The sequence below is a fragment of the Ectothiorhodospira mobilis genome (assembly GCF_016584115.1).
GTDB classification, from domain to species: Bacteria; Pseudomonadota; Gammaproteobacteria; order Ectothiorhodospirales; family Ectothiorhodospiraceae; genus Ectothiorhodospira; species Ectothiorhodospira mobilis.
The window spans coordinates 1-83787 of the sequence record NZ_NRSK01000010.1; the positions used below are offsets into that span (position 1 = coordinate 1).

Sequence of the window (83787 nt, forward strand, 5' to 3'; positions counted from 1 at the left end):
GGTCAACCCCATGCCCATCCCCCTGCGGTCCCCCCATGCCGGCCTCGCGGCCCTGGCCTGCGAACCCGCCCGGGCCGCCCCCTGGGCAACGGCCCTGCTGGTGGTTCTCCTTGGGATCTCCCTGGCGCAGCTCACCTGGCGGATCCCCGCACCCCTGGCGGGCGTTCCACTGGCGGATACCGAAGCGATGGATGTCCCGCCGGTGACGCCGGGGGCCAGGGAGGGGGCCAGGCTGGAAACGGTGGCGGGGCTGCATCTCTTCGGCCGCGCCCCCCGGGAGGGAGCGGCGCGGGCGGTGCCGGTGGAGGCCCCGGAGACCCGCCTGCGCCTGGAGCTCAAGGGGGTGGTGGCCCTGCAGACCCCCGACGGGGGCGCGGCCCTTATCGCCGGGGAGGGGGAGGATGAGCGTCATTACCGGGTGGGGGATGACCTGCCCGGTGGGGCCACCCTGGAGCAGATCCTGCCGGACCGGGTGATCCTCTCCCGGGACGGCCGCTTCGAGATGCTGCGCCTGCCCCGACAGCGGCTGGAGGCCCATGCGGTGAACCCGATCCCCGTGGAGGGGGATGCCGGACTGGCATCGGCCCTGGCGCAGCGCCGGCAGGACTGGCTGCGGGAGCCGCGCCGTTTCATGGAGGTGGTGCGGGTGCGCCCGGTGATGGCCGATGGCCGTCTCAAGGGCTTTGCCGTCTCGCCGCGGCGGGAGGCGGCGCTGTTTCGCCGGGCGGGGCTGGAGCCGGGGGATGTGGTCACCGCGATCAATGGCCGTGACCTGGCCTCCGTGGGCGATCCCCGGTCAATGATCAAGGAACTGGCTTCGGCCTCCGCCATCACCCTGGAGGTGGAGCGGGAGGGCCGCAGCCGCACCCTGACCCTGCCCCTGGGCCCATGACGGGCCCCGCGCCGGCCCGGGGCGGGATGCACCGGGGCGATAACCCAGATACCCCCCATACACCCCGTAGTAACGGAGGACAGTGGTGATCTTCGACGCATGGCCCGAGCGGAAACGGGTTGCCCCCTGGTACACCGCCCTGTTGCTCCTGCTCCTGCTCCCCTGGTCGGCGGCGCCCGCCTGGGCGCAGGACGGGGGCGGACGGGCCACCCTGAACTTCAACGACGTGGATATCCAGGCGGTGATCCACTACGTTGCCGAGGAGACCGGCGTCAACTTCATCGTCGATCCCCGGGTGCGGGGCAAGGTCACCCTGGTCTCGGGTCGGCCCGTGGGGCGGGACGAACTCTACGATATCTTCCTCTCCGTGCTGCGGGTGCACGGCTTTGCCGCCGTGGAGTCGGACGGCGTGGTGAAGCTGATCCCCGACGCCCTGGCCAAGCAGGCGGAGGTGTCCATCCCGGGGCCCGGGGAGGGCGTGCGCAGCGGGGCGTTCGTCACCCGCGTGGTGGCGGTGGAGCACGTGGATGCGGCCCAGCTGGTGCCCATCCTGCGGCCCCTGGTGCCCCAGAGCGGTCACCTCGCCGCCGCCAGTGAGTCCAATGCCCTGGTGATCGCCGATACCGCCGCCAACGTGGAGCGCCTGGTGCAGATCGTGCGCCGGGTGGACCGGCCCATGACCCCGGGCACGGAGGTGATCCCCCTGGAACACGCCGCCGCCAGCGAGGTGGCGGCCCTGCTCTCGGAACTGGAGGCGAGCGAGGGCAGCGGCCGTGCCGCCTCGCGCCTGCGGGTCATGGCCGATCCCCGCAGCAACAGCATCCTGCTGGCGGGCCCGCAGGAGCGGCGCATGGCCGCCCGCGCCATCCTCTCCCACCTGGATGTGCCCGTGGACGGCGGTCATACCCAGGTGATCTACCTGCGCTATGCCGAGGCCGGGGACGTGGCCGAGGTGCTGGAGGGGATGTCCGGGGCCTTCCAGGGTCCGGGGGAGGGGGAGGAGACCCCGCAGATCCACGTCCAGGCCCATGAGAGCACCAACGCCCTGGTGGTCAGCGCCCCGCCGGAGATCATGGGGGAATTGCGCGCCGTGGTACGGCGTCTGGATGTGCGTCGCGCCCAGGTGCTGGTGGAGGCGGTCATCGCCGAGGTATCCGACGAGCGGGCGCGGGAACTGGGTGTACAGTGGGGGGCCGGCTCCGAGCGGGACGGCGTGGGCATCATCGACTTCGGCCGCGCCACCCCCGGCCTGTCGGAGCTGGGCATGGCGGCGGAGTCGGGCGACTGGTCCGGGGTGGAACTGGGGGACGGGCTCACCCTGGGGGGGATCGGGCGTTCCGGACGGGTGCATATCGCCGCCCTGATCCGGGCCCTGTCCGGCGACTCCGCCAGCAACATCCTCTCCACCCCCAGCCTGCTCACCATGGACAACGAGGAGGCGGAGATCGTGGTGGGGCAGAACGTCCCCTTCCGCACGGGCCGCGCCATCGAGGAGTCGGGCCAGGCCTTTGACACCATCCAGCGCCAGGATGTGGGGGTGAAGCTTACCGTGCGCCCGCAGATCAACGAGGGCAACGCGGTGAAGCTGGAGATCGAGCAGGAGGTCTCGCAACTGGCCGCCGGGGCCTCGGGCTCGGGCCAGGATGCGGCGGATCTGATCACCAACAAGCGCAGCCTGCGCACCAGCGTACTGGTGGACGACGGACAGATGGTGGTGCTGGGCGGGCTCATCGACGATGTCCTCATCCAGACCCGGGACCAGGTGCCGGGGCTGGGGGCCATCCCGGGCCTGGGGCGGCTGTTCCGCTACGACACCGCGCGCAAGGAGAAGCGCAACCTCATGGTGTTCCTCAAGCCCGTGATCGTGCGTGACCGGGCCACCCAGGCGGCCCTCACCGCGGGCAAGTACGACTACATCCGCGCCCGCCAGATGGCCTCCCGCGGCCGCGGGGCCCTGATGCTGCCGGACGACGCCGTGCCGGTGCTGCCGCAGTGGGAGGAACTCCTGCACCTGCCGCCCCCCTTCGAGGCGGACCCCTCCCCCGGGGAGGGCGGTCTCAGGGTGCTGCCGCCACCGGTGACGCCATGAGCACGCCCCGTCCCCTGGACCTGGAGGCGGCTTCCCAGGCCGCCGGGACCCGCGAGGCCGGGGAGGCCGCCGAGAGCGTGGACGCCCGCGGCATCGGCTTCGGTTTCGCCCGGCGCCACGGCGTGGTGGTGCTGGAGGACGAGGGCGACGGCCGGGCCGTGCACGTGGTCTGCCGCGAGGATGTCCACCCCCAGAGCCTGGCGGAACTGCGCCGCTGCCTGCGCCGGCCCCTGCACCTGGAACCGGTGTCCGCCGAGCGTTTCGAGGCCGTGCTCCAGGCCCGCTACGAGCGCAGCGCCAACGACGCCATGCAGCTCATGGAGGGGATCGGCGGCGACGAGGACCTGGACAGCGTCGCCCGGAGCCTGGGGGAACCGGAGGACCTGCTGGAGACGGAGGACGACGCCCCCATCATCCGCCTCATCAATGCCCTGCTCACCGAGGCGGTGAAGGAGAACGCCTCGGACATCCACATCGAACCCTTCGAACGCCGCCTCACCGTGCGCTTTCGCGTGGACGGGGTGTTGCGGGAGGTGCTGGAGCCACCGCGGGTGCTGGCGCCGCTGATCACCTCCCGCATCAAGGTCATGGCCCGCCTGGACATCGCCGAGAAGCGTCTGCCCCAGGACGGACGCATCCCCCTGAAGATCGCCGGCCGGGCGGTGGACGTGCGCGTCTCCACGCTGCCCTGCGGCCACGGCGAACGGGTGGTGCTGCGCCTGCTGGACAAGCAGGCGGGACGCCTGGATCTGTCCCACCTGGGCATGGACGCCACCACCCTGGCCGCCATGGAGCGGATCATTGCCCGGCCCCACGGCATCGTCCTGGTCACCGGCCCCACCGGCTCGGGCAAGACCACCACCCTGTATGCCGCCCTGAGCCAGCTCAATGACCGCAGGCGCAACATCCTCACGGTGGAGGACCCCATCGAATACGATCTGGACGGCATCGGTCAGACCCAGATCAACAGTAAGGTGGACATGACCTTCGCCCGGGGGCTGCGGGCCATCCTGCGCCAGGACCCGGATGTGGTCATGGTGGGGGAGATCCGCGACGTGGACACCGTGCACATCGCCGTGCAGGCCAGCCTCACCGGGCACCTGGTCTTCTCCACCCTGCACACCAACACCGCCGTGGGGGCCATCACCCGCCTGCGGGACATGGGGGTGGAACCCTTCCTGCTCTCCTCCACCCTGGCGGGGCTGCTGGCCCAGCGCCTGGTGCGGGTGCTCTGCCCCCATTGCCGCCGTCCGGACCGGGCCACGGAGGGGGAACGCCGGCTCCTGGGCCTGCCGCCGGGGGAGGACCCCATCCTGTACCGCGCCACCGGCTGCCCCGAGTGCAACCACCTGGGCTACCGCGGCCGCACCGGCATCTACGAACTGGTGGAGGTGGACGACACCCTGCGCAGCCTCATCCACGACGGTGCCGGGGAACAGGCCCTGGAGCGCCATGCCCGCCGCCATACCCCCAGCATCCGCCAGGACGGGGTGCGCCGCATCTTGGCGGGGGAGACCACCGTGGAGGAGGTACTGCGGGTGACCAAGGAGGATCTTGGCTGAGCCATGCCCGCCTTCGAGTACACCGCCCTGCGTCCCGATGGCCGCCAGGCCCGCGGCGTCCTGGAAGGGGACAGCCCCCGCCAGGTGCGCCAGCAGCTGCGGGAATCGGGGCTCACCCCCCTGGATGTGGAGGCGGTGCAGCAACGGGAGGGCCGGCGCCCGCGCCTGCCGGGTCTGGCCCGGGGGGCGAGCCCCATGGACCTGGCCCTGCTCACGCGCCAGCTGGCCACCCTGGTGCGCTCCGGCCTGCCCCTGGAGGAGGCCCTGGGCACCGTGGCGCGACAGACGGAGAAGGCCCGCATCCGCGGCATGATCATGGCGGTGCGCACCCGGGTCATGGAGGGCCATACCCTGGCCCGGGGGCTGGCGGACTTCCCCCATGTCTTCCCTGACATCTACCGCACCACCGTGGACGCCGGGGAGCAGTCCGGTCATCTGGATGTCGTCCTGGACCGCCTGGCGGATTACACCGAGAACCGCCAGCAGATGCGCCAGAAGATCCAGCTGGCCCTGTTCTATCCCGCCGTGCTCACCGCCATGGCCCTGTTGGTGACCCTGGCCCTGCTCACCTACGTGGTGCCGGAGGTGGTGCAGGTGTTCGAGGGCATCGGCCAGGAACTGCCCTGGCTCACCCGGGCCCTCATCGCCGTGAGCGATGGCCTGCGGGCCTGGGGTGTGTATCTCCTGGGGGTCGGGGTCCTGGGGGCCCTGGCCCTGCGCTGGCTGTTGCGCCGGGAGGGCCCGCAGCGGGTCTGGCACGCCCTGTTGCTGCGCCTGCCCCTGGTGGGCCGTCTCAACCGGGGCGCCAACACCGCCCGCTTCGCCCGCACCCTGTCCATCCTCTCCGCCAGCGGCGTGGATGTCCTGGAGGCCCTGCGCATCGGTGCCGAGGTCATCGCCAACCACCCCATGCGCGAGGCCGTGCAGTCGGTGGCCCGCCGCGTGCGGGAGGGCTCGGGCATCGGCGCCGCCCTGGAGCGCACCGGCCAGTTCCCGCCCATGACGGTGCACCTGATCCGCAGCGGCGAGGCCAGCGGCGATCTGGACCGCATGCTGGAGCGGGCGGCTTTGAACCAGGAGCGGGAGCTGGAGACCCGCATCGCCCTGCTCATGGGCATCCTGGAGCCGGTGATGATCCTGGTGATGGGGCTGGTGGTGCTGGTGATCGTGCTGGCCATCCTCCTGCCCATCTTCGAACTGAACCAGTTGGTGACCTGATGGGGCCGGATCGACCGTGGCGGGCTTTTGGGGCCGGGGCCCTGCGGCGGGACGCCGTGCATCCCTCCCTGCAGGTTTGCGCGCCGCCTCCCTGCGGCGCACACCACGGGGCCCGGATCGGCCGTGGCGAGCCTCCGGGGCCGGGGGGCCCTGCGGCGGGACGCCGTGTATACCTCCCTGCAGGTTTGCGCGCCACTTCCCTGCGGCGCACACCCGCCTCCGGGCCCCCCGGCCCCGAAGGCTCAAGGTTTCAAGGCTGTCCAATCATTCAAACGGCTTGGCACAATTCAACAACGGAGAATGCACACATGATCGTCCAAAGGCGTTTTCAGCAGGGATTCACCCTCATCGAGGTGATGGTGGTGGTGGTGATCCTGGGCATCCTGGCCGCCATCGTCGTCCCCCGGGTCATGGACCGGCCCGATGATGCCCGCATCACCAAGGCCCGTAGCGATATCCGCGCCCTGGAGAGTGCCCTCAACCTCTACAAGCTGGACAACTACACCTATCCCACCACGGACCAGGGGCTCGAGGCCCTGGTGGAGCGCCCCGATGGCCGCCCGGAACCCCGCAACTGGCGCGACGGAGGCTATATCGACCGCATCCCCGCGGACCCATGGGGCAACGACTACCAGTACCTGCAGCCCGGTTCCCGGGGGGACTTCGACCTCTACAGCCTGGGGGCCGATGGCCGCCCCGGCGGCGAGGGGGTCAACGCCGATATCGGCAACTGGGAGGACTGACCCGAAGTGCGCGCCGCCCGCCGCCCAGACCGCCCCTGCCGGGGGTTCACCCTCCTGGAGCTGATGGTGGTGCTGGTGATCGTCGCCACCCTGGCGGGGTTCGCCGTCCTCGCCGTGGGGGACGGCGGGCGCGGGCGCATGGTGGAGGAGGCGGTGCGCAGCCTGGAGGCGCGCATGACCCTGGCCCGGGACGAGGCCATCCTCCTGGGCCGGGAGACCGCCGTGGGGTTTCACCAGACGGGCTACACCTTCCTGCACCGGGTGTTGGTGGATGATCGCACCCTGGAATGGCGCCCGCTGGAGGACGACCGCCCGCTCCGCCCCCGCCACCTGAAGGACCTGGGCCTGGAACTGGAATTGCGGCTGGAGGGCCTGCCGGTGGCCCTGGAGCGGGATCCGGAATATCCCGATCCCCATGTCCTCCTGGGCAGCGATGGCCTGATGACCCCCTTCCAACTGCGCATCCGCCCGGCCGAGGGGGGGGATCCCCTGTACCTCCTCCAGGGTCAGATGGATGGCCGGTTGCACATCCGGCGCCCGGGAGAGACCCCATGAGGCGCATGGCCCACACCTCCCGGCAGCGGGGCTTCACCCTGCTGGAGGTGCTGGTGGCCGTGGCCGTGCTGGCGGTGGCCCTGGGGGCCGCCATCAAGGCGGGCAGCGAGAATGCCCGCAACGCCGCCTACCTGCGGGACCGCACCCATGCCCACTGGGTGGCCCAGAACGTCCTCGCCCGCTACCGCGCCGGCCTGGAGACCGCCACCCCCGGCACCCGGGAAGGTGCCGCATTCATGGCCGGTCGGGAGTGGTACTGGCAGGCCCGCATCCAGCCCCGGGAGCTGGACGTGGCCGGATACACCCTCGGCCCGGTGCCCCGGGTGGAGGTGACGGTGCGTGACCGGGACGACCCCGACGCCTCCACCCTGGCTCGCAGCACCACCTATCTGACGCCATGATCCGCATCTCCCCATCCCGCCGCCACCAGGGCTTCACCCTGCTGGAACTGGTGGTCACCCTGGCCCTGTTCGCCCTGGTCTCGGTCATGGCCTATGGCGGCCTGCGCACCGTGCTGGAGACCCGACAACTCACCGACGCGGCGGCCCACCGCCTGGCCCGCCTGCAGATGACCGTCACCCTCCTGGGGCGGGACCTGGAGCAGCTGGCCCGCCGGCCGGTGCGCGACGCCTACGGCGATCCCGTGCCGCCCCTGCGCTACAGTGCCCTGCGCGAACCCCCGCGCCTGGAAGTCATCCGCGCCGGGGCCCTCGGGGGCGAGGGCCGCAGCCGCCTGCGGCGCGTGGCCTGGGAACAGGAGGACGACATCCTCTATCGTCTGCAGTGGTCCGTCCTGGATGGTGGCGGCGACACCCCGGCGCTGCGCATGCCCGTGCTGGCGCCGGGAGACGGCCTGGCCCTGCGGGACTGGGGCGTGCGTTTCCACCACCGCGACGCCACCGGTGAGATCGCCACCCTGGACTACTGGCCCCCGGCGGGAGCGGACCCCGTCACCGCCGACCCGCCCCTGGCGGTGGAGGTGATCCTGGACATCGACGGGGTGGGGCGCATCACCCGCCTCTTCCCCGTATCCTGAGGCGGCCATGACGCTGCGCGGTCCTTCCCCGATCCCCTCTGCCCCGCCGCCGCGCCAGCGGGGCGTGGCCCTGCTCACCGCCCTGCTGGTGGTGGCCCTGGCCACCATCGCCGCCGTGGCCATGACCAGCCGCCAGCACATGGACATCCGCCGCACCACCGCCGTTTTCACCCACGACCAGGCCCACCAGCTCTCCCTGGCGGCCGAGGCCTACGCCCTGCGCCTCCTGGGCCGCGGCGAGGACCGGGAACTGCCCTGGGAAGGCTGCCTTTCGCCCCCCATCCCCGCCACCCTGGAAGGGGCCGGGATCACCGTCTGGCTGGAGGACCTGCACTGCCGCTTCAATCTCAACGCCCTGGGGAGCGGGGACGAGGCCTGGCAGGCGGCCTTCGTGCGTCTGCTGGAGGAGATCCTGCGGCAGGACCCGGAGGCGGACCTGGATCCGGAGGGCCTGGCCCGGGCGGTGCGCGACTGGCTGGACCCGGAGACGGACGACCCCGACTACCGCGCCATGGACCCGCCCCGCCTGAGCGCCAACCGGCCCATGGTCAGCCCCAGCGAACTGCGCCTGGTCAAAGGCGTGGACAACGCCGCCTGGCGGGCCCTGGCCCCCTATGTCACGGCCCTGCCCGGGGCCGACACCCCCCTGCGCCTGGAACACGCCCCCGATCCCCTGCGCAATGCCCTGGCCGGATTGGATCAGGACGACAGTGAAGGGGGGGAGGCCCCGCCCGCCCGCTACTATCGCCTCCAGGTGCGCACCGAGATTGCCGGCCACCGATTCTTCCTCTGCAGCATCCTGGACACCGGGGCGCAGGAGGTGATCCTGCGCGAGCAGGTGGCGTGCGGGCCGTAACCGAGGTGGACCTCAACACTGCACCTGCCTTGCATCCCCCGGGGGGCTGCACCAAGATAAGGCCGATCCTCAGGAGCGCGCCTTGCATCCCGTCCATCCCCTGCTCAGACCCACCGACGATCCGCACCTGTGGGAGGCCGTGCTGCCCGATGAGCAGGGACGGCCGCGGCGGCATGGTCCGGCCTCCCTGGAGGCCCTGGGGTCCCGGCTGGCGGGCCGGGCATGGGCCGTGCTCGCCCCCGGCGACCGGGTATTGCTCACCCGGGCGCAGCTCCCCACCCGCAATCCCCGGGCCGTCCGCCGTGCCCTGCCGTATGCCCTGGAGGAACAACTGGCAGAGGACGTGGAGGACCTGCACTTCGTGCCCGGTGCCCGCCAGCCGGACGGGACCCTGGCGGTGGCGGTGGTGGCCCGGGCCGATATGGAGGCCTGGACCCGGGCCCTGCGGGCCGTTGACCTGCAGGTGACGGCCCTGGTCCCGGAGACCGCCCTGCTGCCTGCCCCGGAGGCGGGCTGGGCCCTGTGGCTGGAGGGGGAGACGGCCTGGCTGGCCACGGGGGAGGGGACGGGGCTGAGCCTGGACCGGGATCAGGCGGCCTTCTGGGTGCGCCGGCAGTGGGAGCAGACCCCGGAGGCGGAGCGCCCGGAGTGCCTCCTCCTGCACCGCGTCGACGCCCCCCGGGAGGCGGATGCGGAGCTGCAGGCGCTGGCGCAGCGGCCAGGCCTGCAACTGCATTGGGAAGACGATGCACCGGGACTCATGGAGACCCTTTCCACCCGCTGGCCGTCGCGCCCCCCCCTGGATCTGCTCACCGCGCCCTATGACTTTCGCCGGGGCCGCGGCAGCTGGCGTCCCTGGCGCGCCGCCGCCCTGCTCCTGCTGGCGGTGGTCCTGGTGCAGCTGGCCTCCCAACTCTGGGTGTTGCAGGCCCTGGAACGGGAGCGCGCCCGCCTGGAAGGGGAGATCCGTCAGGTCTACGGCCAGACCTTCCCCGGCGGGCGCATCGTCGATCCCCGGCGGCAGATGGCGTCGGCCCTGCGGCAACTGGAGCAGGGCGATGGCGGGGCCGGGGGGGATGAACTGGCCGCCCTCCTGGGCCGGGCCGGTCCCGTGCTGGCCGGGGCCGAGGGACTGACCCTGCGCAGCCTGCGTTATCAGCCCGGCCGCCTGGACCTGGATCTGGAGCTGACGGACCTGCAGGCCCTGGACCGCCTCAAGGCGCGGCTGGAGGCGGAGTCGGGCCATCCCGTGGAGATCCGTTCCGCCAGTGCCCGGGAGGAGGGGGTGGAGGCCCGCATCCTCCTCGGAGGGGCGGGATGATCCGGAGCTGGTGGAACGAACTCGCCCCCCGGGACCGGCGCGTGCTGCGCCTCGGTGGCATCGCCCTGGCCCTGATCCTGCTCTGGTGGGGGCTGTGGCTGCCCCTGACGGACCGGGTGGCGCGGTCGCAGCAGAGCGTGGCGGAGCTGCGGGCCGATCTGGCCTGGATGCAGGCGGCGGCGCAGGTGGTGCGCTCCGCCCGCGGACAGGAGGAGCCGCCGCCGGTGCATCGTGGGGAACGCTCACTGCTGGGCGGGGTGGACGCCACCGCGAGGGAGGCGGGCCTGGGGGGTTCCCTGCGCCGCGTCCAGCCGGAGGGGGAGGGTAGGGTGCGGGTGTGGATGGACGATGCCCCCTTCGACGATATCGTGCAATGGCTGGACCGCCTGCAGCGCCGCCACGGGGTGCGGGTCAGCGGCCTGGTGGTGGACCGCCAGGCCCGGGAGGGGCGGGTGAACGCCCGTATCGTGCTGGAGGGGCCGGGGGGATGAGGCTTGCCGGGTTGCGCAGGCGCAAGGCCCCGGCCGCGACCGGGGAGGTCCCCCGGCGTGGCCGGTGGATCGTATCCCTGATCCTGCTGGGGCTGGCCGCCTACCTGCTGGCCCTGGGGATCACCCTGCCCGCCCCCCTGGCCCATGACTGGGTCCGGGATCGGGGCTGGCTGCCGGAGGGCCTGCACCTTCATGGGGTGACCGGGAGCCTCTGGTCAGGACGGGCGCAGGAGGCCCGATGGGAGGATCTCACGTTGCAGGGGGTGACCTGGCGGGTCCATCCATGGGACCTGCTGCGCGGCGCCCTGGGGGTGGAGGCGGGATTCTCAGGCCCCGCCCCCGGCGGCAGCGCCCATCTCCGCCTGCAGCCCGGGGGGATCGGGATCCGGGACCTGCGCCTGGACCTCCCCGCCGCCCCGGTGGCCGGGGCCCTGGTGGACTGGCCGGTGGTGGTGGAGGGGCGGATCGTGGCGGACATCCCCGGCCTGGCCCTGGATCGTGACGGCCGTTTCCACGACGTGACGGGCACGGTGGCCTGGCTGAACGCCGCCTCCGGATACCCCGAGCCGCTCCCCCTGGGGGATCTGCACGCCCGCCTCGGGGACGAGGACGGTGCCCTCACCGCCGACGCCCGGGACCGGGGCGGCCCGTTGTTCCTGCAGGCCAGCGCCCGGCTGGAACCCGACGGACGCTACCGCCTGCGCGCCCGCCTGGGCACCCGCCCCCAGGCCGGGGCCGCCCTGGACGACGCCCTCTCCCTCATCGGCCGACCCGACCGCGGGGGCCGCATCCCCCTGAACCTGGACGGCCGTCTCTGATCTCCTTCGGGGCTGTCCCCATGACGATCCAGCCGCAACCGGAACGGCACCCTGCGGGAATCCGCTCCGGTGGGTGCGCCCCGGCAGGGTTCAGGCCCCGTCCCGCTCCGGCCGGTGGGCGGGGTCGATCCACGGGTCATCGTCCGCCCCCGGGCCCTCCTCCCGCCGGCGTTCCAGTGCGCCAAGGTCCTCACCGGGGGCCTTGAGGCGCACATAGAGGCTGGCGAAGATCAGCAGGAGGTTGATGACCCCCACCAGGACGAAGGGGGCCCGCGGGTCCACCGCGTCGAACAGGCGCCCGCCGAGGAGGACGATGAGCAGGATGCCCAGGGCGCCGCTGATGTTGAAGGCGGCCAGCACCGAGCCCCGCTTGGGCTTGGGCGCCTCCTGCCCCACCAGGGACTGCCCGCCCAAAAAGACGCTCATCTGGCCGATGCCCAGCAGGATGAAGAAGGGCACGGCGGCCCAGCCCCCCAGGGGGTTGTCCAGGAAGATCACCGACAGGTTGCCCAGGGCGGCCAGGGCCATGCACACCGCCAGGGCCGTGACGCGGTTGAGGCGGTCCATCATGGGACCGAGGAAGGGGGCCGCCACCAGGGCCGCCACCTGGGTGATGACGAACATCAGCGTCGCCTGCTTCACCGCATCGGCGGTGCTCAGTTCCGCCCCCACGCCCACGGTGGTGCCCCAGAGCACGATGAAGGTGGCATTGATGGACTGGTCCCCCCGGGCGATGAAGGCCGCGCCGTAGGAGAGCAGGATGCGGGGGTTCTTCCCCTGGGCGAAGCCGGAGAACAGCAGTTCCCGCACCCGGGGCTGGGGCTCCCGGCTGGGGGGCACGCCGGGTTTGAGGCCAAAGCCCACCACCAGGGCCGAGATCACCGCCAGGGCCGCCACCAGCAGGTGGGTGTAGAGACCGGCGTCGGTGCCGCTGATCCCCATGCCGGTGAACAGCTCGGGGAAGGCGCCGAAGCCCTGCCCGATGAAGACGATGCCCAGGCCGTTGAGCATGCCGATGAGGGCCACCAGCTTGCCGCGGGAGCGCTCCGCCGGGTAGTCCGCCAGCACCGTGGACAGGGCCCCGGCGATGGCCACCACCCCCAGGGCGTAGATCGTGCGGTAGATGAACAGGTCATCCGCCGAACTGGCCAGGGGATAGAGCACGTAGGTGGCGGCGATGAGCATGAAACCGGCCACGTACACCGGCCTTCGCCCGATGCGGTCGATGAGGATCCCCGCCGGGATGAACAGCAACAGCGCCACCACCTCGGTCCAGAAGACCAGGTCCCCGCTCAGCCGGCCCTGCTGATCCGTGGGGATGTTCAGGTGCTCGTTGAGGATATAGGTCTGACCGATGGTGATGAACACGATCAGACCGATGGAGATGAACCCCGCGTAGAGGAAGGTCCAGCCGTGCACGGGCCGGATGCCGGGGGCCAGATGGATGGGGCCGATGCGGTGGTTGGATGCGCGGTCTTCGCGGGTGTCTTCGCTCATGGAGGCCGGGATTTCCCTGTATCTGCGAGGGGATGAAGATACAAGGCGCGTGCCTTCGGCGCCAGGGGCCACGGCAGCGCCGGCCGCCGCTCCCGGGTCAGTCCCGGGGGCGGCGGTGGATGCGGTCCACGGCGATGGTGACGGGGGTGCCCCGTCCCTGTTGCGGGGGCCGGGCCGCGGGACCGTTGCAGGTCGTCCCGGGGCAGCTGCCCTGGGCGCAGCCGTCGCACTGGCCCCGGCGCTTCCACAGGCGCCGGTAGAGGATGCCCAGGGCCAGGACGATGGCGGCCACCAGGACGAGGGTGTCCGCCAGGCCCCACGGGGGTTCGGTGGGGATGCGGGCATCCGGGGGACTGGCCAGGGTCTGCGCCGCGCCGGATGCATCCCCGTCGGCGGGCAGGGGTTCCGGGGGATTCATCATGCACCTCCCATAAAGGGCAGACGCCGCCGATGGTTTCGCTCACCGGTGGGGCGCAGCGGCGTGGGCTGGGGGGGACGGACCAGCAACCCCACCAGGAGCAGCAGGATCACGGCCCCCCAGTAGACCGCCGACATGGCCTGAAGGCCCGTCGCCCCCACCGCCGTGCCGATGCTGTAGACCAGGCTGGCCACCGTCAGCCCCAGGGCGGTGGGGAAGACGATGGAGAAGACCATCCAGCGGTAGGAATCGGTCTGCACCTTGACCATGAGGGTGGTGGCCAGGCAGGGGGGATAGAGGGCGAAGAACAGGATCATGGACACCGCCAGCAGGGCCGTGGCACCGCCGGCGCGGGTCTCCTCGCCCATGCGCTCCTCCAGGGTGGCATTCCCGTCCTCATCCGGCTGGAACAGTACCCCCAGGGTGGCGACGCTGCTCTCCCGCGCCGCGAAGGAGGACAACAGGGCGACGTTGATCTTCCAGTCGAAGCCCGCGAACCGGGTGATGGGTTCCAGGCCCCGGCCGATGCTGCCCAGTACCGACTGCACGATGCGCTGCTCGCGCATCTCCCGGCGGAGCGATTTGCGTTCCCGGGCCAGTACACGCAGTTCCCGCCAGGCCTTGCGGGCGTCGCGGTCTCCCGGCGGGGGTTTGACCAGGGGGTAGAAGTCCGGGTTGCGTGTCTGGAAGCGTTCCGCCACCCGGCGCGAACCTTCCGCGCCGGCGGCGTTGAGCTTGGCGCGGTTGTAATCGGTGTAGTAATTCATCAGCGGCACCAGGTTCGCCCCGGTGGCCGCCGCGGCATAGGCATTGCCTTGCAGGGCGTTTTCAAAGCGTTCCACGGCGGCCTCGGCCCGGGCGGCGAATTCGGCCTGCTGTGCCTTGGGCAGGCCCGGGAAGTGCAGCAGGACGAACACCACCACCGCCACCGCCAGGACGACGGTGCCCACCTTGCGGATGTACTGCCCCGTGCGATCGAAGGCACGGCGCAGCACGCCGGTGATCGTGGGCAGGTGATAGCGGGGCAGTTCCATGATGAAGGGCGAGGTCTCCTGGCCCCGCAGCACGGTGGTGGTGAGCAGCCGGGATACCAGCAGGGCAAAGACGAGGGTCATCGTGGAGATGTAGAACATCATCAGCGTCTTTTCCCCGGGGAAGAAGATCCCCAGCAGCAGGGTGTAGAGGGGCACCTTGGCCAGGCAATTCATGAAGGGCACGGTGAGGATGGTGGCCATGCGCGCCCGCTGGTCCGGAATGCCCTTGGTGGCCATCACCCCGGGCACGGCGCAGCCCCCGGCGAAGACGCCGCCGAGGATCAGGGGCAGGGTGCTCTGGCCGTGCAGCCCGAAGCGGTGCAGGATCTTGTCCAGGATGAAGGCGATGCGGGCCATGTAGCCCGAGTCCTCGATGAGGGCGATGAGGGCGAACAGGATGAGGAAGATGGGAACGTAGTTGAGCAGGGTGTTGGCCGAGTCCACCAGCCACAGCCCCAGGGAGCGGGTGTAGGGATCCACCAGAAAGCCCGCATCCGGCAGCAGCCCGGCCACCCATTCCCGCAGGCCGGCCAGCAGCGGCCAGGTGTGATTGGTGAGTTCGTAGCCCCAGACGATGGAGATCTGGTAGATGAGAAACACCGTCAGCACCAGGAAGGCCGGGGCGATCCAGCGGTTGAGCACGATGCGGTCGACCCGCTGGGTCAGGGTGGGGCGCCCCTCCCGCTGGGAGCGGATCACCTCGGTCAGCAGCCCGCGGATGGCCTCGTCGCGACAGCGGGTGATGTGGTCGCCGGTATCCACCCCCTCCTGTGCCTCGAAGACCTGGATGTGCCGCCCCGCCGAGGCCTGCAGCCCCCGGGCCGCCTCCCTGCCCATATGCTGCCGCAGCAGCCGCACGGCCTCCGTGTCCCCCTGGAGCAGGCCCAGGGCGAGCCAGCGCAGGGGCAGCTCCTCCAGTCCGGGCCAGGACGACAGCTGCCGTTCCAGTTCCTGGATCGCCGCTTCCAGGGGGCCGTAGTCCACCCGCAGGGGGGAGGGTCCCCGCTGTCCGGCCGCGCTGCGCACCGCCCGGCGCAGGTCCCCGCGGCCCTTGCCGCGGTTGCCCACCGTGGACACCACCGGCAGCCCCGTCCTGGCGGCGAGCCGGTCGGCGTCGACCTGAAGGCCGCTTCGGGCGGCCACGTCCATCATGTTCAGGGCCAGCACCAGGTTCTGCTGCATCTCTGAAAGCTGCACCGTGAGATGCAGGGCGCGGTGCAGATTGGCGGCATCCAGGACATCCACCACCACGTCCGGCCGTTCCCCCAGCAGGAATTCCCGCGCCACCCGTTCCTCCATGGAAAAGGGGGAGAGGCTGTAGGTGCCCGGCAGGTCCACCGTGTAGACCACGCCTTCCCTGTCGCTGTAACGCCCCTGTTTTTTGTCCACCGTGACCCCGGGGTAGTTGGCCACATGCTGGCGTGCCCCCGTGAGCAGGTTGAACAGCGTCGACTTGCCGGCATTCTGCTGGCCTGCCAGTGCCACCAGGATCCCCTTGCGCTCAGGCATCGTCTGCCTCCACCTCGATGGTCCGGGCCTCATGGCGTCGCAGGGTGACGGAGACCGCGCCCACCCGGATCTCCACGGGGTCGTTCAGCGGGGCGCTGCGTACCATGGCGATGCAGGTGCCGGGCAGGATCCCCAGGTCCAGCAGCCGCTGGCGCACGGGACCGGCGGCCCGGTGGCGGCGAACCCGCGCCCGTCTGCCGGGGCGGAGGTCGTTGAGGGTGGGCGGGGTGGATGCCGGTGTATCGGGGGCCATGGCGCGTGTCCTGTCTTTGATGGTCATCAGCGGAGAGGGCTTTTCCTCGAATAAAGAAGGGAAAGTAGATCAAAACGAGTAATGAGGCAAATGATAATCGTTGCTATTTACATGGGAAGGCCGGGCAGGTAGATTCCCTCCGGCAGTGCAGGGGCAGGGCGGGGACACGCTCCCGGCCCTGCATCATGGATTCATTCGTTTTCCGGAGGATTGCACATGAGAAAGACCCTATCGGCCGCCCTGGGCCTCACGGCCGCCCTGACCATGGGCCATGCCCTCGCCCACACCCCCCTGTGCGCCTGTTACGACATGGGCGACGGGAGTGTCCTGTGCGAAGGAGGATTCTCCGACGGCTCCTCGGCCGCCGGCATGGACATCCGCGTGGTGGATGGCAGCGGTCAGCCCATCGTGGAGGGCAAGATGAGTGAGTACAGCGAGTTCGAGTTCGACAAGCCCCAGGGGGCATATACCGTGATCTTCGATGCCGGCCCCGGCCATCAGGTCAAAATCCAGGGGCGTGACATCGTCGAATGACCCCCGGTGCGCCCGCAGCAAGGGCCCCCGTGGGGCCTGCGGGCGTGATGCCAGTGAATCTGTCGCGGGCCGGTGTGCCGGCCTGCCCATGGAGAGACCCAACGATGAAGAACGCATCCATTTTCAAGACCGCCGTTGCCACCGCCTCCCTGCTGGCGGCCGGGGCGGCCCAGGCCCATTTCCAGTTGATCCACACCCCCGGGATGATGCTGGACCGACCGCAGGAGATTGGCCTCAAGCTGATTTTCGGTCATCCCATGGAGAACGGGCATGTCATGGACATGGGCCGGCCCGAGGGATTCTATGTGCTGCAGCGGGGGCGTCAGACCGACCTGACCGACACCCTGGAGCCCATGACCTGGCAGGGCCCCGAGAACACGGCCCGGGGCTACGAGACCACCTACCGCATCCGGCGCAACGGGGACTACACCTTCGTGTTGAAGCCGGCCCCCTATATGGAAGAGGCCGAGGACCTCTACATCCAGCAGATCACCAAGGTGGTGCTGAACAAGGGGGGGATGCCCACGGGCTGGAATGAGCCGGTGGGCCTGGAGACGGAGATCGTCCCCCGGACCAAGCCCTATCAGGCCTTTGCCGGCGGTACCTTCACCGGACAGCTGCTGTCGGAAGGCCAGCCCGCCCCGGGGGTGGAATGCGAGGTGGAGTACATCAATACCCAGGTGCACGGGGAGGACAACGCCTTCGGTGCCAGCCACCTGGGTCCGGTGCCGGACACCGCCATCTCCGTGATCACGGACGACAATGGCCTGTTCACCTTCGGCATTCCCCGGCCGGGGATCTGGGGCTTCGCCTGTCTGGGATCCGGTCCGCAGAAAACCCATGCCGGCAAGGCCCTCTCCCAGGATGCCGTGCTTTGGATTGAGGCCACTTCCCTGGAGTGAAGTGACCCTGCCGGGATGCCCGGGGCGTTCGCAAGGGGCGTCCCGGTGCTTTTTCCGGATTGCTGTGAAGACCCCGATCTGATTGCAGATTTCCCGGGATTTCCTCCCCCGGACCCATGGGAGCGGACCCGGTAAAAAGGCTATGCTGTCCCTTCCTTAATCGGGGTCTTTGCTCCATGCCCAGCACCATCTCCCCTGTACAACACCGTCGTGCCGCCTTGGCCACCATTGCCATGGCGTCGTTGCTCCTGGGCTCCGGCTGTGCCACCACGCCCCCGGCTCCGGAATCCGAGCCGGAGGGTCCGGATCTGCAGGTGGCCGTGGCGGCGTCGGACTGCGCCGGGGCGCGGGCGGCGGTGGCGCGTCTGCACGGGGCGGCGGTGCTGGAGGGGCGGTTGCAGGCGGCCTATGTCTGTCTCCAGGCCGGGCATCCCGGGGCGGCCTTCGAGGAGAGCCGGCATTTCCTGCAGGCCGCGCCGCGCCATGCCCATGCCGATTATGCCCGCTATCTGGGGGCCGTGGCCCGTTTTGCCCAGTGGGAGGGCCTGCATGCCGGGGGGGAACCGCCGCCGGCCCGGGACAGTGCCGCCGCGCGGGCGGCCTTTGTGCAGTTCCGGGCGTTGGTGCGGGACCATCCGGATTCCCCCTACCGGGCGGAGGCGGTGCCCTATCTGATGCGGCTGCGCCAGGGACTGGCGGAGGCGGAGCTGCGGGCTGCCCGGGCCTGCCAAGCGGCCGGGGACCCGGAAGAGGCCCTGGCCCGGGCGCGGTATGTGGAGAGGCATTACGACGACACCCCGGTGGCCCAGCAGGCGCTGGCCCTGCGGGCCGAGATCCTCGCGGCCCGGGGGCATGAGGCGCAGGCCCGGGCGCTGCGCCGGCGCATGGACCGGCTGCCCGCCGATGCCATGGGGGAGAAAGAGGGGCGGGGGGCTGCGGCGGTCCCCGCCCCGGCCCCCCTGCCGTGAATCCCCACCTGGGGGGCGTTCACCGGGCCTGCCTGGAGGCAGGCGGGGGTCAGTCCTCCAGGTAGGTGTAGCCCGCCAGGCCGTGGTCCAGCTCCGCCAGGATGCGCTCCCGCTGGGGTGGGTCCAGGGGGGCCTCGGCCACCTTGCGGCGGTAGGCCCCGGCCAGGAGTTCGGTGTCGTAGTGCACGTAACGCAGGAGTTCGGCCACGGTGTCCCCCTGTTCCGGCTCCACCACCTCGTAGTCGCCGTCCTCCCTGAGCACCACGTTGATGGCATCCGTGTCGCCGAAGAGGTTGTGCAGGTCCCCCAGGATCTCCTGATAGGCCCCCACCATGAAGATGCCGATGAGATAGTCCTCCCCCGGGCGCAGTTCGTGCAGGGGGAGGCTGGGGGCGGTGGTCTCGCCGTCCACGTAGCGGTCCACGTGGCCGTCGGAGTCGCAGGTGAGGTCCTGCAGCACGCCGCGGCGGGTGGGCCGTTCGTCCAGGCGGTGCAGGGGCAGGATGGGGAAGATCTGGTCGATGGCCCAGACGTCGGGGATGGACTGGAACACGGAGAAGTTGCAGAAGTACTTGTCCGAGAGCTTCTCGTTGAGGTCGTCGCCGATGTCCCGGGGCAGGCGCTCCGCCTGGGTGGACAGCAGCTGGCGGCAGGTGGCGAAGTAGATCTGCTCCGCCAGGGCCCGGTGTTCCAGGTCCAGCAGGCCGTGGGTGAACATGGAGCGCACCTCCCCCAGCCAGTCCAGCATGTTGTGGAACACCTCGGTGGGGGCGTTCTCGCCGATGTGCTCGAACAGCTGCCACATGTCCAGCAGTACCGCCGGGGCGTCCTCCTCCGGCGGCTGGATGTCCGCCGCCACGGGGGCGCGCTCGGTGTCGATGACATTGGTGATGAGCACGGCGTGGTGGGCGGTCATGGCCCGGCCGGACTCGGTGAACAGCTCCGGATGGGGCAGGTCGAACTCGCGGCAGGTGTTGGCCAGGATGCGCACGACGCTGTTGGCGTAGTCCTGCAGACTGTAGTTCACCGAGCACAGGTTGCGCGAGCGCGTGCCCTCGTAGTCCACCCCCAGGCCGCCACCCACGTCCACCACCCCGATGGGGGCGCCGTGGCGGTGCAGTTCGGCGAAGAAGCGGGAGGCCTCGAACATCCCCGCCTGGATGTCGCGCACGTTGGCGATCTGCGAGCCCATGTGAAAGTGCAGCAGCTGCAGGCAGTCCAGCATGTCGTGCTGGCGCAGCTGCTCCAGCAGATGCAGGACCTGGGCCGCGGAGAGGCCGAATTTGGCCTTTTCACCGCCGGTGTTCTGCCATTTGCCCTTGCCCACGGAGGCCAGGCGCATACGCACCCCGAGGCAGGGCCGCACCCCCAGGTCCCGGGCCTCGCGCATGACCCCCGCCAGTTCCGAGGGTTTCTCGATGACGATGTACACCCGGTGTCCCAGCAGCTGGCCGATCATGGCCAGGCGCAGGTACTCCCGGTCCTTGTAGCCGTTGCAGACGATGACCCCGCCGGGGCGGGAGAGGGCCAGCACGGCCATGAGTTCCGGCTTGCTGCCCGCCTCCAGGCCCACCCGGTCGGCCCCGTGGGAGAGTACCCGCTCCACCACGCTGCGCTGCTGGTTCACCTTGATGGGATAGAGGGCGGTGTAGTGGCCCTGGTAGTCGGATTCCTCGAAGGCCGCCCCGAAGGCCCGGGTGAGGCGGTCCACCCGGTCGGTGAGGATGTCGGGGAAGCGCACCAGCACCGGCACGTCGATGTTCAGGGGCTTGACCCGCTGGATGAGGTCGTGCAGGTCCACCCCCGGGTGATCCCCGTGGGTGGGGGGGCGCATGAGGACGCGACCCTGATCGTTGATATGGAAGTAGCCGCCGTTCCAGTGCTGGATATTGTAGGTACGGCGGGCGGAATCCGTGGTCCAGTCGTTCATGGGGATCTCACTCTGGATGCGGTGCCCATGATACCCGCCAGGGTGAAGGCAAGGCCATGCCGTGGCGCCTTCTGCGCATCTTCCCGGGGCCGCCCCGCCCGGTGGGGTTTTTGAGGATTGTCGAAACGGACACAACCGCTGAAAATGAGGATTCATTCATCACGGGGAAAAACGATGTGGAAAGGGATCCTGGCCGGCGTGATGCTGGCGGCAGTGCAACCGCTTTGGGCCTCGGATCTGGTGGATGCCGCCGATCCGCAGCAGATCATGAACCTGGCCCGGGGCTATGGCTCCGCCAACCTGACCACGGACGGGGTGGGGGACCCCATGATCACGGGGCGCATGGACGGGACGCGCTATTCCATCATGTTCTATGGCTGCTCGGACAACCGCAACTGCAAGACCATCCGCTTCAGCAGTGCCTGGGCGACGGATGGCCAGTACACCCTGGAGGACATGAATGCCTGGAACGAGGGCTATCGTTTCGGCAAGGCCTATCTGGATGACGAGGGGGATCCGGTGCTGGAGATGAACGTGAACCTGGTCTATGGCGTGAGCCGGCGCAATCTGGATGACACCATCGACTGGTGGCGCGTGGCCCTGGGCCAGTTCAAGAGCGAAGTCCTGGGCCAGTAGGGCCCTTCGGTGCGGCCCCGCCGGCGGGGCCCGCCACCCCTTCACCGGGTGCCGCGGGCCGGAACCCGGATTCGCCGGTCCTGAGGTGCGAAGGGACTCACATTTCCGCAGCTTCCTCCCGGAAACACGAACTTTCCCGCCGTAGATGGGTCATTCTCAGTAGGCGTCCCGGATGGGGCGCTTCCCGCTTAACCCCCTGAGCGGGATGCTCTGACTCCCCCAAGTCGAGCCCAAGACTGGCCCCGGCGCCGCCCCCGCGGTCCGGGGCCTTTTTTAGGGGCTTTGGGGTGCTTCGGCCAGACCCCGATCATACCTGAGTGTTGCGGTGAACTTTGCCCCGGGGATTGGGTCTCATCAATGAGCGCTGCAGCCCGGCGCTTCCCGCTTTCCTCCCTGAGCGGGATGGCTCGAGCCCCCAATCGAGCCGCGTTCTGCCCCGGGACACGGCCATCCCCCCGATGGTCCCCGGGGCTTTTTTTGGGCGCATCCCCGCCGCGGTTCATTCCCCGGCCTGGGGGGCCTCACCGAGGAACCAGGCGTCCAGCACCGAACGGGCATCGTCCACGCCCTGTCCCCTGAGGGCGGAGAAGGGCTGCACCGTGGCCTCCACGCCCGCCTCCCCCAGGGCCCGGGCCACCTGGTGCACCGTGTTCAGCGCGGGGCCCCGCTTGAGCTTGTCCGCCTTGGTGAGCAGCACATGCAGGGGCAGGGCCCGCTCCTGGGTCCAGCCCACCATCTGCCAGTCGTGCTCCGTCAGCGGATGACGGATGTCCATGACCAGGATCAGGCCCGAAAGGCTCTGTCTCCGGCCCAGATAGGCCGCCATCGTCTCCCCCCAGCGCCGGCGCACGGCCTCGGGCACCCTGGCGTAGCCGTAGCCGGGCAGGTCCACCAGGCGGTGGTCCCCGTCCAGGGAGAAGAAGTTGATGAGCTGGGTTCGCCCCGGGGTCTTGCTCGTGCGCGCAAGCCCCTTTTGTCTGCATAACGTATTAATTGCGCTGGATTTTCCCGCATTGGACCGGCCGGCGAAGGCCACCTCCCGACCCGCCTCCGGGGGCAGGTCCTTGAACTGGGCGGCACTGGTGAAAAAGGCGGCCCTGGTGTAGTCCGGGGTCATGGTTTCGTGGTTCATGCAGGGGCTCTTGCAGGGGGTTGAGGGGGCAACCCCGCCGTTTTTGCGGCAATGGGTTCAGTATGCTATACAATGCGGTCATTTCAAGGCGGCGCCCGCCGTGCGTCCGATCACCACAGGTTAGCAAACCCGAAGGGCATACCGTTTCAGGTTCAGGAGTGGATTCAATGAAGAAACTTGTCGTCATCGCCGCCGCAACGCTGGCCGCTTCCCTGTCGGCCTCGCTGCATGCCGCCGAGCCCGGTGATCCGGAGCGCGGCCGTGCACTGTCCTCCCCCTGCGTGGCCTGCCACCAGACGGACGGGAACAGCGTCAACCCCGAGTGGCCGAAGATCGCCGGCAAGCACGAGGACTACCTGTTCAAGCAGCTGATGGACTACAAGTGGGGGCGCCGCAGCCACCCGCTGATGAATCCCCAGGTGGCGGATCTGACGGAGCAGAACATGCGGGACCTGGCCGCCTATTTCGCCTCCCAGGAGACGGCGCCCGGCCGGCCCAGCGCCGACGACCAGACCCTGGCCCTGGGCAAGAAGATCTACTTCGGCGGCAACCTGCAGACCGGCGTGGCCGCCTGTGTGGCCTGCCACGGCCCCAACGGTCGCGGCAATCCGGCGGCCCTGTTCCCCTCCGTGGCGGCCCAGCATGCCACCTATAACCTGGACCAGCTGCACCAGTTCCGTGACGAGGTGCGCCACAACGACCCCAGCCGCATGATGCGCGATGTGGCCGGCCGCATGAGCGAAGAGGAGATGCAGGCCGTGACCCAGTACATGGAGAGCCTGGAGCCCCGCTGATCCGGGATCCCCAGGACGTAGCCAGGGGTGGCTTCGGTCACCCCGTTTTTTTCCGCCGCCCCCTTGCGGCGTATGACCCCTTCGGCTGAACTCGTGGCGCCGAACGGGTCAAAGGGGCATCACCCGGAAACCCCTCCATGACCCTATGAGCCGTATGTCCAGCGATGTCCCGGCGCCCCCCCGCCCGTCCCGGTGGTCCGTCCTCATCGGCTTTTTCGGGTCGATGCATCTTGCCATCGCCCTGCTGCTGACCCTGGCCCTGGCCGCCGCCCTGGGCACGGTCCTGCCCCAGAACCAGCCCTCCCAGACCTATCTCATGCAGTTCGGACCCTTCTGGCACGAGGTGTTCGATGCCATGGGGCTGTACGCCGTCTATACGGCGGGGTGGTTCCTGCTCATCCTGGCCTTCCTCGTGGTCTCCACCACGGTCTGTGTCTATCGCAGCACCCCCATGATGTGGCGGGACATGCGGGGGTTCCGCCTGGACATCCGGGAAAAGTCCCTGGAGCGCTTTGCCCACTGCGAATCGCGGCCACAGCACCCCGAGGCACCCGATACGGTCATGCAGCGGGCCCAGACCGTGCTGCGGCACCGGGGCTACCGCCTGCGCCGGCACCAGGATGGGGACGGCCGGGAGGTGCTCTCGGCCATGCGCGGCAGCGGCAACCGTCTGGGCTATTTCTTCACCCACGTGGCCATCGTCGTCATCTGCATCGGCGGGCTCATCGACGGACGGGTGCCGCTCATGGCGGCCCAGCTGCTGGGGGGGCTGGAGCCGGAGACGCGGCAGATCCCCGCCTCGGAGGTGCCGCCGGAGAGTCGCGTGGAGCCCTCCAATCCCTCCTTCCGGGGCAGCGTGGAGATCCCCGAGGGACGCAGCGCCGATGTGGTCTTCCTGGACCTGGACGACGGCTACGTGGTGCAGGAACTGCCCTTCGCCATCGAGGTGAAGGACTTTCGTGTGCAGCGCCATGAAACCGGCCAGGAGCGCTCCTTCGAGTCCGACGTGGTGATCCACGACGAGGATCTGGACACCCCCATGGAGCGCACGGTGAGCGTGAACCATCCCCTGGTGCACCGGGGCTATGCCATCTACCAGTCCAGCTACCGGGATGCCGGCTCCCTCCTGATGCTGGACATGCACCTGCTGGGGCGCAGTGCCGAAAAACCCCGCCATGTGCCGGTGCGGGTGCATGGCCGCTACGAGCAGTCCCTCAGCGATGGCAGCGTCTACACCCTGGAGTTTCTGAACTTCCGTGAAACCAACCTCTCCCGGGAGCGGGACGAGGAGGGCGGCGAGCGGGTGCATGACATGGGGCCGAGCATGGAATACGCCCTGCACGATCCCGAAGGCGAGACCCGTTATTTCCACCAGCTCATGGAGCCGGTGGAACGGGACGGGCGCCGCTATCTCATCAGTGGCGTGCGCGCCGGCACCGGCGAGCCCTTCCGCTATCTCTACATCCCCGCGGACCCGGACGGCGAGGGCATTGACCGCTTCATGGCCCTGGTGGCCCGGCTGCACGACCGCCAGGTGGTGGAGTCGGTGGTGGATGATCTGGCCGGGGAGGCCGCCGCGCAGTTCGGTGGCGGGGACGGTCGTGTACCCCGGGAGGTGGTCCGCGACACCATGATCCGGCTCGTGGAGCTGTTCGCGGCGGGGGGGTATGACGCCGTCATCGGCGAGATCCGCCAGCGCGTGCCCGAGCCCCAGTGGGAACGGCTCACAGACGTCTTCGGGCGGGTGCTGAACGAGACCCTGCGGGCCCTCTACCTGCGGGTGCTGGAGGCGGAGGGGATCGGGCAGATGCGCGGTGACGATGCCGCCTGGCTGGACGACGCCCTCACCGCCCTGGATGCCCTGCCGCGCTACGGCTCGCCCCTGTTCGTGCGCCTGCGGGACTATCAGTTGCACCAGGCCGCCGGCCTCATGGTGACCAAGGCCCCGGGGCAGAAGGTGGTGTATTTCGGCAGCCTCATGCTCATCATCGGCGTCTTTCTCATGCTCTACGTGAGCCACCGCCGCTGCTGGCTGGTGCTGCATCCCCGCGGGGACGGGGGCAGCCGCCTGCTCTTCGCTGGCACGGCAAACCGGAATATGCTGGAATTCGACCATGAATTCGCCGCCCTGAGCCGCGATCTCCTGCAGGAGGCCTCCGCAGGCGGGGAGAACGGGGCAGGGAGCAGGCAAGTCTGATGATCCGCATCCATCCTGCGTGCACACCCCACGGGAGGTAAGGCCCATGTCCGTCCCCCATGACACCCTCGCGGTCCGCCGACCCGGTTTCCTGCGGCGATTGTCCCCCGCCGACTGGCTCTGGGCGGTGCTGGTGGTGGTCTCCGGCGGCGTCACCCTGGCGCTGTTCGGTGACCGCATGAACATCTACCAGATCCTCACCCTGGTGGTGCACGTGGGGGTGGCCGTGTGGCTGGGCTGGTACTGGCGGGCCTTCCGCCCGTTCGCCCTGTCGGTGGCCCTCATGAGCCTGCTGGGGGTGCTGGCCTACGGGGACAATCTCGCCCATGCCGAGTCCAATTTCTTCCTCAAGTATCTGGTCTCGGGGCAGTCCGCGGTCATGTGGATGTGCGCCCTGCTGTTCATGTCCACCGCCGCCTACATGGCCCACATGTTCCGCCGGGGCGAGGGCGGCGAGGGGCTGGCCGCGAGCCTGGCGGTGGGGGCCGGCACCGCTGTGGTCGGGGCCGGGCTGCTGTGGGTGGGCAGCGCCGGTATCGTCCCGGGGATGCAGTGGGTGGCCCCCCTGTTTCTGATCATCGCCACCGGGGCCCTGGCCGGTCCCCTGGTGCGCTCGGATTTCACCGCCCGGGTGGGTGGCGCCCTGGCCTGGACCGCCGCCGCCTTCGGCCTTGCGGGCCTGTTCGTGCGCTGGCGCGAGACCTACCTGCACGACCCCACCTGGGGCTACATCCCGGTGAGCAACCTGTGGGAGGTCTTCGTCCTCTTCTGCATCATCACCGTGCTCATGTACCTCTACTACGAGGGCCGCACCCGCAACCGCGGCATGGGGGCCTTTGTGCTGCTGCTGGTGAGTGCGGCGGTGGCCTTTCTGCTCTACTACACCCTGGACCAGCAGGCCCACCAGGTGCAGCCCCTGGTGCCCGCCCTGCAGAGCTGGTGGATGAAGGTGCACGTGCCCGCCAACTTCATCGGCTATGGCGGTTTCGCCATCGCCGCCATGCTGGGCATCGCCTATATCCTGCGGGACTGGGGTGAGCGCCGCCGTCCGGGCGGCCTGCTGGCCCGGCGCCTGCCCGGCGGCCAGGTGCTGGATGACACCATGTACCGGGCCGTGGCCGTGGGCTTTGCGTTTTTCACCATCGCCACGGTGCTGGGGGCCATGTGGGCGGCGGAGGCCTGGGGCGGCTACTGGTCCTGGGACCCGAAGGAGGTCTGGGCCCTGATCGTGTGGCTCAACTACGCCGCCTGGCTGCACATGCGCTTCACCAAGGGCTGGCGTGGCACACGCATGGCCTGGTGGTCGGTCATCGGCCTGTTCCTCACCACCTTCGCCTTCGTGGGGGTGAACATGTTCCTGGGTGGCCTGCACTCCTACGGTGAACTCTGACCATGGCGGCGGCGCGCGTTGACCGTCTGCGGGCGAGCCTGCCGCCGTCCCGGGGGCGCCGGTGGCCCATGGTATCCATCGGCACCCCCGATGATCTGGATATGGGGCCCAGTACCCCGCCGCTGGAGGGGCAGTGCCTGCGCATCCTCAGTTATAACGTGCAGGTGGGTATCGCCGCCGCCCGCTTCCACCACTACCTCACCAACAGCTGGAAGCACTTTTTGCCCTACGGCGGGCGCCTGGGCAACCTGGACAGCATCGCCCGCTTCATCGCCGGATTCGATCTGGTGGGGCTGCAGGAGCTGGATGCCGGCAGCCTGCGCAGCCAGTTCATCAATCTGGCGGAATACCTCTCCGAGCGCAGCCGGCTGCCCTACTGGTACAGCCAGACCAACCGCAACCTGGGGAGCTTCGCCAAGCACAGCCTGGGGCTGCTCTCCCGCTATCAGCCCCATTCCGTGGTGGAGCACCGCCTGCCGGGCCGCATCCCCGGGCGTGGCGCCCTGGAGGCCCATTTCGGCGCTGCCCGCGGCGAGGACTCCCTGGTGATCCTGCTGGTGCATCTGTCCCTGGGCCGGCAGTCGCGCATGCGCCAGCTGCAGTACCTGGGGGAGGTGCTGCGGGAGCACGAGCACGTGGTGGTGATGGGGGATCTCAACACCCCCGCCCATTCCCAGGAGCTGCGCCGGCTGGTGCGCCACACCCGCCTGCAGCAACCCCTGGAGGGGGCCAAGACCTATCCCAGCTGGCGCCCCATGCATGCCTTTGACCACATCCTGGTGACGCCGGGGCTGGGTCTCAGGGGGGTGCATGTCTACAACCTGAACTATTCGGATCACCTGCCCGTGGGGGTGGAGGTGGTGGTGCCGGACACGGTTCGGCTCACCCACTGCCCCGGGGCGACGGGGCGGGCCGCGTCCGCCCTGCTTTCATAAGGCCGGGAGATACCGGATGCAGCGGCGGAGGCCCGACATGAACCACAATGCCGAGCCCGTGATCTTCGGGGAGGTCCTGTTCGACCGTTTCGGGGACCAGGCCGTCCTCGGAGGTGCCCCCTTCAACGTGGCCTGGAACCTGCGGGGGCTGGGCCATGACCCGCACTTCATCGGCGCCGTGGGGGCCGATGCCCTGGGGGCGCAGGTGCGCGGGGCCATGGACCGCTGGGGGCTGCGGCAGGCGGGGCTGCAGGAGGACCACAGGCATCCCACCGGCCAGGTGCAGGTGACCCTGGAGGACGGCAGCCCCCGCTATGAGATCCTGCCGGATCAGGCCTATGACCACATCGACCCGGAGGCGGCCCTGGCCTCGCTGCCGGAGCGGGCCGGGGTGCTGTATCACGGCAGTCTGGCCCTGCGCGGGGAACGCTCCCGGGCGGCCCTGGAGGCCTTGGTGGCGTCCCAGGGGGCGCCGGTGTTCATGGACGTGAACCTGCGTGCCCCGTGGTGGCAGCGGGAACAGGTGCAGGACTGGATGGCCCGGGCCACCTGGGTGAAGCTGAATCAGGAGGAGCTGGCCGCCCTGGCCCCGGTGGAGCAGGAGGATCTGGACGTGCAGGCGCGCATGACCCTGGCCCGCTTCGACCTGGATGCCCTCATTGTCACCCGTGCGGAGGCGGGGGCCATGGTGCTCACCCGGGAGGGGGCGGTGCACGCCCTGCAGGCCCCGCCGGTGGAGGCCCTGGCGGATACAGTGGGGGCGGGGGATGCCTTCAGTGCCGTGGCCCTGGCGGGGCTCATGGCGGGTTGGGGCTGGGATCTGATCCTGGAGCGGGCCTCCCTCTTTGCCTCGCGGGTGTGCACGCTGCAGGGGGCCACCACGGAGGATCGGGGATTCTACGAAGACGCCATGGGGGCCTGGGAGGGATAGGGGGCCGGCGGCCGCGGGCGGGGAGGGTCCCCGCCCGGACGGTTTGGGCCCCTTGCCGCGAACGGGACGGGGCCTGCCGGGGCGTTGCCCCGGCGGTATCCGCCTCCGCCCCGGGCGCGGGGCCTTTAGGGGCGCCAGCCCAGGGACTCGGCCTTGCGGCGGGCCAGACGGGGGATGTCCTGGGCCACGAACTGGTGGTGCAGCACCTGCACCCCGATCATGTGGTTGATCACCGCGTCCAGCTGCACCTGGGTGGAGGCGGTGGTGTCCCTGGCCTGGTGCAGCTCGAACAGGGCCTTCACCCCGGCCGGGTCCAGCAGGCCGGCCTCGGCCACCGCCTCGTCGGACAGGTACTGGTCCGCCAGGGCGCGCATGGCCGCCCACTTCTTCGGGTCGGTGTGGGCCGGGGGCGCCATGAAGGCGAACTTCTCCCGCTCGTAGAGCACCCGGGGCAGCAGGCCCTTCATGGCCTCGCGCAGGACGTACTTCTCGGTGCGGCCGTTGATGCGCATGGACGGGGGCAGGTTCACCGCCTCCTCCGCCAGGTGGTGGTCCAGGAACGGCGGCCGTGCCTCCATGGAGTTGGCCATGTCCACCCGGTCGCCCCCCCAGGTGAGGATCTGCCCCTCCAGCATGGTCTTGATCCACACGTACTGGGCCTTGTCCAGGGGATGGCGCCCCTCCAGCATGTCCGCGTCCAGGGCCCCGGCGATGGCGCGCCCCGGCTCGTAGCCCTTCACCTGTTCCCGCAGGTGCGGGGCCATCAGGCCCGGGGCGTGCTCGGCGCTGGCCAGCCAGGGCTGCAGGCAGGAGGGGGTGAAGCCCACCAGTTCATCCAGGGCCGGGTCGTGGAGTTCGTTCTCCGCCAGCATGGCCCCCTGGAAGAGCTGGTTGCTCTCGGACAGGAGCTGCTCCCAGCTGGCCCGCTCCGCCGGGGAGAGGGTGTCCAGTCCGTGGAGGAACATGTCGCGGCGGAAGGAGGGGTAGCCGGCGAAGAGCTCGTCGGAGCCCTCGCCGGTGACCACCACCCGGTAGCCGGCCTGGTTCACGTGCCGGCTCATGAGCAGCTTGGCCACCCCCAGGGTGTTGTAGATGGTGCGCTCGGCGTGCCAGAGGGTCTCCACCAGGTTGTCGTAGAGGTGGTCGGCGTTCAGGGTCATGATGTCCTGGTCGGCCCCCACGCTCTCGGCCATCTCCCGGGCGATGGCGGTCTCGTCGTAGTCGTCGTTGTCGAAGCCGATGGTGAAGGCCTTCACCGGCGACTGCTGGGTGGCGGCGGACAGACCCAGGGTGATGCAGGAGTCGATGCCCCCGGAGAGATAGCAGGCCACGGGCACGTCCGCCTCCAGGCGCAGCTGCACCGCCTCGGTGAGTTTCTCCCGCACCCCCTCGATGTAGTGCTGTTCGTCCTTCTCCGGGCCGCGCTCGGACTGCAGCGGGAAGTCCATGTCCCAATAGCGTTCGTCGCGGATCTCCAGCTTGCCGTGGCGGCGGGAGATGGTGACCACGTGGCCGGGCTTGACCTGGTGGATGCCCTCGAAGGCGGTCTGTCCGGGGACCATGGTCTGCATGAGCTGGTGGTACAGGCCCCGGGCCTCGAAGCGGCGGGGCACCTCGGGATGGGCGAACAGCACCTTGAGTTCGGAGCCGAACACCACGCGGCCGTTCACCTCGGTCCAGTACAGGGGTTTCACCCCGAAGCGGTCGCGGATGAGCATGAGCCGGTCGTGCTGGCGGTCGTAGAGGGCGATGGCGAACTCGCCCCGCAGATAGGGCAGCATGTCCTCCAGGCCGAAGCGCTCGTAGAGGTGCAGCACCATCTCGGAGTCGCTCTTGGTGCGGAACTTGGCCCCCCGGGAGGTGAGGTCCGTGCGGATGCGCTTGTAGTCGTAGAGCTCGCCGTTCACCGCCAGCATGAGATGGCCGTCGGGGGTGACAAACGGCTGGCGGCCGCGGTTCTCGTCCAGATCGATGATGGTGAGCCGGGCGTGGGAGAAGCCCACGCCGCGGTCGTCCTGGGTTTTGTAGCCGAAGCCGTCGGGGCCGCGGTGGTGCTGGATGGCGGCCATGGCCACCAGGGTCTCGGGATCAACGGGTCTGCTGGGATCGGCGTGGAAGACGCCGGCGATGCCGCACATGGGGATTCTCCTCGGGGATTCGGTTTCGGGTTCGGGGCGCGGGGCGCTCAGGGGGTGTCCATGACCTCGCTGACCCGCCGCACCATGCAGGTGAGCAGGGCCATGCGCACGAACACGGCGCCCCGGGCCTGGGCGAAGTACCAGTTGTGGGGGGTGGGGTCCAGGTCGGTGGACAGTTCCTCCCCCCGGGCCAGGGGGTGCAGGATGATGGAGCCGGGCTTTAAGGGGGACTGGGTGGAGAGCTTGAGATCGGTGCCCAGTTCCTCGTAGCCGTCCCCCACCCAGGCGATGGCGTTGATGTAGATCACGTCCAGCCCCGGCAGCTCGCCGTCCAGGTCCCGGGCCACCCGCAGGTGCAGCCCGAAGTCTTCCAGTTCCTCCCGCTGGCCGGGGTCGAAGGGGCTGTCCTCGTCGGTGAACAGCACCACCTCGTCCACGGCCTCCGGGAAGCGGGCCAGCAGCAGCAGCAGGCTGCGCACGGTGCGCATGCGGTTGGGCACGCCGATGATGCCCACGCGGATGCGCTGGTCCGCGGGCAGGTCCCGGTCCAGCAGGTCGGGACGCCACTTGAAGATGGTGTACAGGTCCGCCAGGGCCTGGGTGGGGTGTTCGTCGATGCCGTTACCGGCGTTGACGATGGGGATGCGCAGGCTGTCCAGCATGTCGTAGATGGCCCGGTCCTCGTTATTGCGCAGGACGATGACGTCGCCGTAGTTGTTGAACATCTCGGCGATGTCCTGGATGGACTCCCCCTTGGCCATGCCGGTGCTTTTGGCATCGGTGATGGACATGATGTCGCCCCCGAGCCGGTGCCAGGCGCTCTCGAAGGAGAGCCGGGTGCGGGTGCTGGGCTCGTAGAAGGCGCTGATGAGGATCTTGCCCTGCAGCGGCAGATGCATCAGCGCCGGGGTGCTCTCGTACTGGGCCGAGAGGCGGAAGAGCTGTTCCAGCGTGGCGCGGTCGAACTGGCGTGAGGACACCACGTGGCGGCTGGCCAGGGCCAGCAGGGGCTCGGCCTGTTCGGGGATGCTGTCGGCCAGGGCCCGGGGGCGCTCGATGCCGGCGGTGCCGTCCTTGGGGCGGAGCGGCTTGTGGAGCTGGGGGTCTTCGACCATGGGATGTGCCTCTTCGCTGTAAGGTGAAATCCTTGCCGGTGCGGGGGCGGCCCGGGTCACTCCGGGACTTCCTCCACCTTGGACAGTTCCGTCAGGGCCTGCTCGGTGGTCATCACCCGGGCATAGCGGTCCTTCATGGTGAGCAGGGTGGCCCGTTGCAGCTCCGGGGTCACGGTGGCGCAGCCGTCCTCGATGAGGGTGACATAAAAACCCAGGTCGCAGGCGTCGCGGATGGCGGTGGAGACGCATTCGTTGCTGTAGACGCCGACGATGAACAGGGCCGTGACCCCCAGGTTGCGCAGCACGTATTCCAGGTTGGTGGCGGTGAACACGCCGCTGGCGGTCTTGTTGATGACGATCTCATCGTCCTCGGGGGCGACGATCTCCAGGAATTCCGCCTCCTTGGAGCCGGGGGCGGCGTGCAGCCCCAGGCGCTTGTGCCCCGGCCCGCGGTCGCGCCCGTCCCGGGTGAGGGACTGGATGCGGGTGTGGATCACCTCCAGGCCCTGGGCGCGGAAGGCGTCCTGCAGGCGGCGTACATTGGGCAGTACCACGTTGTCCAGGCGGTCGAAGTAGTAGTCCTGGGCCTCCACCGGCAGACCGGAGCGCTCGGCATCGGCGAACACCCCCCAGCCCCGGGCGGCGTCCAGATACTGCAGGTCGATGCACAGCAGGGCGGCGTGGTGGGTGCCCAGGGCCCGGGTGAGGGCCCGGTTGGTGATCAGGGTGCCGCGGTACTGTTCCCGCAGGGGGTCGACGCTGTCGAAGCGCTTGTCACGATCCGGGCTCATTGCAGTGCCTCCTGGCCGTCCGCCGCCAGGGACAGCACGGCCTGTAACATGAGATTGGCCCCGCGCTCGATGTCCTCCCAGTTGGTCCACTCCGCCGAGGAGTGGCTGCGCCCCTCCAGGCTGGGCACGAAGATCATCCCCGTGCGGGTGATGGTGGCCATGATCTGGGCGTCATGGGCGGCCCCGCTGGGCAGGCGCAGGTGTTTCAGGTCCAGGGCCCGGGCCTTGTCGCCGAGCAGTTGCACCAGGCCGGGGTCGCAGCGCTGGGGGGGGATCTCCGACAGCACCTGGAATTCGAACATCAACTGCCGGCGGCGGGCCATGGCCGAGAGGGTGCGGCGGAAGGCATCGGCCAGGTTGGCCAGGGTGTCCGGGTCCGTGTCGCGCACGTCCAGGGAGAAGCCGGTGTAGCCGGGGACGGTGTTGGCCGCCCCGGGGCGCAGTTCCACGCGGCCGATGGTGGCACGGCTGTGGGGGCTGCCGTGTTCCTCCAGGATACGCTCGATCTCGCCGGCGAACTCCGCCAGGCCCTGGAAGCTGTCCACGCGCATGTCCATGGGGGTGGTGCCGGCGTGGTTGGTCTGGCCCCGCAGCTGCACGTCCCACTTGAACAGCCCGGTGATGGCCTCCACCACGCCGACGCTGAAATCGCCCCGGTCCAGTACCGGTCCCTGCTCGATATGCAGCTCCAGATAGGCGTGGATGGAATCCTTGGGGCGCCGGGCGAAGAGGGCGGCGTTGGCATCCAGGCCCCAGGCCGCCATGGCCTCGGCCAGGGTCACCCCCTCCAGATCCCGGGCCTCGTGGATCATGGCGGGGGTGAGCTGCCCCGCCACCGCCTGGGAACCGAACAGGCCGCCGAAACGGCCCTCCTCGTCGGTGAAGTTCACCACCTCCAGGGGATGGCGCAGGGAGACCCCCGCATCCTTCACCGTGCGCAGCACCTCCAGACCCACCAGCACCCCCAGGGCGCCGTCCAGGGGGCCACCGGCGGGCACCGTGTCCAGATGCGAGCCGATCAGGACGCTGGGGCGTTCACCGTCCCAGTCCAGGCGGCCGTGAAGATTGGCGGCGCCATCCTCATAGAACTCCAGTCCCGCCTCCAGGATGCGCTCGCGGAACCAGCGCCGCCCCGCCAGGTCCCCCTCGGTGAAGGCCATGCGGTGGATGCCGCGATCGGCGTCGCGACCGATGGCCGAGAGGGCCTCGATGTCGCGCTGCAGCCGGGGAAAGTCGATACGGATGGGGCTCATGCTTCGGCTCCGGAGAGGCCCGCGTGTTTTGCGGGGGTGGTTCAGTCGTCGGTGATGGGGCGCAGGGCGGCGCGTTCGTCCGGGGTCTCCATGATCTCCAGAAGATCCCCCAGACCGCGTTCCAGGGCCGTCAGGCTCTCCCGGGGGAGGGCCTGCAGGGCCCGGTTCAGTTCGCCCTGGGCCGGGGCCGGGGCGGTGTCCAGCAGGCGGCGGCCGGTGGGGGTGGCGTAGAGACGCACCACGCGCTGGTCCCGGCCGGCGCGCCGGCGCGCCAGCAATCCCTTGCGTTCCAGCTTGTCCAGCATGTTGGAGGCGGTGGAGGCATGGATGCTCAGCCGCTGGGACAGGTCGCCGACGCTCAGGCCCGGCTCCAGGTGCACTTCCCACAGGGCCCAGAGCTGGGCCGCGCTCACGCCGCAGTCCTCCTGGATGCGCCGCGAGTGCCCCTGCAGGGCGCGGAACAGGACCCGCAGGCGGCGGATCACGGTCTGCACCCGGGCCTCGGGGCCCGGGGAGGTCCCGGGGGCGGGGCCGGTTCGCGGGTTGGGCTGGGCCATGGGGCGACCTTTTTGCACAAATACTTTTTGTACAATAACATTCACCTTGAGAAGGCACAAACGCGCCCCGGTCATCATCCCCACCACGGCATCATCCGCGAGGAGGTCCGAGCATGCTGGAAGCCCTGAGGGAGGACATCGCCCGGCACCGTGAGTTCACCTACCTGCTGCTGCGCCGGCTGCAGAACCTGGGGCGGGCCTTCGTGCTGCGTTCCGACCTGCAGGATATGTACCGTGCCCTGGCCTCGGAGCATGCCGCCCCGCCGCCGGAGTATTCGGTCCTGACACAGATGCTGGAGGATGTGCAGGAGGCGGTGGTCACCGCCCCCTGGATCTCCTTTTCCGTGCGTCCCCAGGTGGGGCGCTGGGTCTATCTGCGCATCCATGCCGACGAGCTGGCGGTGGAACCGGTGTCGGTGGGGGCCTTCCTGGAGTTCAAGGAGCGTCTGGTGGCCCCCCATCTGGAGGAGTACCGCCCCCTGGAGTTCGATATCGGCGCCTTCCAGCGCAACTTCCCCAACCTGCGGGAATCCCGTTCCATCGGCCAGGGGGTGGAGTTCCTCAACCGCAAGCTCTCCAGCCAGCTCTTCGACCGGGATGGGTCGGGCTTCCACAAGCTGTTCCTGTTCCTGCGGGAGCACCGCTGCAACGGGCATCAGTTGATGATCAACGACCGGGTCCGGGACGTGGACGGCCTGCGCACCGTTATCCGTTCCGCCGAGAAGCGCCTGGCCCGTATGGATCCGGAGACCCCCTGGGACGCGGTGGCCCACACCCTGCAGGAGCTGGGCCTGGAGGCCGGCTGGGGGCGGGACGTGGGGCGCATCCTGGAGAGCCTGGAACTGCTCTCCGAGCTGCTGGAGGCCCCCTCGCCCAAGACCCTGGAGCGGTTCCTGGCGCGCATCCCCATGATCTTCAGCATGCTCATCCTCAGCCCCCATGGCTTCTTCGGCCAGTCCAACGTCCTGGGGCTGCCGGACACCGGCGGGCAGGTGGTCTACATCCTGGACCAGGTGCGTTCCCTGGAGCGGGAGATGCATGCCCGCCTCGCGGAGCAGGGCCTGGATATCCAGCCCCGCATCCTGGTGGTGACCCGTCTCATCCCCGAGGCCCGGGGCACCACCTGCGATCAGCCGGAGGAGCATATCTCCGGCACCCAGAACGCCAAGATCCTGCGCGTGCCCTTCCGTGGCCGGGACGGGGAGGTGGTGCCCCACTGGATCTCCCGCTTCGAGATCTGGCCCTATCTGGAGCGTTTCGCCAATGACGTGGAGACCCGCGTGCGCGCTGAGCTGGGGGGGCGGCCGGATTTGATCGTGGGCAACTATTCCGACGGCAACCTGGTGGCCACGCTGCTGTCGGCCCGCATGCACGTCACCCAGTGCAACATCGCCCATGCCCTGGAGAAGACCAAGTACCTCTACTCGGATCTCTACTGGCGGGAGAACGAGGACCAGTACCATTTCTCCTGCCAGTTCACCGCGGACCTGATCGCCATGAACGCCGCGGATTTCATCCTCACCAGCACCTACCAGGAGATCGCCGGCACCGATCACGCCATCGGCCAGTACGAGAGCTACGGCGCCTTCACCCTGCCCGAGCTCTATCGCGTGGTGAATGGCATCGACGTCTTCGACCCCCGCTTCAACATCGTCTCCCCGGGGGCCGACTCCGAGGTGTACTTCTCCCACCAGGAGACGGAGCGGCGCCTCGGGGGGCTGCACGGGGAGTTGCATGAGATGCTCTTCGGCGGGCCGCACCCGGAAGCCCGGGGGGTGCTGGAGGACCCGGACAAACCCCTGATCTTCACCATGGCCCGCCTGGATCGCATCAAGAACATCACCGGTCTGGTGTCCTGGTACGCGCATCAGCCGGAGCTGCGCCGGCGGGCCAACCTGGTGGTGGTGGCCGGGCATGTGGACGCCAGCCGCTCCACCGACCGGGAGGAGCAGGAGCAGATCGCCTGCATGCACCGGCTGTTTGACGAGCACGGCCTGGACGGGCAGGTGCGCTGGCTGGGGATGCGCCTGGACAAGGTCCTCTCGGGGGAGCTCTACCGCTACGTGGCGGACCATCGGGGGGTGTTCGTGCAACCGGCCCTGTTCGAGGCCTTTGGCCTGACGGTGATCGAGGCCATGGTCTCGGGCCTGCCCACCTTCGCCACCCTCTATGGCGGTCCCCTGGAGATCATCCAGCACGGCCGCTCCGGCTATCACATCGACCCCAACCATGGGGAGGAGGCCGCCGGGGTGCTGCTGGACTTCTTCCAGCGCTGCGAGGCGGACCCGGCCCACTGGGATCGGGTCTCCCGGGCGGGCATGGACCGGGTGGAGGCCCACTACACCTGGAAACGCTACGCCGAGCGCATGATGACCCTGTCGCGCATCTACGGGTTCTGGAAGTACGTCACCAATCTGGAACGGGCCGAGACCCGGCGCTACCTGGAGATGTTCTATGCCCTGCAGTACCGCCCGCTGGCGGCGCGGCTGGAGGAGTGAGCCCCGTTCTGCCCGACGCGGCACAGGGGCTGTGCCGCGCCAGCGGTGGTGGTATCCCGGTTCGGGTGCCGGTCCGATTCAGGCTGGGGACACCATACCCGCCGTTTTGCGCCGTTCAGAACGAGGCCGTTGTCTCCCCGGATTCATCGGAGAGGATGATCTCCACGCGGCGGTTCTTCTGGCGCCCCGCGAACGTCTCGTTGGTGGCGATGGGATAGTCCGAGCCCAATCCCCGGGCGATGATGCGGTCGGGGGAGATGCCCTTGCGCACCAGGGCCTCTTGCACCGATTGGGCCCGCTGCCGGGAGAGTTGCCGATTGAAGGCCGGGTCGCCGGTGCTGTCCGTGTGGCCTTCGATGATGGCCTTATAGCCGGGGTTGGCCGCCAGGAAATCCGACAGCCTCTGGATCATGCGCGCGGCCCCCGGTTTGAGTTCCGCCTTGCCGGTGTCGAAGAGCACGTCGCCGAGGGTGAGGACCATGCCCCGCGCCGTCTGTTGCAGTTGTCCCGTGGCGGCCAGATCCCTGGCCGGGCCCTCGGTCATGCGGGGCCGGTCTGCTGTATCGTCCTCCCCTGCAAGCTGTGCTTCCAGCTCCCTCGCCCGCAGGAGGGCCTCCTCGGCCTCGCGGCTGCGCGCCTCGGCCTGCTCCCTCGCCGAGCTTGCCAGCGCCCGGGCCTGGGCCAGGGCGATCTCGGCCTCCCGTGCCCGGGCTTCGGCCTGTTCCCGGGCGAGCTGCGCTTCACGCAGCCCGAAGGAGGCATCGAGATCATTCTGATCGGTCATGCCGGTCCCCTGCTGGGGTGGGGTTCCGGTCTGATAGGGCGCAACGTTGGCACAGCCTGTCAGCATGGTGAAAAGGGCCAGGCCCAGGATGGCCAGACCGGTGTTGCGGGCGTGGTGTCGAACGGGCATAGAATGGTTTCTCGGCGCTTGATGTTTCATTGGCGGTCGGTGTTCGGTTCCGGCATCCACGGCGGGGTGTCAGTGATTTTCCATGTCAGCACAGACTACCCACGTTGCACGAAGCATTGACAGGTCTGGGTGGCTAGCTTAGCACCCGCTCCCATGATGTGAAATGGTGCTCCATTTTTATGTCCGGATGATGCAATTTCATGGACCACTGTGGGTTACATTCCGACAGCCGGTTTCCACCAGTCGCCAGGAGGCCACGGTGGCCAGGGCGGCGAAGCCGGTGAGCAGCCACAGGCCGCGCCGGTAGTCCTCCGGGCCGTAGAGCGGCACCCCGGCGGCGGAGAGGCGGCCGTCCCAGCCCAGGTCCATGACCCAGCCGAACAGGGGCTGGAACAGGGCCGCCCCCAGGAAGAGCCCGGTGTTCACCAGGGCGATGGCCATGCCCGAGAGGGACGGCGTGGTCACCTCCTTGGCATGGGCGTAGGCCACCACGAAACTCCCCGCCGCCAGGCCCATGACCGTGAACAGGGCCAGGCCCGTGACCCCCGGGCCCCAGGGCAGAAAGAGCAGGGCCAGGCACATGGCCAGGTAGAGCAGGGCGCCCGCCTGCAGCACCGGACGGCGCCGGCCCAGGCGGTCGGAGACATGGCCCGCCAGCAGGCAGCCGGCGGCGAAGGCGACGGTGCCGGCGGTGGTGTAGAACGAGGCCTCTCCCCGGCTCAGTTCGTGCACGTCCCGCAGCAGGGGCACGGCCCACAGGCCCAGCATGCCGAACAGGCTGCCGGTGATGCCCAGATCATAGAAAAAGCCCGGCCACAGGCGGCGGTTGGCCAGCACCGCCTTCAGGTCCCGCAGCCAGTGCTGCTGCCGGGGGGCGTGGGGTGGCAGCCCCTCCATCTCCCGCACCGAGGGGAACCCCAGCTGTTCGGGGCGGTCCCGCACCAGCCACCAGGAGAGCAGGGCCAGGCCCATGGCCGCGCCCCCCAGGACGACGAACAGGCTGCGCCAGTCCACCCACAGCAGCATCAGGGCCAGGGGGCCTGTGGCGGCGATGGCGCCGACATTGCCCAGCAGCAGGGTGAGGCCGCTGATGGTGCCGTAGCGCCGCTCGCTGAACCATACGGTGTTGCTCTTCATCAGGCCGACGAAGACCACCGACACCCCCAGCCCCACAAGGAACCGCCCCAGGCTGGCGGCGGCCAGGTCGTCCGCCAGTCCGAACAGCACCGACCCCAGCCCCGCCACCAGGTTGCCCACGGTGACTGAAAGGCGCGATCCCAGGGTGTCCGCCAGTACCCCGGCGGGCATCTGCATGGCGGTGTAGATATAGAAATACATGGCCGAGAGGGACCCCAGGGCCGCGGCGCTGGTGCCAAAGGCCGCTGCCAGCTCACCGGAGACCACCCCGGGGGCGAAGCGGTGGAAGAAGACCAGCATGTAGGCGGCCACCAGTACGGCGTAGATGGTCCAGCGGATGCGCACGAAGCGCCGGGTGTCCAGGGTGGGCATGGGGGGGTCCTTTTGCGATGCAAGCGGTGGGCATGGTACCCGGGTCCGCCCCTCCGGGACCATGGGTCTGCCCCCTGCGTGGAACGAGGGTGTAGAATCCTGCCATGCCATTGACCGGAAAACACATCCTGCTGGGGGTCTCCGCGGGGATCTCCATTTACAAGAGTTGCGATCTGGTGCGCCGTCTCATGGACGCCGGTGCCCGGGTGCGGGTGGTGATGACCCCCCGGGCGGCGGAGTTTGTGGCGCCCCTCACCTTTCAGGCCCTGTCGGGCCATCCCGTGCGCCTGTCCGCCTTCGATGCCGGGGCCGAGGCGGGCATGGATCATATCGAACTGGCCCGCTGGGCCGATTGCGTGCTGGTGGCCCCGGCCACGGCGGATCTCATGGCCCGCCTGGCCCAGGGCATGGCCGACGATCTGCTCACCACCCTCTGCCTGGCCACCGAGGCCCCGGTATATCTGGCCCCGGCCATGAACCGGGCCATGTGGGCCCATGCCGCCACCCGGGCCAACGCGGAATGTCTCGCGGCCCGCGGGGTGCGCCTGTTCGGTCCCGCCTCGGGGGGGCAGGCCTGCGGTGAGGAGGGGGCGGGACGCATGCTGGAGCCGGGGGAACTGGTGGCCGCATTGCGGGAGAGGTTCACGGAAGGTCCTTTGGCGGGGCGGCGGGTCCTGATCACCGCCGGTCCCACCCGGGAGCCGGTGGACCCGGTACGGTTCGTGGGCAACCGCAGCTCCGGACGCATGGGCTATGCCGTGGCCGCTGCCGCCGCCGAGGCCGGGGCCCGGGTGTGCCTGGTGAGCGGTCCGGTGGCCCTGCCATCGCCGCCGGGGGTGGAGCGGGTGGCCGTGGAGACCGCCCTGGAGATGCACGCGGCGGTGATGGAACGGGTGGCTCAGGCGGAGATCTTCATCGCCACGGCGGCGGTGGCGGACTACCGGGTGGCGGAGCCCGCCCGGGAGAAGATCAAGAAGCGGGCCGATACCCTGGAGCTGCGCCTGGTGCGCAACCCGGACATCCTGGCGGAGGTGGCGGCCCGGCCGGACGCCCCCTTTACCGTGGGTTTCGCCGCGGAGACCGGGGACCTGGAGCAGCACGCCCGGGGCAAGCTGGAGGCCAAGGGGCTGGATATGATCGCCGCCAACGATGTCTCTGCGGGGCAGGGCTTCGATGCCGGGGACAACGCCCTGGAGGTGCTGTGGCCCGGCGGTGGTACCAGCCTGGGGCGTCAGTCCAAGACGGCCCTGGCCCGGGCGCTGGTGGCGCTGGTGGCCCGGCGTCTTGGGGCGGCCCGGGGGGACGATGTGGCCTGATGCGGCCGTCTCCGGGGGCACCGGATCCTTTTCCCATTTCGAGAGCGTACATGCAGACCATCGATATCCGTATCCTGGACCCCCGGGTGGGTCGTGAATTCCCGTTGCCGGAGCCGGCCACCGCCGGTTCCGCGGGGGTGGACCTGCGGGCCTGCCTGGAGGGTCCCCTGGAGTTGCAGCCGGGGCAGGCGGAACTGATCCCCACCGGCATTGCCATGCACATCGCCGATCCGGGGCTGACGGCCATGGTGCTGCCCCGGTCCGGGTTGGGGCATCGTCAGGGGATCGTGCTGGGCAATCTGGTGGGTCTGATCGACTCCGATTACCAGGGCCCGTTGATGGTCTCCTGCTGGAATCGGGGGGTGCAGCCGGTGGTGGTGGAACCGGGGGAGCGCATCGCCCAGATGGTGGTGGTGCCGGTGGTGCAACCCCGGTTCCGGGTGGTGGATGATTTCGAGGGGAGCGAGCGTGGTGAAGGGGGGTTTGGTTCTTCCGGGCGCCTCTGAGGAGGCGGTTCCCCGGTGGCGTATTCGAGACCTTTTGTGGGGGTGCTTGTGGGGCCGCCGGGGGGCGGGTCGCCCTGCGGCGGGACGCCGTGCATACCTCCCTGTAGGCTTGCGCGCCGCCTCCCTGCGGCGCACACCCGCCTCCGGGCGACCCGCCCCCCGACGGCGGGGCTGCGGTGGGGCCCTCCCTGCAGTCCTGCACGCCGTTTCCCCGGGGTGTACACCCGCCTCCGGGCGACCCGCCCCCCGACGGCGGGGCTGCGGTGGGGCCCTCCCTGCAGTCCTGCACGCCGTTTCCCCGGGGTGTACACCCGTCTCCGGGCGGCCCGCCCCCCGGCGGCTGGGCTGCGGTGAGTCCCTCCCTGCAGTCCTGTGCGCCGTTTCCCCGGGGTGTACACCCGCCTCCGGGCGACCCGCCCCCCGACGGCGGGGCTGTGGTGGGTTCCTTCCGGCAGGCCTGCACGCCGTTTCCCCGGCGCGTGTACCTGCCTCCGGGCGGGTCCTGGGGAGGCGGGGGGGATGACCGGTCCTTTCCGGGTGCCCGCTTCCCTGTTCCGGGCCTACGACATCCGTGGTGAGGTGGGGCCGGATGGTCTGGATGCCGCCGCCGCCGGGGCCGTGGGGCGGGCCTTCGGGGCAAAGGCCCGGGAGCGGGGGATCGTGGAGGTGGTCGTGGGGCGGGACGGGCGCCTGTCCAGTCCGGAGCTGGAGGCGGCCCTGATCGATGGCCTGACGGCCTGCGGGCTGCGGGTGCTGACCCTGGGTTGCGTACCCACCCCGGTGACCTGGTATGCCGCCCTGGAGCGGGCGGGGGGCAACGGGGTCATGGTCACCGGCAGCCACAACCCGCCGCAGTACAACGGGTTCAAGCTCATGCTGGCGGGGCGCACCCTGCACCGGGATACGGTGCAGGGGCTGCGCCGGCGCATCGAATCGGGCCCCCTGCCCACCGCCCCCGGCGGCGGGGTTGCCCCCCTGGAGGTGGTGCCGGGGTATCTGCAGCGGCTGTGCGGCGATATCCGCCTGGCGCGGCCCCTGTCGGTGGTGGTGGATTGCGGCAACGGGGCCGCCTCGGTGCTGGCGCCGGTCCTCTTCGAGCGTCTGGGATGCCGTGTGACCCCCCTGTTCTGCCATGTGGATGGTCGTTTCCCCCATCACCATCCGGATCCGGCCTGCCCGGAGAACCTGGAGGATCTGGCGGCGAAGGTGCGGTCGGTGGGGGCGGATCTGGGGCTGGCCTTCGACGGTGACGGGGACCGGCTCGGGGTGGTGGACGGGGAGGGCCGCATCCACTGGCCCGACCGCCTCATGATGTGTTTCGCCCGGGATGTCCTGGCCCGTCATCCCGGGGCCACGGTGGTGTTTGATGTAAAATCCTCCCGTCACCTGGGCGGGGAGGTGGCGAGACTGGGGGGGCACCCCGTGATGGGCTGCACCGGCCATTCCCTGCTCAAGGCCCGCATGGAGGCCACCGGGGCCCTGCTGGCGGGGGAGATGAGCGGCCATGTCTTCTTCCGCGACCGCTGGCTGGGGGTGGACGATGCCCTCTATGCCGGGGCGCGGCTGCTGGAGTGGCTGTCGCGGCAGGGATGTCCGCCGGCGCGGGTCTTCGATACCCTGCCCCGTTCCTGCCACACGCCGGAGATCCTGGTGCGGCCCGCCGGCGGCGAGGTGGCCCGGGATGCCCTCATGCAGCGGCTCCTGGCGGCACCCGATCCGGAGGGCGGTCGGGTCCTGCGCCTGGACGGTCTGCGGGTGGAGTTCGCCGACGGCTGGGGGCTGGTGCGGGCCTCCAACACCACCCCCTGCCTGACCCTGCGCTTCGAGGCGGATACCCCCGAGGCCCTGGCCCGCGTCCAGGCCCTGTTCCGGGCCCGGTTGCAGGCCCTGGACCCGGCGCTGGCGCTGCCTTTCTGAGACCGTTTGCTACAACCTGCTGATCCACCGGAGACCGATCCCCATGTCCGAACCCACCGCCATGGAACACACCAGCGCGCACACCATCGCCCGGGTGCTGACCGAGGCGTTGCCCTATATCCAGCGGTTCTCCCGCAAGACCCTGGTGATCAAGTACGGCGGCAATGCCATGGTGGACGAGGAGCTCAAGCGCGGCTTCGCCCGGGACATCGTGCTGCTCAAGCAGGTGGGCATGAACCCGGTGGTGGTGCACGGCGGTGGCCCCCAGATCGGCCGCATGCTGGATCAGCTGGGCAAGGAGTCCCGTTTCGTGGACGGCCTGCGGGTGACGGACCGGGAGACCATGGATGTGGTGCAGATGGTGCTTGGGGGGCTGGTGAACAAGGAGATCGTCAACCTCATCAACCAGTTCGGCGGGCGCGCCGTGGGGCTCACGGGTAAGGACGGGGGCTTGATCCGGGCGCGGCGGCTGCATCACCGCCGGGCGGGAACCGAGGACCCGGAGGCCTCGGAGATCATCGATCTGGGACACGTGGGGGAGGTGGCCTCCATCGACCCGGCGGTGGTGCACATGCTGGATTCGGGGGACTTCATCCCGGTGATCGCCCCCGTGGGCGTGGGCGAGGACGGGGCCGCCTACAACATCAACGCCGACCTGGTGGCCGGCAAGATGGCCTCGGTGCTCAATGCGGAGAAACTGATCCTGCTCACCAACACCGCCGGGGTGCTGGATGACGCGGGCAATCTGCTCACCGGCCTCTCGGCCCGGCAGGTGGACGAACTCATCGCCTCGGGGGTGATCCACGGCGGCATGATCCCCAAGATCCAGTGTGCCCTGGATGCGGTGAAGTCGGGGGTGCGCAATGCCCACATCATCGACGGCCGGGTAAGCCACGCGGTGATGCTGGAGCTGTTGACGGACAAGGGGGTGGGGACCCTCATCACCGGGTGAGGTGCAGCCCCGTTACGGGGTGTCCTCCTCCCGGGCGCGCAGGGTGCGCAGCCGTTCCAGGTCCCGCCGGAACCGCTGTTCGATCCGCTCCCGCTGCGCCCGTTTCTCCTCCAGGCGTGCCTGGTGGGCACGGATGCGCTCCTCCAGGGCCTCGGCCCGGGCCGTGTCCCCCCCGCTGCGCAGACGGTCCCGTTCCGCGCGCAGTTCCTCCAGCCGATCCTGCAGGAGGTCCAGCTCGGAGTCGATGAGGGCGAGGCGGTCATCCCGGGTATGGATCAGCTCCCGCTCCGAGCCGAAGCTCTGCAGCAGGATGCGGTCCGCCTCCGCCTGCCGGGCGGCCTTTTCCTCCGCCGCCCGGCGGCGGGCCTCCTCGGCGGCGCGGGCCTCCCGCTCCGCGGCGCTGGGGGGCGCCTCCTGGCGTTCCCTCACCAGGCCGCGGCGGTCGATCACCTCACGGTCGAAGCGGGTCACCCCGGAGGGCGGGGTGTCGCTCATATGCACCTGCCCGTCCTCATCCACCCAGCGGTAGATCTCCCCGCAGGCAACCGCCGGGAGGAGGGCTGCAAGGATCAGCAGCAGGATGCGCGGGGCATGGCGGTGTGTCGTGCCGGTGCGAGCGGGATGGATGGGCATGGCGGCCTCCTCGGGCACGGGTTGGTCCGTCGTCTGGATCATGGTTCCGCTTCCCGCGGACCCCTTCCCGGCCCTGCGCGCCCCGGGCGGCGTTCAGCCCACCCCGTATTCCCGGCGGTAGGCCTCCACCGCGGCGCGGTGTTCCTCCATGTCCGGGAGTTCGTGCAGGAAGGCCTCCAGGTCCGTCAGGGTGGCGATGGCGTGTACGCCCACCCCCAGGTCCCGTTCCGCCTCCTGGATGGCCGAGAGGGCCCCCTGTCCCCGTTCCTGCCGGTCCAGGGCGATGAGCACCCCCGCGGGTTCCGCGCCGGCGGCGCGGATCAGGTCCACCGACTCGCGGATGGCGGTGCCGGCGGTGATGACGTCGTCCACGATGAGCACGCGCCCCTGCAGCGGGGCCCCCACCAGGTTGCCCCCCTCGCCGTGGTCCTTGGCCTCCTTGCGGTTGAAGCAGTAGGGGTAGTCCCGGTCATGCTCCCGGGCCAGGGCCATGGCGGTGGCGGCCACCAGGGGGATGCCCTTGTAGGCGGGCCCGAAGAGGGTGTCCACCTGCATGCCGGAGTCCACCAGCGCACGGGCGTAGAAGGCCCCCAGGCGGGCCAGGTCCCTGCCGGTGCTGAACAGGCCGGCATTGAAGAAATAGGGACTCACCCGGCCGGATTTGAGGGTGAAGCGGCCAAAGCGCAGCACGCCGCGCTCCAGGCAGAATTGCAGGAATTCGGTGCGATAGGTGTTCATGGACGCGAAGTTACAAGGATGCGGCGCATGGGACAAGCGCTTGCGCGTCCGTCCGCGGGGCCATGTGGTAGGTTCGTCGGACCACTCCCATTATCCCCTCAAGGCCATGCGTATTGTCAATTTCAACGCCAACGGCATCCGCTCCGCCGCCCGCAAGGGCTTCTTCCAGTGGCTCGAGGCCCAGGGGGCGGACGTGGTCTGCATCCAGGAGACCAAGGCCCAGGTGCACCAGTTGGAGGACGAGATCTTCCATCCCCGGGGCTACCACTGCACCTACTTCGACGCACAGAAGAAGGGCTACAGCGGCGTGGCTTTGTATTGCCGGCAGGAACCGGACGCGGTGATCACGGGGCTGGGTTCGGAGGATTTCGATCCGGAGGCCCGTTACCTGGAGGCCCGTTTCGGCGGACTCTCCGTGGCCTCGGTCTACGTGCCCTCCGGCTCCTCCGGGGAGCTCCGCCAGGCGGCCAAGTACCGCTTCCTGGACCGGTTCATGGAACACCTGCGCCAGGCCCGGGCCAGCGGCCGGGAGTACGTCCTCTGCGGGGACTGGAACATCGCCCATCGCCCCATCGACCTGCGCAACTGGCGCAGCAATCAGAAGCATTCCGGGTTCCTGCCGGAGGAACGGGCCTGGCTGGATACCCTCTTCGACGAGGTGGGCTGGGTGGATGCCTTCCGCCGCCTGGTGCAGGCGCCGGAGGAGTACACCTGGTGGTCCCACCGGGGGCAGGCCTGGTCGAAAAACGTGGGATGGCGTCTAGACTATCAAGTGACCACCCCGGGGATGGCGCAGCGGGCCCGGACGGCCTTCGTGCACCGCGCGGACCGCTTTTCCGACCATGCCCCGGTGGTCATGGACTACGACGTTCCGGGGGGGGTGAGCCGGCCGCGGGGGGCTGGCAGCGCGGGGCACAATTCGCCTTAACTGTTGGACCTGTGTTAAGTTTTTGCGTTCACGGAGGATGCTGCCCCATCTCCCGGGGCGGGCCGTTGCCGGCCGGGAAGGGATTCCGGGGCAACGGCCAGGGGCCGTTTTCAGGCCCCCACGGGAGGGAGATGACGTCTCGATGAGGACCGGGGGCGGCGGTATCCCGCCCCCGTAGCCGCCCATACTCGGAGGACCCATGGCCGATCCCAACAAAGCGACGCCGGGGAAGCGACCCCGGATGCAGGTCAATCCGCCGGTCTTCATCGCATCGGCCGCGCTGATCCTGGTGCTGGTGATCTTCGCTGCCGCCTTCACCGATTTCGCCGGTACCGTATTCCAGGCCACCCAGTCCTGGATCGCGGACACCATGGGCTGGTTCTACGTCCTCTCGGTGGCGGGCTTCGTGGTCTTCATGATCGCCCTCGCCGTATCCTCCTACGGCAGCATCAAGCTGGGGCCCGATCACAGCCATCCCGACTACAGTTACCTCTCCTGGTTCGCCATGCTCTTCTCCGCCGGCATGGGCATCGGGCTCATGTTCTTCGGCGTGGCCGAGCCGGTGATGCACTACACTTCGCCCCCCACGGGGAACGGCGAGACCGTGGAGGCGGCGCGTCAGGCCATGAGCATCACCTTCTTCCACTGGGGGGTGCACGCCTGGGCCATCTATGCCGTGGTGGCCGCCTCCCTGGCCTATTTTGCCTTCCGTCACGGTCTGCCCCTGACGGTGCGCTCGGCCCTCTATCCCCTGCTGGGGGACCGCATCCATGGGGGGATCGGCCACACGGTGGACACCTTCGCCGTGCTGGGCACCCTCTTCGGCGTGGCCACCTCCCTGGGTCTTGGGGCGACACAGATCAACTCCGGTCTGAACTATCTCTTCGATGTCCCCAACGTGGTCTCGGTCCAGGTGGTGCTCATCGCCGTCATCACCGTCATGGCCACGGTCTCCGTGGTGCTGGGCCTGGACGGGGGCATCCGCCGGCTCTCGGAACTGAACATCCTGCTGGCGGTGGGTCTGCTGACCTTCGTGCTCATCTTCGGGCCCACGGTCTACCTGCTGCAGACGGTGGTGCAGAACACGGGGAACTACATCTCCAATCTGTTCAGCATGACCTTTAATCTCTATGCCTACGAACCCACGGACTGGATCGGGGGCTGGACGTTGTTCTACTGGGGCTGGTGGATCGCCTGGGCCCCCTTCGTGGGCATGTTCATCGCCCGGGTCTCCCGGGGGCGCACCCTGCGGGAGTTCACCTTCGGCGTGCTGTTCGTGCCGGTGGGCTTCACCATCATGTGGATGACCTTCTTCGGCAACACCGCGCTGCACATGATCATGGAGCAGGGGATCACGCAGCTGGCGGACGCGGTGGCCGCGGACACCTCGGTGGCCATCTTCCAGTTCTTCGAACAGATGCCCCTGTCCAGCATCACCGCCGTCGTGGCCACGCTCCTGGTGGTGACCTTCTTCGTCACCTCCTCCGACTCGGGATCCCTGGTGGTGGACATCCTCACCTCCGGCGGCCGCGAGGACTCCCCCACCTGGCAGCGCATCTTCTGGGCCCTGCTGGAGGGGGTGGTGGCCGCCGTGCTGCTCATCGCCGGTGGCCTCTCGGCCCTGCAGACGGCCACCATCGCCAGCGCCCTGCCGTTCACCATCATCATGATCTTCATGGCCTGGGGGCTGCTCCGGGCGCTGCGTCTGGATCACCTCAAGAAGGTGACCCTGCTGGAGTCCCGGGTATCCCCGGTGACGCCCCATGCCCCGGTCTCCTGGCAGCGGCGGCTGCGCTCCATCGTGCACCAGCCCAAGCGCAATGAGGTGATGCGCTTCATCCAGGAGACGGTCAAGCCCGCCCTGGCCGCCGTGGCCGAGGAACTGCGCAAGCAGAAGCTGGATGCCCAGGTGGGGGAGGGTGAGGACGGCCGCTGCTGGGTGGAGGTGCGCCACGGTGAGGAGATCAACTTCTTCTATTCCGTGCGTCCCCGGGCCTACGAGCCGCCCAGCTTCGTCCTGCGGGACACCGGCGCCCGGCGCGCCGAAACCCTGAAGTATTTCCGTGCCGAGGTGCACCTGGGCGAGGGCGGCCAGGACTACGACGTCATGGGCTGGAGTCAGGAGGCCCTGATCAACGACGTGCTCGAGCACTACGAACGGCACATGCACTTCCTCGACGCCGTGCGTTGAGCGTGCGATGAAACGAAGGTGCCGCGGCGGGCCCGGCCCGCCGCGGTGTGGACCATCACCCATACGGGGCCGCAAAGGCCCGGGCAGGACAGAACTTGCAACCGAAAATCCAGGTCAAGAATGTCACCAAGATCTTCGGGGACCATCCCGAGCAGGCCTTCGAGCTCCTGGAACAGGGGCTGGGCCGCAAGGAGATCCAGCAGCGCACGGGACAGACCGTGGGCATCCACGACGTGAACTTCGATGTGGACCAGGGGGAGATCCTGGTGGTGATGGGGCTCAGCGGCTGTGGCAAGTCCACCCTCATCCGCTGCCTCAACCGGCTCATCGAACCCTCCGGCGGTCAGGTGCTGATCGATGGCGAGGATATCCTCCAGTTGAGTCAGAAGGACCTGCTGGAGCGGCGCCGGCGCAAGTTCGGCATGGTCTTCCAGAACTTCGCCCTGTTCCCCCACCGCAGCATCGTGGACAACACCGCCTTCGGCCTGGAGATCCGGGGCACCACCCGGGATGAGCGCCACGGGAAGGCCCTGGAGGCCCTGAAGCTGGTGGGTCTGGATGGCTGGGAGAACGCCTATCCCTCGCAGCTTTCCGGCGGCATGCAGCAGCGCGTGGGGCTGGCCCGGGCCCTGGCGGCGGACCCGGACATCCTGCTCATGGACGAGGCCTTCAGCGCCCTGGACCCCCTCATCCGCCGCGACATGCAGAACGAACTCCTGAACCTGCAGGCGCGGATGAAGAAGACCATCGTCTTCATCACCCACGACCTGGACGAGGCCCTGCGCCTGGGGGACCGGATTGTGCTCATGAAGGATGGCTACGTGGTGCAGATCGGCTCCCCCGAGGAGATCCTCAGTTCCCCCGCCAGCCGCTATGTGGAGCGCTTCGTGGAGGACGTGGACAAGACCCAGGTGCTCACCGCCGGGGCCATCATGCGCGACGCCCCGGTGCTGGCCTCCCCCAAGGACGGCCCCCGCACCGCCCTGCGGCGCATGGAGCAGGAGAGCTTCTACTGCTCCTTCGTGGTGCAGCGGGACGGCACCCTGGAGGGCTATATCTGGGCCGATGACGCCGCCGAGGCCATCAAGCGCAAGGAAAAGACCATCGAGGGCCTGATCCAGCGGGACCATCAGCCGGTGAAGCCCGACGAGCCCATCAGCACGCTGATCCAGATGCTGGCGGACACCCGCATCCCCGTGCCGGTGGTGGACGACCAGGGCCGGCTCGTGGGCACCGTCGTCAAGAGCAATGTCCTGGCCGCCCTGGCCGATAATCAGCCGGACCGGGAGGGGCAGGAGGATGACACCGCCGACGGAGAAGGCGGCGGGGACGAAAAGGCGCCGGCGGAATCCGCCGCCCCCGCCCCCTGAGCCCACGGCCATGCGGCGGCGTGCGTCTTTGGCCCGTGGCCGGGACGGGCGCCGTAACCCATCGATACCAGTGCGGATGAACCTACCATGAGTCAGGATTTTCCCTTCGTCGGCAAGTTTCCCCTGTCCGACTACATCGACGCCGGCCTGGACTGGATGACCCAGGCCTTCTCCGGGGTCACCCGGGGCATCAGCACCGTCCTTGGCGGCGGCGTGGAGACCGTGGTGGCGGTCCTCAGCTTTCCGCCCCCCTGGGTGGTCATTCTCCTCATCGCGGCCCTGGCCTGGTGGATTGCCGGGCGGCGCGTGGGCATCGGCACCGCCGTGGGGCTTTTGTTCCTGTGGAACCTGCAACTCTGGGATGCCACCATCGAGACCCTCACCCTGGTGCTCTTCGCCACCGCGGTGGCGGTGATCCTGGCCCTGCCCCTGGGGATCCTGGGCGGGCTCTCCGACGGGTTCAAACGGCTCATCATGCCCATCCTGGACCTGATGCAGACCATGCCCGCCTTCGTCTACCTGATCCCCGCCATTCCCTTCTTCGGCCTCGGGCAGGTCTCGGCCATGTTTGCCACGGTGATCTTCTCCATGCCCCCGGCCATCCGTCTCACCATCCTGGGCATCCGCCAGGTGCCCGGCGAACTGGTGGAGGCCTCCGACGCCTTCGGGGCCAACTGGTGGCAGAAGCTCTTCAAGGTCCAGCTGCCCCTGGCGGTGCCCACCATCATGGCGGGCATCAACCAGACCATCATGCTGGCCCTGTCCATGGTGGTGATCGCCGCCATGATCGGTGCCGGTGGCCTGGGCAGCGAGGTCTGGCGCGCCATCCAGCGTCTGCAGCCGGGGGATGGCTTCGAGGCGGGGATCGCCATCGTGATCCTGGCCATGATCCTCGACCGCGTCACCCAGCGGATCGGGCAGCAACGCAAGCAGCAGTGACACCCTCAACCCAGAAGGGAGAGAGACCCATGAAAAGACGAATGAACACGACCCTGAGCCGGCTCACCGGGATGTGCATGGCCCTGGCCGTGGCCTGTGTGCCTGCGGGCGCCCTGGCCGCCGACAAGGGCCGCATCGAACTGCCCTATGTGGAATGGTCCAGTGAGGTGGCCAGCACCAACGTGATCCGCGTGGTGCTGGAAGAGGCGGGCTACGACGTGCGCCTCACCTCCGTCAGCGCCGCTGCCATGTGGCAGTCCGTGGCCACTGGCGACCAGGACGCCTTCGTAGCCGCCTGGCTGCCCACCACCCACGGCCACTACCTGGAGCGTGTGCAGGAAGATGTGCAGGATCTGGGTGCGAACCTGGAGGGGACCCGTATCGGCCTGGTGGTGCCCGAATACGTGGATATCGACTCCATCGATGAGCTCCAGGAGCATGCCGACCGCTTCGGCAACCAGATCATCGGCATCGACCCCGGCGCCGGCATCATGAGCACCACGGAGAAGGCCATCGAGGAATACGGCATGGACGACATGCGGCTGGTGGAAGGCTCCGGCGCCACCATGACCAGCGTCCTGTCCAACGCCATCCGCACGAAGGACTGGGTGGTGGTCACCGGCTGGACCCCCCACTGGAAGTTCGCCCGCTGGGACCTGAAGTACCTGGAGGACCCCAAGGGCATCTACGGCAGTGAGGAGACCATCCACACCATCGTGCGCAAGGGCCTGAAGGAAGACATGCCCGAGGCCTATGCCATCCTGGACAACTTCCACTGGACCCCGGAGCAGATGGCCGAGGTGATGGTGATGAACCAGGAGGGCGGCGATCCCTACGAGAACGCCCAGCGCTGGGTCGAGGAGAACCGCGACCTGGTGGAGACCTGGCTCCCCTGAGCCTGTCCGGCGGTCCTTCCCTGAGCGGGTAGGGCCGCCCGGCCGTGGCCTTCGGCCGCGGCCATGAAGGACAGTCCGAGGACAGGGACGGTGTCCGTTTGCAGCAAGCCCAAGAACCCGGGACCCGGCGCCGCGGGGCCACGCCAAGGCCTTCGCGGTGCCTTCCCGTTCCGCAACCCATCCATTCAGGACAAGAAAACATGAACCGCAAGACCTTGATCGCCTCCGCCGTCGGCGCCGCCCTGGCGCTGCCGGCCACCGCCCTGGCCCAGGGCGTCAACTTCGACTTCTACGGCTCCGCCCGCGTGCAGGTGGAGTCCGTCAGCCCTGACAAGGACGAGGTGCTGGATTCCTACACCGGCGTGCGCGACGCCTACTCCCGCATCGGCTTCAACGCCGACTACGCCCTCACCGACGGCCTCACCCTCATCGGCAAGCTGGAACTGCCCATGGATCTGGCCAACAAGAAGATCCAGGATCCCTGGGATCAGGACGTGGGCGAAGAAGATGGTCAGAGCCGTGACGTGCGCGTGGCCAAGATCGGCGTGCAGGGGGATATCGGGACCCTCACCGTGGGGCAGATGTGGATGCCCTACTACAACGCCATCGCCTACCCGGTGGACATGTTCAGCACCTACTACAGTGGCTTCGCCACGCAGACCGTGTTCCGTCGCCAGGACACCATCGCCTACTACAGCCCGGACATGAACGGCTTCTCCGTGGGCTTTGCCTGGAGCGCGGATAACGGTGCGGAGGATGGCAATGGCGATGAGGACGACCGCCTGCAGCTCACCGGTTCCTACAGCTTCGGCGACACCACCCTGGCCGTGGGTATGGATGAGCTGGGTGGTCAACATGATGAACAGAGCATCGGCCTGTCCGCCCGGCACACCATGGGCGATCTGTACCTGGGGGCCAAGTACGAACGTTATTACAATGATGCTCCGGATGCAGATGCTTCCTTCTTTAAGGATGGGGACACCGCCATGAACCTCTACGCCGGTTACACCCTGGGCAAGAACACCTTCAAGGTGATGCTGGCGGATGTGGATACCTACGGCGAGAACATCTATCACCTGGGCTATGACTACCAGATGACCTCCGACCTGAAGCTCTTCGCCGAGTACTACTCCGAGGAGGAGACCGCCGCCATCACCACCGAACGGGGTGGCCTGGAGGAAACGGCCTGGGCTGCCGACGGCGGCCAGGTCTTCGCCGCCGGGGTGCGCTACGACTTCTGATCAAAGCCGCATCCGGCATGCGTCCCGCCCTCCCCTGGGGGCGGGCGCAGCACCAGGGGGCCTGCGGGCCCCCTTCTCGTTTCGGGGCCGCCGTCCCGGGGCCGCCTTTACCCCCATCCCCCCTTTCACTATCCTGTGAGGTTCGCGTTCCCGCCCCCACAGGCAATCCCGCATCATGGCCCACATCCTCGGCATCGGCGTCGCCACGCTGGACATCATCAACATCGTCGACCACTATCCGGCCGAGGATGAGGAGATGCGCGCCCTGGAGCAGCGGGTCTGCCCGGGCGGCAACACCGCCAACACCCTCCACGTCCTGCGCCAGCTGGGCCACCGCTGCGACCTGGCGGCCACCCTGGCGGATGAGCCGGACGGGGACCGCCTGCAGAGCCTGCTGGCGGACCGGGGCATCGGCGTGGATACCTGCCGCCGCCGGGCCGGGCGCACCCCCACCTCCTATATCACCCTGAACGCCGCCAGCGGCTCGCGCACCATCGTCCACCATCGGGACCTGCCGGAACTGGATGCCGGCCACGTGGCCCGGCTCCCCCTGGACCGCTACCAGTGGGTGCACCTGCAGGCCCGGGATCCGCACACCACCAGCCGCATGCTCCAGACCCTGCGCCAGCACACCGGGCAGTGCCCCATCTCCCTGGAGGTGGAGAAGGACCGGGAGGGGGTGGACATGCTCTTCGGCCAGCCGGAGGTGATCTTCTTCTCCCGGCCGTTTGTCCAGGGGCGGGGCTTCGACGACCCGGAACCCTTCCTGAAGGGGGTGCACAAGCGGGTCCCCGGGGCGGTGCTGGTGTGCACCTGGGGGGAGGCGGGGGCCTGGGTCTGGGCCAGCCGCGACGGCCTCTACCACGCCCCGGCCTGGACCCCGCCCCGGGTGGTGGACACCCTGGCGGCGGGGGATACCTTCAACGCCGGCTTCATCCATGCCCTGGTGGGCGGGGGCAGCGTCCCCGACGCCCTGGCGGCCGCCACCCGCCTGGCGGGGCACAAGGTGGGAAGGCAAGGCCTGGACGGTCTGAACGCCTCCCTCCTGGAGCCGGAGCCCGAGGGCTGAGGCGACCCCCGCTCCGGGCGCCCAGGGTGCGGCGGCGGCCGCACCGGCAACGGGCTACACTGTGACAACATCCCCCTGATCCACCGGACATCATGCGTTTCCAGGCAGAATATGACGTCATCGTCGTCGGCGGCGGCCACGCCGGCACTGAAGCGGCCCTGGCGGCCGCCCGCATGGGCTGCGCCACGCTGCTCATCACCCACAACATCGACACCCTGGGCCAGATGAGCTGCAACCCGGCCATCGGCGGCATCGGCAAGGGCCACCTGGTGCGGGAGATCGACGCCCTGGGGGGCCTCATGGCCCGGGCCGCGGACCGCGCCGGCATCCAGTTCCGCACCCTCAACAGCCGCAAGGGGCCGGCGGTGCGGGCCACCCGCGCCCAGGCGGACCGGGGCCTGTACAGGGCGGTGGTGCGCCACGCCCTGGAGAACCAGCCGGGGCTGCAGCTGTTCCAGCAGGCGGTGGACGATCTGGTGGTGGAGGGGGAGCGGGTCACCGGCGTGGTCACCCAGGGGGGGCTGCGCTTCGGCGCCCCCGCCGTGATCCTCACCGTGGGCACCTTCCTCGGCGGCCGCATCCACATCGGCGAGGTCCATTACGAGGGCGGGCGCGCCGGTGATCCCCCCGCCAACGCCCTGGCACGGCGCCTCAGGGCCCTGCCCCTGCGGGTGGAGCGGCTCAAGACCGGCACCCCGCCGCGCATCGACGCCCGCAGCATCGATTTCAGCCGCCTCAAGCCGCAACCGGGGGATACCCCGCCGCCGGTGTTCTCCTTCATGGGGCAGGTGGCGGATCACCCCCGCCAGGTGGACTGCCATATCGCCTGGACGGGGCCGCGCACCCTGGAGATCATCCGCGAGAACCTGCACCGCTCCCCCATGTACAGCGGCGTCATCGAGAGCGTGGGGCCGCGCTACTGCCCGTCCATCGAGGACAAGGTGGTGCGCTTCGCCGACAAGGACCGCCACCAGATCTTTATCGAACCGGAGGGGCTGGACACCCACGAGGTCTACCCCAACGGCATCTCCACCAGCCTGGCCTTCGAGGTCCAGGTGGCCCTGGTGCGCTCCATCGAGGGCTTCGAGCGGGCCCATATCACCCGCCCGGGCTATGCCATCGAATACGACTTCCTCGATCCCCGGGACCTGCACCCGGGGCTGGAGAGCCGGGCCCTGCAGGGGCTGTTCCTGGCGGGGCAGATCAACGGCACCACCGGCTACGAGGAGGCCGCCGCCCAGGGCCTGCTGGCGGGGGTCAACGCCGCCCGGCGGGTACGCGACCTGCCCCCCTGGTGCCCCCGCCGGGACGAGGCCTACATGGGCGTGATGGTCGACGATCTCATCACCCGCGGCACCCGCGAGCCCTACCGCATGTTCACCAGCCGCGCGGAATACCGGCTGCTGCTGCGGGAGGACAACGCCGACCTGCGCCTCACCCCGGTCGGCCGGGAACTGGGGCTGGTGGACGATGCCCGCTGGGCCGCCTTCGAGGCGCGGCGGGAGGCCATCGCCCGGGAGAACCGCCGCCTGCAGCAGACCTGCCTGAAACCGGAGGCAGTGGCCGCGGATGCCGCCTCGAGGCTGTTCGGCGGCCCCCTGGCCCGGGAGTACACCCTGCAGGAGCTGCTGCGCCGTCCCGGGGTGGGGTACGCGGATCTCATGCAGATCCCCGGTGCCGGGCCGGGGGTGGAGGACCCCGGCGTGGCCGGGCAGGTGGAGATCCAGGCCAAGTATGCCGGCTACATCCAGCGCCAGCGGGACGAGGTGGAACGCAGCCGCCGCCTGGAGGAGACCCCCCTGCCGGCGGATCTGGACTACACCGCCGTCTCCGGCCTCTCCCACGAGGTGCGCCAGAAGCTGGCGCAGCACCGGCCCCACACGGTGGGTCAGGCCGGGCGCATCCCCGGGGTCACCCCGGCGGCGGTGTCCCTGCTGCTGGTGCACCTGAAAAAACGCGACGCGGACGTAAAGCGCAGTGCCTGACACCCGACCCCCCCAATCCCCCGCATCCTCCCTGCCGCATGCCCGCCGCGCCGAGGACCGGCTGCTGGAGGGGCTCGATGCCCTGGGCCTGGATGCGGCCCTGGCGCCGCCACTGATGGCCTATCTGGGTCTGCTGCTGCGCTGGAACCGGGCCTACAACCTCACCGCCGTGCGCGATCCCGTGGACATGGTGACCCTGCACCTGCTGGACAGCCTGGCGGTGCTGCCCCATGTTCAGGGCCCGCGGCTGCTGGATGTGGGCAGCGGCGCCGGACTGCCCGGCATCCCCCTGGCCATCGCCCGGCCGGAGCTTCGCATCACCCTTCTGGACGCCGTGGCCAAGAAGGTGCGCTTCCTGCGTCAGGCGGCCCTGGAGCTGGGTCTGGGGCACCTGGAGCCGGTGCACGCCCGGGTGGAAACCTATCCTGGGCAGCAGGGCTTTGATACAGTCATCAGCCGCGCCTTTGCCGCCACCGGTACCTTCGTGCGCCTGGCTGGCCCCCTGTGCGCCCCCGGTGGCCGTCTGCTGGCCATGAAGGGCCGCGACGCGGACGACGATGCGGCGGCCCTGCCCGCCGGATGGGGCGTGGCCGCCACCCATCCGCTCCGGGTACCCGGCCTCCCGGCCGCGCGTCACCTGGTGGAGATCAGAACGTTATGAGCAAGACCCCGGTCCGAATCATCGCCGTTGCCAATCAGAAGGGGGGCGTGGGCAAGACCACCACCAGCATCAATCTGGCCGCCTCCCTGGCCGCCACCCGCCGGCGCATCCTGCTGGTGGACCTGGACCCCCAGGGCAACGCCACCATGGGCAGCGGCGTGGATAAATACGATCTGGAACGCAGTGCCTGCGATGTCCTCATGAAGCGCTGTGCGGCCCCCGAGGCCGTGCTGCAGCCCGAGTCCGTGGGCTATGCGCTGTTGCCCGCCAACGCGGATCTCACCGTGGCCGAGGTGAACCTGATGACCGCCCTGCGCCGGGAGTACCGGTTGCAGGAGGCCCTGGCCCCCATCCGCGACGAGTACGACTACATCCTCATCGACTGCCCGCCGTCGCTGAACATGCTCACGGTCAACGCCCTGGTGGCCGCCGGCGGCGTCATCATCCCCATGCAGTGCGAGTATTACGCCCTGGAAGGGCTGTCGGCCCTGGTGCAGACCATCGACAGCATCCGCGAATCGGTGAACGGGGAGCTGGAGATCCATGGCCTCCTGCGTACCATGTTCGATCCGCGCAACAACCTCTCCACCCAGGTCTCCGAGCAGCTCACGCAGCACTTCGGCGACCGGGTCTACCGCACCGTCATCCCCCGCAACATCCGGCTGGCGGAGGCCCCGAGCCATGGCCTGCCGGTGATCCTGTATGATAAGACCTCCCGCGGCGCCCTGGCCTACCTGGCCCTGGCCGGCGAGATCCTCCGCCGCGAGGGCCGCCTGGCCGCCCACGAGGAGATCCCGGGCGTCGCCTGAACCAACAGGGCTGTTCCATCATGGCAAGAAGAAAGACGGGACTGGGCCGCGGGCTGGACGTGCTGCTGTCCAGCGCCGGCCAGGCCGGTCCCGAGAACGACGATCCCTCCCACCTGCGCCAGGTGCCCGTGGAGCATATCCGCCGCGGCCGCTACCAGCCGCGGGTGAACCTGCGTCCCGAGGCCCTGGAGGAGCTGGCCGCCTCCATCCGCGCCCAGGGGGTGGTGCAGCCCGTGGTGGTGCGGCCGGTGGAGGAGGGCTTCGAGCTGGTGGCCGGGGAGCGGCGCTGGCGCGCCGCGCAGATGGCCGGCCTGCAGGAGATCCCGGCGGTGGTGCGGGACATCCCCGATCAGGCCGCGGCGGCCATGGCCCTGATCGAGAACATCCAGCGGGAGGACCTCAACCCCCTGGAGGAATCCTCCGCCCTGCAGCGGCTCATCCGCGAATTCGGCATGACCCACCAGCAGGTGGCCGAATCCGTGGGCCGTTCCCGCACCGGAGTCACCAACCTGCTGCGCCTGCAGGACCTGGAGGAAGGGGTCAAGACCCTGGTGGAGGAGGGCGGCCTGGAGATGGGCCATGCCCGCACCCTGCTGGGGCTGACCGGCCCCGCCCAGGTGGAGGCGGCGCGTCGCGTTGTGGACAAGGGGCTGTCGGTGCGCGAGACCGAACGCCTGGTGCAGTCCATGCTGCAGGAGACCCCCGCCGCGGAACAGAACGCCCAGCGCCCCCGTAATCCGGACGTGGAGCGCCTGGAATCGGAGCTCTCCGACCGCCTCGGGGCCCCGGTGGACATCCGCTACGATACCCGGGGCCGGGGCCGGCTGGTGATCCGCTACAACAGCCTGGACGAGCTGGACGGCATCCTCGGCCACATCCGCTGACGCCTGACGGCGGGGCTTGACGGGCCGTCATTTCCCCGTACGTTATCGGGAATTTGCATTGACCCCCCAGGGGTGGGCTCTTATAATGCCGCGCTGCTATCCACGGTGCGCGGTCAGTAGGGTGCGCCGGCACAAACAGTGGGGCCGCCGATCATCGATAGGACAGAACATCCCCTCGCCCAGGCGAGGCTCTGGAACCGGGCCACGAAGACAGTGCTCGGCCTGCAGGCCGGGGTGGTCCTGGGAGGGTTCATCCTGGGGGCGCTCATCGGGGGGGCTGGTACGGCCTGGGCCGCCGCGACGGGCGGGATCATCAGCCTGGTCGCCACGGCCTGGTTTGCGCTGCGCGTCTTCCCCAGCCGGAAGCGGGGGCGCCCGGCCAAGGCCATGATGAGAGGGTTCTACGTGGGGGAGGTGCAGAAGATCCTCCTGACGGTGGCCCTGTTTGTGATCGCAATCGCCTGGCTGAGGCTGGAGTTCCTGCCCATGTTCCTCACCTACATGGCCGGGCTCATGGCCTTCTGGCTGGCCCTGCTGCCGGTGATGGCCGGTGCCAACGAGTAAGAGCGAGCGAACACCATGTCAACGGAATACGCGTCTGCTGGGGACTACATCAAGCACCACCTGGGGCATCTGACCCTGGGGAACCCCGACTCCTTCTGGGCCCTCCACCTGGACACCATGTTCTTCTCCCTGGCCACCGGTGGGCTGTTTTTGTACCTCTTCTATCAGGTGGCCCAGACCGCCACCAGCGGCGTGCCCGGCAGGCTGCAGAACGCGGTGGAGATGATCGTCGGCTTCGTCGACCAGCAGGTGAAGGACACCTTCCACGGACGCAGCAACCTCATCGCCCCCCTGGCGCTGACCCTGTTCGTGTGGATCTTCATCATGAACAGCCTCAAGCTGCTGCCCTATGATCTGATCCCCTATCTGGCCCAGTTCCTGGGCATGGACCACATGCGGATCAATCCCACGTCGGACATCAATGCCACCTTCGGCATGTCCATCGCCGTGTTCTTCCTCATCATCTACTACAGCTTCAAGGTCAAGGGAGGGGTCGGCTTCGCCAAGGAGATGCTGCTGCAGCCCTTTGGCAAGTGGTTCATGCCCTTCAACCTGATTCTCAAGGTGGTGGAGGAGATCGCCCGCCCCGTGTCGCTCTCCCTGCGACTGTTCGGCAACATGTACGCCGGCGGCCTGATCTTCACCCTCATCGCCCTGCTGCCCTGGTATCTGCAGTGGACCCTGGGCCTGCCCTGGTCCCTGTTCAAGCTGCTGATCATCACCCTGCAGGCCTTCATCTTCATGGTGCTGACCATCGTCTACCTGAGTCTGGCCCACGAGGATCACTGATGAATCCCCCGCCCGGGACATTGGTCCCGGGCATGGACCTTTTTGCCTGTTGTTTCCCTTGTAATCCCTGTCTTTGACTATCTGGAGGAAGTTATGGAACTCGCCATCGCTAACGTTCAGGGCATGACCGCCATCGCCGTGGGTCTGATTCTGGGTCTGGGTGCGCTGGGCACCGCCATCGGCTTCGGCCTGCTGGGTGGCCGCTTCCTGGAAGGCGCCGCGCGTCAGCCCGAGATGGTGCCCATGCTGCAGGTGAAGATGTTCATCGTCGCCGGTCTGCTGGACGCCGTGACCATGATCGGCGTGGGTCTGGCCCTGTTCTTCACCTTTGCGAACCCCTTCCTGGGTGCGGTGACCGGTTAAAGCGCAGGGGCCTGGAGCCCGCGCCATTCACCCGATTCAACCGTCACTAGGGGAGGTAGCAACGTGAATATCAATCTCACGCTGCTCGGTCAGATGATCACCTTCGCCGGGTTGGTGTGGGTCACCATGAAATATGTGTGGCCCCCCATCATGAAGGCGATGGAGGAGCGTCAGAAGCAGATCGCTGACGGTCTGGCGGCCGCCGAGCGCGGCAAGCATGAACAGCAGCTTGCCGAGGAGAAGGCCAAGAAGGTGCTGCAGGAGGCCAAGCAGCAGGCGGCCGATATCGTGGCCAACGCGCAGAAGCGGGCCAACGAGATCGTGGAATCCTCCAAGGATACCGCGCGGCAGGAGAGCGAGCGGATCAAGGCATCCGCCCAGGCGGAGATCGAGCAGGACGCCGCCCGCGCCCGGGAGGAACTGCGCAAGCAGGTGGGCCGTCTGGCCGTCTCCGGCGCCGAGCGCATCCTGAAAAAGGAGATCGACGCCAAGTCCCACAATCAGGTGATCGACGACCTGGTGAGCCAGATCTAGGTGCGCGGCCATGTCTGAACAAACCACGGCTGCAAGACCCTACGCCAAGGCGGTGTTCGAGGTCGCAAGGGAGGCCGGCAAGCTGGCCGACTGGTCCGAACGGCTGGCATTCATGTCGGCGGTGGCCCGGGACCCGGACATGCGCGGGTTTCTCGACAACCCCCGGATCACCCGTGAGGCCCGGGCCCAGGCCTTCATCGAGGTCTGCGAGGGGCACATCGACGACCACGGCCGCAACATCCTGCGCCTGCTGGCGGAGAACGGGCGCCTCGCCCTGCTGCCCGAGATCGCCGTCCTCTTCGAGGAGATGAAGGCCGAGGCGGAGAAGCGGGTGGAGGCCCGGGTGGTCACCGCCCGGGATCTGGACGCCAAGCAGAAGGAAGGCATCGCCAGGGCGCTGAAGAAGCGTCTCGGCTGCGAGGTGGAGCTCACCTGTGAGGTGGACGACAGCCTCATCGGCGGCGCCGTCATCCGCGCGGGCGATCTGGTCATCGATGGCTCGGTCCGAGGGCGCCTGGGGCGCCTGGCCAGCAGTCTGAGCCGCTAAGAGGATTCGAGCTAAGAGGATTCCGAACTATGCAACTCAACCCGTCTGAAATCAGTGAGCTGATCAGTCAGCGCATCAAGAGCTACGAGCCGGCCGCCGAGACGCGCACCGAGGGCACCGTGGTCAGCCTGTCCGACGGCATCGTGCGCCTGCACGGGCTGGAGGACGTCATGCAGGGGGAGATGATCGAGTTCCCCGGTGACACCTATGGCCTGGCCCTGAACCTGGAGCGGGACTCGGTGGGCGCCGTGATCCTGGGTGACTACAAGCACATCAAGGAAGGCGATACGGTCAAGTGCACCGGCCGCATCCTGGAGGTGCCCGTGGGCGAGGCCCTGCTGGGCCGCGTGGTCAACTCCCTGGGCATGGCCCTGGACGGCAAGGGCAACATCGACGGCGACGGCACCGCCCCCATCGAGAAGATCGCCCCCGGCGTGATCGACCGCCAGTCCGTGGACCAGCCCGTGCAGACCGGCCTCAAGGCGGTGGACGCCATGGTCCCCGTGGGCCGGGGTCAGCGTGAGCTGATCATCGGCGACCGCCAGACCGGCAAGACCGCCCTGGCCGTGGACGCCATCATCAACCAGAAGGGCACCGGCGTGAAGTGCATCTACGTGGCGGTGGGGCAGAAGGCCTCCTCTGTCGCCAACGTGGTGCGCAAGCTGGAAGAGCACGGCGCCATGGAGCACACCATCGTCGTCGCCGCCACCGCCGCCGAATCCGCCGCCATGCAGTACATCGCCCCCTACGCCGGCTGCGCCATGGGCGAGTACTTCCGCGACCGCGGCCAGGACGCCCTGATCGTCTACGACGACCTCACCAAGCAGGCCTGGGCCTATCGTCAGGTGTCCCTGCTGCTGCGCCGTCCGCCGGGCCGCGAGGCGTATCCGGGGGACATCTTCTACCTGCACTCGCGTCTGCTGGAACGGGCCTCCCGGGTCAACGCCGACTACGTGGAGCAGTTCACCGGCGGCAAGGTGAAGGGCCAGACCGGGTCCCTGACGGCCCTGCCCATCATCGAGACCCAGGCCGGTGACGTGTCCGCCTTCGTGCCCACCAACGTGATCTCCATCACCGACGGGCAGATCTTCCTGGAGACCGACCTGTTCAACTCGGGCATCCGTCCGGCCATCAATGCCGGTCTGTCGGTGTCCCGCGTGGGGGGGTCGGCCCAGACCAAGATCATCAAGAAGCTGGGGGGCGGCGTGCGCCTGGCCCTGGCCCAGTACCGGGAACTGGCCGCCTTCTCCCAGTTCGCCTCCGATCTGGACGAGGCCACCCGCCGGCAGCTGGAGCGTGGGCAGCGCGTCATGGAGCTCATGAAGCAGAAGCAGTACGCCCCGCTGTCCATCGGCGAGATGGCCTTCTCCCTCTTCGCCGCCGAGGAGGGCTACCTGGACGACGTCGAGGTGAAGAAGGTGGTGGACTTCGAGACCGCCCTGCACGACTACCTGCGCTCCAGCCAGCGGGAACTGCTGGACAAGATCAACGAAACCGGCAATTACGGGGACGACATCAAGTCCGGCATGAAGGCCGCCCTGGACGACTTCAAGGCAAACCACAGCTGGTAATCGGGGGCTGAGTTATGGCAGGCGCAAAAGAGATCCGCGGCCAGATCAAGAGTATCAAGAATACTCAGAAGATCACCAAGGCCATGGAGATGGTGGCCGCCAGCAAGATGCGCAAGGCGCAGGACCGCATGCTGGAGACCCGCCCCTATGCCGAGAAGATCCGGCAGGTGATCGGGCACGTGGCGATGGCCAACGCCGAGTACCGTCATCCCTACCTGATCGAGCGGGAGGCGCATCGGGTGGGGATCATCGTCATCTCCACCGACCGCGGCCTGTGCGGGGGGTTGAACGTCAACCTCTTCAAGAAGACCGTGCAGACCATGAAGGAATGGCAGGCGCAGGGCGCGGAGATCGATTTGTGCCTCGTGGGCAGCAAGGCCCGGCAGTTCTTCCGCCGCATGGGCGGGAACGTGGTGGCCAATGTGGACAACCTGGGGGACAAGCCGCGCCTGAGCGATCTCATCGGTCCCATCAAGGCCATGCTCAGCGCCTACGACGAAGGCCATATCGACCGGCTGATCCTGGTGGAGAACGAGTTCGTCAACACCATGACCCAGCGCCCCCGGGTCACCAAGCTGCTGCCCGTGGAGCCCTCCGAGGAACCCTCGCTGGAGCATCACTGGGACTACATCTATGAGCCGGACACGGCGCCCGTGCTGGACACGCTGCTGACCCGCTACATCGAGTCGGTGGTCTATCAGGCCGTCGTCGAGAACGTGGCCTGCGAGATGGCCGCCCGGATGGTGGCCATGAAGTCCGCCTCCGACAATGCGGGCAACCTCATCGACGAACTGCAGCTCGTGTACAACAAGGCGCGCCAGGCCGCGATCACCCAGGAGATCTCCGAGATCGTCAGCGGCGCCGCGGCGGTCTGAGGCCGGCCCGGTTCAAGATTTCGAGACTAGAGGATTATCAACATGAGTGCTGGAAACATCGTTGAAATTATCGGCGCGGTGGTGGACGTCGAGTTCCCCCGTGATGCCGTGCCCAAGGTCTACGATGCCCTCATGGTGGACGAGGTCGGCCTCACCCTGGAGGTCCAGCAGCAGCTGGGGGACGGCGTCGTGCGTACCATCGCCATGGGTTCCTCCGACGGCCTGCGCCGCGGCATCCAGGTGTCCAACACCGGCAAGCCCATCTCCGTGCCGGTGGGCAAGGCCACCCTGGGGCGCATCATGGACGTCCTCGGCAAGCCGGTGGACAACGCCGGTGACGTGCAGGCCGGGGAGACCTGGTCCATCCACCGTGAGCCGCCGAGCTACGAGGAGCAGGCGGGTTCCACCGAACTGCTGGAGACGGGCATCAAGGTCATCGACCTGCTCTGCCCCTTCGCCAAGGGCGGCAAGGTGGGCCTGTTCGGTGGCGCCGGTGTGGGCAAGACCGTGAACATGATGGAGCTCATCCGTAACATCGCCATCGAGCACTCCGGCTACTCCGTGTTCGCCGGTGTGGGGGAGCGTACCCGTGAGGGCAACGACTTCTACCACGAGATGAAGGACTCCAACGTGCTGGACAAGGTGGCCCTGGTCTACGGCCAGATGAACGAGCCGCCGGGCAACCGTCTGCGCGTGGCCCTCACCGGCCTGACTATGGCGGAATACTTCCGCGATGAGGGCCGGGACGTGCTGATGTTCATCGACAACATCTACCGCTACACCCTGGCCGGCACCGAGGTGTCCGCGCTGCTGGGCCGCATGCCCTCCGCCGTGGGCTACCAGCCGACCCTGGCCGAGGAGATGGGCGTCCTGCAGGAACGCATCACCTCCACCAAGAAGGGTTCCATCACCTCCATCCAGGCGGTGTACGTGCCTGCGGACGACCTCACCGACCCGTCCCCGGCCACCACCTTCGCCCACCTGGACGCCACCGTGGTGCTGTCCCGCCAGATCGCCGAGCTGGGCATCTACCCGGCGGTGGATCCCCTGGATTCCACCAGCCGTCAGCTGGACCCCCTGGTCATCGGCCAGGAGCACTACGACACCGCCCGCGCCGTGCAGAACACCCTGCAGCGCTACAAGGAGCTCAAGGACATCATCGCCATCCTCGGCATGGACGAGCTCTCCGAAGAGGACAAGCTGGTGGTCTCCCGGGCGCGCAAGATCCAGCGCTACCTGTCCCAGCCCTTCTTCGTGGCCGAGGTGTTCACCGGTGCCCCCGGCAAGTACGTGTCCCTGAAGGACACCATCCGGGGCTTCCAGGGGATCGTCAACGGTGAGTACGATCACCTCCCCGAGCAGGCCTTCTACATGGTGGGTACCATCGAGGAAGCCGTCGAGAAGGCCGAAAAGCTCAACAAGTAACCGGGGGCACGCATGTCCATGACGTTCCACGTCGATATCGTGAGTGCGGAGGAGTCCATCTTCTCCGGCACGGCACACATGCTGGTGGCACCTGCGGAACACGGCGAGGTGGGCATCCTGCCCCGCCACTCCCAGTACGTGTCCCTGCTCAAGCCGGGGGAGGTCCGCATCCGGATCTCCGACTCCGGCGAGGAGCAGAACATCTACATCTCCGGCGGGGTGCTGGAGGTGCAGCCGCATGTGGTGACGGTGCTGGCGGACACGGCCATCCGCGCCAAGGACCTGGACGAGGCCGAGGCCCTGGAGGCCAAGCGCCGTGCCGAGGACGCCCTGGCCAACCAGCGGGCGGACTTCGACTATGCCCGGGCCCAGTCCGAGCTGGCCGAGGCCGCGGCGCGGTTGCGCATGATCCAGAAGCTGCGCCGCTCCTCCAGCCAGCAGTGAGTCCGCCGCCCCCGGGGCAGCGTACAGGACGGACAGGGCCCGGCTGCATGGCATCCGGGCCCTTTTCGCGTTGGGCCGGGAGCCAGGCGCTTCCCGGACGAACCCATCCATGCAACCCGTGCAGCTCATACAGCCGATGCAGGACCACCAGGTGAACCCCGACACCACCGTCATCATCCTCGCCGCCGGCCAGGGTACGCGCATGCGCTCCCGCCAGCCCAAGGTGCTGCACCCCCTGGGGGGGCGCCCCCTGCTGGCCCATGTCATCGACACCGCCCGCGCCCTGGAGCCGGCGCGCATCGTCGTGGTGCACGGCCACGGTGGCGAGGCGGTGCGGGCCGCCCTGGCGGATGCCCCGGTCACCTGGGTGGAGCAGGGGGAGCAACTGGGCACCGGCCACGCCGTGGCCCGGGCCCTGCCGGCGGCGCAAGGCACGGAGCGTATCCTGGTGCTCTACGGCGATGTCCCCCTGGTGGGTGCCGACTCCCTGCGGGCCCTGCTGACGGCCCTGGACGGCCACAACCTGGCGGTGCAGTCCATGCGCCTTTCGGATCCATCCGGCTACGGCCGCATCCTGCGGGACGATGCGGGCCGGCCCGTGGGCATCGTCGAACAGAAGGATGCCACCGCGGCGCAGCGGGCCATCGACGAGGTCAATACCGGCTTTCTGGCCGCCCGGGGGGAATCTCTGGCCGCCTGGCTGCAGCGGGTGGACCGGGACAACGCCCAGGGGGAGTACTACCTCACCGACTGCCTCGCCCTGGCGGTGGCCGACGGTGCCGCGGTCACCGCCGTGGTGGCCGACGACCCGGAGCAGTTCATGGGGGTGAACGACCGGGTGCAGCTGGCGCGCCTGGAGCGCGTGCACCAGCGGCGCCTGGCGGAGCAACTGATGCGGGCCGGGGTGACGGTGATGGACCCGGCGCGGCTGGACATCCGCGGCCGCGTGCAGGCGGGGCGGGACGTGGTCCTGGACGTGAACGTGGTGCTGGAGGGGGAGGTGACCCTAGAGGAGGGGGTCCGGGTGGGGCCCCACTGCTGCCTGCGGGACTGCCACCTGGAGGCCGATGCCGTCATCCAGGCCCACAGCCATCTGGAAGGGGCCCGCGTCGGCCCGGGGGCCTGCATCGGCCCCTTCGCCCGCCTGCGCCCCGGGGCCGATCTGGCCGCCGGGGTACACGTGGGCAACTTCGTCGAGGTGAAGAAGAGCCGGGTGGGGGAGGGCTCCAAGATCAACCACCTGAGCTATGTGGGGGACGCCCGCGTGGGGCGCGGCGTCAACATCGGCGCCGGCACCATCACCTGCAACTACGACGGCGCCGCAAAGCACCTCACGGTGATCGGGGACGGGGCCTTCATCGGCTCCAATTCCGCCCTGGTGGCGCCGGTGACCGTGGGGGAGGAAGCCACCATCGGCGCCGGTTCCGTCATCCACCGCGATGCCCCCGACGGCCGCCTCACCCTCACCCGGGCGGAACAGCACACCCGGGAGGACTGGCAGCGCCCGAAAAAGCCCGACCCGGCCGGGTGAGGCCCATATCCAGCACAACGGAACCACGACCTTGGACCGCGACGCCTACATCCGCAGCCTGCGCGAGGACCTCGTCTTCGAAGACCGGCTGCGGGATCAACCCCTGACCTTCCACACCACCTGGGGCCTGTTCTCCCCCCGGGGGATCGATGCCGGCACCCGTCTGCTCCTGGACCATGTGCAGGTGAACCCCGAGGACGATTGCTTCGACCTGGGCTGCGGCTACGGCCCCATCGGCCTGACCCTGGCCCGCCTGGCCCCCGAGGGGCGCACCTGCCTGGTGGACAAGGACTTCGTCGCCGTGGACTACGCCGCCCGCAATGCCCGCATCAACGGCATCGACAATGTGGACTGCTTTTTGAGCAACGGCTTCTCCCACGCCGGGGAACGGCGTTTCCACCTCATCACCTCCAACCTCCCCGCCAAGGTGGGCAAGGAGATGCTCTACCTCTATCTCTACGACGCCCTGGACCGCCTGCACCCCGGCGGACGCATCTACGTGGTCACCATCACCGGACTGCGGCGCTTCATCGAGCGGGCCTTCAAGGAGGTCTTCGGCAACTACGACAAGGTGAAGCAGGGGCGGGACTACACCGTGGCCCTGGCCCGGCGGGAGGCTTGACCCGGTCCCGGGTTAAAATTCCCGCCGGCATGGGTTACATTGCCCGCACCACCTAAGGAATCACACTCCCGAAACCCCGGCATCCCCACCCGGGCACCGCCTGCGCGGACGGGTTCGGGTCCCCTGGATCCTGCCCGGGGCCCGGCACCGTGCAGCGGCGCCCCGGGGTATGTCCATGATAAGAGGCCTGACCCATGGCAAAAGCCGACCTGATCGCACCGTCCATCCTCTCCGCCGACTTCGCCCGCCTGGGGGAGGAGGTCACCCAGGTACTGGCCGCCGGCGCCGACATCGTCCACTTCGATGTCATGGACAACCACTACGTCCCCAACCTGACCATCGGCCCCCTGGTATGCGAGGCCCTGCGCAAGCACGGGGTCACCGCCCCCATCGACGTGCACCTGATGGTCAAGCCCGTGGACCGCATCATCCCCGATTTTGCCAAGGCCGGTGCCGACTACATCACCTTCCACCCCGAGGCCTCCGACCATATCGACCGCACCCTGCAGCTCATCCGCTCCGAGGGCTGCAAGTCCGGCCTGGTATTCAATCCGGCCACGCCCCTGTCCTACCTGGACTACGTCATGGACAAGGTGGACATGATCCTGCTCATGTCGGTGAACCCGGGCTTCGGCGGCCAGAGCTTCATCCCCGCCACCCTGGACAAGCTGCGGGAGGCCCGCCGGCGCATCGACGCCTCCGGACTGGACATCCGCCTGGAGATCGACGGCGGCGTGAAGGTGGATAACATCGCCGAGATCAAGGCCGCCGGTGCCGACACCTTCGTGGCCGGTTCCGCCATCTTCGGCGCCGGACGGGACGAAGACCCCAACCGCTACGACAGCGTCCTCCGGGCCATGCGCGAGGCCCTGGCCCGGGGGGCCTGAGGCCCACGCCCACCGGCCCGTTCCCGGGGTGCATCCGCCCCGGGCGGGCCGTTCATCCCCGTGCCCTGCGGCACCACCGAACAAGACCCATGACCCTGCCCCATCCCCCCAAGATGCTCCTCATGGACCTGGACGGCACCCTGGTGGACAGCGTGCCCGACCTGACCCACTGCGTCGACGACATGCTCCAGGCCCTGGGGAGGCCCCCCTGCGGCGAGGACAAGGTCCGCCTCTGGGTGGGCAACGGCGTGGAACGCCTGGTGGAACGGGCCCTGGCCGGCGACATGGAGGGGAAGGTGGAGCCGGAACTGCGGGAGCGGGGTCTGGCCCGTTTCCTCGCATGTTATCGCGACCGCCACGCCGTCCAGAGCCGGGTCTATCCCGGGGTGCTGGAGGGGCTGGAGGCCCTGCGGGGCCGGTTCTCCCTGGGCTGCGTCACCAACAAGCCCGCCCGCTTCACCGCCCCGCTGCTGCGCGCCATGGGGCTGGACGGCTACTTTGAAGTGGTGGTGGCCGGTGATACCCTGCCCCAGAAGAAGCCCGATCCCGCCCCCCTCCTGTTCGCCGCGCGGCAGTTCGACGTGGACCCCGGCGATGCCCTCATGGTGGGGGACTCCCGCAGCGACGTGGAGGCGGCCCGGGCCGCGGGGTTTGGCATCGTCTGCGTCAGCTACGGCTACAACCACGGCATCGACATCCGCGAGCAGCGGCCCGACGCGGTCATTGACCGCCTCACCCAACTGCCGGAGCTGCTCGCCCCACCGGCCCCCTGAGCCATCGCCCGTGACACAGCGCCCATGACCCCAGAGACCTTCCAACACCTGGTCGCCCAGGGCTACAACCGCATCCCCGTGGTGCGGGAGATCCTGGCCGACCTGGACACCCCCCTGAGCGTCTACATGAAGCTGGCCGGCAGGCCCTATTCCTACCTGCTGGAATCGGTGCAGGGGGGGGAGAAGTGGGGACGCTACTCCTTCATCGGCCTGCCGGCCCGGCAGGTGGTGCGGGTGCATGGCCACCAGGTGTGTCTCGAGGAGGACGGCCGGGAGGTGGAACGGGTCCGGGTGGAGGACCCCCTGGAATGGCTGGAGGCTTTCCGCGCCCGCTTCCGTGTCCCCGACCTGCCCCACCTGCCCCGCTTCAGCGGCGGCCTGGTGGGTTATTTTGGTTACGACACCATCCGCTACATCGAGCCGCGCCTGGCGGACGGCGACAAGCCCGATCCCCTGGGTGTGCCCGACATCCTGCTCATGGTCTCCGACGAGATGGTGGCCTATGACAACCTGGCCGGTCGGCTCTACCTGGTGGTGCACGCCGCGCCCGACGGCTACGAGCGGGCCCAGGCACGTCTGGATGAACTGGAGGCGGGCCTGCGCCGCCCCACCGAGCTCCCCACCGCCGAGGCCACCAGCCGCCGGGTGGACGAGACCGACTTCGTCTCCGGGTTCACCGAGGCGGGCTTCCAATCGGCGGTGGAGCGCTGCAAGCGCTACATCCTCGACGGCGACGTGATGCAGGTGGTGCTCTCCCAGCGCCTGTCCATCCCCTACCACGCCCGTCCCCTGGACCTCTACCGCGCCCTGCGCAGCCTCAACCCCTCCCCCTATATGTTCTACCTGGACCTGGGGGACCACCACGTGGTGGGGTCCTCGCCGGAGATCCTGGTGCGCCTGGAGGACGACATCGTCACCGTGCGCCCCATCGCCGGCACCCGGCCCCGGGGCGGGGACGAGGCCGCCGACCGGGCCCTGGAGCGGGAACTGCTGGCCGACCCCAAGGAACTCGCCGAGCACCTCATGCTCATCGACCTGGGGCGCAACGACGCCGGCCGGGTCTCGCGCATCGGTAGCGTGCGCCTCACCGACCGCATGGTGGTGGAGCGCTACTCCCACGTCATGCACATCGTCTCCAACGTCATCGGGGAACTGCGCCCGGGCCTGGGGGCCATGGACGTGCTGCGCGCCACCTTTCCCGCCGGCACCGTCAGCGGCGCCCCCAAGATCCGGGCCATGGAGATCATCGACGAACTGGAGCCGGTGAAGCGGGGCATCTACTCCGGGGCCGTGGGCTACTGGTCCTGGCAGGGCAACATGGACACCGCCATCGCCATCCGCACCGCCGTCATCAAGGACCGCACCCTGCACATCCAGGCCGGCGCCGGCATCGTCCACGACTCGGTGCCGGCAAGCGAATGGGCCGAGACCATGAACAAGGGGCGGGCCATCTTCCGCGCCGTGGCCATGGCCGAGGCGGGACTGGAAGTGGCCGGCCGCGACCGGGGGTAACCCCTAAGGCGTCCTCAAAATCTCTGCAAAGCGTCCCCCGGCCCGGTCCCCCGGAGGCGGGTGTCGATCGCAGGGATGCGATCGTCAAGCCAACCCTCATCCCTCCAGATCGATGCGGTCCCCCTGACCCCGCAGCAGACCCAGCCCCAGGGTCAGATACTCCCGCAACTGCCGCGTCAGCAGGAAATTGTCCCGTACGAACGACCGCCCCTTCTCCCCCATGGCCGCCCGCAGGGGCGGGTTGTTCAGCAGATAACGCATACGCAGGGCCGCCCCCTCCGGCGTGCTCACCAGAAACCCCGTATGGTGATCCACCACCTGCAGGCGGATGCCGCCGGTATCCCCACCGATCACCGGCCGCCCCTTCCACAGGGCCTCCGTCACCGTGAGCCCGAACCCCTCCCGCAGGGACTTCTGCATCACCAGATCCGAGGCCCGCTGCAACGCATTGATGGTGCGGTGGGCGTCCGGGGGCAGGGCCAGGATGTGCACATCCGGATCCTCCCCCGCCGCTGTGCGGGTCTCCGCCAGTATGACCTCCCCCTCGGGATCATCCTCCGCGCTTCCCCCCGCCAGCACCAGCTGCAGCCCGGGCACGAACCCCTTGGCCAGGCGGTAGGCCTGGATCACCCCCACCGGATCCTTGAAGCGGTCGAAGCGGGAGACCTGGGTCACCAGGGGACGCTCCGGATCCAGATCAAACTGCCGGTGCACGGCAGCGATCTCATCCGTTTCCAGATCCACGTTCTTGTCGCTCAGGGGGTCGATGGAGGGCGGGATGAGATACTCCGGGTGGGGCAGGGCCTGGGCGAAGGCCGCCAGGGAGAAGACGCTGGCGTCATACCCCGCCACATACCGCCGCAGGAAGCGCCACACCGGCCGGTAGGGGCGGCTGGCATCCACGTGGCAGCGCCACACCCAGCGGCCCCGGCGCCCGGGGCATTGGGCCAGCAGGGCCGCCGGCTGGGGGTCGTGGATGAACACCAGATCCGCCGCCTCCAGCTGCGGCCGCAGGCTCTCGGCATTGCGCGCGGCCGTCTCCTCGAAGGCCTCCACCTGACGCGGGGTCAGGTTCACCGCATTGCCCTGCAGGGCGTTGTGGATGCCCTTGGTGCACTGGTAAAAGGCCGGATCCCCCTGGATCACCAGCCAGTCCACATCCAGACCCAGCTCCCGGGACAGGGGCACCAGCTTGTTCAGGATCTCCGCCACCCCACCGCCCACCCGCGTGGAGTTGACATGCACCACCTTCAGATCCCGGTAGTGGGCCGCCAGCTGCACCAGATGATCGATGACATCCTCGCCGGCCACCCGGGCATAGGCCGTCAGCAGTTCGCTCATGCCGCGGTCCCCCCCAGGGCCTGACGTGCCGCCTCCGCCAGACGCTGGCGGATCTCACCCAGGGAGGCGAAATAGGGCTCCACCTCCGCCAGGGCCTGGCGCATCCCGGCCGCCTCCTCCCCGAAGGGCTCCAGCCAGGCGCGGAAGTCGTCCACCTGGCCCGGGGCGCGGCGGCGGGCGTCGATGAAGTGATAGAAGATACTGCCCGTGGACAGGTGCGGCATGAGCACCGCCAGGGCCTGGGGGGAGGTGATGCGGTGGCGGGTGTCGAAGGTGACGATCTGGGAGCGGATGAACTCGAAGGGACGGTCCGCCCGCATCCAGTGCAGGGCCTCGCTCTCGTCCAGGCGCTGATCCATCAGGTCCAGGAGCTCCATGCGCAACTCCTCCAGATCCGGGAAATCCGTGGGATCCAGCACCGCCAGGCGTTCCGCCAGGGGGGCGTCGTGCAGGGTGTGGCGCACCCAGGCGGCGAAGTCGTTGTTGAATTCCCGCTCCTCGAAGCGGGCCTGGATCAGCCCGCCCCAGAAGTGGTGATAGATGCTGTTCACCTCCACCTCCTGCAACTGCTCCCGCAGCTCCCGCAGGCCGTAGGCCCGGCGTCCGGTGGAGAGGGCGATGAGGGCGCAGTCCCTGACAGCGAACTCGGCGGGCATATCCGGAGGGGCCATGGCGGTGTCCTGCTGGGGCGGTGTCTCCCTGATTCTAGATCCCCGCTGGCGGACCGGGGGTGTGGGCGGCATCATATCCCAGGCCTTGCGGCTATATTGAGAACAAAGCCCTGCACGGTGTCCCCCCCATGGCCACGCCCCGCCCACCGCCCCTGGTCGCCACCTGCCGCCTGCAGCTCCACGCGGGGTTCACCCTGGACGATGCCGCCGCCCAGGTGCCCTACCTGGCGGCCCTGGGGGTGAGCCACGTCTACCTCTCCCCCTGCCTGCAGGCCATGCCCGGCAGCACCCACGGTTACGACGTGGTGGACCCCTCCCGGGTCAACGCCGAACTGGGGGGCGAGGCAGCCCGTCAGCGCCTCTGCCGCGCCCTGGAGGCGGCGGGCATGGGCCAGGTGCTGGATCTGGTGCCCAACCACATGGCCGTGGCCGGGGAGCGCAACCCCTGGTGGTGGGACGTGCTGGAGAACGGCCCCTCCAGCCGCTACGCCCCGTATTTCGACGTGGACTGGGAGGCCTGCGAGGAGCGCTGGCCCAACAAGGTCCTGCTGCCGGTGCTGGAGGACCACTACGGACGCGTGCTGGAGGGTGGGGCGCTGCGCCTGCGCCTGGAGGCGGGGCGCTTCACCCTGCACTGCCGCGACGAGACCTTCCCCCTGGACCCCTCTTCGCTTGCGGACCTGCTGGACCCGGAGCATGGGGCCTGCGATCACCCCCTGCTGGACTTCCTGGCGGAGGCCTGCCGCCGCCTGCCGCGGCCGCGGGTGACCCTGGGGGCGCTGCGGGAGCGCCGCCACCGGGACAAGGACGTGATCCGGGACCTGCTGGCCCGCCTCTGCCGGGAGGTCCCGGCCGTGGAGGCCGCCCTGCAGGCCCGGGTGGCGGCGCTGAACCGGGACCCGGATGCCCTGGACGCCCTCCTGGAACAGCAGAACTATCGCCTGGCCTGGTGGCGCACCGCCGACCGGGACCTGGGCTACCGGCGCTTCTTCGATATCCAGGACCTGGCCGGCCTGCGGGTGGAGGACGAGGCCGTCTTCCTGGCCACCCATGCACTGCCCATCCGCTGGTGCCGGGAAGGCTGCGTGCAGGGACTGCGCATCGACCATCCGGACGGGCTGCGGGACCCGGCCCAGTACCTTCGCCGCCTGTCCCGGGCCTGCCCCGGGACCTGGCGTGTGGTGGAGAAGATCCTCATGCCGGGGGAGGCCCTGCCCCGGGACTGGCCCGTGGACGGCACCACCGGCTACGACTTCCTCAACCGGGTGCAGGGGCTGTTCGTGGACCCGGCGGGGGAGGGACCCTTGACCGCCCTCTGGGGGCGCATCCGTGGTGAACCGGAGGACTGGCCCGCCTGCGCCGAGGCCGGCCGGCGCCAGGTGCTGGAGGAGCGCCTGGCCAGCGAACTGGGGCGCCTGAGCGCCCTGTTCGTGCGGGTCTGCGAGCGCCACCGCCGCCACCGGGACTACACCCGCCACCAGCTGCGCCGGGTACTGCTGGAGACCGCCTGTGCCTTCCCGGTCTATCGCACCTACGTGACGCCGTCTGCCCCCGTGGCCCCGAGCGATATCCGCGTGATCGCCACGGCGCTGGACACGGTGCGCCAGCGCTGCCCGGACCTGGATGCGGAACTGCTGGACTTCTTCCAGGCCCTGCTCACCCGGCGCCTTACGGGAGACCTGGAGACGGAACTGACCCTGCGCTTCCAGCAGCTCACCGGCCCGGCCATGGCCAAGGGGGTGGAGGACACCGCCTTCTACCGCTTCCACCGCCTCGTGGCCCTGAACGAGGTGGGCGGTGATCCGGGGGCCTTTGGCACGGACCCGCAGGACTTCCATGCCGCCTGTGAGGCGATGCGGCAACGCCATCCCCGCACCCTGCTGGCCACCTCCACCCATGACACCAAGCGCAGTGAGGACGTGCGCGCCCGGCTGGTACTGCTCTCGGAGATCCCCGGGGCCTGGGGGGAGGCCGTGGCGGGGTTCATGGAAGGCAACGCCCGCCACCGTCAGGGGGCGTGGCCCGACGCCCCCACCGAGTACCTCTATTATCAGACCCTGGTGGGGGTCTGGCCCGATCCCGATGCGGATCCCGCCGACCTCGGGCCGCGGCTGCGGAGCTATATGGAAAAGGCGGTACGCGAGGCCGGGGTGCATACCTGCTGGATCCGGCCCGATGAGGCCTATGAGGCGGCCGTGCAGGCGTTCGTGACCGCCACCCTGGAAGACGCGGATTTTTGCCGGAGCCTGGAGGCCTTCGTCGCCCCCCTGCGCACCCCGGGCCGCGTCAACGGCCTGGCCCAGACCCTGATCAAGCTCACCGCCCCCGGTATCCCCGATCTCTATCAGGGCACGGACCTGTTCGACCTGAGCCTGGTGGACCCGGACAACCGCCGGCCCGTGGACTGGGATCTGCGCCGCCGCCTCATGGCCGTGCTGGACGGGGATCCGTCCCCGGAGGCCGTGCTGGCCCATGGCCAGCCGGGACTGGCCAAGCTCTGGCTCATCCGCCGCACCCTGGCCCTGCGCCATGCCCGTCCCCGGGCCTTCGCCCCGGAGGCGGCCCATCGGCCCTGCCGCGTCCGGGGCCGGTGCGCAGGCCATGCCCTGGCCTATCTGCGGGGCGGGGAGGTGCTGGTGCTGGTGCCCCGCCTGGTGCTGGGCCTGGGGGGACAATGGCGGGACACCGTGCTCAACCTGCCCCCGGGGCGCTGGGACAACCCCCTCACCGGTGAGGTGCTGGAAGGGGGCAGGCACGACGTGGCCGCCCTCCTGGCCCGGTTCCCCGTGGCCCTCCTGGCGCGTCGGGAGAGGCCGTCATGACGCAGCTGCGCGTCTGGGCCCCCCGGGCCGGCCGCATGAGCCTGGAGACCGCCGCCGGATGGCGGCCCATGATCCGGGACGGGGACGGTACATGGCGGGTGCAGGCCCCGGAGCTGGTGCACGGGGCCGACTACGCCCTGTGGGTGGACGGGGAGGGCCCCTTCCCGGACCCCCGTTCCCCCTGGCAACCCCGCGGCGTGCACGGCCCGTCCCGGGTGGTGGATCACGGCCGCTTCCCCTGGAGCGACGCGGGCTGGCGCGCCCCGCCCCTGGCCGCGGCGGTGATCCAGGAGATCCACGTGGGCACCTTCACCCCGGAGGGTACCTTCGATGCCGCCATCGGCCGGCTGGATCACCTGCGGGACCTGGGCATCACCCATGTGGAACTCATGCCCGTGGCGGCCTTCCCGGGGACACGGGGCTGGGGCTACGACGGCGTCGCCCTGTTCGCCCCCCACGCCCCCTACGGCGGGCCCGATGGCCTCAAGCGCCTGGTGGACGCCTGTCACCGCCGCGGGCTGGCGGTCCTGCTGGACGTGGTCTACAACCACCTGGGCCCCGACGGCAACCATCTGGCCCGTTTCGGTCCCTATTTCACCGATGCCTACCGCACCCCCTGGGGGGATGCGGTCAACCTGGACGGCCCCGACAGCCCCGGGGTGCGGCGCTTCTTCCTGGACAACGCCCGCATGTGGCTGCAGGACTACCACTTCGACGGCCTGCGTCTGGACGCGGTGCACGCCCTCATGGACCGCTCCGCCGTGCACCTGCTGGAGGCCCTGTCCCGGCAGACCCGTCATCTGGAGGCCCGCCTGGGGCGCCCCCTGGTACTCATCGCCGAGAGCGACCTGAACGACCCGCGCATCGTGCGACCACCGGAGCTGGGGGGGCTGGGGCTGGACGCCCAGTGGAACGAGGACTTCCATCACGCCCTCCACGCCCTGCTCACCGGCGAGCGCCAGGGGTACTACGCCGATTACGGCAACATGGAGGCGCTGGCGCGGGTCTTCACCGCCGGGTTCTGCCTGGAGGGCCAGTACAGCCACTACCGGCGCCGTGACCATGGCCGCTCCGCCGCCGGGCTTGCGGGCCGGACCTTCGTCGCCTGCCTGCAGAACCACGACCAGGTGGGCAACCGGGCCGAAGGGGAGCGCAGCACCCACCTGCTGAGCGAGGGACTGCTGCGGGTGGGGGCGGCGCTGGTGCTCACCGCCCCCTTCGTGCCCCTGCTGTTCCAGGGGGAGGAATGGGGGGCCCGCACCCCGTTCATCTACTTTACCGACCACCAGGACCCGGCGCTGGCCCGGGCCGTGGGGGAGGGGCGCCGGCGGGAGTTCGCCGCCTTTGGCTGGGATGCGGCGCGTATCCCCGATCCCCAGGATCCGGACACCTTCCGGCGCTGTGTGCTGGACTGGAACGAGCCGGAGCGCCCGCCCCATGCCGGGCTGCTGGCCTGGCACCGGGACCTGATCGCCCTGCGCCGCCGCCTGCCGGATCTGACGGATGACCGCCTGGAGCGGGTGCGGGTGCGCTTCGACACCGCGGCCCGCACCTGGGTCATGACCCGGGGGGCCGTCACCGTGGCCTGCAACCTGGGGCCGGTGGCCGCGGATCTGCCCCTGTCCCCGCAGGAGACGGGCCGGCCCCTGCTGTGTTCCACCCCCGGGATCCGCACCGGTGCCGCCGGCGTGCATCTGCCAGCGGCCTCGGTGGTGCTGCTGGAGCGCCCGTCCCGCGCGGGGGAGGGGGATGAATGTGCCTGAAGCCCCGCTCCTTCAACCCGGGGCCGGCGGGGACGGGGGCCGCGCATGGATGATGCGGTTCACCAGGGCCAGCTTCTCCAGGGCCGGCCGGGGCAGCACGAAGGGATAGGCCGGGGCATGGCCCATGCTCTCGTTGAGGGTGTTGAGGGCGTAGCTCAGGGGCAGCCAGTGGCGGATCAGGGCATCGAAATCCTCCTGGGCATAGGGATCGAAGTCCGGGGCCGCCTGCAGCACCGGCCCGGCCCCGCGCGCCAGCTGGACCTGCAGGCCCCACTGATGGGCCGTCTCCAGGGTGTCCACGATGTGCAGGTAATGGGCCCAGGTCTCCGCCCAGTCCTCCCAGGGATGGCTGCTGGCATAGGCGCTGACGAACCGCTCCCGCCAGTCCGGGGGCGGCCCCGCAGCGTAGTGCTGTTGCAGGGCCTGGTGGTAGTCCCGGGTCTCATCGCCGAAGGATTCCCGGAAGGGGCCGAGCCAGGGGGTGTCCCGCACCAGACGCTCCCAGTAGTGGTGTCCGGACTCGTGGCGGAAATGCCCGAGGAGGGTGCGGTAGGGTTCCGCCATCTGCTGGCGCAGCCGCTCCCGCTGGGCCGGATCCGCCTCGGCGATGTTGAGGGTGATGAGACCGGCGTTGTGGCCGGTCATGACCCGGTCCGCCTCGGAGAAACAGGGTTCGGGGTCGGCCAGGAAGGCGAAGCCCAGGCCCGCCGCATCCCGCGCCCGGGGGATCACCGGCAGCCCCAGGCGCAGCAGGCTGTACACCAGCCGCCGCTTCTCCGCCTCCAGCCGGCCCCAGCGGGCCCTATTGCCCTCCACCCCCAGGTCGGGGATGACCTCGTTGAGGCGGCAGGCGGTGCAGAAGACCTCCGTGGCCTCCTCCGCGGGGATCATCCAGTTGCACACCCCCTCCCGCCAGTAGTGGGTGCACATGCGGTAGCCCCGCTGCGGGGCCCCCACCGGGTGCCAGAGGTCCCCCCCCGCGGGTTCCAGGGCCACGAGTTCGGTGGTATCCGGCAAAAAGCCCAGGGTATGGCCGCAGCGGGTGCAGGCGGTGTTTGCAAAGTAGATCAGCTGCCCGCAGGCACCGCAGTTGAAGATCTTCATCAGAGCCTCTCCGGCATCGGCCCGGAAGGGCCGTGTATCCATGGTAAGGTAACCGCAGGGCACCGGGGAGATGCCGGGCATGACCCGTCCCCCGCCCCTGTGGTATGAATCCGGTGATGCCCTGCATTGCCCAGTCGCCGCCGACCGGCCGAGGATGCCGCGCCCATGCTGTTGATGATCGATAATTATGACTCCTTTACCTACAACCTGGTGCAGTACCTGGGGGAACTGGGTGCGGAGGTGGAGGTGCATCGCAACGACGCCCTCAGCGTGGAGGCCGTGGAGGCCCTGCAGCCGGAGCGCATCGTCCTCTCCCCCGGCCCCTGCACCCCGGATCAGGCGGGCATCTCCATGGAGGTAATCCGCCGCTTCGCCGGGCGCGTGCCGCTGCTGGGGGTCTGCCTGGGCCACCAGTGCATCGGCCAGGTCTTCGGCGGGCGCATCGTCCACGCCCGGGAGATCATGCATGGCAAGACCTCGCCGGTGCACCACCGGGATCTCGGCGTCTTCCGGGGCCTGGAGAACCCCCTGGAGGCCACCCGCTATCACTCCCTGGTGATCGACCGGGCCAGCCTGCCGGACTGCCTGGAGGTGACCGCCTGGACCGAGACCCCGGAGGGGGAACTGGACGAGATCATGGGGGTGCGCCACCGGGAATGGGCGGTGGAGGGGGTGCAGTTCCACCCCGAGTCCATCCTCACCCGTCAGGGCCACGAGTTGTTGCAGAACTTCCTGCGCATCCCCGCGGTGGTTGACCGCCCGCACGGGGCCGCTGACAATCCCGGAAACGATCACGAAAGAGGCCGGCCCCGCCCATGAACATGCAGGAAGCCCTCCGCGCGGTCACCGAGCACCGGGACCTCAGCGGCCCGGAGATGACCCAGGTCATGCGCCAGATCATGACCGGGGAGGCCACCCCGGCGCAGATGGGGGCCTTCCTGGTGGGCCTGCGCATGAAGGGGGAGACGGTGGACGAGGTGGCTGCCGCCGCCGCGGTCATGCGCGAGCTGGCCACGAAGGTGGAGGTCTCCCCCGAGCACCTGGTGGACACCTGCGGCACCGGCGGGGACGCCTCCGGCACCTTCAACATCTCCACCGCCGCCGCCTTCGTGGTGGCCGCCGCCGGCGGGCGCGTGGCCAAGCACGGCAACCGCTCCGTCTCCAGCCGTTCCGGCAGCGCCGATGTGCTGGAGAGTGCCGGGGTGAACCTGGAGCTGGATCCCGAGGCGGTGGCCCGGTGCATCGACCGGGTGGGGGTGGGGTTCCTGTTTGCCCCGCACCACCACGGCGCCATGAAGTATGCCGTCGGCCCCCGCCGGGAGATGGGCGTGCGCACCCTGTTCAATGTCCTGGGGCCGCTGACCAACCCGGCGGGGGCCCCCAACCAGGTCCTCGGTGTCTTCAGCACCCACTGGCTGGAACCCCTGGCCCAGGTGCTGGGACGCCTGGGCAGCCGCCACGTGATGGTGGTCCATGCCGAGGACGGCCTGGACGAGATCAGCATCGGCGCCCCCACGCGGGTGGCGGAACTGCGCGACGGCCGGGTGAGCAGCCGCATCATCGCCCCCGAGGACTTCGGCCTGGCGCGCACCCCCCTGGACGCGGTGCGGGTGGACAGCGCCGACGAGAGCCTGGCCCTGATCCGGGGCGTGTTCGCGGGCCAGCCGGGGCCGGCGCGGGACATCGTCCTGCTCAACGCCGGCGCCGCCATCCACGTCACCGGGCTGGCCGACTCCATGGAGGCGGGTGTGCGCCGGGCGGCGCAGGTGATCGACGACGGCACCGCCGCCGCCCGGATGGATGAACTGGCCCGCTTCTCCCAGACCTTCAGGTCGTGATCCCCCGGCGACCCTGCAACCCGGACTTCCCCCAGCCATGACCGACACCCCCGACATCCTCAAGAAGATCCTGGCCCGCAAGCGGGAGGAGGTGGCCGAGCGCCGCCGCCGCACCCCCCTGGAGGAGCTCACCCGTTTCGTCGACGCCGCCCCGGCGGTGCGCCCCTTCCTTCAGGCCCTGCGGGACCGCATCCATGGCGGCGGGGCGGCGGTCATCGCCGAGATCAAGAAGGCCAGCCCCAGCAAGGGGGTGCTGCGCCCGGACTTCGACCCGGCGGCCATCGCCCGCGCCTACGAGGGGGCGGGGGCCACCTGCCTGTCGGTGCTCACCGATCACGACTTCTTCCAGGGGCACGAGGCCCATCTGGAGGACGCCCGCGCCGCCTGCGGCCTGCCGGTGCTGCGCAAGGACTTCATCATCGACCCCTACCAGGTCTACGAGGCCCGGGTGATGGGGGCCGACTGCATCCTGCTCATCGTCTCCGCCCTGGGGGACGTGAACCTGAAGGACCTGCTCATGCTGGCCCACGAACTGGGCATGAATGTCCTGGTGGAGACCCATGACGCCGCCGAACTGGAACGGGCCCTGGCCCTGGATACCGAACTCATCGGCATCAATAACCGGGACCTGCGCAGCTTCGAGACGCGCCTGGAGACGACGCTGGACCTGGTGGACCGGGTGCCTGCGGACCGGCTCCTGGTGACCGAGAGCGGCATCCATACCCCGCAGGACGTGCAGCGCATGCGCCGGGCCGGCGTGCACGCCTTCCTGGTGGGGGAGGCCCTGGTGAAGGCCCCGGATCCCGGCGCGGCCCTGGCGCGGCTCATGGGCCGCGGGGCCTGAGGGGAGACCTGTGGCCCCACGGGCCGTATATCGTTGCGAAGGAGGCTTGCCATGACCGCGCGCTATGAATCCATCCCGTCCCATCCCGTCTCCGACGATGTCCTCGTCCACCGTTACCGCCAGGGCCTGCCATTAAGGGTGACCCTGGAGGACCCGGCCACGGACGTCATGACCGACCTGCGCCGCGTGGAGGCCATGACCGTTACCCCCGGGATCCCCATGGAGACCGCCCTGCAGAAGATGATCCACGCCGGGGTACGCCTGCTCATCGTCGTCACCCCGGAGGACCGGGTGCAGGGGGTGGTGACGGCACGGGATATCCTGGGGGAGAAGCCGGTGCAGGTGGTCTCCGGCGAGCGCATCACCCATGGGGAGCTTCAGGTGCAGCATGTCATGACCCCCCGGGCCGAGCTCACGGTGCTGGATCACTTCGACGTGGTGGTGGCCCGGGTGGGGGATGTGGTGGCCACCCTGCGGGCGTCGCGGCGGCAGCATGCCCTGGTGGTGGAGCACGACGAGGACCGGCACGAGGTCCTGCGCGGGTTGTTCTCCCTCACCCAGATCGGGCGCCAGTTGGGGGTGGAGATCTCCGCCGAGGGCCCGGTGCAGAGCTTCGCCGAGATCGAGAAGCTGCTCACCGCCTCCTGAGGCGTGGGGTCTGGAAAAAGAAAACCCCGCCGATGGCGGGGTTTGCTTCCACTCAAATTCGGTCGGACCCGGGGGTCGGGGTCAGATGGCCTTGACGTTGGCCGCCGCCATGCCCTTCGGGGTGCTCTGGGTGTCGAACGACACCTTCTGCCCCTCGGCCAGGGTGCGGAAGCCGCCGCCGTCGATGGCGGAGAAATGGACGAATACGTCCTTGCCCCCATCATCCGGCGTAATGAACCCAAATCCCTTGCTTTCGTTGAACCACTTCACGGTACCGGTCAGCACTGCGTATTACCTCGATGAAAAAGACACACTATGCGCAGGCGCCCGGATGTCAGGTCGCACACGGAGGTTTTTCTCCCCGGCTGCGGGATACCCGCGACCCCTGCAGGACCGACTATACGCCGCCCCCGGTGCAGAAGCCATAACCCGTTCACATTTTTTGTCCCGGAGACGGCGAATCCGTGGATTTCCGACAAGCGGTCGATGGCACCGGCCCGACGCGCCGGATATCCCTTGACCTGCACCCCGGGATCGGAACCGCCCCATGCCATCTGAAAAGATCCGCGTCCTCCCCGCCGGGCATCCGGAGCACCGCCGCCTGGTCTGGCTGCACGGCCCGGCGGAGGCGGCCCGGGCCCGGGCGGCGGCCTGGTGCCAGCGGCTGGCGCATCCGCAGCAGGCCGCCTGGGTGGGGATGGCCCCGCCCGCGGACCTGGACCTGCCCGTGTCCGTATGCCCGCCGCCCCAGGCGGACACCCTGCTGGGGCGCAGCCTGGAGGCCCTGGTGTTCGACGCCGCAGACGGCCTTGCCCCCGATGCCCTCGGGGCCGCCGCCGGGTCCCTGCGCGGTGGCGGGGTGCTGCTGCTGATCCTGCCCGCTGCCTGCCTGCAGTCCCCCTTCGGCCGGCGCATGGCCCGCATCCTCGAGGCGGCGCTGGTTCCGGCCCCTGCGGATGCCCCCCTGCCGTTGCCCCAAACCCCGCCGGAGCTTGCCCATCCCGACCGGGACGGCTGTCTCACGCCGGATCAGCGCCGGGCGGTGGCGGCCCTGGAGCGCCTCTCCCGGGGGCGCAGTGGACGCCCCCTGGTGCTTACCGCCGACCGGGGGCGGGGCAAGTCGGCGGCCCTGGGGATCGCCGCCGGACGCTGGCTGGCCCGCGGCCGCCCCGCGGCAAGCCCCCCCCTGCGCATGGTGCTCACCGCGCCGCGCCTGGCGGCTGTGGCTCCGGTGCTGGAACGGGCGCGGGCGGCGCTGCCGCCGGGGCAGGGCCGCCGGGAGGCGGCGATCCTCACCGGTCCCGGCGGATGCCTGGAGTACCTGCCCCCAAAGGCCGCCTGCGCCGCCGATGCGGACCTGGTGCTGGTGGACGAGGCGGGGGGCATCCCGGTGCAGTGGCTCCGGCGCCTGCTGGACGCCCATGGACGCATCGCCTTCACCACCACGTTGCACGGCTACGAGGGCACGGGCCAGGGCTTCGCCGCCCGCTTCTCCCCCCTGTTGTGCCGGCGGTTCCCCGCAACCCGTTTCCTTCACCTGGAGCGGCCGGTGCGCTGGGCACCGGGGGATCCCCTGGAAGGGCTGCTGGAGCACCTGCTGCTGCTGGGGGCGCGGATCGGGGCCGGGGCAAGGGTGTCCCCGGTGGACGGGGACCGGGTGGAGACCCTGTCCCCGGCGCGCCTGGCCGGGGATGAGGCCCTGCTGGCGGCGGTGTACGGCCTCCTGGCCCTGGCCCACTACCGCACCCGCCCCTCGGATCTGCAGCGCCTGCTGGACGATCCGGCCATGGAGACCATGGTCCTGTGGCGTGGGGGCAGGGTGGCGGCCGTGGCCCTGGTGGCCCGGCCCATGCTGTTCACCGCCCTGAC

At 69.3% G+C, this 83787-nt stretch carries 77 protein-coding genes; 58 read left to right on the top strand and 19 right to left on the bottom strand.

The genetic code is table 11. The annotated features are described in order from the left end of the window. The 12 genes from gspC to CKO33_RS05910 form a co-directional block, all read left to right on the top strand. Positions 1–892 (top strand): type II secretion system protein GspC (gspC, locus tag CKO33_RS05855; protein WP_200180258.1); only part of this gene is annotated, 892 nt, incomplete at its 5' end. An 85-nt stretch (positions 893–977) separates the two neighbouring features. Beyond that, a complete protein-coding gene (gene gspD / locus CKO33_RS05860) occupies positions 978–2981 on the top strand; it encodes a type II secretion system secretin GspD (RefSeq protein ID WP_338081737.1) in 2004 nt (667 codons plus the stop codon). Beyond that, positions 2978–4543, top strand: coding sequence for a type II secretion system ATPase GspE (gene gspE, locus CKO33_RS05865; protein ID WP_200180260.1), 1566 nt, complete (start codon positions 2978–2980; stop codon positions 4541–4543). Before gspD ends, gspE begins: the two co-directional genes overlap by 4 nt. Before the next feature lie 3 nt (positions 4544–4546). Beyond that, positions 4547–5761 carry a type II secretion system inner membrane protein GspF gene (gene gspF, locus CKO33_RS05870; RefSeq protein ID WP_200180261.1) on the top strand — a complete coding sequence of 405 codons (1215 nt, stop codon included), beginning with the start codon at positions 4547–4549 and terminating at the stop codon, positions 5759–5761. Positions 5762–6069: 308 nt separating this feature from the next. Further along, positions 6070–6504 (top strand): type II secretion system major pseudopilin GspG, encoded by a 435-nt coding sequence (gene gspG / locus CKO33_RS05875; RefSeq protein WP_200180262.1) that lies wholly within the window; start codon positions 6070–6072, stop codon positions 6502–6504. Positions 6505–6510: 6 nt separating this feature from the next. Beyond that, entirely contained in the window at positions 6511–7059 is a 549-nt protein-coding gene (gene gspH / locus CKO33_RS05880; RefSeq protein WP_338081738.1) for a type II secretion system minor pseudopilin GspH, read from the top strand. Between the two features lie 5 nt (positions 7060–7064). Further along, positions 7065–7460 (top strand): type II secretion system minor pseudopilin GspI, encoded by a 396-nt coding sequence (gspI, locus tag CKO33_RS05885; RefSeq protein WP_200180373.1) that lies wholly within the window; start codon positions 7065–7067, stop codon positions 7458–7460. Continuing rightward, positions 7457–8095, top strand: coding sequence for a type II secretion system minor pseudopilin GspJ (gene gspJ, locus CKO33_RS05890; protein WP_200180263.1), 639 nt, complete (start codon positions 7457–7459; stop codon positions 8093–8095). The genes gspI and gspJ overlap by 4 nt, the downstream gene beginning before the upstream one ends. Positions 8096–8102: 7 nt before the next feature. After that, the gene (gene gspK / locus CKO33_RS05895; protein WP_200180264.1) at positions 8103–8951 is read left to right on the top strand and encodes a type II secretion system minor pseudopilin GspK; all 849 of its coding nucleotides are present in this window, start codon (positions 8103–8105) and stop codon (positions 8949–8951) included. An 82-nt stretch (positions 8952–9033) separates the two neighbouring features. Further along, the gene (gene gspL, locus CKO33_RS05900; RefSeq protein WP_200180265.1) at positions 9034–10272 is read left to right on the top strand and encodes a type II secretion system protein GspL; all 1239 of its coding nucleotides are present in this window, start codon (positions 9034–9036) and stop codon (positions 10270–10272) included. Next, positions 10269–10763 carry a type II secretion system protein M gene (locus CKO33_RS05905; RefSeq protein ID WP_207146461.1) on the top strand — a complete coding sequence of 165 codons (495 nt, stop codon included), beginning with the start codon at positions 10269–10271 and terminating at the stop codon, positions 10761–10763. The genes gspL and CKO33_RS05905 overlap by 4 nt, the downstream gene beginning before the upstream one ends. Next, a complete protein-coding gene (locus tag CKO33_RS05910) occupies positions 10760–11581 on the top strand; it encodes a type II secretion system protein N (RefSeq protein WP_200180266.1) in 822 nt (273 codons plus the stop codon). The genes CKO33_RS05905 and CKO33_RS05910 overlap by 4 nt, the downstream gene beginning before the upstream one ends. A 90-nt stretch (positions 11582–11671) precedes the next feature. On the opposite strand, the gene CKO33_RS05915 is transcribed toward CKO33_RS05910, so the two are convergent. The 4 genes from CKO33_RS05915 to CKO33_RS05930 form a co-directional block, all read right to left on the bottom strand. Then, a complete protein-coding gene (locus tag CKO33_RS05915) occupies positions 11672–13078 on the bottom strand; it encodes an MFS transporter (RefSeq protein ID WP_200180267.1) in 1407 nt (468 codons plus the stop codon). Positions 13079–13175: 97 nt separating this feature from the next. Further along, the gene (locus CKO33_RS05920; RefSeq protein ID WP_200180268.1) at positions 13176–13499 is read right to left on the bottom strand and encodes a hypothetical protein; all 324 of its coding nucleotides are present in this window, start codon (positions 13497–13499) and stop codon (positions 13176–13178) included. Then, on the bottom strand, positions 13496–16039 hold the full coding sequence (gene feoB / locus CKO33_RS05925) for a ferrous iron transport protein B (protein ID WP_200180271.1): 2544 nt from the start codon (positions 16037–16039) through the stop codon (positions 13496–13498). Before feoB ends, CKO33_RS05920 begins: the two co-directional genes overlap by 4 nt. Next, positions 16032–16319: a FeoA family protein gene (locus CKO33_RS05930; protein WP_242472494.1), complete on the bottom strand. Its 288-nt coding sequence runs from the start codon at positions 16317–16319 to the stop codon at positions 16032–16034. The genes feoB and CKO33_RS05930 overlap by 8 nt, the downstream gene beginning before the upstream one ends. A gap of 189 nt (positions 16320–16508) precedes the next feature. Here CKO33_RS05930 and CKO33_RS05935 point away from each other — a divergent pair, with 189 nt between their 5' ends. The 3 genes from CKO33_RS05935 (at position 16509) to bamD (ending at position 18696) form a co-directional block, all read left to right on the top strand. Next, the gene (locus CKO33_RS05935; protein WP_242472495.1) at positions 16509–16826 is read left to right on the top strand and encodes a hypothetical protein; all 318 of its coding nucleotides are present in this window, start codon (positions 16509–16511) and stop codon (positions 16824–16826) included. 104 nt (positions 16827–16930) lie between these two features. Continuing rightward, complete coding sequence (locus CKO33_RS05940; protein ID WP_200180273.1) at positions 16931–17728, top strand: DUF4198 domain-containing protein; 798 nt, start codon at positions 16931–16933, stop codon at positions 17726–17728. Between the two features lie 176 nt (positions 17729–17904). Continuing rightward, the gene (gene bamD, locus CKO33_RS05945; protein ID WP_200180275.1) at positions 17905–18696 is read left to right on the top strand and encodes an outer membrane protein assembly factor BamD; all 792 of its coding nucleotides are present in this window, start codon (positions 17905–17907) and stop codon (positions 18694–18696) included. Between the two features lie 49 nt (positions 18697–18745). On the opposite strand, the gene speA is transcribed toward bamD, so the two are convergent. Then, positions 18746–20632 carry a biosynthetic arginine decarboxylase gene (gene speA, locus CKO33_RS05950; RefSeq protein WP_439099426.1) on the bottom strand — a complete coding sequence of 629 codons (1887 nt, stop codon included), beginning with the start codon at positions 20630–20632 and terminating at the stop codon, positions 18746–18748. A 168-nt stretch (positions 20633–20800) separates the two neighbouring features. On the opposite strand from speA, the gene CKO33_RS05955 reads away from it, so the two are divergent. Next, a complete protein-coding gene (locus CKO33_RS05955) occupies positions 20801–21262 on the top strand; it encodes a YbjN domain-containing protein (RefSeq protein ID WP_200180285.1) in 462 nt (153 codons plus the stop codon). A 499-nt stretch (positions 21263–21761) separates the two neighbouring features. On the opposite strand, the gene yihA is transcribed toward CKO33_RS05955, so the two are convergent. Next, entirely contained in the window at positions 21762–22379 is a 618-nt protein-coding gene (yihA, locus tag CKO33_RS05960) for a ribosome biogenesis GTP-binding protein YihA/YsxC (protein ID WP_200180381.1), read from the bottom strand. Positions 22380–22561: 182 nt separating this feature from the next. Between yihA and CKO33_RS05965 the strand changes: the two genes are divergently transcribed. The 5 genes from CKO33_RS05965 to CKO33_RS05985 all read left to right on the top strand — a co-directional run bounded on the left by CKO33_RS05965 (position 22562) and on the right by CKO33_RS05985 (position 28641). Beyond that, on the top strand, positions 22562–23188 hold the full coding sequence (locus CKO33_RS05965) for a c-type cytochrome (RefSeq protein WP_200180286.1): 627 nt from the start codon (positions 22562–22564) through the stop codon (positions 23186–23188). A 223-nt stretch (positions 23189–23411) separates the two neighbouring features. After that, on the top strand, positions 23412–25385 hold the full coding sequence (locus tag CKO33_RS05970) for a cytochrome c biogenesis protein ResB (RefSeq protein ID WP_242472496.1): 1974 nt from the start codon (positions 23412–23414) through the stop codon (positions 25383–25385). A 46-nt stretch (positions 25386–25431) separates the two neighbouring features. Then, entirely contained in the window at positions 25432–26775 is a 1344-nt protein-coding gene (gene ccsB, locus CKO33_RS05975) for a c-type cytochrome biogenesis protein CcsB (RefSeq protein WP_200180289.1), read from the top strand. Positions 26776–26843: 68 nt separating this feature from the next. After that, positions 26844–27710, top strand: coding sequence for an endonuclease/exonuclease/phosphatase family protein (locus CKO33_RS05980; protein ID WP_200180389.1), 867 nt, complete (start codon positions 26844–26846; stop codon positions 27708–27710). Positions 27711–27747: 37 nt separating this feature from the next. Then, positions 27748–28641, top strand: a complete 894-nt coding sequence (locus tag CKO33_RS05985) for a carbohydrate kinase family protein (protein ID WP_200180290.1) — start codon at positions 27748–27750, stop codon at positions 28639–28641. A 125-nt stretch (positions 28642–28766) separates the two neighbouring features. Here CKO33_RS05985 and asnB read toward each other — a convergent pair whose 3' ends face one another. From asnB to CKO33_RS06010, 5 genes are read right to left on the bottom strand one after another with little or no spacing between them, the layout of a single operon-like run. Further along, complete coding sequence (gene asnB / locus CKO33_RS05990) at positions 28767–30779, bottom strand: asparagine synthase (glutamine-hydrolyzing) (RefSeq protein ID WP_200180291.1); 2013 nt, start codon at positions 30777–30779, stop codon at positions 28767–28769. Positions 30780–30826: 47 nt separating this feature from the next. After that, entirely contained in the window at positions 30827–31894 is a 1068-nt protein-coding gene (locus tag CKO33_RS05995; protein ID WP_200180292.1) for an aspartate/ornithine carbamoyltransferase family protein, read from the bottom strand. A gap of 56 nt (positions 31895–31950) precedes the next feature. Continuing rightward, a complete protein-coding gene (locus tag CKO33_RS06000) occupies positions 31951–32685 on the bottom strand; it encodes a cysteine hydrolase family protein (RefSeq protein WP_200180293.1) in 735 nt (244 codons plus the stop codon). Next, entirely contained in the window at positions 32682–33938 is a 1257-nt protein-coding gene (locus tag CKO33_RS06005; RefSeq protein WP_200180294.1) for a Zn-dependent hydrolase, read from the bottom strand. Before CKO33_RS06005 ends, CKO33_RS06000 begins: the two co-directional genes overlap by 4 nt. A 41-nt stretch (positions 33939–33979) precedes the next feature. Then, complete coding sequence (locus CKO33_RS06010; protein ID WP_200180295.1) at positions 33980–34495, bottom strand: MarR family winged helix-turn-helix transcriptional regulator; 516 nt, start codon at positions 34493–34495, stop codon at positions 33980–33982. Positions 34496–34608: 113 nt separating this feature from the next. Here CKO33_RS06010 and CKO33_RS06015 point away from each other — a divergent pair, with 113 nt between their 5' ends. Further along, on the top strand, positions 34609–36993 hold the full coding sequence (locus CKO33_RS06015; RefSeq protein ID WP_200180296.1) for a sucrose synthase: 2385 nt from the start codon (positions 34609–34611) through the stop codon (positions 36991–36993). 115 nt (positions 36994–37108) lie between these two features. Here the strand turns inward: CKO33_RS06015 and CKO33_RS13820 are convergent, their stop codons facing one another. Then, on the bottom strand, positions 37109–37777 hold the full coding sequence (locus CKO33_RS13820; RefSeq protein ID WP_200180297.1) for an OmpA family protein: 669 nt from the start codon (positions 37775–37777) through the stop codon (positions 37109–37111). 327 nt (positions 37778–38104) lie between these two features. After that, positions 38105–39415 (bottom strand): MFS transporter, encoded by a 1311-nt coding sequence (locus CKO33_RS06025; protein ID WP_200180298.1) that lies wholly within the window; start codon positions 39413–39415, stop codon positions 38105–38107. Positions 39416–39519: 104 nt separating this feature from the next. Here CKO33_RS06025 and coaBC point away from each other — a divergent pair, with 104 nt between their 5' ends. From coaBC to argB, 4 genes are all read left to right on the top strand, one after another. Next, positions 39520–40731 (top strand): bifunctional phosphopantothenoylcysteine decarboxylase/phosphopantothenate--cysteine ligase CoaBC, encoded by a 1212-nt coding sequence (gene coaBC, locus CKO33_RS06030; RefSeq protein WP_200180299.1) that lies wholly within the window; start codon positions 39520–39522, stop codon positions 40729–40731. 50 nt (positions 40732–40781) lie between these two features. After that, positions 40782–41237 carry a dUTP diphosphatase gene (dut, locus tag CKO33_RS06035; RefSeq protein ID WP_200180300.1) on the top strand — a complete coding sequence of 152 codons (456 nt, stop codon included), beginning with the start codon at positions 40782–40784 and terminating at the stop codon, positions 41235–41237. 519 nt (positions 41238–41756) lie between these two features. Next, the gene (locus CKO33_RS06040; protein WP_200180301.1) at positions 41757–43154 is read left to right on the top strand and encodes a phosphomannomutase/phosphoglucomutase; all 1398 of its coding nucleotides are present in this window, start codon (positions 41757–41759) and stop codon (positions 43152–43154) included. Positions 43155–43215: 61 nt separating this feature from the next. After that, positions 43216–44106: an acetylglutamate kinase gene (gene argB, locus CKO33_RS06045; protein ID WP_200180396.1), complete on the top strand. Its 891-nt coding sequence runs from the start codon at positions 43216–43218 to the stop codon at positions 44104–44106. 12 nt (positions 44107–44118) lie between these two features. Here the strand turns inward: argB and CKO33_RS06050 are convergent, their stop codons facing one another. Beyond that, positions 44119–44781 carry a DUF4124 domain-containing protein gene (locus CKO33_RS06050; protein WP_242472498.1) on the bottom strand — a complete coding sequence of 221 codons (663 nt, stop codon included), beginning with the start codon at positions 44779–44781 and terminating at the stop codon, positions 44119–44121. Positions 44782–44832: 51 nt separating this feature from the next. Continuing rightward, positions 44833–45477: an orotate phosphoribosyltransferase gene (pyrE, locus tag CKO33_RS06055; RefSeq protein WP_200180302.1), complete on the bottom strand. Its 645-nt coding sequence runs from the start codon at positions 45475–45477 to the stop codon at positions 44833–44835. Positions 45478–45583: 106 nt separating this feature from the next. On the opposite strand from pyrE, the gene CKO33_RS06060 reads away from it, so the two are divergent. The 25 genes from CKO33_RS06060 to trpE all read left to right on the top strand — a co-directional run bounded on the left by CKO33_RS06060 (position 45584) and on the right by trpE (position 70887). Then, positions 45584–46405 carry an exodeoxyribonuclease III gene (locus tag CKO33_RS06060; protein WP_200180400.1) on the top strand — a complete coding sequence of 274 codons (822 nt, stop codon included), beginning with the start codon at positions 45584–45586 and terminating at the stop codon, positions 46403–46405. 241 nt (positions 46406–46646) lie between these two features. Further along, complete coding sequence (locus tag CKO33_RS06065; RefSeq protein WP_338081739.1) at positions 46647–48596, top strand: BCCT family transporter; 1950 nt, start codon at positions 46647–46649, stop codon at positions 48594–48596. 95 nt (positions 48597–48691) lie between these two features. Further along, entirely contained in the window at positions 48692–49966 is a 1275-nt protein-coding gene (locus CKO33_RS06070) for a quaternary amine ABC transporter ATP-binding protein (RefSeq protein WP_200180304.1), read from the top strand. 87 nt (positions 49967–50053) lie between these two features. Then, the gene (locus tag CKO33_RS06075) at positions 50054–50905 is read left to right on the top strand and encodes an ABC transporter permease (RefSeq protein ID WP_200180306.1); all 852 of its coding nucleotides are present in this window, start codon (positions 50054–50056) and stop codon (positions 50903–50905) included. Between the two features lie 29 nt (positions 50906–50934). Continuing rightward, complete coding sequence (locus CKO33_RS06080) at positions 50935–51801, top strand: glycine betaine ABC transporter substrate-binding protein (RefSeq protein WP_439099425.1); 867 nt, start codon at positions 50935–50937, stop codon at positions 51799–51801. A 200-nt stretch (positions 51802–52001) separates the two neighbouring features. Beyond that, a complete protein-coding gene (locus CKO33_RS06085) occupies positions 52002–53042 on the top strand; it encodes a porin (protein ID WP_200180308.1) in 1041 nt (346 codons plus the stop codon). Positions 53043–53217: 175 nt separating this feature from the next. Further along, positions 53218–54111 (top strand): PfkB family carbohydrate kinase, encoded by an 894-nt coding sequence (locus CKO33_RS06090; protein ID WP_200180310.1) that lies wholly within the window; start codon positions 53218–53220, stop codon positions 54109–54111. 92 nt (positions 54112–54203) lie between these two features. Continuing rightward, positions 54204–56096, top strand: coding sequence for a tRNA uridine-5-carboxymethylaminomethyl(34) synthesis enzyme MnmG (mnmG, locus tag CKO33_RS06095; protein WP_200180311.1), 1893 nt, complete (start codon positions 54204–54206; stop codon positions 56094–56096). Then, positions 56089–56757 carry a 16S rRNA (guanine(527)-N(7))-methyltransferase RsmG gene (gene rsmG, locus CKO33_RS06100; protein ID WP_338081740.1) on the top strand — a complete coding sequence of 223 codons (669 nt, stop codon included), beginning with the start codon at positions 56089–56091 and terminating at the stop codon, positions 56755–56757. The genes mnmG and rsmG overlap by 8 nt, the downstream gene beginning before the upstream one ends. Continuing rightward, a complete protein-coding gene (locus CKO33_RS06105) occupies positions 56754–57566 on the top strand; it encodes a ParA family protein (RefSeq protein WP_200180313.1) in 813 nt (270 codons plus the stop codon). Before rsmG ends, CKO33_RS06105 begins: the two co-directional genes overlap by 4 nt. Positions 57567–57586: 20 nt before the next feature. After that, entirely contained in the window at positions 57587–58450 is an 864-nt protein-coding gene (locus tag CKO33_RS06110) for a ParB/RepB/Spo0J family partition protein (RefSeq protein WP_200180315.1), read from the top strand. A 213-nt stretch (positions 58451–58663) separates the two neighbouring features. Then, a complete protein-coding gene (locus tag CKO33_RS06115; protein ID WP_338081741.1) occupies positions 58664–59014 on the top strand; it encodes an ATP synthase subunit I in 351 nt (116 codons plus the stop codon). Positions 59015–59029: 15 nt separating this feature from the next. Continuing rightward, complete coding sequence (gene atpB / locus CKO33_RS06120; RefSeq protein ID WP_200180316.1) at positions 59030–59803, top strand: F0F1 ATP synthase subunit A; 774 nt, start codon at positions 59030–59032, stop codon at positions 59801–59803. A gap of 93 nt (positions 59804–59896) precedes the next feature. Then, positions 59897–60166 (top strand): F0F1 ATP synthase subunit C, encoded by a 270-nt coding sequence (gene atpE, locus CKO33_RS06125; protein WP_025283074.1) that lies wholly within the window; start codon positions 59897–59899, stop codon positions 60164–60166. Between the two features lie 63 nt (positions 60167–60229). Further along, complete coding sequence (locus tag CKO33_RS06130; protein WP_090486568.1) at positions 60230–60700, top strand: F0F1 ATP synthase subunit B; 471 nt, start codon at positions 60230–60232, stop codon at positions 60698–60700. 10 nt (positions 60701–60710) lie between these two features. After that, a complete protein-coding gene (locus CKO33_RS06135; RefSeq protein WP_200180318.1) occupies positions 60711–61247 on the top strand; it encodes a F0F1 ATP synthase subunit delta in 537 nt (178 codons plus the stop codon). A 29-nt stretch (positions 61248–61276) separates the two neighbouring features. Further along, positions 61277–62818: a F0F1 ATP synthase subunit alpha gene (atpA, locus tag CKO33_RS06140; RefSeq protein WP_200180320.1), complete on the top strand. Its 1542-nt coding sequence runs from the start codon at positions 61277–61279 to the stop codon at positions 62816–62818. A 14-nt stretch (positions 62819–62832) separates the two neighbouring features. Further along, positions 62833–63693, top strand: coding sequence for a F0F1 ATP synthase subunit gamma (gene atpG / locus CKO33_RS06145; protein ID WP_200180322.1), 861 nt, complete (start codon positions 62833–62835; stop codon positions 63691–63693). 42 nt (positions 63694–63735) lie between these two features. After that, the gene (atpD, locus tag CKO33_RS06150) at positions 63736–65118 is read left to right on the top strand and encodes a F0F1 ATP synthase subunit beta (protein WP_200180324.1); all 1383 of its coding nucleotides are present in this window, start codon (positions 63736–63738) and stop codon (positions 65116–65118) included. Between the two features lie 12 nt (positions 65119–65130). After that, positions 65131–65562: a F0F1 ATP synthase subunit epsilon gene (locus CKO33_RS06155; protein ID WP_200180326.1), complete on the top strand. Its 432-nt coding sequence runs from the start codon at positions 65131–65133 to the stop codon at positions 65560–65562. A gap of 109 nt (positions 65563–65671) precedes the next feature. Next, a complete protein-coding gene (glmU, locus tag CKO33_RS06160) occupies positions 65672–67093 on the top strand; it encodes a bifunctional UDP-N-acetylglucosamine diphosphorylase/glucosamine-1-phosphate N-acetyltransferase GlmU (RefSeq protein ID WP_242472499.1) in 1422 nt (473 codons plus the stop codon). A 31-nt stretch (positions 67094–67124) separates the two neighbouring features. Beyond that, on the top strand, positions 67125–67715 hold the full coding sequence (locus tag CKO33_RS06165; protein WP_242472500.1) for a class I SAM-dependent methyltransferase: 591 nt from the start codon (positions 67125–67127) through the stop codon (positions 67713–67715). 194 nt (positions 67716–67909) lie between these two features. Next, the gene (rpe, locus tag CKO33_RS06170) at positions 67910–68602 is read left to right on the top strand and encodes a ribulose-phosphate 3-epimerase (protein WP_200180329.1); all 693 of its coding nucleotides are present in this window, start codon (positions 67910–67912) and stop codon (positions 68600–68602) included. An 89-nt stretch (positions 68603–68691) separates the two neighbouring features. Then, positions 68692–69375: a phosphoglycolate phosphatase gene (locus CKO33_RS06175; RefSeq protein WP_200180331.1), complete on the top strand. Its 684-nt coding sequence runs from the start codon at positions 68692–68694 to the stop codon at positions 69373–69375. 24 nt (positions 69376–69399) lie between these two features. Further along, positions 69400–70887, top strand: a complete 1488-nt coding sequence (trpE, locus tag CKO33_RS06180) for an anthranilate synthase component I (protein ID WP_200180333.1) — start codon at positions 69400–69402, stop codon at positions 70885–70887. Between the two features lie 96 nt (positions 70888–70983). Here the strand turns inward: trpE and CKO33_RS06185 are convergent, their stop codons facing one another. Next, a complete protein-coding gene (locus CKO33_RS06185) occupies positions 70984–72228 on the bottom strand; it encodes a glycosyltransferase (protein WP_200180335.1) in 1245 nt (414 codons plus the stop codon). Beyond that, positions 72225–72899 carry a DUF5752 family protein gene (locus CKO33_RS06190; RefSeq protein WP_200180337.1) on the bottom strand — a complete coding sequence of 225 codons (675 nt, stop codon included), beginning with the start codon at positions 72897–72899 and terminating at the stop codon, positions 72225–72227. Before CKO33_RS06190 ends, CKO33_RS06185 begins: the two co-directional genes overlap by 4 nt. A 128-nt stretch (positions 72900–73027) precedes the next feature. On the opposite strand from CKO33_RS06190, the gene treY reads away from it, so the two are divergent. Next, positions 73028–75721, top strand: a complete 2694-nt coding sequence (gene treY, locus CKO33_RS06195) for a malto-oligosyltrehalose synthase (RefSeq protein ID WP_200180343.1) — start codon at positions 73028–73030, stop codon at positions 75719–75721. Continuing rightward, complete coding sequence (treZ, locus tag CKO33_RS06200; RefSeq protein WP_200180349.1) at positions 75718–77484, top strand: malto-oligosyltrehalose trehalohydrolase; 1767 nt, start codon at positions 75718–75720, stop codon at positions 77482–77484. Before treY ends, treZ begins: the two co-directional genes overlap by 4 nt. Positions 77485–77496: 12 nt before the next feature. Here treZ and CKO33_RS06205 read toward each other — a convergent pair whose 3' ends face one another. After that, on the bottom strand, positions 77497–78588 hold the full coding sequence (locus CKO33_RS06205) for a zinc-binding metallopeptidase family protein (RefSeq protein ID WP_200180351.1): 1092 nt from the start codon (positions 78586–78588) through the stop codon (positions 77497–77499). Positions 78589–78753: 165 nt separating this feature from the next. Between CKO33_RS06205 and CKO33_RS06210 the strand changes: the two genes are divergently transcribed. Genes CKO33_RS06210 through CKO33_RS06225 form a run of 4 tightly spaced genes read left to right on the top strand, consistent with a single transcriptional unit; the run spans position 78754 to position 81918 of the window. Beyond that, a complete protein-coding gene (locus tag CKO33_RS06210) occupies positions 78754–79407 on the top strand; it encodes an anthranilate synthase component II (protein ID WP_200180353.1) in 654 nt (217 codons plus the stop codon). Continuing rightward, entirely contained in the window at positions 79404–80426 is a 1023-nt protein-coding gene (gene trpD, locus CKO33_RS06215; RefSeq protein ID WP_200180355.1) for an anthranilate phosphoribosyltransferase, read from the top strand. The genes CKO33_RS06210 and trpD overlap by 4 nt, the downstream gene beginning before the upstream one ends. Before the next feature lie 37 nt (positions 80427–80463). Continuing rightward, on the top strand, positions 80464–81270 hold the full coding sequence (trpC, locus tag CKO33_RS06220; protein ID WP_200180357.1) for an indole-3-glycerol phosphate synthase TrpC: 807 nt from the start codon (positions 80464–80466) through the stop codon (positions 81268–81270). Between the two features lie 51 nt (positions 81271–81321). Then, complete coding sequence (locus tag CKO33_RS06225; RefSeq protein ID WP_200180364.1) at positions 81322–81918, top strand: CBS domain-containing protein; 597 nt, start codon at positions 81322–81324, stop codon at positions 81916–81918. Positions 81919–81999: 81 nt separating this feature from the next. Here CKO33_RS06225 and CKO33_RS06230 read toward each other — a convergent pair whose 3' ends face one another. Continuing rightward, positions 82000–82203, bottom strand: a complete 204-nt coding sequence (locus tag CKO33_RS06230) for a cold shock domain-containing protein (RefSeq protein WP_200180366.1) — start codon at positions 82201–82203, stop codon at positions 82000–82002. A 262-nt stretch (positions 82204–82465) separates the two neighbouring features. Between CKO33_RS06230 and CKO33_RS06235 the strand changes: the two genes are divergently transcribed. Further along, a partial coding sequence (locus CKO33_RS06235) for a tRNA(Met) cytidine acetyltransferase TmcA domain-containing protein (protein ID WP_200180368.1) occupies positions 82466–83787 on the top strand: 1322 nt, incomplete at its 3' end.

Excerpts from the sequence above, each read along its gene's own strand:
- gspE (WP_200180260.1), top strand. The coding sequence starts at position 2,978 with ATGAGCACGCCCCGTCCCCTGGACCTGGAGGCGGCTTCCCAGGCCGCC.
- gspF (WP_200180261.1), top strand. The coding sequence starts at position 4,547 with ATGCCCGCCTTCGAGTACACCGCCCTGCGTCCCGATGGCCGCCAGGCC.
- gspG (WP_200180262.1), top strand. The coding sequence starts at position 6,070 with ATGATCGTCCAAAGGCGTTTTCAGCAGGGATTCACCCTCATCGAGGTG.
- gspI (WP_200180373.1), top strand. The coding sequence starts at position 7,065 with ATGGCCCACACCTCCCGGCAGCGGGGCTTCACCCTGCTGGAGGTGCTG.
- gspJ (WP_200180263.1), top strand. The coding sequence starts at position 7,457 with ATGATCCGCATCTCCCCATCCCGCCGCCACCAGGGCTTCACCCTGCTG.
- gspK (WP_200180264.1), top strand. The coding sequence starts at position 8,103 with ATGACGCTGCGCGGTCCTTCCCCGATCCCCTCTGCCCCGCCGCCGCGC.
- CKO33_RS05905 (WP_207146461.1), top strand. The coding sequence starts at position 10,269 with ATGATCCGGAGCTGGTGGAACGAACTCGCCCCCCGGGACCGGCGCGTG.
- CKO33_RS05910 (WP_200180266.1), top strand. The coding sequence starts at position 10,760 with ATGAGGCTTGCCGGGTTGCGCAGGCGCAAGGCCCCGGCCGCGACCGGG.
- CKO33_RS05915 (WP_200180267.1), bottom strand. The coding sequence starts at position 13,078 with ATGAGCGAAGACACCCGCGAAGACCGCGCATCCAACCACCGCATCGGC.
- CKO33_RS05920 (WP_200180268.1), bottom strand. The coding sequence starts at position 13,499 with ATGATGAATCCCCCGGAACCCCTGCCCGCCGACGGGGATGCATCCGGC.
- feoB (WP_200180271.1), bottom strand. The coding sequence starts at position 16,039 with ATGCCTGAGCGCAAGGGGATCCTGGTGGCACTGGCAGGCCAGCAGAAT.
- CKO33_RS05930 (WP_242472494.1), bottom strand. The coding sequence starts at position 16,319 with ATGACCATCAAAGACAGGACACGCGCCATGGCCCCCGATACACCGGCA.
- CKO33_RS05935 (WP_242472495.1), top strand. The coding sequence starts at position 16,509 with ATGAGAAAGACCCTATCGGCCGCCCTGGGCCTCACGGCCGCCCTGACC.
- CKO33_RS05940 (WP_200180273.1), top strand. The coding sequence starts at position 16,931 with ATGAAGAACGCATCCATTTTCAAGACCGCCGTTGCCACCGCCTCCCTG.
- bamD (WP_200180275.1), top strand. The coding sequence starts at position 17,905 with ATGCCCAGCACCATCTCCCCTGTACAACACCGTCGTGCCGCCTTGGCC.
- CKO33_RS05955 (WP_200180285.1), top strand. The coding sequence starts at position 20,801 with ATGTGGAAAGGGATCCTGGCCGGCGTGATGCTGGCGGCAGTGCAACCG.
- yihA (WP_200180381.1), bottom strand. The coding sequence starts at position 22,379 with ATGACCCCGGACTACACCAGGGCCGCCTTTTTCACCAGTGCCGCCCAG.
- CKO33_RS05965 (WP_200180286.1), top strand. The coding sequence starts at position 22,562 with ATGAAGAAACTTGTCGTCATCGCCGCCGCAACGCTGGCCGCTTCCCTG.
- CKO33_RS05970 (WP_242472496.1), top strand. The coding sequence starts at position 23,412 with ATGCATCTTGCCATCGCCCTGCTGCTGACCCTGGCCCTGGCCGCCGCC.
- ccsB (WP_200180289.1), top strand. The coding sequence starts at position 25,432 with ATGTCCGTCCCCCATGACACCCTCGCGGTCCGCCGACCCGGTTTCCTG.
- CKO33_RS05980 (WP_200180389.1), top strand. The coding sequence starts at position 26,844 with ATGGTATCCATCGGCACCCCCGATGATCTGGATATGGGGCCCAGTACC.
- CKO33_RS05985 (WP_200180290.1), top strand. The coding sequence starts at position 27,748 with ATGAACCACAATGCCGAGCCCGTGATCTTCGGGGAGGTCCTGTTCGAC.
- asnB (WP_200180291.1), bottom strand. The coding sequence starts at position 30,779 with ATGTGCGGCATCGCCGGCGTCTTCCACGCCGATCCCAGCAGACCCGTT.
- CKO33_RS05995 (WP_200180292.1), bottom strand. The coding sequence starts at position 31,894 with ATGGTCGAAGACCCCCAGCTCCACAAGCCGCTCCGCCCCAAGGACGGC.
- CKO33_RS06000 (WP_200180293.1), bottom strand. The coding sequence starts at position 32,685 with ATGAGCCCGGATCGTGACAAGCGCTTCGACAGCGTCGACCCCCTGCGG.
- CKO33_RS06005 (WP_200180294.1), bottom strand. The coding sequence starts at position 33,938 with ATGAGCCCCATCCGTATCGACTTTCCCCGGCTGCAGCGCGACATCGAG.
- CKO33_RS06010 (WP_200180295.1), bottom strand. The coding sequence starts at position 34,495 with ATGGCCCAGCCCAACCCGCGAACCGGCCCCGCCCCCGGGACCTCCCCG.
- CKO33_RS06015 (WP_200180296.1), top strand. The coding sequence starts at position 34,609 with ATGCTGGAAGCCCTGAGGGAGGACATCGCCCGGCACCGTGAGTTCACC.
- CKO33_RS13820 (WP_200180297.1), bottom strand. The coding sequence starts at position 37,777 with ATGACCGATCAGAATGATCTCGATGCCTCCTTCGGGCTGCGTGAAGCG.
- CKO33_RS06025 (WP_200180298.1), bottom strand. The coding sequence starts at position 39,415 with ATGCCCACCCTGGACACCCGGCGCTTCGTGCGCATCCGCTGGACCATC.
- coaBC (WP_200180299.1), top strand. The coding sequence starts at position 39,520 with ATGCCATTGACCGGAAAACACATCCTGCTGGGGGTCTCCGCGGGGATC.
- dut (WP_200180300.1), top strand. The coding sequence starts at position 40,782 with ATGCAGACCATCGATATCCGTATCCTGGACCCCCGGGTGGGTCGTGAA.
- CKO33_RS06040 (WP_200180301.1), top strand. The coding sequence starts at position 41,757 with ATGACCGGTCCTTTCCGGGTGCCCGCTTCCCTGTTCCGGGCCTACGAC.
- argB (WP_200180396.1), top strand. The coding sequence starts at position 43,216 with ATGGAACACACCAGCGCGCACACCATCGCCCGGGTGCTGACCGAGGCG.
- CKO33_RS06050 (WP_242472498.1), bottom strand. The coding sequence starts at position 44,781 with ATGATCCAGACGACGGACCAACCCGTGCCCGAGGAGGCCGCCATGCCC.
- pyrE (WP_200180302.1), bottom strand. The coding sequence starts at position 45,477 with ATGAACACCTATCGCACCGAATTCCTGCAATTCTGCCTGGAGCGCGGC.
- CKO33_RS06060 (WP_200180400.1), top strand. The coding sequence starts at position 45,584 with ATGCGTATTGTCAATTTCAACGCCAACGGCATCCGCTCCGCCGCCCGC.
- CKO33_RS06065 (WP_338081739.1), top strand. The coding sequence starts at position 46,647 with ATGCAGGTCAATCCGCCGGTCTTCATCGCATCGGCCGCGCTGATCCTG.
- CKO33_RS06075 (WP_200180306.1), top strand. The coding sequence starts at position 50,054 with ATGAGTCAGGATTTTCCCTTCGTCGGCAAGTTTCCCCTGTCCGACTAC.
- CKO33_RS06080 (WP_439099425.1), top strand. The coding sequence starts at position 50,935 with ATGAAAAGACGAATGAACACGACCCTGAGCCGGCTCACCGGGATGTGC.
- CKO33_RS06085 (WP_200180308.1), top strand. The coding sequence starts at position 52,002 with ATGAACCGCAAGACCTTGATCGCCTCCGCCGTCGGCGCCGCCCTGGCG.
- CKO33_RS06090 (WP_200180310.1), top strand. The coding sequence starts at position 53,218 with ATGGCCCACATCCTCGGCATCGGCGTCGCCACGCTGGACATCATCAAC.
- mnmG (WP_200180311.1), top strand. The coding sequence starts at position 54,204 with ATGCGTTTCCAGGCAGAATATGACGTCATCGTCGTCGGCGGCGGCCAC.
- CKO33_RS06105 (WP_200180313.1), top strand. The coding sequence starts at position 56,754 with ATGAGCAAGACCCCGGTCCGAATCATCGCCGTTGCCAATCAGAAGGGG.
- CKO33_RS06110 (WP_200180315.1), top strand. The coding sequence starts at position 57,587 with ATGGCAAGAAGAAAGACGGGACTGGGCCGCGGGCTGGACGTGCTGCTG.
- atpB (WP_200180316.1), top strand. The coding sequence starts at position 59,030 with ATGTCAACGGAATACGCGTCTGCTGGGGACTACATCAAGCACCACCTG.
- atpE (WP_025283074.1), top strand. The coding sequence starts at position 59,897 with ATGGAACTCGCCATCGCTAACGTTCAGGGCATGACCGCCATCGCCGTG.
- CKO33_RS06135 (WP_200180318.1), top strand. The coding sequence starts at position 60,711 with ATGTCTGAACAAACCACGGCTGCAAGACCCTACGCCAAGGCGGTGTTC.
- atpA (WP_200180320.1), top strand. The coding sequence starts at position 61,277 with ATGCAACTCAACCCGTCTGAAATCAGTGAGCTGATCAGTCAGCGCATC.
- atpG (WP_200180322.1), top strand. The coding sequence starts at position 62,833 with ATGGCAGGCGCAAAAGAGATCCGCGGCCAGATCAAGAGTATCAAGAAT.
- atpD (WP_200180324.1), top strand. The coding sequence starts at position 63,736 with ATGAGTGCTGGAAACATCGTTGAAATTATCGGCGCGGTGGTGGACGTC.
- CKO33_RS06155 (WP_200180326.1), top strand. The coding sequence starts at position 65,131 with ATGTCCATGACGTTCCACGTCGATATCGTGAGTGCGGAGGAGTCCATC.
- glmU (WP_242472499.1), top strand. The coding sequence starts at position 65,672 with ATGCAACCCGTGCAGCTCATACAGCCGATGCAGGACCACCAGGTGAAC.
- rpe (WP_200180329.1), top strand. The coding sequence starts at position 67,910 with ATGGCAAAAGCCGACCTGATCGCACCGTCCATCCTCTCCGCCGACTTC.
- CKO33_RS06175 (WP_200180331.1), top strand. The coding sequence starts at position 68,692 with ATGACCCTGCCCCATCCCCCCAAGATGCTCCTCATGGACCTGGACGGC.
- trpE (WP_200180333.1), top strand. The coding sequence starts at position 69,400 with ATGACCCCAGAGACCTTCCAACACCTGGTCGCCCAGGGCTACAACCGC.
- CKO33_RS06185 (WP_200180335.1), bottom strand. The coding sequence starts at position 72,228 with ATGAGCGAACTGCTGACGGCCTATGCCCGGGTGGCCGGCGAGGATGTC.
- CKO33_RS06190 (WP_200180337.1), bottom strand. The coding sequence starts at position 72,899 with ATGGCCCCTCCGGATATGCCCGCCGAGTTCGCTGTCAGGGACTGCGCC.
- treY (WP_200180343.1), top strand. The coding sequence starts at position 73,028 with ATGGCCACGCCCCGCCCACCGCCCCTGGTCGCCACCTGCCGCCTGCAG.
- treZ (WP_200180349.1), top strand. The coding sequence starts at position 75,718 with ATGACGCAGCTGCGCGTCTGGGCCCCCCGGGCCGGCCGCATGAGCCTG.
- CKO33_RS06205 (WP_200180351.1), bottom strand. The coding sequence starts at position 78,588 with ATGAAGATCTTCAACTGCGGTGCCTGCGGGCAGCTGATCTACTTTGCA.
- CKO33_RS06210 (WP_200180353.1), top strand. The coding sequence starts at position 78,754 with ATGCTGTTGATGATCGATAATTATGACTCCTTTACCTACAACCTGGTG.
- trpD (WP_200180355.1), top strand. The coding sequence starts at position 79,404 with ATGAACATGCAGGAAGCCCTCCGCGCGGTCACCGAGCACCGGGACCTC.
- trpC (WP_200180357.1), top strand. The coding sequence starts at position 80,464 with ATGACCGACACCCCCGACATCCTCAAGAAGATCCTGGCCCGCAAGCGG.
- CKO33_RS06225 (WP_200180364.1), top strand. The coding sequence starts at position 81,322 with ATGACCGCGCGCTATGAATCCATCCCGTCCCATCCCGTCTCCGACGAT.